Raw genomic sequence first — 115,343 nt, forward strand, 5'->3', positions numbered from 1 at the left:
GGGAATGAACATTGAATTACTTAATAAGCAAATATCACGAATAGTAGGAGAAGAACAATGGGGAACTTTCTCTTCATCAACCGTGTCGCAATAAATCCGCCCAGAGGAAAAACAGATGTCACATTCAGAGCGGGATTAAATGTAATTCGTGCAACTTTAATGGAAGAAACCTCTAGAGAAGGACAAGATAGCCAACCGGGAATACGAAATAGTGTTGGAAAAACGACTTTTTGTCATTTGCTAAATTATGGATTGGGGAAAAGCAGCTTTTTAAATCGAGATAAAGCGTTTGGAAAAAAACACTCGAATCACATGATTTATTGATGGAATTTAGGATTAAAGATGAAAAATATACCGTTCAACGAAATCTTGTTAAAGGTGATATTTGTATTTTGTATAAAGATTGGCGCATAAGTGATTTACTAAATGGAATACAGCTCACAGGCGAAAGATATCCAATTGAAAATTATAGAAATTTTTTGGAGGAAACAATTTTTTCTAAAGCAAACATTTTTGAAGGGGAAAGATTTATAACGTTTCGTGACATTATGCAGATTTTATTCAGGGATCAAGTTGGTGGTTTTGAAACTATAGATAAAGCGGGAAATTATTATACTAAAGCTGATGAAAAACGTAAACTGCAACAATTTCTTTCTGGATTAACTACCTCTGAAACCTTAGATGCAAACAAACAAGTAAGTGATGCTGAGGCAGCAGAAAGAGAAGCTAAGAAGGCTTTTGATATCATAAAAAAGTATGTACATCATAAGGTTAATCAAGCTGAAGAATTGATTAGATCGGAAGCAGCAACAATATTAGAGCAAATCAAAGAAAAAAATGATGAAATAGCTGGCCTCAAACAACAATTAGTCCTACTTCAACAAAGAGATGATGAACGAATCACGCAAAAGCAAGAGTTTCTTCAGCAGAAATTAAATCTTTCTAAAGAAGAAAACATAATAAAAATGAGAATTAACAGTTTTCAGGCTACGCTTAATGAAGTTCAAACGGAAAAAGAAAATTTAGAAACGGCTCATCATGCACACCAACTATTAGATCCTTATGAGTATGAGAAATGCCCTGTTTGTTTGGTAACTATTACAAATGACTCGTCCTTTAAATGTCCTCGAAGCGCAGAGGATCAAGAGGGTTCTAATAAGGCTTTGGAGACTATGCAAATTATTTTGTCGAACGAAAGACAAGATTTGGTTCAATCTATTAATGAGTTAAATCATACATTAGAAGAGCTTCAACTTAGAATGTCTGAAATTGACAGCAAAATAGATGAATTGAATTTGGAAATTTCAGAAGATGCAAGTGAAATACTTTCGAAAATCGACCTAATTGAAAAGGAACAAAAAGAACTTAATGAGAAACTAACTGGATTAAGACAAGACTTAGAGTATTTTCGAGATCATGAAGAATACCAAAGGAAACATGGTTTAGCAAAGGATCAACTTACGATTGCAAAATCAAACAGAAACCGAGTTCAACAACAAATGGAAGATAATATTGATAATTTGAAGAAGTACTTTCATGAAGTTGTTTCCTATTTGAGTGTTTTGCATAATTCCGTTTCAGAGAAGAAGCGATAGCATATTCACTGTCGTTAAGGGGTAATTTTCGAAAATGGTATTATATGGATGAAGAAAAGGGCAGACTTGCAGAATTTTAGAACAGCTCGTTTTTTAAGCGGCAGCCCGTTTTGAATGATGAGAAACGGCGAGCGCAGATGCAAGCAGAACAATGGCATTCAAATACTGGTGAGTTGTGACTTTCTGAATGCCCCGGACATGTGCGGCGTCTGCCGTCAAATAGGTTTTCAATCGGGAGTTGCAGCGTTCTACGCTGGTTCGTTCATTGTAAAGTTCCTTCCAACGCTTTGTATCCCGATGAGGGATGCTGTATCGCCGGAGATCATCCTTCGCATTTACTTTGACGACCATTCCATAGTTTGAAGACGAGCAGGCAGCCATGCCAAGCGGACAGTCGACTTTACCCGTGGCATGCGGGCAGCGAAATTTATGCATATCGCCGTCAACTCCCCAGTATGTCATCGCATAACCCATGGAACAGCACGGTGTTCCGTTCGAGGTCATGCCAGCAGGCGGTTCCTTCTCCCCCCGAAGATTAAGGGGAATGATGGCTTGTGCCTTGACGTTGCGGGCGGCCTCATAAACTTTCATTTGGTCGTAGCCCGCATCGAGTATGAAAAATCGTGTGCTCGTCCTGGACGCTGTTTTCTCGATCAGGTCCGGCGCCATTTCTCCATCATTGACATGCGCCGGCGTTACTTCCAAGGCGATCGGCAATTCACTTTTCGTATCGACCGCCAGATGAATTTTGTAACCAAACCATGTGATTTTATTGCCGAAGGAATCAATTTTTGCGCCCCAGTTCGCATTACCCGTTTGCTCGCTTTTGCGTTTGGGCTGCTTTTTCTCGTAAGCGCGGAGAGCGGCGCTGTCTATGGCGACGTTACTGCCTTCTATGATACCTTCCTGCTGACAGCGTGTGACCAAATCCTCAAAAAGCCGTTTTGCCAAGTCCTTTCTCGTCAGTTCTGAGAAAACTCGGCTTAATGTGGATATGGAAGGAGCTTCTCGATCCAGCGGAAGACCACACTGATAACGAAACCGGAGATCCGTATCCAAACGCTTATGCAACCCTGAAAAGGTACTTATTCCTTCAAGCGGCGCAGCCAAGAGTGCTCGTAGAATACCTTGTCTGCAGTATCCCTCAGCGCCTCGGGGTGAACGGCTTCTCAGTTCCTTGGCATACGGTCTCAGATCGAGAGAACTGAAGAAGATCGGCAATCTCTCCTTGGGTTGAATTTTTAAAAGTTCTTCGAAGGAAAACAGACATTCTTGGAGAATATACAAAGTGACTTCCTCCATCCTTGAGGTTTTTGGGTTTAGTCACTTGAAAACTTCTCCAAGTTGGGGTGAAGTCCCTTTTTTATGTCCGAAAATCCTTACGGCTCAAGGCCTCAGATTACTGCAAAACGCTCATTTATATTTTGAGAACCGAATTGGTTCATTTCAACTAAGTGAGAGGGCGAAAAATTTCGAAGTTGAAATTAGATATCTTAATTTGGGTGAGGGCAAAGATACAGGCGCGGCAGCAATTACTTTGGCAGTGATTGCTTATGACCTGGCATTATTAAAATTGGCACTAAAGGTTGATACACCCCATCCCAGATTACTTGTTCATGACTCTCCTAACATAAATGACATTGATCCAGCTGTTTATAACAGGATTTTTACTTATGTGAAAGATACCTTAGAAAAATCATTCACTGATGAAGGTTTGGAACCTGAATTCCAATATATCATTACAACTATCTTGATGCCAGAAGAACTAGCAACCGATCCTTACATTAGATTGGAGCTCAATAATAATGGAGACGAGGGAAAACTCTTTGAATTCACATTTTGAAAACAATCTGGTGAATCAACAACGCTTAATAGATTTCTTGAAACGATCATTCTCTGAAGAAGAAATTTATGCATTGGGGCGCTTGTTAAATTTAGAAAAAGAAGATTATGTTGGTAGGGGGATGACCAAGCAACAGTTATGTAGTGCTTTTGTTGAAATGCTCACTCAACGATCGTTATTCAATAGATTATTTGTATATCTTGAGTCACCTTCATATATTCGCCCAAGGATGTATCAAGAATTTGGTGACTTAGGAATAAAAGAACCTTTGTCTGATCATGGTTTAGAGCAGGCATTACAGGAATTTTATGAAAAAGTTGAAGAAGCCAAACAAAATAAATCTTTTTCGGATTGGCTTGATAATTGGAAGAAATCAATGGTCCTAGTTTTGGGGAAAGACAATACACCAGAAGCATGGGCAAAATTGGTCGCAATTTGTAATGAACTAAAACAACTAGGATATTCACCTTATTTAATTAGTTTCCCCTGAAAAAGTCAGGGTGTTTTGAGCATAATTAAAAGGAATTCAGCACCTCAAAATGGAAATTGTTATTGACGAGATAACAAAGTTCCACACCCCGAGGGAAGAATTCCTTTGCTATAGGAGTTCAACAGAAGCCCTCGGGAATCCTTCCAAGAGGTGAAGAAAATGTTGAAACTTCGAGACGAGCAATTGACCATCTGGGATGCCATTCTCCCGGAATCTGTTAGAAAGTTGCCGGTCGAGCTTGCAATCATAGATCAATTACTGGACGACGACCGTTTTCTTCAACCGTTTACTGAGTTGCACCCGAAAGGCAAGAAAAGCGGCCGTCCTACGCTTGCAATTGAAAAGTACATCCGTCTTATGGTCCTGAAGCATAAATACAATTTGGGCTACGAGTCACTCGTGAAGGAAGTCGGTGACAGCATCACATGGCGAATGTTCTGCCGGTTTGCCATCGACGAACCGATGCCCGACCCGTCTACGCTCATCTATGCCCGCAAACGCTACGGCGACAAGATCGTCGAAGACATCAATGCCGCACTCGTAAAGCAGTGTGAGGAAAAAGCCGTTCTGAAAACCCGCAAATTGCGCACGGATACGACGGTTGTGGAATCCGACATCCATCACCCGACAGACGCTACGCTGTTGCAAGATGGCGTAAAAGTCATCACTCGAACGATTCAGAAAATCCGGAAAGTCGCCTCCCACACTGTTCAAGGCTTTGAAGATCGTACGGCAGAAATCAAGGAAAAGATTCTGTCCATCGCGAAAGTTCTACGTCGCCGCACCCGTGAATCTTGGGAAGAAGTTGACCGGATCACTGGGAGCGTAATCGAAGTAGCCGAGAACGTTGTGAACAAGGCGCAAGCCGTTATCGAGAAACTGCAAGACAAGGGCAAAGCTGCTCTTCGACAAAGTAAAACCAAACTGACCGAGGCGGTCACGCTAACCGGCAAGTTGTTGGAACAAGCCAAACAGGTCGTTTCCGGCAATCGAATCATCGCAGATCGGATCGTCAGTTTCTTTGACCCGGAAGCAAGACCGATTAAGAAAGGTAAGCTGGCCAAAGGAACTGAGTTCGGCTACAAGGTGCGAATCGACGAGACGGAAAGCGGCTTTGTGACCGGCTACGCTGTCTACGAGGGGAACCCCTCGGATGATGAACTGCTCGTTCCCGCTGTACAGGCGCATATCAAGCAATTCGGCAAAGCGCCGCAAGCTGTAGCGACCGACCGCGGTTTCTCAAGCAAGAAGAACGAAACGGCCATTACCGAACTTGGTGTGAAGCGAGCTAGCTTGCCGCGAAAGGGCAAAAAAGGCATTGCCCGATCCGAGTACGAAAACGAATTATGGTTCAAAGACTTGCAGCGTTACCGTGCAGCTGGAGAAGCGAAGATTAGTCTTCTCAAGCGGAAGTACGGTTTGAACCGCAGCAGGTATCGGGGCTTTGTCGGCTCAAAATGCTGGGTCGGCTTCGGGATTCTGACCCACAACCTGCAAAGAGCGGCAAAAATGCTCCAAAACTAACATGGAAACCGATCATTAGGGAAAGTTCCCCCTCACAACCCAGCCAGCAACCCGAAACTATTTTTGAAAATCGACTTTTTCAGGAGCAACTAATTAAAGATCAGCCCGACATCGGTCATCTTACAAATGAGGAAAAAATGTTAGCGTATGCTGCCGCATCAAGATTTATTGTTATTGAAAAATCAGAGCCATCTGGACATATTGATGAAGCCCATATTTGTGCTATAAATCGCTTTGTTGGGATTTGGATTAGAGAAGAGGGAAAGGGAGACACCTGGATGCAAGGCGATTACGAGGTAAGCTTCCTTAATATCAAGAGTTTTACATATGCTACAGGAAATATAAAAAAGGCAATCAGCGATGGTGTTGATTGGGCAGAACAATACTTAGAAGAGAAAGAAAAACAATTAAATGGGTTGTATCCTTTTAGAAGGTAGGACTTCGACTCTGGTTTACATTGAGATGAAATAATAAGTAGTTACAGTATTTTCAAAAGAACAATTTTGGGTATTCCTCAAAATTGTCTTGAAAAGTAGCAAGGGCCGCCTAATGCAGCCCTTTGTTTATTTTCTTATTGTATATTCGGGACTGTAAAATATTTTGTGTAAACTCTCAAACCTAAATCTATTACAATCGAGAGAGAACGAAAGGTTGAGGGAGAACACATCATGAAACTACTACCAAAAGATCAACTTCGTCAGTTCATCAAAGAGAACAACTTGAAGACCGTCGAAGATGTTCAGAAAACGCTAAAAGAACTGTTTGCTGAGACTCTTCAAGAAATGCTGGAAGCCGAACTGGAAACGGAACTCGGCTACGCCAAGCATGATGTAAAGAATAAGAAGACGAGTAACAGCCGTAACGGGCATAGTTCTAAAACCGTAACATCGGAATACGGCGAAATCGAAATCGAGGTCCCGCGGGATCGGCTTGGCGAGTTTGAACCGATGATCGTCAAGAAGCACCAGACGCAGGTCACCGGCATCGAGGATCAGATCATATCGATGTATGCCAAAGGCATGAGCACGCGAGACATTCAGGATCATTTGAATCAGTTGTACGGCATTGACGTATCGCCGACCCTCATTTCGAACGTAACGGCGAAAATCATGCCACTGATCAAGGAATGGCAGCATCGCCCTCTGCAGCCGGTCTACTCTGTCATTTTCATGGACGCGATTCATTTCAAAGTCAAGCAGGACGGGCAAATTATCAATAAAGCCGCTTACATGGTCATCGGGATTGACCTGGAAGGCTATAAAGATGTACTCGGCATTTGGATTGGCGAGAATGAATCTGCAAAGTTCTGGTTGGGTGTTTTGACCGATTTGAGAAACCGCGGCGTCCAGGATATTCTGATCATCTGCGTGGATAATCTGAAAGGATTTAGCGATGCCATTGCGGCATGCTACCCGAAGACGGAGATTCAAAAGTGCATTATTCATCAAATACGCAATTCGATCAAATACGTATCCTACAAGGACCTAAAGAAGGTTACCGCCGCATTACGCCCGATTTACACCGCTCCAACGGAGGAAGCCGCTCTGCAGGAGCTGGATCAATTCGAGGCCGTATGGGGCAAGCAGTATCCGCTGATCGTACGTTCATGGCGGAACAATTGGGAAGAGCTCGCCACGTTTTTCAAATACTCGCCAGAACTACGCAAACTGATTTACACGACGAATATGATTGAAAGCTACCATCGCCAGCTCCGCAAAGTCACGAAGGGAAAAAGCATCTTCCCGAATGACGAAGCGTTGCTCAAAATGCTGTATCTTGCGACAATGGATGTGCTTCGAAAGTGGACAGGACGCGTTCAAAACTGGGGACAAATCCTGCTGCAACTCACGGTGCACTTCCCAGATCGTATACAAGTTCTCTAAAGGACTTGACATGGAGGGGGCGGGCATGATAGGCTGGCTAGCCTCGCGATGCCTTCTTTCCAGCATCGCCCAATCGCGAGAAGTCATGCCCGCCAGAGGCTCCATGTCAAGTCCAGCACCAAACTTTGTATAACCGAGTTTACACAAAATTCTTGACAGACTCGTATATTCTCCACCGATCCGGAGTCGACTCATATTCTCCACCGGACTATATTTCTGATGCTGTTCCCGAATATCCTTGCTAAAAAGCTCTACATAATAGCGGACCATGTCCAGTGTGCTGTGGCCGAGAATCTGTTGTAGGGTAAAAACGTCGCCGCCGTTCAGGATGTAAAACTTCGCCATTGTATGTCTGAATGTATGAGGCGATACCCGAACGCCCGATATGCCGGCTAACTTCCCATACTCCTGAATGTTTTCCTGTATGGTTCGTGTACGAAGGGCTGTGCCCTCTACATTCACGAAGAGCCAGTCCGTCTCTACATCACCGCGTTCGGCCAAGTATTGTTTCAACACTTTAATGCACGTTTTTTGAATGGGGACGCGCCGCGCTTTCCCGCCTTTGCCCCGAACAATCCGGATCTCCATTTCTTTTAAGAAAAGATCGCCGACCTTCAAGTTCAGCAATTCTCCGATCCGCATCCCCGTTTCCAGCATAACCATCATGATCGTATAATCCCGAAATCCCGTAAAGGTTTGGCGATTGGGTTGGTTGAGCAAGGCAAGCAATTGCTCTTTGGTAAAGGTTTGGATCATTTTCTTTTCCGCTTTGATTAGCCTTAGTTCATCAGCCAGTTTGTGCTTGATATAGCCTTCCTCATATAAAAACTTGAAAAACGCTTTGCAGGTTTTGATGCGCCCGTTTACCGTATTGCTGGCCAGTCCTTTGCCAAGCATATATCCGATATAATGATGCTTGATGTCCCGGTTGGTCATGGCGAGGACGTCAAAGTCCTGGTTTTGTTCTTCGAAAGTCTTCTGCATCATGATCATATTTTCTTCATAAAACTCGATAGTTCGATCGGATAAATTTTTGGCCCGGCATTCAAACACAAATGATTGCAGCAGTTTGGGAAAACCGATTTGCGGTTTGCTCGGTGTAGCTGCCGATGTTGGGGCAACTACTTGAGTAGCAGTGGAGGTAAGTGTATTTTTACGACGTTTTACTGGCATCTCCATGTTTACTGCACCTCGCTTTCATTGAAGTTGCCTTCGTCCGCGAGGTTCTCAATCGGGCTGTACTTTTCGTGCTGTTTATGAATATCGGTGCTGAACAACTCGACGTAGTATCGAGTCATTTCGAGGTTGGCGTGGCCGAGGAGGTATTGCAAAGTAAAAATGTCCCCGCCATTCATCAAAAACAATTTCGCCATCGTGTGTCTAAACACATGGCAGGCTCCTTCCACGCCAGTAATGCCGGCTCGATGAAAATACGCCTTCACCATTTTAATGAAGGAATTTCTCGCCATGGGCATATTGAATACTGTAATCCAGATGTCGTCGAAGGGCTGATCTCCCCGTTCCACAATATATCGTTTGAGGATCTCCGCACATGTGGCCTGAAATGGCACCAATCGGAATTTACGGCCTTTCCCCATTTGAATGTGCACCGTATTTTCCTCAAAATTCACATCTGAGATTTTCAACCGGCTCATTTCGATGACGCGTATGCCGGTTTCAAGGAAAAGAAGCATAATGGCATAGTCCCGTAATCCGGTAAATGTAGTTTGATCGGGGGAGGCTAGGATTCGTTTGACTTGCTCTTCGGAAAAAGTATGAACGACTTGCCGTTTGTTCTTGAGGGGCTTTAACCCTTCGGCAATGTTAGTCGTCAGTAATCCATCCTCGAATAAAAATTTGAAAAACTGCTGAAGCGTGCGAATCTTTCCGTTGATCGTATTGGGCTTATATTGCTGTTCGAGCATTTTGTTAATCATGCGGACGGAGAGGTCTTTAGGGGTCAGAGTATCCAGGGAAAGGCACCAATCTTCAAGATCGCGTTGCAACGATTTGAGATAGACGTGGTAACCGTCTATGGTAAACTTGGAGAGATTGCGAAACTGGCAGTCCATCAAGAACAGCCGGACGGCTTCGGCGTATTGTTTTTTTGCCGAAACAGCATCGTATGCTACAGTGGATTCAGAGTTAATTTGCATGTGAAACCTCCCGAAATTTGGATCGGGAGTTTGGTGCGGTGAAAAGATTGGCGCGCCTGACGGCCTGTAGCCGCGTCAATCTGTGGGTTTAGCGAGCGCACACAACCCTGTCGGAAAACAAGGGACGTATTGGGTCAGTGAGAAAGTAATCCATGTCCGACTTCCCTTGTCCCATACGGAATCTCGATGATTGGCGAACGAGCGTTTCCCTCCTTCCATAGCGCCAATCTCAAAATCGTGAGGGAAACCGTGGGGGTTCGAGTCCCTTCACCGGCATCAAACAAGCAGATTTATTAAATCACGAATCGTGATTTAATAAATCTGCTTTTTTTGTTACAACGTGAGATGATCTTAAGTTTAATAATTACAATACCAAATGGCATCGAAGAGCTCAGGAGGAAACGATACAAAAGTCACCCAGTGAAAATTGATATAGCTGGCACAATAACTTACTTGAGTTAATGTTCGGCAGTAGCGCTGAAGCGTACGAGAAATTGTGCATTGACGGTTACTTGGTTAAGCCGTCTACTTTTGAATATACAAATGAAAAGAAATTTGGTTTCTTCAGTAATTGGCGGAGATAGCCAGGAACCAGAAATTGTAGCAGAAATTATAAATGGGTAGTATGAATTTCATAAGCAATTATTATTGCGATTTATTTGATTTAAATGGATATATTTTCTATTGATGTAATAATGTTTGACAAAAAATATTGAAATCAAATCGAATACACTATATAATATGTATGAAATTACAATATATACCTTAAGGTTAGCGGTAATCCCTCCATCATGAGTACCACATTTACTTCTTTTACAATAGTACAGCCAACCCAGTTACCCCCTCTCTTCTTCGACATTTAATTTGCAGTTTCTGTCTTGCGTCGATGTTGTAAGATGTTAGCTTTAATGTGCCGGCCGGATCAATAATCGGGTTGTTTATTGGTGATAACGGGGCAGGCAAATCAACGACATTCAAAGTAATCCTGGGAGTAGTATCCAAAAGATAGCGGTATAGTAAAAATATTCGGTGAAGATAATTTAGAAAAGCACGTCAAAGTCAAGGAAAGGATTGGAGTCGTTTTTGATCCAATGAATCTGCCAGCTCACCTTACAATAAGGCAGATAAATAACGTTTTTAATTAACTATGAGGAGGATCGCTTGCTCCCCGTAAGCAACGTCATACAGGTGTACGCATTTACAGGCGGACAACGCAGAGTTTCCGCTTCAAACAAGCAATGTTTAGAAGGAGCGTAAGAAAGGTATAAGTCGAAGTGTTTATATATTGAATGGTTTGATTAAATGAAGCAGCTATTGATGTTCAATAATGACTGATTGTATCAAGAATATCAGAAGGGTATCTGATATCTGGTATCTTGCTGCAATAAATAAGAGTCGATTTCCATATTGCTTTTGGAGGCGCGATGGAAATCAACTCTGCACGCTCTTTGCTATGTTCAAAGCAAACAGCCTAGTTACTATTATAAGATAAAAAAATGTTTTGTACATAGTTGATAGAGTAGGCTTTTAGAGAAGAGGGACTTAGTCTAAAAAGATAGATTTAGATTTTCTTGTAGGGTTAGATGTGTTGTTTTTTAGTTGGAATGAAAACTTTTAAAGAGGTGAAAAACAGTGATCTCAAAAAAGATGAAAGCATTAACTGTATTTAGTCTTTTGGCATCTTTATTATTTCTTAGTCTTAATTCAGGTGTTTATGCATCGGAAACGAATCTTTCAAAAAGTACATTAGATGAAATTTCTGCTGTTTATGACTCCCTACCAAAGAATTTGAAACAAAATAAGGCCAATCTTATTAATGAGAACATTATGATTTATGATGAAAGCGGCCGAATTAAAAATGAAATCCATTCTGACGGACGAATTTACGATATTCAATGGGACAATGATAGAATTATTCAAGTTACTGACACAGCAGGGTATAAAACAGTATACGACTATTCTAAGAATGGACGTTGTTGAGAATATTTTTTATAACAATCAACTGCAGACATCTTACTTTCGGGAGAAAGAGCTGTATCAAATAAATCTTGGAAAATTCAGCAATGCAGAAACAACTTTGAAAGATGAAATAGCTAAACAATATTCCCAAGGGCTAGTTGACAGTTCCACTGTTAATAGTCTCGAGAATAGTTCTGTTACTCCTTTTGCAGTTGTTGATTATTATGTTGCCGGCAAAAGGATGAATTCACTATTATCCTCAAGTGATTTTCTTTACAACAATGACGACGCAATGACTGAAAGTGAAATTCAGAGTTTCCTTACAAGTAAAAATTCTGTTTTAAGGAATAACATTAAGATTTACGCTATCAATTCTAGTGGTAATGCTTATGATACTGGTAGAACAGTAAAACCTTCAAAGGTTATTAGTGATGCAGCAAAGAATGCGGGTATTAATCCTCGAGTGATACTGGTTACCCTACAGAAAGAAAGCAGTCTAGTTACCAGTACAGATACTAACGTTAACAGAAGAGCATTTCATTACGCTATGGGCTATGGAGCGACGGATAGTGGGGATATTACCACGTACACCGGTTTTGATAAGCAGGTCGAACTTGCCAGTGCGTGGATGTATGATAAGTGGCTGCATGATTCCAAGCTAGATGTGTTTTTGACTGTTAATGGCGGTGTATCAAAAACATCTGGTGGTGTGACTTATGCTGGGAAAATACAGGTGGACACTTTTCCAGCATGGGTATTGTATACGTATACTCCACATGTAATTGACTATTCTTTATTACCGACAATAGGTGGCGGAAACTATTTATTCCTGAAAGTCTTTGAAGGCTGGTGGAGTAGCTGGTATGATTGAATATGAATAAAGAATAATTATAAGTTTCCCAGTGACGCTCTACCGATATCTAATTAGGATATCGGTAGCAGCGTTTTGTTTACAAAAAATACATGCGAGAGGATTTTTTATAATAAATGAAAAAAATTTTAATTGCTATTGTAAGTTGTCTGATTTTAATAGGCGTACTTTATTATATCAACTCTGATCCAAAGCGAGGACAAGAAGATCTTCAAGCATTATTCAACAGGTGGGATAGAGGAGAAGTAGAGGATTCAGAGAAAACAAAGATCATGAACACACTAGCCGATAGATTAAGGGAAAATCCACAGTTTTCTATTAAAGAGATAGAAGAAATATCAAATTTCTTTTCATTTTTTGAAGCTGATTCCTTAAAAGTAATTCAGTACATTGAAAATCCGGAGTTTTACGGCTCCAGTGGTAGGGAGAGTTTTCACATTGTGGTCTATAACGATCTGGTCGAGATCATCGACAGTCGAGGGAGTATGCGGATTGAAGATATAAAAAGGCGGGACGAACACCTTTATTATGTTTATGCCACTGATTATAAAATAACGAATATAACAGGTATCCACATATTTAAGATTGAGATCGAGGATGGACAAACCCTAGACTGGAGTTCTTTGATTAATAAAGAAAGGTTGACTGACAATTTTCAATATGATGAAGCAAGTGAAGTATTATATTATCACGATGGACACATCTATTATAAAGAAATAAGGGACAATGGGAATGAAGTTTTGATTACAGCAGCTGATACCGACTACTTATTACAATTGGGTGATGATGGTCTTTATTATATAGCACCTGAATAACGCTTATAAGGTATCGACTCGCAAGAAGTGACGGTACGTCTGAATGCGGCGCTGGTTAAAGAGTAATCCAGTTTATTCCAAAGAACGTTGCCATCATGAGTCACGATAATATCACCATACTCAAATGCTGCAAAGCTGATATCATTTGTACCTTCAGGGGAATAGATAATAACGAATAAAATCGAATATTAATGCTTGACTTCTATGTCGAAGTCGATATAATAGAAAAAGTGGCCCGATTTTTTAGAATCGGTAAAACACTTGATTACGGGACGTAGCTCAGCTTGGTAGAGCACCTGGTTTGGGACCAGGGGGTCGCATGTTCGAATCGTGTCGTCCCGATCCATGGAAGCAGTCATCTTAACGGATGGCTGCTTTTTTAATGTTTAAGAATGGGATGCCGCCGTTTTCGAGAATTGAATAAAGGCTCCCACTATCGGTCAAAATAGAGACAAAAGTCCGATAGAAGGGGATAACCGTGAATATCTTCCAAATCAAAAAACATCTGAAAAAACGATGGAGAAGATGGAGACGCGCCATATGGACCGCCAGCGCCTTGGCACTGATTGCGGTTATGGCCTGGATGGGGCTTCGATTATCCGATCAAATGGAGAAGTTGATGGCTCGTGAACCGATGGCGATCGAAACCCTGGGAATGTGGCAAGAAGCTGCTCCGGATGCCGATAACGAATGGTTATCGGATCTGGAAGAGGGGAAATCGAGAATCGTCCATCTGACGAAAATATACACCTGTGGTGAAGAAAGCAGTGTTCTCGGCATTATGACCCCCAATGAAATCGCTGAGTTGATGAAGGATCACCCTACATGGAAAGGCAGACTTGGCGCAGGGGGCGACGTTTGGATCGAAGAGAAAATCGATGGTCTTTCCGAAGACTGCAAAACGCAAGGATACATCGGCTTGGACAAGGATGGCAACTTAACGTTATTTGACGGTCCGCCGAAGAAGGAAAAGGCAGTTCGTACTTTTTTTCAGATCGACGTGGAAATGATGGAGAGCGCTTTGCCGGCAGAAGTAATCCAGCAGTTGCGGCAAGGGATTCGTATTCAGGATGTTGAGGAATACAATAGTGTACTGTCCACCTTCAGCGATTTCGCGATTGAACCGTCGGAGAGAGTCATGCAGCAGGAGGAACAGCCTTAAAACGCTGCTCGCTTATTTTCGCTGAATGAATAATAGAACAACCAGAAGAGGGTGTCTCATGAAGTTATCGTAGATAACGGAGGGACGTCCCTCTTTTTATTTTGCCAGCGTTAATTACACTTTTTTCACCTGCAAATAAGTTTTTCCTCAATCTTGACCGATCTTTTGCTATAATAAAGTGAATACATATGTTCGCTTTATGTAGGACAGGGCTCCATCCGAGGATCAAGGGGGAGTTATAGCAACGATAGGGGGAGATGAGCCTTGCGGATACTTGGAATTGACCCTGGCATTGCGATTGTCGGGTTCGGATTTATCGATAAACAAGGCAATAGGGTCACGCCGGTGCAGTACGGCTGCATCCAAACCGAGGCCCATACGCCCGAGGAAGAACGGCTTATGCATGTCTATGAGGCGATGGTTCAGTTGATTGACAAATATAAGCCGGATGCGGTGGCGTTCGAGAAGCTGTTTTTTAATCGGAACGTTACGACGGCGATGTCGGTCAGTCAAGCGAGGGGCGTGTTGGTGCTCGCTGCGGCACAGAAGGGGCTTCCGATTGCGGAATACACCCCGATGCAGGTGAAGCAGGCGATCGTAGGTTACGGGAAGGCGGAGAAGCGCCAGGTGCAGGAGATGACGCGCATGTTCCTGAAGCTCCAAGCGATTCCGAAGCCCGACGACGTGGCGGATGCGTTATCCGTGGCGATCTGCCATGCGCATTCGTATACTTTAAACTCTAAAATAAACGAGGTATTGCGTTCATGATCGATTTTTTGCGGGGCCAGATTGCCCATTTGGAAACAGAGTACGTCGTCTTGGATGTACAGGGGGTAGGGTATCGGGTGTTTTGTCCGAATCCGTACGCTTTTGCAGCCAAAGGACAGGAAACGGTGACGATCTACACCCATCACCATGTTCGTGAAGATGCGATTCTGCTGTTTGGATTCCCAACCCGCGAGGAGCAGAAGCTGTTCCGCAAGCTGATTGAGGTATCCGGGATCGGCCCGCGTGTGGCGCTGGGGATCTTGAGCGGCGGGAGCCCGGACCATGTTGTGGCGGCGATTCATCAGGAGAATGTCTCCTTTTTGACCAAGCTGCCCGGGATTGGGAAGAAGACGGCGCAGCGGATGATTTTGGACCTGAAGGACAAGCTGGAGGGCGTCGGAGGTACGTTGTTTGATCCGGTGCCTGCGGATGTTGGCGAGACCTTGGGGGATGACGGTAATCCGGGATGGCCGGAGGCGCGCGAAGGCCTGAAAGCACTGGGTTATACCGAAGCAGAGCTGGACAAGGTATGGCATCGCCTGAAGGACGATGTCGGGCCGGACGAGGCGGTAGATTCCGTCATGAAGAAGGCGCTCAAGCTGCTGTACGCCGGCTGAGGATGAGGACAGGAAGGGGAGCGTAGCGCATGATGGAGGACCGGATTATTTCCGCGAATTTAATGCTGGAGGACCAGGCGGTGGAGTTAAGCCTGCGGCCGCGTTATTTGGCGGAGTATATCGGACAGAACCAGATCAAGGAAAATTTAAAAATATATATCGAAGCGGCAAAAATGCGCAAAGAAGCGCTGGATCACGTGCTGCTCTATGGACCGCCAGGACTCGGCAAGACGACGCTGGCTAACATTATCGCCAACGAGCTGGGCGTGAATTTGCGCACGACCTCGGGACCGGCCATTGAGCGGCCGGGGGATTTGGCTGCGCTGCTGACCAATCTGCAGGAAGGCGACGTCCTGTTTATCGACGAGATTCACCGGCTGCATCGGACGGTGGAGGAAGTGCTATATCCGGCGATGGAGGATTTTGCGCTGGATATTATGATCGGCAAGGGGCCAAGTGCGCGGTCGGTTCGGCTGGACTTGCCGCCTTTTACGCTCGTTGGCGCTACGACGCGGGCAGGGCTCCTGTCGGCGCCGCTACGAGACCGTTTTGGGGTCGTCAGCCGCCTCGAGTTCTATAACATCGACGAACTTAGCTATATCGTGTCGCGAGGCGCGGATATTTTTGGCATCGAAATGATTGGGGATGCGGCGACGGAAATCGCGCTTCGTTCGCGGGGGACGCCGCGGATTGCAAACCGCTTGCTGAAGCGCGTACGCGACTATGCGCAGGTGCGGGGCGACGGTATGATTACCACGGAGATCGCCAAAGAAGCGCTGCAGATGCTGCAGGTTGACCCGATGGGGCTGGATTTGATCGACCACAAAATGCTGCGGGCGATGATTACGAGCTTTCGCGGCGGCCCCGTCGGGCTGGATACCATCGCCGCAACCATCGGTGAAGAGAGTCAGACGATCGAGGACGTGTATGAACCTTACCTGCTGCAGATCGGATTTCTGCAGAGGACGCCGCGAGGACGGGTGGTCACGCCGGCAGCCTATCAGCATTTAGGTCTGCCGATGCCCGAGACACCTTAGCATTTGTGAACTTGGCTCGAAGGCATCATAAAGGGGGAGAAGCAGGTTTGAAACGTACAACACGAACGAGACGAGCATTTTCGTTAGCCCGATGGGGAAAAGGAATTGTTGCGGGTTTGCTGTTAGCTGGGGCTTTTCAGCTGCCGGCAGCGGCTGACGATTCGGATACATCTCGCGTCCGCGTAGCGATGTACCTGGACTTGGGCAGCACCTATAAATCGACAACTCCAGCTGTTACTTTAAAAACGGCGGCAGCGGCAGAGGTAATCTTGGCGGGCAGTTCGGCGCCGGAGACTTGGCTGCAGCTGGGAGCGGGGGCTACGACGAGATTTAGCGTCAATGGATATAAGGTTAAAGCATTGGAATCTGCGGATTGGGCAACGGTCGCTGCTGCGGTCAAGAAGCTGCAAGCCACGTCAGACCGTCCGGTGGCTTATGCCGTAAATCAAGCGGGAAGCACAATCTACCGCGTTTATACAGGCCCTTACGCCAGTGCAGCGGAAGCGCAAAAAGCAGCGGATCGGGTCAGCCAAACGCTGTCTGCATCCTTAAAAGGCGCTAAAGCCGAAGCACGCGGCCCTCTGTACGTGTCCGCCGGTTCGTTTGCAAGTCAGGCGGAAGCCGAGAATCTTCGCCAAACGCTGTCCGCCCAGCATGCGGAGGCGGTAGTGGCGATGACCGGCCCCGGGCAATATGCGGTATGGATCGGCGGCGCGTTAAGTGCCTCCGAGCAGTCCGCGCTCCAAGCCGAGCTGGCCGGACTCCATCCGAATCTTTCCTTAGCGCCAGTTAATGAAAATGTCCCTGCATTACTCCTGCACCGGGACGTGACGCTAAATTTGGAGGCTCCGGCAGGCGTTGACCATTATGAGTTAAGCGGAGAAGGCACCAAATTGACGCTTCGGGATAACGGCAATTCGCCGATCCAGGTGGTGGAGCGTTCGGGGCGCAGCTACCGCGGAGATTTTGAGATCAGTAAAGTGAACGGCCAACTGGCGCTCGTCAACGAGCTGCCGTTAGAGCAATACCTGTATTCTGTTGTCGCCGGTGAAGTTCCATCGTCTTGGCCGCAGGAGGCGTTGAAGGCCCAGGCGGTTGCGGCACGCAGCTATGCGCTGTATAATGCAGGGCTCAATAAGTTTAAGGTAGCCGGCCTGGTGGATACGACTTTAAGCCAAGTCTACAATGGGACGGAAAAAGAGGTCGCCAGCATCGTTCAAGCGGTGGATGCTACGGCAGGAGAAGTGCTGGTATCGTCAAACGGACAAATTGTAGAAGGCATCTTTGCGTCGAACAGCGGCGGGGTGACGGCGGATTCGGTTGAGGTTTGGGGGAATGTGAATCCGATCTATTCCAGCGTTCCCAGCGACGGGGACGAATCTGCGCAAGCCTCATTAAAATCGTGGTATTATGTGCTGTTGTCGAGCGGGATCACGGGATACGTCCGTGAAGATAATACGGTGGTCAATGGGACGAATCCGGCAGGGTTGCAGAAGCTGACGGTGACGACCAGTAACGTCTTGGTCCGGAAGCTGCCGCTCATTCAATCGGATGTGGATCCCCTGGCGAAGCTGAATCCGGGCGACCAGGCCATCGTGTTGGTCAAGGTGCCTGAATCCAGCTCCTATGCGTGGATTCGCGGACCTTATACCTCGGACGAACTGGTGAAGTCCCTGAAGGGAAAAACGACATCCGACATCCCATCTTCGATATGGAATCTGGAGGTCAGCCAGCGGGGCCCATCCGGACGCGTGACGCAGGTCAAAGCCAATGGACAGCCGCTGAACGTCAAATATCCGGATACGTATCGCTCTGCTCTGAATGGCTTGCCCAGTACTTTGTTTGATATCGTGCAAACGGGACGTTATACTGTACAAGGTGCAGGAGGAACGACTGGTACCGGTACAGCTATGTCCGCAACGACGATTCAGTCGGCATCAGGCAAGACGACAGCCAGCGGCAAGCTGGTTGTGATGAGCGGCGATCGAACAGCCCGCGTGGTGGATACGTCGAACCAATTCGTCTTCGTGGGACGCGGAAACGGTCATGGTCTGGGACTTTCCCAATGGGGGGCCAAAGGATTGGCCGACGCCGGGTATGATTACCGGCAAATCTTGCAACACTACTATCAAAATGTGTCTATCGTTAAGGAATGAGAATATACCGATGAATGTAGATCTATACGACTTCGAGCTTCCGGAGGAGCTCATCGCCCAGACACCGCTAGCCGAACGCACCGCTTCGCGCTTGCTGACGCTAAATAAACAGACCGGGGAAATCCGGCATCACAAGTTTTCCGATATATTGGATTACTTACAGCCAGGCGATACGCTGGTGCTGAATGATACGCGGGTCATTCCCGCCCGATTGTTTGGGATAAAGGAAGGGACCGGTGCCAAAGCCGAAGTGCTGTTGCTCAAAAACTTGGGCGAGGACCGCTGGGAAGCCTTGGTCAAACCCGGTAAGAAATTAAAAACCGGATCGGTGATCGTGTTTGGGGACGAGCTGCGAGCCACCGTCGAGTCCGAAGGGGATATGGGCGAACGCGTACTTCGGTTCGCTTATGAAGGGATTTTTAACGAAATCCTAGATCGCTTGGGCCAAATGCCGTTGCCTCCTTATATTAAGGAGAAGCTGGATGACCGCGAACGTTATCAGACTGTGTATTCCAAGCATGAGGGTTCAGCCGCCGCACCAACGGCAGGCTTGCATTTCACCGAAGAGTTGCTGGAGCAAGTGCGGGCGAAAGGAGTGACGATCGCTTTCGTCACGCTGCACGTCGGGTTGGGCACGTTCCGGCCGATGTCGGTGGACCGGGTTGAGGATCACGTCATGCACGAAGAATATTATGTGCTGCCGCAGGAAACAGCTGACGTCTTAAATGAAACGAAAGCGAGAGGCGGCAGGGTCATTGCCGTCGGGACGACCTCGGCACGAACGTTGGAGACGGTGGCTAAGCAATGTGAGGGCGGCCCCATCGTCAAGAGCAGCGGCTGGACAGGGATCTTTATTTATCCCGGCTACCAGTTTGGACTGGTCGATGCGCTGCTTACGAACTTCCATCTCCCGAAATCAACGCTGGTGATGCTGGTCAGCGCGCTGGCGGGACGCGAGCGGATCCTCCAGGCTTACCAGGAAGCGATCAACTTGAAGTACCGGTTCTTCAGCTTCGGTGACGCCATGTTTATTTACTAAACGCATTTTTATTTGAGTAGAGGATGGTTGATCAGATTGGCAGCAGCAATTACGTATGAACATATCAAAACCTGCAAGCAGTCCGGAGCCCGGTTAGGGCGCGTGCATACGCCGCACGGCTCGTTCGAAACACCGATCTTTATGCCGGTGGGTACGCAGGCAACAGTAAAAACGATGAGTCCGGAAGAGCTGAAGGAGATGGATGCGCGAATCATCTTAAGCAATACGTACCATCTCTTCCTGCGTCCGGGACATGAAATTATTCGTGAGGCCGGCGGACTGCACAAATTTATGAATTGGGACCGCGCGATTTTGACGGACAGCGGCGGGTTTCAAGTGTTCTCGCTGAGTGAAATGCGCAAAATCACGGAGGAAGGCGTACATTTCCGCTCCCACTTGAACGGCGATAAACTATTCCTGTCTCCGGAAGTGGCAATGGAAATCCAAAATGCGCTCGGCTCGGACATCATGATGGCGTTTGACGAATGCCCGCCGTATCCGGCGGATTATGAATACGTGAAAAATTCCCTGGAGCGTACGACCCGCTGGGCGGAACGCTGCTTGCAGAGCCATGCCCGTCCGCACGATCAAGGACTGTTTGCCATCGTTCAAGGCGGCATGTACGAGGATCTGCGCAAGCAAAGCGCCCGCGATTTGACTTCCCTAGATTTTCCGGGGTATGCTATTGGTGGACTGAGTGTAGGCGAGCCTAAGCCGCTCATGTACGAGGTGCTGGAATATACCGTTCCGCTGCTGCCGGCAGACAAGCCCCGTTATTTGATGGGAGTCGGATCTCCGGATGCCTTAATTGAAGGAGCGATTCGCGGCATCGACATGTTCGATTGCGTGTTGCCGACTCGGATCGCGCGCAACGGTACGACGATGACCAGCCAAGGCCGTTTAGTCGTACGCAACGCTCAGTATGCCAACGATTTCGGACCGCTGGATCCCGAGTGCGACTGCTATACCTGCCGAAATTACTCCAGGGCGTATCTCCGCCACTTGATCAAAGCCGACGAGACGTTTGGGCTGCGATTAACTACATACCATAATTTGCATTTCCTCATCAATCTGATGGGTAAAGTTCGTCAGGCGATTATGGAAGATCGGTTGTTGAGTTTCCGGGATGAATTTTTTGAGCAGTACGGTCTGTTTGGCAATGACAAAGGATTTTAAGAAAAAGCGTTAGTTCGATTTTGGAAAGGGGGAAATGACATGTTCTTTCAGTATGCCGCGCAACAAACAACTGGCGCCAACTCGCTTATCTCCATGATCATTCCATTTGTTATCATGATCGCCGTTTTCTACTTTTTATTGATTCGTCCGCAGAAGAAGAAGCAGCAGCAACGTAATTCGATGCTGAGCGCTTTGAAGAAAGGCGATAAGATCGTGACGATTGGCGGATTGCATGGAACGATTATGGAGCTGACCGACGATACGGTAGTGCTTCGCGTGAATGACGTGACAAAGCTGACGTTTGACCGCAGCGCGATCAGTCACACCATTAAAGAGTCGGAAGGTTAATCGCGTTACAGACAAACACAAATAGGAAGAGCCTGTATGCTACAGGCTCTTTTTTAAGATATCAGAAAGTATAAACTTCGGGGCATTGGCATCCTGATATCGCAAGAAAAACTTCCGCTAAACGCGGTCTGTCTACTTTGAATGTACGTCGATAGACGTTTTTCTTATGGTCTGATGCGGCTTAAGGTTTCCGGATCGCGCGGAGTTCGCCAAGCGGTTGCCCCAGGCAAGGCCGATGGTGGAGGCCAAAGCAGCCAGTACCAGCCCTCCAAGCATGTCCGTCAACCAGTGAATCCCCATATAAAAGATTGAAAACACTATAATCAATGAACAAGCTGAAGCAAACCAACCCCAGCGCCGGTTCCCTGAACGGATCGCCAAAATAGCCATCGATACGGAGACCGAAGTGTGGAGGCTAGGAAAGCAGTTATTCAGACCGGACAAGGGGCGGTAAACCTGTTCGAAATTTGGAAAAACCTCTAGCATATAAAAGATAGCCCCTGACGGCGGATACGACCATACCTCGTTCACCGGGAACAGCAAATAAAAGGGGACCGCTGCCAGATAATTGAGGATCACAGTGCAACAGGTCGCATAAAGAAACGGCAGACGATCATCGGACGCATAGATTCCCAGCGATGCAAGAATTAACGCCTGCAAGATGACTAGATAGAAGAAAGCTGTTATTACCGTTACAGTCGTTGAGTGAAACAAGCTTTGAAACGTTGAAACGAAATGTCCCTCAATTCCAAATACCCACGGTGTGAAATCGGTATGAAAAGGAAGATGATCTTCTAGGATCAGTTCAAACTTATTTATCAGCAACACGCCAACCATCAGAAGTAAAAGCCAAAGCAAATGTTTTGATTTGATCAGTTGCTGCAATAGGGAAGTAACGGCATGCCATGGCGAGCGGAGCGTGTTCACCCAGACCATGATGATGACGGAAATCCCGGTCAGCCACGAGATGCCGGACATGGAATGATCCATCGTGCGAGAACGACCTCCTCATGATGATGTCGATTGGACTAAGTCTAACTTACCATGAATGGAGGCCGCCGTAAAACCTTAAGTTATTTGCGTCAGTGTCAAGCTAGCGTGGGCAGTCATTTAAGATAGCCTGGAACGCGAACCCCGAAGGAACCTCTTCCTTGTAAGCGCTTTGCTTCGTTCTTTCATCAAACACAAGTGATTTGTCAGAATTTTTTGCCGTTATCCGCGAAGTGCTTTGAGTGCCATACCCGTTGTGCTGCTTTGCTTCGGTCCTTGCAGCATGCGAATCATTCCAGCGATACAACCCTTGACCGGTTGCGTCACGTTCTTGAGCAATTGCCGCATGTTTATCGACTGCTGCGGCGTTGCCTGCTTACTCGCTTGTCCTTCAACCGTTCTTACCACCGTGCCCGCTTCTTGAATCCTCATCATCGTCCTCAGCATCGCCCTGACGCCTCGCTCACTCCAACTGTACCCGCCACGCTTCGTCCGCTTGGCGAATATACGCATCTGCGATTCCGCGCTTCCCATCGGGCGCATACCGCTTGTGTCGATCCCCTTCGCCTGGAGTGTTTTTCGGTAGTCGTCCAAATGCTTCTCATGCCGCTTTAGAAATCTTTTATACGGCTTCCAATCCTTCCGGTTCTCTTCCGCTATCTCTTGCTCCGACACGCCTTCCAGGACCGCCATAAGCGCGGCTGCATCCTGTTTGGCCAAAGACCGTCTCACGGTCTCCCACACCTGCGGCAAATGACCAACAAAGCGTTTCAAATCACGCGCCACATGAAAGCGGTCCAGCATGTACAGACATTGGTGAAAGTAGGATGTACATTCCCCGATCCACGCCGCGCCGTCTCCGTTCACCACAAGCCACGTGTTCTCGTCGATTTCGTAACGCTCCACCAGAAAGTCCCCGAACCCTTCCCAGAAGTCGCCGCCGCTCGTATGCAGGTAATGCTGTTTGTTCTTCAGCTGTACCCGCTTGCCGTTCTTCTCCCAGCCTTCGTGTACGACTGCAATTGCGTTCTCCATCCCGCGCTTTTTGCTCCGCTGCAGCTTCGTGTACAGCCCATCCACTTCCACGAACAGCACGCGGGCAGCGCGCCGTTTCACCGCTGGCATCGGCTGTTGCGCACGCTCCATCAGTTTTTCCCTGATCGCTTGGTGGCTCAGCACATTGTAGCCCAAAAGCTGCTCCAGCCTCTTTGCGCTGTCCCGGTACGACGGTCCTTGGCTTGCGAATGCGATTGCTGTCTCTTCCAAATGCGGACTGACTTTCCCGCGCCCTTCGAATTGCAACAGCTGATCCAGCAGATACACGTGTTTGCCGCTTCTACGGTCACAGTACAATCTCCGCTTAAAGCGCACATTCCCGAACACTGTGTTGACGCTTGTTTCACGCTCGTCCTTTACTCGATAACGCTCTCGGTCCCGTTGCTCCAGGATCTGCTGATCCAGCGCCTCCAGTACCTGCTTCATCGCACGAGCGAATTCCTCCTGCATTTTCCGGAAAATCCATTGCTCAATCTCTTTCATCGTCGGCATTGTTGTGGTAAAGTGGCTCACAGGAGCTTCCTCCTTCTTGGTGTGTTGTGCGCAAACATCACTTTACCAAGGGAGAAGCTCTTTTTCTATATCCGCTTTTTCCAATTCCTACACCCACAGAGATTTTACACTATCGTTATTTGCGGCCAAGATTTACGCCAATCATGCCGCCGATCGCACCGATGACAAACCCCGGCAGGATATATCCCCATTCCCGGAGCCCCAATGACGTATCTAGAGCCAAGAAGCTGATCAGCAGCAAGATGAGCACGTACAGTGCACCGGTCAGAGCGCCTTGATACCATCCCTTCTGTTTGGCACGTTTGCCGGAGACGATCCCCCCGAACAAGACGGCAACAGCATGCACCAGATACGTGTACATCGACAGTTCAAACTCTTCAACCATTTCGCCTTGCAACAATAAAGATAGAATCAATGCGCCGATCATCATCCATAAAAATCCATACCACAACCCTGCAACGGTGGGCTGGGACATACGCATCCCGAAAATTCGGCGGATCAAATGCATCGTGGTCAGCCTCCTGTTTTTCCATGTCTTCGACAGACGTTTTACCACATTTTATGGTCAAGCTAACTCGGATAGACCTACTTGGCCCAATTGAGTTAGGAAGATTCATGTAAGCCTCCCGGATTTTAACCTGTGATCTTTCGCATGGAACGGGAAGGCGGCGGTCAGAATACCAATACCATGTTTTGTGCGAACTTGTAACCAGAGGAGGGATTGGCGTGGTCGAGCATGTGGCAAACCATGTTTTCCGAACCGTCCTGATGTATTTCTTGGTATTCGGAGTCATGCGGATTATGGGAAAAAGAGAAATCGGCGAGCTGTCGATCTTCGACCTGGTCATCTCGATCATGATCGCAGAGATCGCCGTTTTTGCCCTGGAAGATATCAATCGGCCGATTTATGACGGAGTCATACCGATGTTGACCCTGCTGCTGATTCAAATCGCCATCGCCATGCTGTCGCTTCGCTTCCGTAAAATAAGGCTGTGGTTTGATGGCGAGCCCAGCGTCATTATCCGAAACGGGAAAATTAACCGGGAAGAAATGAAACGCCAGCGATACAACTTAGATGATTTAATGATGCAGCTGCGCTCGCAGCAGATCGACAGCGTTGCCGACGTCGAGTTTGCCGTGTTGGAAACGAGCGGGCAGCTTAGTGTGATTCCCAAAGATAAATCCGAAGGGGGAGAGCAGCCTTCCAAAAAGAAGGATGCCAACCTCTCGGCAAAAATCAAATATGAAGCACTCCCGCTGCCGCTCATTATGGATGGCAAGGTAAACGACGAGAACTTGCGCAAAATCGGAAAAACCCGCTTTTGGCTGAAAAATCAGATTCAAATGAAAGGCTTAACGGATTTCAAGCAGGTGTTCTTTTGCAGTATCGATCATAATGGAAAGCTGTATATCAATGAGATGGACGCAAAACAATAACCTTCGTTATTTCCGAAACCATTTGCCTAGGACAGGCAGCCGCTTAAGGTCATGGAGATCAAACAATCCCATGATTCCGGCTAGAGCTAAATACAGCAATCCGGACAGGGAGGCCGCCATCAAGAACTGCCAGCCCATTTGAGAGCTCAGGACGAGGTTCTTATATAAATAGTCCGCGGCGGCGGCCATGATGATCATCGCCGCTCCAACCTTGAGGATATCCAGGTAAGGCATACGATAACGCAGTGATTTGGACACACCGACAGCATGCATGACGGTCACGATGATAAAGTTGATAATAATCGCGATAATTGCCCCGTAGATGCCTAGTGCCGGGTTCGAGGCCAGATAGAAGATTAAGGTGATTTTGATGATGGCCCCAACCAGTGTGTTAATGAGTGCGCGGCCCGGCTTATCCAACGCTTGCAGCGTGGCCTGCAGCGGCGTTTGGATATACAGCAGAAGGGCGAAGGGGGCCATGATTTTGAGCATGCCTCCGATCGTGCCATCGTTGTACACAAGCCGGCAGATCGGGTCAGCCAACACGAACATGATCGCGGCGAACGGAGCGCCGGTGACCAGCGCAAGCCGCAAGGATTGATGGAGACGCAGGTGGATCGTTCTGGTGTCGCCGCGTGCCTGCGCTTCAGCCAGCGAAGGGACAAGCGAGACGGCGAGCGACGAAGTTAACGCTCCCGGCAGCAGCAACAGCGGGATGATCATCCCTTGCAGCGCCCCGTATTGGGAGGTCGCAACGCCAACTCCTACGCCGGCGATCGCCAAGCTCCGCGCGGTTGTAATCGACTCCAGCAGGTAGGAGAGCGAGCCGACCAGACGGCTGCCGGTAACCGGAATGGCGATGCGCAGAATTCGGCGCAGGTTGGCGTGGAACGGATAGGCGGAGGAGGCGGATGTTTCCTCATTCGGGTTCACAGCATTGGCAGGGCTCACTGCTAGATTGCCGGGTGTAGAGCCTCCCAGCCGCTCCCTCCGCTTCAGGCGGTGATACTGCCAGAGCAGGACCCCCATGCCTACGATCTCGCCGGCAACAACACCAAGCATGGCTCCTGCAGCCGCATAGGCGATGCCCATCGGGAGCATGAGATACGAGAACCAGAGGACGCCGATAATTCGGGCCACCGTTTCCATGATGGACGACACCGCCGAGGGAATCATATCCTGCTTCCCTTGGAAATATCCGCGGAAGACCGAAGAGACTGAGACGATGATGATCATCGGGCTCATTGCGATAAAAGTGTGATAAACCCGGGCATCGGTCAGAATGTAACGGGTCACCCATGGCGCGCCAAACAAGCAGAGAAACGTAAACAGAAAGCCGGCTGCCGTCGTAAATACTAAGCTTGTCCGTAAAATCGACACCGAGCTCCCGGGCTGACCCGAGGATTCTGCTTCGGCCACCAGCTTGGCTACAGCGAGCGGAATGCCGCCGGTAATAATCGTTACGAGCACGAGAAAAAAGGGATAACCGAGCTGATACAGCCCTACGCCTTCGGCCCCGATCACGCGGGGCAGCATGATGCGCGGAATGAAGCCCAGGAGGCGGTTTACGATCCCAGCCACAAGCAGGATCATCGTACCTTGGATAAAGGTTTGCTTATTCAATCGAAACTCCACTCCCCCGGCAGCACTTTGGTAACTTCCTACATACGCGATGCTTATAGAAATCAGCTGCCTTATAAACTCGTAAGCGAGGCGTACAACCTCTCACTTCATGGATATGACAGACCTGTCCCGGTTCATGACTTGTCTTTTTCACAAGATTCGAAAACCAAACAACTCTTGTAAGCAGGATTCGGAGATTTAGGGTAGAATGTAATAAGACGGGTTTTCGAAGGAGGCTTGAAGTATGGCTGAAGAACAAATGACGGACCAACAACTAAATGAGGCAATCGAAAGCTTGTGTCGCAGCAAGGCCGAGGAGTTCCGGCTGATCGGGTACGAGCATGTGACCGGACCTGACATTTGGGAATGTATCAGCCATAAATACGAGAAGGGGGGAATCCCTCCCTTGTACCAATTGGTGAATGACATTCTTTCTTTGAAAGTCACCCAGTTTATGAACTATATGACGATGTCCGCCTTTCGGGGATCCCGTTTGGATTAAATGGGATCTTTTTTTGTGCCGGTCGTTAATCGAATTGACAATTTTAGATAAATTGACTGGTTTTTCGGCCATCGCTATAATAGGAATATTGAGAATTTGAAAGGGGAAAGAAGTACGGGATGAAAAGAATTATCACATTCATAACCGTCGTGGTTGTCTCGTTTGGCATCATGGCTTGGACAACCCCCGACCTATTAAAGAACGTACGTCTCGGCCTTGATCTGAAAGGCGGCTTTGAGATTCTATATGAAGCCAGTCCGTTGGAAGGCGGAGGTCAGGTCACGAAGGAATCCTTAATCCAAACGGCCAAGAGCCTGGAGGACCGGGCGAACAAGCTGGGAACCAGCGAGCCGGAAGTCACGACGGAAGGCACGAACCGGATCCGCTTGAAGGTGGCCGGCGTTACCGATGAAGAAACAGTGCGCAAGACGATGAAGGAGCCGGCTTCGCTGACGTTCCGCAGTAAGGACGGCACGGAGAAGAACGCGGACGAATACAACAAGATCGAAATGATCGGAACCGATTTCGCGGAAAATGGTGCCAAACTGGAATTCACACAGATGAATGAACCGGTTGTCAGCATTAAAGTGAAAAACAAAGAAAAGTTCGCTGAAGTCACCAAACGTTTGCTGGGACAACCCCTGGCGATTTATATGAACGATGAGCTGGTCTCCGCTCCGATCGTTCAAGCCGTTTTGACCGACGGGTCCGCACAAATCAGTGTGGGCGGCGACTTGGAGAAGGCGAAAGAGCTGCGCGACAAGATCAATCTTGGTGCCCTCCCGTTGAAGCTGACGGAGAAATATTCTCAAAGCGTCGGCGCGACGCTCGGTAAGCAGTCACTGGATCAGACGATTGAAGCCGGCCTGATTGGCTCTCTTTTCATTCTGCTGTTCATGGTCGGGATGTACCGGGTGCCTGGGCTAATTGCCTCGTTTACCCTGATTGTGCATACCTGGCTGCTCATTCTCGTGTTCGTCTGGGCAGACTTTACGTTAACTCTTCCAGGGATTGCGGCTATCATTCTCGGGATTGGGATGGCGGTGGACGCCAACATTATTACCAATGAACGGATTCATGAGGAAATACGGGCCGGCAAGAGTATCATGTCTGCGGTCAAAGCAGGGGACAAGCATTCTCTCCGTACAGTGCTTGATTCGCAGATCACGACGATTATCGTTGCGGCCGTGATGTATGCGTATGGTACGGGGGCCGTTAAAGGCTTTGCCTTGGTGCTCATCGTGGAAATCGTACTTAGTATCGCCACGAATATCTATCTCGCCCGTTTCCTGCTGAACCTGCTGCTCAAAGCCGGCAAGCTGTTGAAACCGAAGTATTTCGGTGTGAAGGAGCGTGACATTCGTGAGCTTTAAGAAGAACCTGGATTATATACATCTGAGTAAATACTTCTACACCCTTTCAATCGTCTTGACGATTGCCGGCATCATTTGCTTGGCGTTCTTCGGTTTGAACTATAGCGTAGATTTCAAAGCAGGGTCTAATGTGGATATTTCCCTGTCCAAGCCGCTGACGGCCGATCAAGTCCGCCCGATCTTGAAAAATATGGGGATCGAGGAGAATGAAGCGAGCATCAGTCCTGGACAAGACCGGATGAATATCCGATTTACGCAAGTATTAAGTGAAGAGAATGACGCGAAGCTGAAAGCGGAAATTGCCAAATTAGACGATAAAGCTTCGTTTGAAGTGAATACGGTTGACCCGGAAATGGCGAAAGAACTGGCGCGCAATGCAATTTATGCCGTGTTGATCTCCTGTATCGGGATTATTATTTACGTTGGCATCCGGTTTGAATGGCGGTTTGCTGTGGCTGCGATCATCGCGCTGCTGCATGACGCTTTTATGGTCATTTCCGTCTTCTCGATCTTCCGGCTCGAGGTTGACTTGACCTTTATCGTCGCTGTACTTACGATTATCGGCTATTCGATTAACGATACGATCGTTATCTTTGACCGGATTCGCGAAAATCTGCGATTTGCCAAAACGAAAACTCGTCAGGACCTGATCAATCTGGTGAACGTGAGCGTATCGCAAACGATTATGCGTTCCTTGTATACCGCGTTGACGGTGTTCGTGGCGGCCTTCTTCCTCCTCATTCTAGGCGGAGAGTCGATCCGGATGTTCTCGCTTGCGATGGTAATCGGCCTGTTGTTTGGGGCGTATTCGTCTATCTTTATCGCAAGCCCGCTCTGGTTCCTGCTCAAGAGTAAGCAAAAGCATAAACCGGCTAAAGCTTCCTGAACGGCCGAAATGTCTGATTGAAGCACCCATTCATTCGCTGAATTAAAGCTAGAGCCGCGTCTTCTGACGCGGCTTTCGTAACTTGTCCGCTTTTACGTGCATCAGGAGGGGGATTATGACACGAGAACAAGCTGTTATTCCGGCACCGACAGCATGGCCCGGGATCGTTGGGGATCTTGTCCTGGCCGTGTTTTTGGGGACGGTTGGTCTGCTGTACGACAGTCTGACATTGCTGGCCGGGGCATTATATTCTGCGTACGATGTTGCGGTTGGCGTCGCCGCGAGACTGTCTGTACCGGGAAAAAGGCGTTTGCGGCTGGCTGGTTCGTCCGCAAGCAAAGCGACGCCTGAGCCGCTGCCGGCGATTTTCTTCTCCGTTTTTTTGTTGATGGGCACCGTTCAACTGTGGATTGCGTCCATCACTGACATGGTTGAGGGCGACACCACTCCACCGGAGACTTTCGTTTTGGCAGCCGTGCTCCTATCGATGGCTTTGCGGGAAACGTTGTTTCAAATCAAGTTGCGTATTTCCCGCAGGAAGTCGGATCAGGAGTTGCAGCTGATCGTCGAGAAGCATCGTCATTCGTTGTTCTCATCTGTAGTTGTTCTCGCGGGTGTGTTTGGGGCGATGGGAGGGCAAGCCTGGGATGTGCCCGTCCTGGCGTATCTTGATCCGGTTGCCGCGATCCTTGTCGCCTTACATGTGATGATCCAAGTCTATCGGCTGGTGAGACGCTCCATCTACGGACCGGTTCGGACGGAGGTACGCGAAGAGGATGCTGCTACCTTCATCGAGACGGTACAGCGGGTGCATGGCGTGATTACAGTAGATGATTTGAAAGCGCAGGAGAACGGACATTATGTGACCGTGACCGCCAAGATTAGCGTAAATCCTAAGCTTACCGTTATGGAAGCCAACGATATCGCCAATCGGGCCAAAATGCTGCTGCTCAACCGCTTTTCCCATGTCACTGACGTTCGGATTCAAGTCGGGCCTTACGAGGCGGGGTATCCTTATAAGAGCAATACCGATGCTGATAGTGATTTGCCGAACTTGCTGCAGTAAGCTGGCCCCGGGATAGAACCGACAGGAAGAAAGAAGGTGACGTTTTTTGCTTCATGCCAAATATCGCTGGACACAGCTTCCCTATGACGAAGAGGCTGCCAGACGGCTGGCCGGCCAGCTGAATATTTCCCCTTTGCTGGCGTCTTTGCTGGTGACGCGGGAGATGGAAAGCCCTGAGAAGGCGGAGCTCTTCTTAAGAGGAAGCCTTGCCGATCAACACGATCCCATGCTGCTCAGCGGCATGAAAGAAGCCGTACCGCGCATCCGCCGTGCGGTGGAAAATGGGGAGCGGATTTTGATATACGGGGATTATGACGCCGATGGGGTGTCATCGACGACTTTAATGATCTACCTGATGAGGCATCTCGGTGCTACATATGACTACTACATCCCGCATCGAACGAAAGAGGGATATGGGCTACATATTCCGGTGCTGGAGCATTATCACAAGAAAGGCTTTACGCTGATCGTGACGGTAGATACGGGGATCAGCGCCGTTGAGCAGGTGACCTACGCCAATGCGGTGGGCATGGACGTGATCGTCACTGACCACCACGAACCGCCGGCGGTTTTACCGGAAGCGTACGCTTTGATTAACCCCAAGCTGCCATACTGCACGTATCCGTTTAAAGGACTGGCCGGGGTGGGGGTGGCGTACAAGCTGGCCCAAGCGCTCCTGGGGGAGGACACCCCCATTGCTTGGACCGAGCTGGCCGCGCTGGGGACGATTGCCGACCTGATGCCACTGACCGGAGAGAACCGGATGATCGTCAAGTCCGGTCTGGCATCGATGGAGCGCTCGGCATTCCCGGGCATGACGGCATTGCTCGGAACCTCCGGCTGGTCCAGCGGGGAAGTTACTTCGACAGCCGTCGCCTTCGGGTTGGCACCGCGGATTAATGCCAGCGGCCGCATGAGCCACGCCAACCGCGCCGTCGCCTTATTGACGGCGGAGAACATGGAAGAAGCCGAGGCGATCGCCGAGGAGCTGGATGTGCTGAACAAGGAGCGCCAAATAATTGTCGAGGATATGGTGCAAGAAGCGCTCCAGCAGCTGGAAAGCCAGGAGCAGTCGGAAGGGCTGCCCGACGTGATTGTGGTGGCCGGCGAAGGCTGGAATGCCGGCGTTGTCGGGATCGTCGCCTCCAAGTTGCTGGAACGGTATTATCGCCCGACTATCGTGTTGGGAATCCATCCCGAGACCGGGGAATGCAAAGGCTCCGCCCGCTCGATTCCCGGCTTTGACATCTATGAAGCCTTAACCGATTGCGCCGACCTGCTGGACCACTTTGGCGGACATCCATCCGCTGCAGGGATGTCCCTAAGCCGGGAGCGATTGGAGGAATTTGGCCGAAGGCTGAATGCTTTTGCCGCCGGGCGGCTCACGCCGGAGCATTTCGTGCCGGTCCTGGAGACCGATTTGACTTGCTCTTTAAAAGACATTACGCTGCAAGCAATCGAACAACTCCAGCAACTGGCTCCATTTGGCATGGCAAACACCTGTCCCAGGCTGCTTCTTCGTGGCCTAAAGCTGCTGGAATGCCGCCAGATGGGCAAAGACGGCAAGCACTTGAAGCTGATTCTTGGCCAAAACGGTAAAACCGTAGAAGCCGTCGCGTTTGGCAAAGGTGAATTGGCCCCGTTGCTGTCGGAAGAAGCTCGGATCGATATCGTTGCGGAAGCCAGTGTCAACGAGTGGAACGGCTCGCGCAAGCCGCAGCTCATGATCCAGGATTTAGCGGTGTCTCATCTGCAGGTGTTTGATTACCGCGGCTCCCGGAATCCATCGCAGCTGCTCGAAGAGCTTCGAGGGAAGCTGGATAAGCTGCCCGCCTGCGGTTCGGGAGCGTCGGCTGTCGTCGTAAATGAAGGTTCCGCATTTTTCCATACCCTTGATTTGAAGGAGACCCCGATTTGGGTATATGATAAGAACGTTGGCGTGCGTCCTGGGAACGAGCTCGCGCAAACCGCTGGGATTCACGCAGCGTCGACATTGTTCGTCCTGGAGCTTCCGGATGCACCGGAGAGCTGGACTGGGATGGTATCCGCTTTTACCGGTCTGGAGCGCATCTATATGCTGCATTCGCTGCGTGCGCCCCAAGAGCGTATCGAGCCGCCTTCTCGCGATCATTTCAAGCTCGTGTACAGCTTGATCTATCGGGGAGCCGGCCAAGGGCTTCCTGAGGAAGAGATGTTGGCGGCGCTTGTGAAGCGTACCGGTTGGTCAAAGCGGATGGTTGAGATGGCGCTTGGGGTATTCGAGGAGCTGGGATTTATTATTCGGGCATCCGGGATGATTCGGATCCATCCGTCTCCTTCCAAGCAGGCCTTGGAAACGTCAAGCCGTTACCGGGAGCTGGGACTGCTGGCTGAAATCGAACAGATGCTGCAGTACGGCCGGGTGCCGGAAATTACGGAATGGATGCTAACCCATATTCAGGGAGCCTCATAAATGTTTTGTTCTGAAACTTAGAAATGATTTGCACGCATTTGAACTAGGAGGAGATTGGTTTGGATTTTAAAGAGTACATCCGGGTGATTCCTGATTTCCCTCAACCGGGCATTAGCTTCAAGGATATTACGACGTTGCTCAATGACGGTAACATGTACCGCAAGGCGATCGACGAACTGAAGCAGCGGGTATCTCATTTGAAGATCGATTTGATTGCCGGCCCTGAAGCCCGCGGTTTCGTTGTGGGTGCGCCGCTGGCTTACGCGCTTGGCGTCGGGTTCGTACCGATCCGCAAGAGTGGGAAGCTGCCTTACAAAACGATTGAGGTGGAATACGACCTGGAATACGGCAAAGACCGGTTAGCGATGCACAGCGATGCGGTAAAGCCGGGGCAAAACGTGCTGATTGCGGATGACTTGCTAGCGACTGGGGGAACGATCTCAACCTCTGTGGATCTGGTTCGTCAACTAGGAGGGAACGTCGTTGGTACTGCCTTCCTGATTGAGTTAAGTGAGCTGGAAGGCCGCAAGAAGCTGCCGGGAATTGAAGTCTTTTCACTCGTGCAATACGAATAAAAATAGATCCCATACAAAAGGGGCTGCTGCCACGTATCACATGGCAACAGCCCCTAATTTGTATAGAAGAGTGAGCTTAATGGGCCGCTTCTTCGTTATCGTTGCTTAACTTCAGCACTTGAATGAGCTTGAAGAACAGGCTAAGCACAATGCCAACGATCGTTGCCAAGGCCATACCCTTCAGCACGACGTTACCCATGGTCAGTTGGGTGCCGCTCAGGCCGATGACCAGCACAACGGTGGTCAGCAGCATGTTGGTAGGCTTGGAGAAATCCACCTTCTGCTCCACGAAGATCCGCAAGCCCGAGGCGGCGATAACGCCAAACAGCAGCAAGGATACGCCGCCCATAACCGGATCCGGAATATTAGCGATGATTGCCGAGAACTTCCCGGAGAAGGAGAGCAGGATGGCAAAGATCGCCGCACCCCCGATCACGTACACAGAAAACACGCGGGTTAATGCCATGACACCAATGTTCTCCCCATAGGTCGTGTTCGGCGTGGAGCCTACAAAACCGGAAAGAATCGTGGAGATCCCGTTCCCCATCAGCGACCGGTGCAAGCCCGGGTCCTTGGACAAGTCCTTGCCCACAATGTTGCTCGTCACCAGCAGGTGGCCGATATGCTCCACGATGACGACCAGCGCGACCGGCACGATCGAGATGATGACGGAGGTATCCCATTGCGGGGTTGTGACCGTCGGCAGGGTGATCCACTTCGCTTGTTCGATCGCTGAGGTGTCGACCACACCCATGAATAAAGCTAGAACATAACCAACGACGATCCCGATCAAGATGTGAATAATCTTCGGAAAGCCGCGAAACAAGACAGCGCCAAGTACCGTAACGACTAACGTCACGAGCGACAGCGTGATGGACGTTCCATCTGGCGTCCAGCCCTCCGAGCCATCGGTGATCCATCCGGCCATGCCGGCTGCGACGGGAATCAGCTCCAGGCCGATCAGGGCAACGATAGCCCCCATAGCGGCTGGTGGGAATACGACGTCGATCCACTTCGTGCCGGCATATTTAATCAGCAGCGCAATCAGAACGAAGATCGCGCCGGTGACGATAAACGCGCCGAGAGCCAAAGCGTAGCCGTTCCCCGGATGAGTCTGGAGAACCGCCTGAACCGGTGCGATGAAGGCAAAGCTGGAACCCAGATAAGCAGGGATTTTCCCTTTGCAGATGAGGATGTACAACAGGGTACCGATGCCGTTCATCAGCAGGATCATGCCGGGGTCGACGCCAAACAGGTTAGGCACCAGCACCGTGCTTCCGAACATGGCAAATAAGTGCTGCAGGCTTAACAGCACGCCCGGTCCGAACGGGACTTTCTCATTCACTTGAATTTCACGTTGCAACGAGTTCACTCCTCTATAGATACGTTCATAAGATAACTATCCTTAATAGGATAATGACATTGGCGACAATTTTCAACATAAAAATACTTGACTTTTGTTTTTCTTTCCCAGGTAATCCCTTCATCGGCTGGTCGGTCTACCCTCCCGAAGGCAGGCAGATCTTGCCGGGATGCTGTCCGTGCAGCGAAGACAATACCTGGAGTTGACGTGAGGGAACGCAAGAGGCATAATTATAGGAAATCAAAATGAGGCGAATTATGCTCTTGTATGCGTTTTTTCAGTATATTTTCATATAGAAAGGAATCAACAGGATCTCAATGGGCATAGAGCAATTACTCGAAAAGGCGTCTGCCTATATAAAGGAACCGGATCTGAGGCGGATTCGGGAAGCGTACGAGTTTGCGGATCAAGCCCATCACGGACAGGTTCGCAAATCCGGAGAACCTTATATCCTACATCCTTTGGCCGTAGCGGATATTGTAGTGAACATGCAAATGGATGCGCTGTCGGTCATTGCGGCCTTGCTTCATGATGTGGTGGAAGACACGACAGTGTCCTTAAAGGAGATACAGGAGCATTTCGGCAGTGATTGTGCATTGCTCGTTGACGGCTTAACCAAGCTGGAGCGGATCAAATTCCAATCCAAAGAAGAGCAGCAGAACGAGAACTACCGTAAAATGTTCATTGCGATGGCACAAGACATCCGCGTCATCGTCATCAAATTGGCGGACCGGCTGCATAACATGCGGACATTGAAATACCAGTCCGAGGAGAGTCAGCGCCGGATTGCATATGAAACGCTGGAAATCTTCTGCCCTATCGCGAACCGGCTCGGGATCTCCGCCATCAAATGGGAAATGGAGGATATTGCCCTGCGGTACTTGAACCCGCAGCAATATTACCGGATCGCCAACTTGATGCGCAAGAAACGGGCGGAGCGCGAGGAATACATCAAGAACGTGATCGCCCGTATCGCCGAGAAGCTGGACGAAATGGGCATCCAAGCGGATTTGTCTGGGCGACCCAAGCATATTTACAGCGTGTATAAGAAAATGACGATGAAAAACAAGCAGTTCAACGAAATTTACGATCTGCTGGCCATCCGTATCATCGTGGACAATATCAAGGACTGTTACGCGACCCTGGGGATCATCCATACGTTATGGAAGCCGATGCCGGGGCGGTTTAAAGACTATATCGCCATGCCGAAGGCGAACATGTACCAGTCGTTGCATACGACGGTCGTTGGGCCTAACGGGGAACCTACAGAGGTTCAAATCCGCACATGGGAAATGCACCGGACGGCAGAATACGGGATTGCCGCGCACTGGGCCTACAAGGAAGGCGCAGGGACGAGCGGTCTCGAGAACAAAATTACGTTCTTTAACGAAATCCTGGAGCTTCAACATGAAGCCAAGGATGCTTCCGAATTCGTGGAATCGCTCAAAATGGACTTCTTCTCGGACCTGGTGTTTGTGTTTACGCCGTCCGGGGAAGTCATTGAGCTTCCGGCAGGCTCCGTGCCGCTGGACTTCGCGTACCGTATCCATACGGAAGTTGGCAATCGTACGATTGGGGCCAAGGTGAACGGACGGATCGTCCCGCTGGATCATCGGCTGAAAACCGGGGACATCGTGGAGATCTTGACCTCCAAGCACTCGTACGGACCTAGTCAGGACTGGCTCAAAATTGCGCAATCCTCCCATGCTCGCAGCAAGATCAAGCAATGGTTCAAGAAGGAAAAGCGCGAAGAAAACGTGGAAAAAGGACGCGAAGCGATCGAACGCGAGCTGAAGCGGGCGGGGCTCGAGCCTTCCTTGTGGATGAGCGACGACAAGCTGTTGGAAGCGGCGAAGAAGTATGCCTTCAACGACATCGACGATATGCTGTCGGCGATTGGGTTCGGCGGGATCACGGCCTCCCAAGTCGTGACGAAGCTGACCGAGAAGCTGCGCAAGGAGCAGGAGGAAGCGGCTGGACACATCGAGTTGACCACCGAGGTCAAAGAAGTGAAAGCGCCGGAAGAACGCCGGCATCGCCCAACGAACGGCGTCGTCGTGAAGGGGATCGACAATTTGCTGGTGCGGTTTGCTAGATGCTGCAATCCGGTACCTGGCGACGAGATCGTTGGTTACATCACCCGCGGCCGCGGCGTATCCGTGCATCGCAGCGACTGTCCGAACATCCCGAGCGGAGGAGAAGGCGAAGAGGCGGCGCGTGTGATCGACGTGGAATGGGAAGATTCGATCGAAGCGAATTACAGTGTCGATATCGAAATTACCGGGCACGACCGTCGTAACTTCTTAAACGAAGTGCTGCAGGCTGTGTCGGAAAGCAAAACGAATATTTCGGCCGTCTCGGGGCGGTCGGATAAGAACAAAATGGCTTTGGTGCATATGACGATTCTGATTCGGAATACCGATCATCTGCAATCCGTTGTGGAGAAGATCAAACGGGTGAAGGATGTGTACACGGTTCACCGGATTATGCAGTAGCAGATAGGAAAGGATTCAAACCAAGATGAGAGTGGTTGTGCAGCGTTGCCGTGAGGCGCGCGTGGTCGTAGCGGGAGAGACGGTAGGGGCGATCGGACCGGGGCTCTTGCTGTTGGTTGGCGTGACGCATGAGGATACCGAGCAGGATGCCGCCTATTTGGCGGAGAAGATCTCCGGCTTACGCATATTTGAAGACGAAGCAGGCAAGATGAACCTGGCGGTTACGGAGATCGGCGGGGCGATTTTGTCGGTCTCCCAGTTTACCTTGTACGGTGATTGCCGCAAGGGCAAACGGCCCAACTTCATGGCGGCGGCCCGGCCGGAAACGGCGGAGCCGCTGTACGAGCGGTTTAACGAGCTGCTTCGGGCGAAAGGGTTGACGGTCGAAACCGGTATGTTTGGCGCCGATATGGACGTTCAGCTGACGAATTGGGGTCCGGTGACCCTGATCGTGGACAGCCCTGGCAGCGAGGGATAACTGCGAGGATACGGAAGTGGGGCAAGACGCGGAAATTCTGCGTCTTGCCCCGCTTTTATGTTAGGAGGAAGGTATCGGACAGATTTTCTTGCTGTGCAACGGAACGGGGCAATATGGACAAATTCCCTTCATTTTCATGCAGGATTTCGGGTTCTGTAGGATAAGCGGACCGATTTTGGTACAACCTTGTGATAAAGAGCTTGACGACCAAAGGAGGTGCTCACATGCACCAATCCGTGAAATCGAGAGACTGGCAATCCTCTCCGCTCATGACAGCGGGACACCGCAGCGAAGCCCGGATGACGGCCCGTCTGGCCGAACCGGAGCGCTTTGAACCGATGATGCAGGAGACCCGGCCCTCTGCCGAATGGCTCCCTCGACCCGGAAGCTGATGCTGAATGAATAAGGAGGAATCGGTCATGGCCAGACATATTCAGGCCTATTTTAATACAGAAGATCAAGTGGAAGGTGCGCGTATCGCCCTGCTGGCCTACAACACGAATGAGGTTGAAGCAGGGAATGTATCGAACGAATGGGGCGAGGACGATGAGTTTCAAGTTACGTTATTGCCTCTAAATAACGGGGTGATCAGCGCATCAGGTGCAAACAACCCGGGAGTTGTCCCTGTACCCGGTATGGTACGCGGCGTGCAGAGCGTGCTGCCCGTGGTAGCTTTGGGAGAAGACGGTACCGGCGATACGTTAGATGGTGAACGCAGCCAAGCGATGGGAGACGGAGAGCAACTGATCACATCGAAACCTCCCATCACAACGGGTGACGAGCCGCAGGGTTGGAAATATGTTCTTAGTGCAAAGGTGAAGGACAGCGATTATGAGATGGTCGTGCGAAAATTACGCGAGCATGGGGGCTATGTTGTAACGGAATAGCCGGGGATAAGGGTTCTTGTAATATAACTGTAATATTAGATACATGTTCCCTTAACATTGCTTGTTTATAATAACGGCATGACCCCCTTTTTAATATAATACCTTTTGGACCTGCACCCCGTTGGTGACAGGTTTTTTTCTTTGTGTAGACATTTTTCGCGTCTCGGGCTTGACTTTAGCGCGGTGGTTTCATACAATCTAAAAATAACAGTTGACGTCACGTCTATGGCGTGAATGAAAATGAATAGGTATTCGATGACGGGACAAAGTAGTTTAACCCCACACCCACAGAGAGGAATCCCCGACTTCGTTGCAGCAGACGGATCAATCGTGTTCGTTATGCGTGCGGTGAAGCAGGCTGGAAGGATTCTGATGATGATTAGACGAAAGACTTCCCCGAGAACCGGCGGCGAAATCTAAGGCGGCTTATGGCTTGGACTTCGAGAGTAGACGTGCGGCGTAGGCGGGCGATAACCGTTTGAAGCGAATTTGATGCTTGGAAGCTGATGCGCATGTGCGAAGCGGAGCAGCTTTTGAGAGTCGACATTCGGAATGTGGGTGGCACCACGGGTGATTGCGTAACGATCTCTCGTCCCTGTTTGAATCAAACAGGAACGGGAGATTTTTTATATTGGCTTACGAGTCTGAGATGGAGGATGAACAATATGGCTTTTCAGAAACCGACGGGCACGCAGGATATCTTGCCAGGAACCGTCGAGAAATGGCAGTTTATTGAGGAGAAGGCCAGGGACTTGTGCCGGCGTTTTAATTACCGGGAAATTCGGACCCCGATCTTTGAACAGACCTCGCTGTTTGAACGCGGCGTAGGGGAGACGACGGATATCGTCGAGAAGGAAATGTACACGTTTCTGGATAAAGGGGATCGCAGCATGACGCTGCGTCCAGAAGGGACGGCCGGCGTTGTCCGCTCCTATGTGGAGAACAAGCTGTACGGCGAACCGGACGTCAGCAAGCTGTATTATATCGGGCCGATGTTCCGTTACGAGCGCCCGCAGGCAGGGCGTCAACGCCAATTCCACCAGTTTGGAGTGGAGGCGTTTGGTGCGACGGATCCGGCGATCGACGCCGAGGTTGTGGCGCTGGGTTATCAGTTTTGCCGTGAGCTGGGTCTTCAAGGGGTGAAGGTGGAGATCAACTCCGTTGGCAATCCATCCAGTCGGGCGGCTTACCGCGAGAAGCTGCTGGAGTTCCTGCTGCCGATGAAGGACAGCTTGTGCAAAGACTGCCAAGCTCGGATTGAACGCAATCCGCTGCGTGTGCTGGACTGTAAGACGGACCAGGATAAATTCGACGGGGCGCCGTCGATTCTGGATAGTTTGGATGAGGAGTGCACCACGCATTTTGCGAAGGTTCAGGAGCTGCTGAGCGCGATGGAGATCGACTATGAAATCAATCCACGCCTTGTTCGCGGGTTGGACTACTACACGCACACCGCTTTTGAATACAAAGCCCAAGGGATCGGCGCCATCGATACGATTGGCGGCGGCGGCCGTTATAACGGGCTGGTGGCGGAAGTGGGCGGTCCCGATCAACCGGGCATCGGGTTCGGGATGGGACTCGAACGGATCGCGCTGATTTTGGAAAAGCAAGAGATCGAGCTCGGCGCCGTCAAGCCGCTGGATGTGTATCTGATTGCCTTAGGCGAAGCTGCGGAGAAGGAGATTACGACCCAGCTGTTTAAGCTGCGGCAAGCGGGATTCTCTGCGGAACGCGATTATCTGGGCCGGAAGATGAAGGCGCAAATGAAATCCGCTGACCGGATGCAGGCGCGCTATACCGCAATTCTCGGCGACGATGAGCTGCAGCGCGGGGAAATCGCGCTGAAGTCGATGGACAGCGGCGAGCAGCGTACCGTGAAGTTAAGCGAATTGGTGAATGAGTTGCAGTAACCTAAACAACTACAAAAACAAAACGCGAAGAAAAGGGGAGTTACGATGAAACGAACGCATCATTGCGGCGCGCTGAGCACCGCGAACATCGGGGAAACCGTTACATTAAACGGCTGGGTGCAAACCCGCCGGGACTTGGGGGGTGTCCTGTTCATCGATCTGCGCGACCGCAGCGGCATTGTGCAAATCGTCTTTAACCCGGCTTATTCCGGCGAAGCGCTGAAAATTGCCGACCGCGTGCGCAGCGAATACGTGCTGGCCGTTACCGGGAAAGTGGTAGCCCGTGATCCTGAAACGGTCAACCCGAACCTGCCAACCGGCGATATCGAAGTGCAAATTACCGAAATCGAAGTGTTGAACGCAGCTAAAACGCCGCCGTTTTTCATTGAAGACGGCATCGAAGTGGATGAATCGCTGCGTCTGAAATATCGTTACCTCGACCTGCGCCGTCCGGAAATGCAGCAAACGTTGTGGCTGCGCTCCAAGGCGGCGAAGGTATTCCGCGATTTCCTTGACGGAGAAGGCTTCATTGAGGTGGAAACTCCGATCTTGACCAAGAGCTCGCCGGAAGGGGCACGCGATTACCTTGTGCCAAGCCGCGTGCATCCGGGAGAATTTTTTGCCCTGCCGCAATCGCCTCAGCTGTACAAGCAGTTGCTGATGGTCAGCGGCATCGAGCGTTACTACCAAATCGCCCGCTGCTTCCGCGATGAGGACCTGCGTGCCGATCGTCAGCCGGAGTTTACCCAGGTCGACATCGAGACTTCGTTCCTATCGCGCGACGAGCTGCTCGAGATGATGGAGAAGTTGATCGTACGCCTGTTTAAAGAAACGAAAGGCATTGATATTCCTACGCCATTCCAACGCATTAGCTATGCTGACGCGATGGATAAGTACGGGTCGGACAAACCGGACCTCCGTTTCGGTTTAGAGCTGGTGAACGTCAGCGATCTTGTGGCGAATAGCGGCGTTAAAGTATTTTCTTCGGTCATCGAAAAGGGCGGGGAAGTCAAAGTGCTGAACGCTAAAGGATGCGGGACTTGGAGCCGTAAGGAGATCGACGATCTTGGACCGTATGCAGCCCGTTATGGCGCGAAAGGTCTGGCCTGGATTCAAGTGAAGGAAGGCGAGTTCCGCGGTCCAATCGTGAAGTTCTTTACGGAGCAGGAGATCGAAGCGATTAAGGAACGCACCGGCGCCGAAGAAGGTGACCTGCTGCTGTTCTCCGCCGATAACAAGAAGGTTGTTGCTGACGTCCTCGGCGCATTGCGTCTGAAAATCGGCCGCGATCTTGGTCTGATCGACGACAGTGTGTATAAATTTGCTTGGGTCGTGGACTTCCCGCTGCTTGGCTGGGATGAAGAGCAAAAACGCTACGTCGCCGAGCACCATCCGTTCACCCGTCCGCGCGACGAGGATCTGCCGCTGTTCGACACCGATCCGGGGAAAATCCTCGCGCAAGCCTACGATCTTGTGCTGAACGGCTATGAAGTTGGCGGCGGTTCGATGCGGATTTACAAACGCGACGTGCAAGAGAAGATGTTCAAAGCGATCGGCTTGTCGCCGGAAGAGGCTCAAGATAAATTCGGCTACCTGATGGATGCTTTCGAATACGGTACGCCGCCGCACGGCGGGATCGCCTTCGGTTTCGACCGTCTGGTGATGCTGCTGGCCGGCCGTTCCAACTTGCGTGAGACGATTGCCTTCCCGAAAACGGCGAGCGCAACCGATTTGCTGATGAACTCGCCTTCCGAAGTCGACGGATCGCAGCTGGATCAGCTGCACATCAAGCTGGCTCCCAAGCTGGCGGAAGTAAAGAAATAATCGGTTAAGATGTCAACCTAACGGAGGTACACTGACCATGCTTCATCAATTTTCGCGGACAGAACTCGCCATCGGGGCAGAGGGTCTGGATATTCTCAAGAAAAGCACGGTTGCCGTGCTTGGCGTCGGCGGCGTAGGAGCGATGGCCGTCGAAGGGCTGGCCAGAACCGGAATCGGCCGGATTATCATGATCGACAAGGATGTTGTCGATATCACCAACATTAACCGGCAAATTCATGCGCTGACGACGACGATCGGACAGAAGAAAGCCGATCTGATGCGCGAACGGATCAAGCTCATTAACCCGGAGTGCGAAGCGATTGCGCTGAATATGTTCTACACGGAAGAAACTTACGAAGAGCTGTTTAAGTACGATATCGATTATGTACTGGACGCTTCGGATACGATTACGTACAAAATTCACCTGATCAAGCAATGCTTGCAGCGGGGCATCCCGATCTTGTCGAGCATGGGGGCTGCCAACAAAATGGACCCGACGAAATTCCAGGTTGCGGATATTTCGAAAACCCATATGGACCCCATGGCTCGTGTGATTCGCACGAAGCTGCGAGAGGACGGGATCAAGAAGGGCGTTAAGGTCGTTTTCTCGACTGAACCGCCGGTACGACCGCGCAAGGACGTCACGGAGAAAATCGCGCCAGCCGGCGCAAAAATCCGCAAGGCGAAGCAGCCGCCGGCCAGCAACTCGTTTGTGCCGCCGGTGGTCGGCTTGATCATGGTCAGCGTAGCGGTGCGTGAGCTGCTGGAGCGCGGAGGCGTAAGCGTAAGCGTATGAATCCGGAGCTCGTCAAGAAGCTGCGGTTACCTGCGGACAGCGACCGCGTGCTCGTGCTGGATGCGCCGGCCGGGTAGGTGGAGCAGCTGGGCTTAAGCTCGGAACAAACGCGAAGCGGCAGCCCTCACCGCCGCCGGAAACGCCGAAGATCTAGCGGCAGCGCTGAGCGGGTTAGCCCCTTCGCATAAGAAGGCGTATATCGAGTGGATCTTGGATGCCAAACGGGCAGAAACATGAGCGAGCCGGATTGCTCAAACCGTGGAGAAGTTTAAGGCAGGCTTAAAGCGCCCGTCGGATAAAGCATAGAAAAAATAAGACGCTGGGATTAGGCTTGTTAGACAAGTCTACCAGCGTCTTATTTTTTTGAGAAAATTCGCCTTTTGACCTGAGGTAGTGGTATAATGGAACTCCTTTTGAGTCTGGAGTACACAAAAACCTTAGGAGGTAACTGAAATGAATGATTTTCAAAGTGCCTATCAAGAAGAGAAGGCGCGGCTGGACCGCACCTTGGAAGAGATCGATCGGCAGCTGCAACGGCTGCGTTCGATTCCGGTGTACACCGGACATGACTTTACCGAGCAGCTCCTCGAGGAGAATCGGGAAACCCAGCGGAAGCAGCTGGAGCAGTCGATTCAAGAGCCGTATTTTGGCCGGCTGGATTTTGAGGAGCGCAGGGGAAGAAGAAAGCCGCTTTATATTGGCAAGGTCGGGGTGGGCGATCCGGATGGCAAAGACCCCATTGTCATCGATTGGCGCGCGCCTGTGGCTAGTTTGTTCTACTCGTTTACCGGCGGGGACGATGCTTCGTATGAAGCGCCTGAAGGCTTGATCGAAGGCTTGGTTTACTTGAAGCGCAACATCGTGATCCGCAAAGGCATCCTGGACCGGGTCGTGGATACGTATAACCGCGACAGCGACGGTCCGGCCGTATCAGATGAGTTCCTCGTGTACCGGCTTGGTGAGAACAAGGACAACCGCCTGCGTGACATCGTCTCGACCATTCAGGCCGAGCAGGACCGAATTATCCGGGCGGCGAAAAATACGGCGCTGATTATCCAAGGCGTAGCCGGCAGCGGGAAAACGACCGTGGCGCTGCATCGGCTGGCTTTTTTGCTGTATCAATATAAGGAACAGATTAAGGCGGAACGTTTAGTTATTTTTGCACCCAACCATATGTTTATCGACTATATATCCGAAGTGCTGCCCGAGCTTGGGGTCGGGGATATCCAGCAAAGCACGTTCAGTGATTGGGCGGCTAAGGTGCTGGGACTGGACGAGGTCCCAAGCGATGGATCGGAGGCGTTGTCCCGCTGGTTTGACGGCGGAGCGACAGGGGCGGAAACGTGGCAGGATACAGAGCTGCCGGGACGCTTCAAGGGCTCGATGGCGTTTAAGGAGATCATCGATGCGTCGGTAAGTTCGCTTGAGTCGGCCTGTGTTCCTGAGGGCGATTTCGAGCCTTGGGAAGGCGCTCGGCTGCCGCGTAAGGAGATCTTGGCCTGGTTCGAAGGCGAATACCGCCATTTTCCAGTGGCCCGGCGCAAGGAACGGGTGCTGGCGCGGATCCATCGCTGGATCGAGATGGAACTGAAGAAGGCGCCGTCGGCGGCGGCCCTGAAGGACCTAAAGAAAAAAGCCCAGCAACGGGAAAAAAGCTATGCGAAAAAATGGCCGGAGCTGACGCCGCTCAGCCTCTACAGGGAGCTGTTTGGCATCCGGAGAAGCGGCGGCACGGAAGGAATGGCCGATGTCTCCGACCGGATACCGCCGGGCATCTGGAAGGAGACGCAGGCGCGCTTAAAGAAAAACGTAGTCAAGGAAGAGGATTTGGCCGCCCTTTTGTATTTATATACTTTGATCCACGAAATCGACGGCAATCTGACCTTCGACCACGTCGTGATCGACGAGGCTCAGGACTTTACGCCGTTTCAGGTATATGTGTTGGACCGTTTTGTCAAAGGGCACTCCTTTACGATTCTCGGAGATTTGTCCCAAGGGATCCATTACTACAAAGGGGTACGTAGTTGGGAAGAAATGCAAGTTTTGTTCCGGCCGGAGGAGACCGCTTATTTCGCATTAACGCGCAGCTACCGGTCAACGATGGAGATCATCCAATTCGCCAACGATATCCTGGAACGGGGTGTAGGTACGGAATTGCTGGCGGTCCCGGTATTCCGCAGCGGGGAGCCAGTGCGACTGTTAGAAGCGGATAGTGAGCAATGGCTGCCGTTAATTCGGAAGGCGTTGGACAAGGTGCTGGGCAGCTCGTTCCGTACGGTAGCCGTATTAACCCGAACGATGCGGGAGGCAGAGGAGCTGCATGCCGCGTTAATCCAAGGTGGGCTGGAAGTCAACCTGATTACCGGGGAGCTGACGCAATACGCCGGTGGGATCTCGGTGCTGCCGGTGTACCTGTCAAAGGGCCTGGAGTTTGATGCGGTGATCGTGACTGACGTTGACCGGGAGCATTACGGCCCCAAGGACGCCAAGCTCCTGTACGTTGGCTGCACCCGCGCCCTGCACGAGCTATGGCTGCTGCACGGCAAGGAGCTGCCGGATTACGTCCCGGGCGAGGGTTCGACGGACAATGCCGTTAGGACGAGCTTAGAGGCGTAAGGGTACGGGGCGTGAGTTGGCGGCTGATTATAGGGGAAGGTCCTGTCCCCTTTGCCCCTTTTGCGGTATTATCCCTTTTGTTCAGGTGAAGGCGGACGAGAAAGTGCATGCGGATTGGATGTGGAGATGTGGGATTAGCAGCTCTTTGGTGGTCTTTTGCAGCATTATCCCTTTTGTTCAGGTGAAGGGCGCAACATGCACACCAGGCAGGCTTTACTCGGAAACCTTCCTGGGCGGCGAAGCGCAAAAGTCACGCGTCCGGAAATGTGTTCGATTTTTCATATATAATTTAGCGGAAAAAGCGAAAAAACCGAATTGTATTCGGTTTTTCGCATAGATTCTGGGCAAACACCTTCAGTAGGCGCGAATGTATATGAAATTTCATATACATTTAGCCAAAATCGCTCAAAGCCGCCCAAATGTATTCGGTTTTTCATATAGAATCACATAACGTGGTCTCTTCAATGTACGGATTGCGGATACATGTGGTGGTTTATAAGCTTATCGCTTCTTCCCTATGGAACATAAAACGTGTACTTTGATCATACGTCGTCCTGCATGAACTCGTCCAGCCACCGATCGGCTTTGCTCTGGTTGCAGAGATTGCAGGCGCAGACGCAGTTTACCGGGGTCGTGTGACCGCCCTTGGCTCTTGGCAGCAGGTGGTCGATCGTATCGCCGTACTCCCCGCAGAAGAAGCAGGTGTAATCATCCCGCGTCAAAATATAATGGCGGAACGCTTTGTTCGTGTACAAACGCCGGATGGTGAAGGGGTTCACGACGACGGCCATATGCTCGCGCACGAGTGTGACCGCCAGATCATAGTCGATCTCCTGTTGCCAGCGCCGACCTTTGTCGGTACGCCCGCGCAGGCGGATCATGCCGTTGCGGTTCGGTCGCAGGGTCCGGACGTCGGGACCCTCGACCTTCGGCGGCGGGGCGGGCAGCGCCCGCTTGATCCGCCGCTTGGGCGGCGCGGCTTCACCGCCGTGCCGCCCCGCGGCGGCAGCCGGCGCCGCCGCATTAACGGCGCTTGCGCCGTCCTGAACGGCCGCGATCTGTGCCGCGGCCTTTTTGCTGCGGCGCTTGCGCTTGCGTTTGCGCGCCGCCTTGGCCGTGCCTGCGGCGCCGGCCTCCGCGCCCGGCAGCTGCGGCAAGCGCCACGGCGCGAGCCTTTGCCGGAGCGCTTGCCGGTGCGGCGCAGGAATTCGCCCAGCGGTTTGGCTTCGCCGCAATAGGCGCATATTTTTATCGCTTTCGCGGAAGTGGAGACGTGCTCAGGTTGCTGCTGCTGAGTCAAGGGGGTCACCTCAGTTTGGAATAGGCTGTAAGTAGGATCTGACTCCATTATACCTGATTCGATATAAATTAAGCCAAGACCGGCCGGTCTTGGCTTATGGTTTATGATAATGGATGTGATTTTGTAATGGGATGTTCCCAGGTTGCCGTTACTCGGACACGGTTGCGGGTTGTCTTAGGCTGCGCATTTTGGTTAAGATTTTGCGGATGCTTTCATCGGAGAGGTGAAATCTTTCGGCTAAATCCCGTACCTTGCTCCCGGCGCGGTACAAGCGAAAAATCTCTTCGTTTCGCTTGGCGATGGTGAGGCGGGAACCGCTCAGTTCTCCCCATAACGCCCTTGACCGTTCCGGCTTGGGAATGTATAGCAGCTCGCCCTGAATATAAGTTTGGAGCTCCTTCAGCAGCCTAGGGGGAAGAACATCCTTTCCATTTTTGTAATTCACGATCATGTACCTCCTTATTTCGTGCTCCGTCCTTGATTGCTGTTACGATATAAGTCAACATGCTCGCTTCCCCCTTTCAATTTAGTATTGGTAGCCGCTTCATCCAACCTTCTCGGTGTAGAGCAAACGACTTTTGACTTTAAATAAAGACAAAATTTGGTTTTAACTGGATCTATCTTAACACAGGTATCGTCAAACATAAATAAGGGAGGCTGTTCCCAGCCCCCCGTTTTATTGTGGTGCCGCTTACGCGACAGCCACCTCACTCACTGAAATCACTTCGATCAGCCCCCTTTCCCGTGATTCGTCGGCCCGACATCTATATTAACTCATATTTTCTGCCGCAGGAAAAGCGAAAGAACAACTATAAGTGTTTTTTACGTAAGGTATGCTAGAATAAATTTGGTATCATTCCATGTATCCTGTTTATCATGCTAACGATCAAGGAAGTGACTTTGAAGGTGGATTTGTTTTCTTTCAATCAAGAGCAAAGCCCGGCGGGGCGGTTGCTGGCCGACCGGATGCGGCCGACCTCGCTGGATGAATATATCGGACAAGAGCATATCGTCGGCCCGGGCAAGCTGTTACGGCGGGCGATTGAAGCGGACCAGGTCTCCTCGATTTTACTGTACGGCCCTCCCGGCTGCGGCAAAACGACACTCGCCCACATTATCTCCCATCATACGAAGGCGGAGTTCGTCCGGCTAAACGCGGTGGATGCGTCGGTGAAGGATGTGCGCGAGGTAATTGAAAAAGCGCAGAACGACAAAGCTTTTTACGGCACGAAAACGATTCTGTTCCTGGACGAGGTCCATCGATTTAACAGCTCCAGACAAGATGCTTTACTGCCGGCGGTGGAAAAAGGTACGATCATCTTCATCGGTGCGACGACGGAAAATCCGTTCCACTACGTTAACGGCGCTCTTATGAGCCGTTCCACGCTGTTCCAGCTGGAGCCGCTGACGAAGGAGCACTCGCTGATCGCGATGCGGCGGGCTTTGGCCGACCAAGAGAAGGGGCTTGGCTTTATGCCGCTACAGGTTGACGAAGAGGCGCTGCTGCACATCGCTGCGATGGCGAACGGCGACATTCGGCGCGCGCTGAATGCCCTGGAGCTGGCGGCGATGACTACGCCCCCGCAACCGGACGGGACGGTGCACATCACGCTCGAAGTGGCGGAGGAATCGATCCGCCGGCCGCTCGTCAAAGCGGACGAGTCCACGCAATACGACGTGCTGTCGGCGTTTCATAAATCGATTCGCGGCTCCAGCGATGCGGCGGTGTTTTGGTTCCTGTACGCCGTAGAGAAGCTGGGGATGGATCCGATGACGTTTATCCGCCGGCTGATCGCCGCCAGCAGCGAGGATATTGGCCTGGCCAACCCGCAGGCGATGGTGCAGGCGGTCAGCGCCTTGGAGGCTTACCGTAACAATGGCTGGCCAGAAGCGCGGCTGAACATTGTCCAGGCGATCCTGTTTGCGGTCGAAAGTCCAAAATCCAACGCGGTCGTAGAAGCGATCGGGAACGCCATGGCAGCGATTGAAGAGGTCAAATCCGCCGAAGTGCCGCTTCATTTGCGCGACACTCATTACAAGGGAGCGGCAAAGCTCGGGCATGAAGGCTACAAATATCCGCATGATTATCCCGGGCATTACGTACAGCAGGAGTACCTGCCCAAGCGATTGTCCGGTCGGACGTTCTACCATGCCACGGAGCAAGGGAATGAGGCGAAGATCAAGCATAACCAGGAGCTGCGGCGCAGAAGCGGAAGGTAGAAGGGAAAGTGCGAGGCGAGGGAAGGCAAGAGGATCGCAAGCCAAGTCGCAATAGCCCGGTTATGCATAAAAAAAGGGAGCCCCACGTCATTCACCGACGCGGGGCTCCTCTTTATTGTTAGGCTTGTACAGCCGAAATCTCGGTCCGCAGCTTCACCGGGGCTTCGATCGTGCCGCCGCCGAGGCATTCTTCGCCTTGGTAGAACACGACCGCTTGGCCTGGGGTGATCGCCTTTTGCGGTTCATCAAATGCGACATGCACCGTGCCGTCTGGTTGCTTCGTCAGCGTCACACCTTGATCGGGCTGACGATACCGGAATTTCGCCGTGCACTTGTACGGCCCCTCCGGCATTTTGTCTGCGCCAGCGATCCAGTTAACGCCGGAAGCAATCAGCGACGTCGAGTACAAGCTTGGGTGCTTGTCACCTTGCACAACATACAAAATGTTGCGCTCCAGATCCTTATCAGCCACGAACCAAGGTTCGCCGGTACCGGAGCCGCCGATACCCAAGCCTTGACGTTGACCCAGCGTATAGTACATCAGGCCATCGTGACGGCCCTTAACCTCACCGGTGACGATGTCGATCATATCGCCGGATTGGGCAGGCAAGTAGTTGCTCAGAAACTCTTTGAAATTCCGTTCGCCGATAAAGCAGACGCCGGTGCTGTCCTTCTTCTTCGCGGTATAGAGGCCGGCTTCTTCGGCGATCCGCCGTACCTCCGGCTTCGGCAGGTGGCCGATCGGGAACATCGCTTTAGACAATTGGTCCTGATTCAGGGCGTTGAGGAAATACGTTTGATCCTTATTGCTGTCCACGCCGCGCAGCAGCTTGAACGTCCCGTTCTCTTCCACGACCCGGGCATAGTGCCCGGTCGCTACGTAATCTGCGCCGAGGTCCAGCGCTTTGTTCAAAAATTCGCCAAACTTGATCTCCCGGTTACACATCACATCCGGGTTAGGAGTCCGGCCCCGCTTATATTCTTCGAGGAAGTAGGCAAATACTTTATCGTAATATTGCTTCTCGAAGTTCACGGTATAGTAAGGGATATCGATCTGCTCGCAGACGCGGCGAACGTCTTCAGCATCCGCTTCCGCGGTGCAGTAACCGAACTCGTCGGTATCGTCCCAGTTCTTCATAAATATGCCGATGACGTCATAGCCCTGCTGCTTCAGCAGAAGTGCCGTCACCGAGGAATCGACGCCGCCAGACATGCCGACGACGACGCGGGTTTCGCTGTTAGGCTTAGCCATCAAGATCACTCCTTTGAGCGGCGAGTCGCTCGTCGTTTATTTTACCACAATTGTCGCTTTATTTCCCAAAACACATATGATATGTTACGATAAGCACAGGGTAAAGATAGGAATAGGGAGGAATCCCCGGATTTGGGCGCGTATGTCGCAGAAGAACGCGGCGAATGGCCTGATACTGTTCTTTTAAGGATCAAGGATCAATTATATAAAGTTTATTTGAAAATTGAAAGAGGTGCCTTCTTTGAAGATTTCGACAAAAGGACGCTACGGATTGACGATTATGATGGAGCTGGCCGCTAAATACGGCGAAGGGCCAACTTCTCTGAAAAGCATCGCCGAGAAAAACCAATTATCCGAGCATTATCTGGAGCAATTAATCGCGCCGCTGCGTAACGCAGGTCTGGTGAAGAGCGTACGCGGTGCTTACGGTGGTTATATTCTATCCAAAGAAGCTAGTGAAATTACGGCGGGAGACATCATTCGCGTATTGGAAGGGCCGATTTCTCCGGTGGATTTCACCGAGGAAGACGATCCGGCCAAACGCGATTTGTGGCTGCGTATCCGCGACAGCATCGCTGAAGTGCTGGATTCGACAACGCTGGAGAATCTGGTGAACTTCGAGGAACAAGGAACCAAAGAAAATTACATGTTCTACATTTAATTTGTAAACCGACTTGCCATCAACAATGAGATAAGATACAATCAACGAACAATTCGGTAACCGTCCCGACTCCGGGGCGGTCATTTACGTTTTATCAAAAAAGTTCTGGGACAAGGTGAGAGCCATGAAGCACATTTACATAGATCATGCCGCTTCCACGCCGATCCATCCGGAGGTTGCGGAAACGATGCTGCAGGTGATGCGAGAGCAATTTGGCAACGCCTCCAGCGTTCATTATTACGGTCGAGAGGCCAAACGCTTGGTGAACGGGGCGCGAGATACAGTTGCTAAGCACATCGGCTGCCGTCCGGATGAGCTGGTGTTTACGGGCGGCGGAACGGAGAGCGATAACTTGGCGTTGTTTGGCACGGCGTACGCCCGGAAAGCGGAAGGACGCCATATCATTACGACCTCGATCGAGCATCATGCGGTACTTCACTCCTGCGAGCGCTTGGAGAAGGACGGGTTTGAGGTGACCTATTTGCCTGTGGATCGTTATGGACAGGTGCATCCGGAGCAAGTGCGGGAGGCCATCCGGCCCGATACGATCTTGATCAGCGTGATGTATGGCAATAACGAGGTGGGAACGATTCAGCCGATTGCTGAAATCGGCGCGATCGCGAGGGAGCGGGGGATCGTTTTTCATGTGGATGCCGTGCAGGCGTTGGGCGCGTTGTCGATCTCCTGCCGGGATTTGCCGGTCGACTTGATGAGCTTCTCTTCGCATAAAATCAACGGTCCCCAAGGCGTCGGGGCTTTGTATGTACGTAAGGATCTGGTGCTGGAGCCGATTCAACACGGCGGGCTGCAGGAGCGCAAGCGCCGCGCTGGCACGGAAAATATGGCCGGCATCGCCGGCTTTGCCAAGGCCGTGGAATTGGCTGCGGCGGAGCGGGAGACGCGCGTCGCTCACGATGAGCAGCTGATCCGGGAGCTGCTGTCCGCACTGGAACAGCGGATCGCCCGGGAGGCTTTCCATGTCAACGGCCATCCGACGAATCGGCTGCCGCATATCATCAACATCAGCTTCCCAGAGGTGGATTCGGAGACGATGCTGATGAATTTGGATATGGAGGGCATCGCTGCCTCCAGCGGCTCCGCATGCACCTCGGGGTCTCTGGAGCCGTCCCATGTGCTGGAAGCGATGCATCTTCCGGAAAGTTTTTTGCGTTCTGCGATTCGATTTAGCGTCGGAATGGGTAATACTAGGGAAGAAATTTACGAAATCACCGAAAAAATTGGAACCATCCTGGAACGTCTCCGTAGAAAAAAATAATGGGCATATTTTTGGGCTCAAATCGGCTTTTGCGGAGGGGAGGTTAGTTTTTTCGGTATTAGTATGAGATGCCCAAACAGGGAGTGTCCATTTCAACATGAGAATGCAAGAAATGATCGGTCTGACCGTCTATGATGTGGAGCGTGGCAAGAAGGTCGGGAAAGTCGTTGACCTCCTCCTGGACCACAATTGGTCGATCGTCGGCATCCAACTGGAGAATCGATTGTTTTGGAATTCCAGCGTCAAGGCCGTGCGATGGGAGGATATCGTGGCTTACGGTGAAGATGCCGTGATGATCTGCAATCAACAGGCTGTCCGCAAGTGGGAAGCCGAGAATATACAGAATACCTTCTTAACGGGAAATGGAAAATTAAAAGAACTGCCTGTCCTGACTGAAGACGGAATACGTCTAGGCCATGTAACGGATGTTTATTTTGAACACGAATTGGGAAATACAATTACTGGAATTGAAATTAGCGACGGGTTTTTCACCGATCTGATGGAAGGGCGCAAGCTGCTGCCATTTATGCCGGAAATGACCCGAGGGGAAAACGCGATCATGGTGCCCCTGGGCAGCGAACAGCTGCTTGAAAAGCCGTGAATTTTTTGTGGATGGATAGGTGATGGTTCTATGATAAAATGTCCAAATTGCAATTCCAAGGATATTGGGAAGATCGGCTCCCACCAGTTCTACTGCTGGGGTTGCTTTATCGAATTGACGGTAAACGGCGATAAAATGTCCGTATATCAAGTAGAAGAAGATGGAACGCTCAGCTCTCTGGATGATCTGTTCTTCGGCGAGGAAATGGTGCAGGACTTCCCGCAAATGTACGCTTCCTCGTAACAATATATTGCTGCTATGCTGTGAAGATGCACAAGCTGTCCCCTTTTTTATATCGAAGGGGGCGGCTTTTTTTTGTTTAGGCAGGAATCACTCTTCAAATGTTGACAACAATAATCATGACGAAACCGTGTTTTGATTTGATTGAGTTAGAAAGCGCTTTGAATTAGGATGAGGGTAGAAACACGGTAAGCTAACAAGCAAGACTGTTGATGATCCGTGCATCTTTATAAGGGGGTTACTCTTTATGGCTATAGCACAAACCAAACAGCCGTCTGCAGGAACCGGCGGAGCCCGGGTAAAGGTTCAGCAGTTCGGTCGTGCGCTCAGCGGTATGGTGATGCCGAATATCGGCGCGTTTATCGCATGGGGGCTCATTACCGCATTATTCATCCCGACCGGATGGATTCCGAACGAGTATCTCGGCAAACTGGTCGATCCAATGATCAAATATTTGCTGCCGCTCCTCATCGGCTACACCGGTGGGCAAATGGTTCACGGGAAACGGGGTGCGGTAACGGCAGCCATTGTGACGATGGGGGTTATCATCGGCAGCGACATCCCGATGTTTCTCGGCGCGATGATCGTTGGTCCATTGTCCGCTTGGGTCATTAAGCAGTTCGACAAATTGGTCGAGGGAAAAATTAAATCCGGCTTTGAAATGCTGGTGAACAACTTCTCGATCGGGATTCTGGGCGGTCTCATGGCATTGGGATCATACTCCGGCATTGGACCGGTTGTAACCGCGATCAGCAAAGCGTTGTCTTCGGGCGTTGACTTCCTGGTGGACGCGAAATTGCTGCCTCTGGTCAACCTTATTATTGAACCGGGGAAAGTATTGTTCCTGAACAATGCAATCAACCACGGCGTAATTACGCCAATCGCTGCGGAAGAAGCACTTCGGGTTGGCAAATCGATGCTGTTTATGCTCGAATCGAACCCAGGCCCAGGTCTGGGGATCCTGCTGGCTTACTGGATCTTCGGTCGCGGCATGGCGAAACAATCGGCTCCAGGCGCGGTTGTGATTCACTTCCTGGGCGGGATTCACGAGATTTACTTCCCGTACATTTTGATGAAACCGATTCTGGTGCTGGCTGCAATGGCTGGCGGCGTTGCCGGTACGTTTACGTTCCAATTGACCGGTGCAGGTCTTGTAGGTTCTCCTTCTCCGGGTAGTATTTTTGCTTACTTCCTGATGACGCCAAAAGGCGGATACGTCCCAATGTTAAGCGGGGTCATTGTTGCGGCAGTCGTTTCGTTCCTTGTTGCGTCGCTGCTGCTCAAAACGGGTAAACAAACGGATGAAGAAATGGACTTGGAAGAAGCTTCGGCGAAAGTGAAAGAAATGAAAGCTGCAGGTACGAAGAACACGGCGGCAGCCCCTGCTGCTGCAGGCGGCGTGAAGAAACAAACGGTGAACAAAATCGTGTTCGCTTGCGACGCTGGTATGGGTTCCAGTGCGATGGGTGCATCCGTTCTGAGGAAGAAAATGCAGGACGCCGGCGTGAAGGTGACGGTCGTGAACTCGGCAGTCAGCGAAATTCCAAGCGACGCCGACATCGTCATTACGCAAAAAACGCTGACGGATCGCGCGATCGCCAACAAACCGGACGCCGAGCATATCTCCATTGATAATTTCCTGAAGAGTCCCAAATACGATGAACTGGTTGAGCGTTTGAAAGGCTAAGCAACGCCAGTTACGATGCGGGGGCAGAACACTGGCGATTTTCGCCGGTGTTTTGCGTCTATATTAGGAGAGACTTGATATGCGGAAAATGACCGCACGACAAAAGCAAATCCTCGTTCTCCTCCTCGGACGCAAGCACGGGATGACCGCTGCGGAAATCGCAGCGGAGATCAACGTCAGCGTCAGAACGGTTCACCGGGAACTGGACGAGATTGAAAAAATATTAGCCTATTTCGGCTTAGTCCTGCACCGTAAATCCGGTACCGGAATCTCTGTCTGGAGCAATGCCGAAGGCAGCGAGGAGGGCGAGAAGCTGCAAGAGGCCAAACGATTGCTGCTGGTCGATAAGCCCAGCGACTATTCCGTCGAGGAGCGGCATCTCTTACTGATCTGCCGTTTGCTTGAGGAGCAGGAGCCGTGTAAGCTATTTACGCTGGCCCATGGCCTAAAGGTGACGGTAGCGACCATCAGCAGCGATTTGGACGAGGTGGAGCCCTGGTTCAGCCGCTTTGGGCTGGAACTGGTTCGCCGCCGCGGCTACGGCGTCGAGTTGCTTGGCGAGGAACAGCAGAAACGCGCGGCGTTATGCCAACTGGCGGCTGAGCATTTGGATTACTCCGACTTGATTGGAGGCTCGCCGGAAAACCAAGTCTCCTCCGCCACGGCCAGACTGCTCGAGGTCGTTGGGACGGATAACCTGATGACGGTAGAAAACACGCTATGGGCGATGAATTGGAGCTGGACGGAGCATTTGTCCGAAAATGCCTACACGCAGCTGCTCATTCGTCTCTCCGTTTCAGTGAATCGGATCAAGGCAGGAAGGCTGGTTAGTTGCGCAGGCAAGAACCGCAAGCTACCTCCCGTCGGGGGCGGAGAGCAGGATGAGGCAGAAACGGCCCGATTCGCTTCTCGTTTGGCTGAGAAGCTCGAGCTGACATTCCCGCCGGAGGAAATCGCTTATATGAACGGCTTGTTCAGCCGGGCCAAAGAAGCTTCACCCGAGCTCGTCCAAGCGGATATGGAGCTGGTCGATACGGTGTATCGGCTGACCGAGAACGTCGTTAAGCGTACCGGAATTCCTTTCCAGGAGGATCGACTGCTCCGAAGCGGTCTGCTAGAGCATATGGGCCCGGCTTTCAAACGCATCCGCGAAGGCTCCCGCATCCGCAACCCGTTGTTGGGCGCCATTCGTAAAGACTACGATGAATTGTTTGGCATCGTACGTGAGGCGATGAACGAAAGTGTGGCCGGCTTAGAAATCCCGGACGAAGAGATCGGCTTCCTGGTGATGCATTTCGGAGCCTCCATGGAGCGTCTGAACCAGCTTGGCCTCAGCGTACGGGCGATTCTGGTCTGCTCGAGCGGGCTAAGCTCCTCCAAGCTGCTGGCCACGCGGCTTGCCAAAGAAATGCCGCAAATCGAAGTGCTGGGCAATGTCTCGTGGTACGAGGCGAAGCGGCTTCCCGAATCCGATTACGACTTAATCATCTCGACGATTGATTTGCCTCTTCCAGAGGATCGTTACGTGAAGCTAAGTCCGTTGTTAACGGACGAGGACACCGAGCGGCTGCTCGAGTACGTCCAGCGTACGGTATTAAAATCGCGGAAGATGACACCTGAGCCGGAATCCACAAAAACAAGGGCTTTTGACAAGGTACGGTCGCTGTCGGTGTCTCTGAACGAGGTTGTCAGCCTGCTGGAGCAATTCGACGTGCGTGTGCTAAATAACAGGGGATTTTCACTGCGGGAGACAGTTACGGTGGCGCTGGAGGAAATGAACCGGTTATTCGTCCCGCCGTCCGGTTCCGCAAGCTTTGGGCCGGAGGAGTGGCAGACGAAGCACACTGTATCCGATGTGCAGGCTGTAACCGACCGTTTGCTGGAACGGGAGAAAATGGCCAGTCAGGTGATTCCGGGGACTTCGCTGGCGCTGTTCCATACACGAACCCGGTTCGTGAATTACCGTTCGCTGGCGTTGTTCCGGCTGGAAGAACCCGTGGTGTTGGACGGGGGAACAGAAGTTAGTGCGCTGCTATTTATGCTCGCGCCGCGGGAGCTGTCGCGCGAGAGCTTGGAAGTGCTGAGCGAAATCAGCGCCTTGCTGCTGAAGCCGGAGCTGGTGGAGCTGCTGGAAACCGGAGAACGTCAGGAGATCCGAAATTTTTTGGCGACCGAGCTGTTGGTTTATTTTGAGAATTTGTAAACAAAAGAGAAGATAGGATAACGTGGAAAGGGAGAGAACAATCATGAAATTATTGTCTAAAGAGAAAATTATATTAAATGGAAAAGCGAGCGATAAATATGAAGCGATCCGCCTCGCCGGAAAGCTGCTGGTTGACGCGGGTCATGTGACGGAAGAATACGTGGACAAAATGATCGAGCGTGAAGAGATCGTCTCCACCTATATGGGCGGAGGTTTGGCGATCCCGCACGGGACGAAAGAAGCCAAAGGCATGATTTTCTCGACCGGACTGTCAGTTGTCCGCTTCCCTGAAGGCGTTGATTTCGGCGGGGATGAGCCGGCCTTTATCGTGATTGGCATCGCCGCGGCCGGCGGGGATCACATGGAAGTACTGACCAATGTCGCTATGGTGTTCACGGACGAATCCAATTTGGAACGAATTATGAATGCCACAACGGAAGAAGAAATTGCGGAGATCCTTGAAGGGGGCATGGAAGGATGAAGGCGGTCCATTTTGGTGCAGGCAATATCGGCAGAGGATTTATCGGTTTGCTGTTGTCCCGTTCCGGTTACGAAGTATGCTTTGTCGATGTGAACGAGAAGCTCGTTTCGGAGTTGGCACGGCGTAAGGAATACCCTGTTACCCTGGCGAGCGATCAGCAGGAGACGGTCATCGTAAAAGGCGTGACGGCGATTAACAGTATGAGTGATCCCGCTGCTGCTGCCCAGGCGATTGCTGAGGCCGATTTGGTCACGACGGCGGTTGGTGTGACCATCCTGAAGCATATCGCCGGTACGATCGCCCAAGGGCTGGTGTTGCGGAAAAACGAAGCTGCGGCTTCCCCGCTGCATATCATTGCCTGCGAGAACGCGATCGGCGGCAGCTCCCAGCTCAAGGAGCATGTCTATGCCCAGTTGGATGAAGCCACACGGCAGTGGGCGGACCGTCATGTAGCGTTTCCCGATGCGGCGGTCGACCGGATCGTTCCGTTGCAACAGCATGAGGACCCGCTGCAGGTTGTGGTGGAACCTTTTTATGAATGGGCGGTTGACCAATCGCAAATGTTTGACGGCTTCCATCGGGTCGAAGGCGTTCACTATGTTGACCGGTTGGAGCCTTATATCGAACGCAAGCTGTTTACCGTAAATACCGGCCATTGCTCGGCCGCTTATATGGGATATCTGCAGGGCCATGCCACGATTCAGGAAGCGATGAATGATCAAAAAGTCGCCCAGCATGTGCGCGCCGTCCTCTCGGAGACCGGGGCGGTGCTTGTGGCGAAACATGGATTTTCGCCAGCCGAGCATCAGGCGTATATCGATACGATTCTGGAGCGCTTCGCCAATCCGGCGCTGACGGACGAGGTTTCGCGGGTCGGCCGTTCACCGATCCGCAAGCTGTCCGCCGGCGATCGGCTGGTCTCCCCGGCAACGCAGGCGTATGAACGGGAGTTTGGATACGGCTACCTGGCGCTGACGATGGCGATGGCGCTCTGTTTCGATGTTCCGGACGACCCGGAAGCCGCGGAGCTGCAGGCGTCGCTGCGAGAAGTTGGCGCTTCGCAGACCTTGGCCAAATACACCGGCCTCGACGCCGAGCACCCGATCCATCAAGCGGTGCTGGCGCATTATGAGGAGTTGAAGAGCCGCTAAGCGGTGGCAAGCAGGGGAAGAGCTTATTCAGGGCATGTGAATAACGACCTCGGGCCGCTCTTGTCCGCCGTTTGTCACGGATGAGATGAGAGGCTTGAAGCTCTTCTCCGGCTCGCTTCAGCAGCCCGGATGCATCGGTAACACCAGATGTATCCGGGCTTTTTGGTTGTGGATGTCCGTGGGGGGTCTAACGGACCCAGGAGACCTTATTCGCTTCTGGATCCGGTAGTCGGGAATCTAACGGACTGAGAAGACCTTATTCAACTGGAGTTGCCCCTGTTAGCTGCATTTCGAGCTGATTAAGGGCCACTGGGTCCGTTACATCGGGAAATGGACGGGAAATGACCTAATAGCGTCTCTCAGGTCCGTTACGAGCAAGCGGCTCCACGCAATCCTTACTTACATGCCCGGACAATCATGCCTTGCAGATTGCCGGGCCACAGCTACACCCCCCGGCGGCGAAGAACCGGGGATTGGTGGGAGCGATGAAGAAGAGCACCAAAGGCCAGAGGGGGAAATGATTCTGGAGAAACTAAACTTCAACTCTTTTCAAGCTCTCGTACCCCACATCCCCGCCTCTTCGCCGCCCCCTCTCATAAATTTACCTTCCCAGACAAATACTGATCTATACGAGTAATTCGCTGTGAAGTAGGGAGGGGCGTAGCATCGATGGGACCCAATGAACAGAAGGAGCAAGCGCACAAGCAGCAGAAGGAGCAAGCGCACAAGCAGCAGAAGGAGCAAGCGCAAAAGGAACCGAAAAAGCAAGAAGAGCGGGAAGAGCAGAAGCAACCGCTGGTACCGATCACCCAAAGCAAGCTGTTCCAATATGGCGTTTGGCTGTTGTTGGGGCTGGTGATCCTGTTTTTTGTGTGGCAGCTGCGGCCGATGTTTGCGCTCGTCTACCGATTTTTGAAGGCCGTTTTCGCTCCGTTTGTCATCGCCATCATTATTTCTTATGTCTTAAATCCGATCGTTCGGATGCTTGGCGGGCGGAGGGTGCCGCGGACGATGGCCGTGCTGCTGATCTATGCGGTGTTTCTGACCGGCTTGTGCGTGGTGCTCATGAACGTGATTCCGATGTTCGTCGAACAGCTGGAGGAGCTGGGCGAGCATTTGCCGGAGCTTACCCTTCACACCCAGCAAATGATGAATCGTTGGGACAACGGTATTTTGCCGGGGAGCATCCGCATGGGGATGAACAACTGGTTTTATCAATTTGAAAACCGCTTGGCAAGCGCTATCTCCGGCTTCCTGGACAATATCGGAACAACGATCGGCGTCGTGTTTAATGCGTTTATTATCCCGTTCCTGATCTTCTACATGCTGAAGGACATCGAGCTGATCGAGCGGCTGATCCTGCAGTACTTGCCGCGCTCGCGGCGCAAGTCGATCATCACGCTGCTGAAGGAAATCGATATGGCTCTGGGTAACTATGTCCGGGGGCAACTGCTGGTGTGCGTCATTATCGGTGTGCTCGCCTATATCGGCTATATGTTAATCGGTATGCCGTTTGCGCTGCTGCTGGCGGGAGTGGTTGCTCTGTGCAACATCATCCCTTACCTGGGCCCATTTCTCGGGGCTGCCCCGGCCTTGGTTATGGCGACAACGATTTCTTGGAAAATGGTGCTGCTGGTCCTGCTCGTCAACATGCTGTGCCAAACGATCGAAAGTAACGTCATTTCCCCGCAGGTGGTTGGACGTAGCTTACATATGCACCCGATGCTGATCATTTTGGCGCTTCTCATTGGCGGGGAGTTGGCGGGGGTGCCCGGGTTGATTTTGGCGGTGCCGTTTTTTGCCGTGGTGAAGGTAGTTATTCAGCATTTCTATGCCTACTACGTTCGCCGCAAAGCGATGTAACGCAAGGTGGACAAGCTGCATTGACACGGCGTTCCTCGCCTTATATACTTAAAATGTTATGTGAAAATTTTCAAAGCGTTGATGAAATCAAGTACGTTCGGCAAGCGGATTTGCCAGAGAAGGGTTCCGCTGCAGGCGGCGTCCCGCAAGGGGGGCCGAGGCGGTGGCTGAGAGAACCTGAAATCTCGCGCGGACGGAAAGCTAATTTCGGAGTGTGGGCTACAAATTCACCGGCAGGTCCCCGTTATCGGACCGACGAGGCGATCGCTTTAGAACGCCGGCGGACAACCCGTCCAGCCGCATCGGAAGCGATAACCAGGGTGGTACCGCGATGCAATCGTCCCTGATTTTCAGGGGCGTTTTTATTTTTAGAGGAACATTTAGGAGGTCAAGACGATGAAAGCAAGTGAAATCCGTTCCAAATGGCTGGAGTTCTTTGCCAGCAAAGGCCATAAAATCGAACCCAGCGCTTCACTCGTCCCGCATAACGATCCTTCGCTCTTGTGGATTAATGCAGGGATGGCGCCGCTGAAGCCTTATTTCGACGGGCGGATAAAGCCGGAAAATCCGCGCCTCGCCAACTCGCAAAAATGTATTCGCACGAATGATATCGAAAACGTCGGGAAGACGCGCCGGCACCATACGTTTTTTGAGATGCTGGGCAATTTCTCGATCGGGGACTATTTTAAAGAAGAAGCGATTACTTGGGCTTGGGAATTCCTGACGGACAAGAAATGGATCGGTTTTGATCCGGATCGCCTGTCGGTCACCGTATATCCTGAGGATGAAGAAGCGTTTAAGCTGTGGAATGAAAAAATCGGGATCCCTGCAGATCGCATCATTAAGCTGGAGGATAACTTCTGGGATATCGGTGAAGGGCCTTGCGGACCTTGTACGGAAATTTTCTACGACCGCGGCGAAGCTTACGGCGATCTATCTGATCCGGAATGTTACCCGGGCGGGGAAAATGAACGGTTCCTTGAAGTGTGGAATCTGGTGTTCTCGCAATTCAACCACAACAAGGATGGCAGCTATACGCCGCTTCCGAATAAAAACATCGATACCGGGGCCGGCCTCGAGCGGTTTGCGTCGATTTTGCAGGACGTGAACTCCAACTTCGACACCGACCTGTTCCAACCGATTATCCAAAAAACGGCAAGCCTGGCTGGGGTAACTTACGGCGCTGCTGAGGACAGTGACGTCGCACTTAAGGTTATCGCCGACCATATCCGTACGGTGACCTTTGCGGTAGCTGACGGCGTCCTGCCGTCGAACGAAGGCCGCGGCTATGTCATTCGCCGCCTGCTGCGCCGTGCGGTACGTTATGGCAAGCTGATCGGATTGGACAAACCGTTTATGTTCAGCTTGGTAGAGACGGTTGGCGACATTATGGGCACCTATTATCCGGATGTTGTTATTAAACGCGAGTTTATTGAGAAAGTCATCCGCACCGAAGAGGAACGCTTCCATGAAACGTTGAGCGACGGCTTGGCTATTCTGGCCGATATCAGTGCTGAAGCGAAAGCGCAAGGCCGCACGCAGATCAGCGGGGACGATGCGTTTAAGCTGTACGACACCTACGGCTTCCCGCTGGATTTGACTGAGGATTTCGCAGCGGAGCATGGTCTTAGCGTCGATCGCGAAGGCTTTGAAGCAGCGATGGAAGAACAACGTGAACGCGCCCGGGCAGCCCGTCACGAAAGCGGCAGCATGAAGGTGCAGGGCGGCGTTTTGGCGGATTTTACGACTAAAACCGAATTCGTTGGATATAATGAGCTTGAAGTTACCACCAGCATTGTAGCTATTGTGGTCGACGACGCTTTCGTGGATACGCTTGGTGAGGGCCAATCGGGTCAAGTGATTCTGGCTTCCACGCCGTTCTATGCGGAAAGCGGCGGTCAGGTCAGCGACCAGGGGACGATTCACAGCGACTCCGCTAGCGCAACCGTGGAAGGCTTGTTTAAAGCCCCTCATGGGCAGCATGTCCATCAAGTCACGGTGAAGACCGGCGAACTGCGGGTTGGTGCCGAAGTTACCGCTTCCGTGGATCGGGAACAACGCAGCCATACGGTGAAGAACCATACGGCAACCCATCTGCTGCATAAAGCGTTGAAGGAGACGCTTGGCGAACACGTGAACCAGGCCGGCTCCCTCGTTGAACCGCAGCGCTTGCGCTTCGACTTCTCCCACCTCGGCAGCATCTCGCCGGAGGAACTGGCGGAAATCGAACGCCGCGTCAACGAACAGATTTGGAATGCCTTGCCTGTAACGACCTCGCTGAAGCCAATTGATGAAGCGAAAGCGATGGGGGCAATGGCGCTGTTCGGTGAGAAGTACGGGGACATCGTCCGCGTCGTCAAGGTTGGCGACTACAGCTTGGAGCTTTGCGGCGGCTGCCACGTGAACAACTCGGCTGAGATCGGCCTGTTCAAAATCGTCAGCGAAAGCGGCATCGGTTCCGGGGTACGCCGGATCGAAGCGGTGACTGGACGCGGCGCATATCTGTTTATGGATGGACAGCTGGACCTGCTGAAGCAAGCGGCTGGCCTGTTGAAAGCCAACGTAAACGATGTGCCGAAGCGGGTTGAGGGATTGTTCCAGCAGCTTAAGGAATTGAGCCGTGAGAACGAATCGCTGCAAAGCAAGCTGAGCGTCATCGAAGCCGGCGAATTGACGAGCCAAGTGGTGAGCGTTGGCCAAACCAAGCTTTTGGCTGCACGCGTGCAAGCCGGCAGTATGGATGCGCTGCGCACGCTGGCTGACGAGCTGAAGGTGAAATTGCCGGATGCCGTGCTGGTGTTGGGCGCGCCAAACGAAGACAAAGTAAATTTTGTCGTCGTTGTTCCGAAGGAAGAAGTGGCTCGCGGATTGCATGCCGGCAAGCTCGTCAAGGAAATTGCGGCGGTATGCGGCGGCGGAGGCGGCGGCCGTCCGGATATGGCTCAGGCCGGAGGCAAGGATGCCAGCAAGCTGGACGAAGCATTAAAAGTAGCAGCGGAGTGGATTGCTTCCCAAGCCTGAGAAGGTGGTGAAATTTGACGGGGCATATCACTGAAAATTTCCTTATGGAACCCATGATATGGTATAGTATGATTAGGCTAAGAGGAAAACAGCTGCGATCATAAAGGCGTATGTCGAAGAAGCGAGGTGTCATCATGGACTCCATGGATAAAACCGTCAAATTTAACGTCAAGGGCGATGAACTAGAAGCGTCGGCGCAGGAGATTCTTCTTACGGTTTACCAGGCTTTGCAGGAGAAGGAGTATAATCCGGTAAACCAGATCGTCGGATATCTGTTATCGGGGGATCCGGCCTATATACCGCGTCATAACAATGCGAGAAGTTTGGTTCGCAAGAAGGAACGCGACGAGCTGATCGAAGAGCTGGTGCGCTTTTACATGGCGAATCACCGTTGATGGCAGCGAACCTTCTCAAGAACGGATAAGCGGTGGATCCGCATTTAAAGGAGCAATACATGAAAATCATGGGCCTAGACTACGGGGACCGGCGGATCGGAGTGGCTGTGAGCGACAGCTTGGGTTGGACCGCCCAAGGGCTCGAAACCATCGAGCGCCGCAAGGAAGGCAGCGAATTTGAGCGCATCGCCGAGCTTGTGAAGCAGCACGAGGTGGAAGAGATCGTTGTGGGTTTGCCCAAGAATATGAACGGTACGATTGGTCCCCGTGGAGAAATATGCATGGCGTTTGCCGAGGATCTGCGGGCTAAGCTGAATCTGCCCGTGCATCTCTGGGATGAACGGCTGACCACCGTTTCTGCGCAGCGTACGCTGCTGGATGCGGATGTCAGCCGGAAGAAACGCAAAGGTGTCGTCGACAAGATGGCCGCCAGCTTGATTTTGCAAAATTATTTGGACTCTAAGAGTATAAAGTGAGGGTGATCGCGTATGTCTAAAGATCGTATCGGAAATGAAGAAGAACCGGAAATTATTTATATCCCCGATGAAGAGGGCAATGAAGAAGAGTTCGAAGTGATTATGAAATTCGAAGTCGACGGTTCGGACGCCAAGTATATGATGGTCGTTCCTTTGGATTCCGATGGGAATGAAGATGAAGAGAGCGAAGAGGTATACGCGTTCCGTTACGAGGAAGACGGCGATGACCTGAAGCTGTACACGATCGAAAGCGACGAAGAATGGGAAATCGTTGAGGAGACCTTTAATACGCTTATCGACGAGTTTGATGGAGAAGATGGCAATGACTGAATTTACAGCAGACCAAGCAGTAATGACGTCGCGGGTTCGCGACACATTTGGCCCAGTCGTGGAACTTGAAGACGAATCCGGCAATGTCTCCTATTATCAAGTCGTTGAGGAGTTTGACGTCGCCGGAGCGGCCTACGCGGTATTATTGCCGGAGGACGCGTCCAAGGATGAAGAGCCGGAGATTTTCAAGATCGTGACGAGCGGCGATAAGCTGGAACTGGTCACGATTGATGACGACGAGGAATGGGAGAACGTATCCGAGCTGTACGATGAATTGACCTTTCCGGAGTAACGGGAAGGCATTGCAAGAGCACGATAGATCAGTCCGGGAAGAGCGGGAGATTTCCGCTCTTTTTGGCTGTTAAGGGGGAAGGCGGTTTGAGGAAAGCGCTGAAATGGCTGGCTGTTCTGCTGCTGATCGTGATCATCGGAGCAGGGGCGGCCGGATTTTATGTGTACACAAGCATGCTCCCGGTTGAAGCGAAGGAACAGCCAGTCAAGATTACGATCGAACCGGGAACGGGAACGGCCGACATCGCAAAGTTGCTGGAAAACCAGGGACTAATTAAAAATTCCTTTTTGTTCGTTTCGTATTTAAAATGGAAGTCGGAAGGCAGCCGGTTTCAGGCCGGGGTCTATGAGATGCAGCCGGGCATGACGTATGACGAGATCATCGCCAAGCTGAACAGCGGCGACGTGGTTAAGGCCGAGATGATCCGGTTTACGATTCCCGAGGGCTTCACGGTCAAACAAATGGCTGACAAGCTGGCGGAGGAAGGCTTGGTTGATCAAGCCGCGTTCTTGCAGCTGGCGAAGGATGCAGCGGGTCTTCACGATGAGCTGTTATCGCAAATCCCGACGGACGAGCGGTTGACGTACCGGTTGGAAGGGTATTTGTTCCCGGAAACCTATGAGCTGAAAAAAGGCAGCAACGAGCAGGACATCATCGCTCGGATGCTGCAGGAAACCCGTACCCGGCTCGGTAAAATCCCCGATTTTGAACAAAAGCTGCAGGCTCGCGGCCTTACGTTAAGTGAGCTGATGACGATAGCTTCGCTGGTAGAGCGAGAAGTGGTTGTTGATGCTGAACGGCCATTGGTGGCCGGAGTCATCTATAATCGGCTAAAGGACGGCATGAAGCTGGAAATTGACGCCACGGTGCAGTATGTGCTGGATAAACCCAAGGAGCGCTTGCTCAATTCGGATTTACGAAGCGTGGACAGCCCCTACAATACCTATTTGTATGAAGGGCTGCCTCCGGGGCCGATCGCTGCGCCTAGCCTCAAATCGATCGAAGCGGCGCTTGAGCCGAAATCCTCGGACTATCTATTTTATGTGACGAAAAAAGACGGCAGCGGGGAGCACCTGTTCGCCAAGACTTACAAGGAGCACTTAAAGAACATCGAAACAAGCAAGGCGATGGCCAATCAATGAATAAGGTGGAAGTTCAAAATGTAGATAACGTTTTGAACAACCTTTTAAAGGTGGTAGTATCAACATGAGTAAAAAACCGGAATTGTTAGTTCCTGCCGGTTCGCTGGAAGAACTGAAGCGCTACTTTGCGGCAGGGGCTGACGCGGCGCTGGTTGGCGAAGCCCGCTACGGAATGCGTCTCCCTGGCGATATGACGCCCCAAGACATCGCTGAAGCGGTTCAGGTAGCGCGCCAGTACGGAGCTAAAATTTATGTTAGCCTGAACAACCTGATGACCAATGACATGCTGGAGGGTTTGCCCGAATATGTGAAGCAGTTGGCGGAGTGCGGCGTAGACGCCGTTGAATTCGGTGACCCGGCCGTGCTTCAAACGGTGCGCACGGTTGCGCCTCAGCTGAAGCTGCATTGGAACGCGGAGATGACCTCCACCAACTATGCCACGGCCAATTACTGGGGCACGAAGGGAGCTTCCCGAGTTGTGCTCGCTCGTGAGCTGAATATGGACGAGATCACTGCAATGCCTCCGAAGCTGAACATCGAAGCAGAGGTTCAGGTGCATGGAATGACCAATATTTATCACTCGAAGCGGCGCTTGGTGCACAGCTACATGGTGTCTCAAGGGCGGCCGGTTGATCCGGACAGCAACCTGGGGATGAGCCGTGGGCTGTTCCTGATCGAGGCCGAACGGCCGGACGAGAAGTTCCCGATCTTCGAGGATATCAACGGAACGCATATTATGAGTTCGGACGATATTTGTATCTTGGAGGATTTGCACCTGCTGATGGCGGCTGGCGTGGACAGCTTCAAAATCGAGACGCTGCTGAAGCCGGCATCCTATAACGAAGTGGTCATTGCTTCGTATCGCCAAGCCATCGAAGCTTATTTCCGCGATCCGGACGGCTATGAGCTCGATGAGAACTGGCTTGAGGCCATTCGCGAGATTCAAGATCCGGAGCGGGAGCTGACCTTCGGCTTCTTTTATAAGGAACAGGTCTATTAAGAGGAAGTTGGGTGCTGAAAAGCCGACTTTTTTGACCTATATTTTAAATTTAAAAACCCAAAAAATGATGAGAGGTGAACGAAGATGCAAACTGCGGAGAAGCATATCCCGAAATATACGGGAAAACGTTATCGGCTGGCGAAACCCGAGCTGCTTGCCCCGGCAGGCAATCTTGAGAAGCTGAAATTCGCTGTCCATTACGGCGCCGATGCCGTGTATATCGGGGGACAACAATACGGCCTTCGTTCCAATGCAGATAATTTCAGCTTTGAAGAAATGCGGGAAGGCGTGGAATTTGCCAAGAAGTACGGCGCCAAGGTGTTTGTCGCCACGAATATTTATGCCCATAATGAGGATCTGGAGGGCATCGAGGAGTATTTGCGTAATTTATACGAGGTAGGCATCGCTGCCATTATCGTCGCCGACCCGGTGATCATAGAGACCGCGAAGCGGGTCGTCCCCGAACTGGAGGTTCACCTGAGTACTCAGCAATCGACGGTGAACTGGCAAGCGGTACAATTCTGGAAAGACCAAGGCTTGCCGCGGGTCGTACTGGGACGGGAGACCAGCCTTGAGGAAATCGAGGAAATTAAACGTCATGTCGACATCGAGATCGAGGCGTTTATTCATGGCGCGATGTGCTCCTCGTACTCGGGACGCTGCGTGTTGTCCAACCATTTTACCGACCGTGACTCCAACCGTGGGGGTTGCTGCCAATCCTGCCGTTGGAAATACGACCTGTTCACGGACGCCCGTGCGGATGGCGAATGGATTTCTGAGGAAGAAGCCCGGGATAACCGAGTATTGGAAAAATTCCGTCTGGGCGTAACTCAGCTGCCGATGTTCGAGGAGAACGATCATGCCTTCACGATGGGATCGAAGGACTTGTGCATGATTGAGCATATTCCTGATCTCATTGACGTCGGGGTCGACAGTTTCAAAATTGAAGGACGGATGAAGTCCATCCACTATGTCGCGACCGTGGTGAATGTCTATCGCCAAGCGATTGATGCATATATGGCCGATCCGGACAATTACGTCTTGAAGCCGGAGTGGATCGAAGAAATCAACAAAGCGGCGAACCGGCCGCTGAATACCGGGTTCTTCTACGATACACCGGATCATGAGGATCATATTTATGAGCCGGAAGAGAAGGCAGCGCCTTACGATTTTGCCGGACTGGTGATGGCGTATGACGAAGCGACGGGCATGGCCACGATCCAGCAGCGGAACCATTTCAAACCGGGACAAGAAGTCGAATTCTTTGGTCCAAACGGGACGTTCTTTAAGCAGAAGGTCGGGACCATCTACGACGAAGAAGGCAATGAACTGGATGCCGCCCGCCATCCGTTGCAACGGATTAAAATGAAGGTGGACCACCCGGTATCCTACTTTGATATGATGCGTAAAAGAAAGTAATGAAAAAATCAATATGCTTTGGGGCCTGTTCGTTTCTAGGACGAAAGGCCCTTTTTTGTGACTTTTGTCAATATTATTTAAAATCCACCACATATGAAACCGATATTAAAGAGGAGAACGTCAGGAATTGTCGAATATTTTGAGTAACTGACGAGAAATGTGAGAAACCAACAGCATTATGTATGACCTCAAGCCTAAAAACTGGGGTCTGCAACTATTATGAGTGGTGGGTGATCAACATGAGTTTGGTTCCGAAGAACGAGGACCAAGAAACCAACAGCAAGAAGAAGGAAAAGAAACAAAAGGGAGAACGAAAATCCAAGGCGGTTCAGCCAGGAGGAAAAGCAGCGGCCAATACCAAAGCTGCACTGGCTAAATTGCTGGACAAGCTGCCGAAACAGTTCAACCCGGCGAAAGCAGTGGGTGTACGGCTGTTCTTGATCTTCTTTATCGCAATCATGTTCTTCGTCCTGACAATCGGGATTATGTCCTCCCAAATGGCGAAGGGAACCATTCAAGACAATGCAAAGCAAGCCAACCTGCAGACCATCGTTCAAACCTCGCAGAAGTTGGATATCGTGATGCAGAAGTATGAGGAAAATCTGCAGCAAATGTTCCTGGACGATGAGATGCAAAATGCCATTATGGATGCTTCACTCGCGAACATTTCGGATTATGACAAGTTTACGGCAACCAACAAAATGAGAACACGTCTGAATACGTTGACCTTCTCCACGAAGGGGGTTTCCGCCGTTTACATGTTGTCGGCTGACAACATTGTGGACGACGTCACTTCGGGCAGCGCCGATGTGACGTTCCTGGATACCGTACGCGAAGAAGCCTGGTTCAAAGATTTGGCCGGATCAACGAAAACGTTGTGGATGCAAGTGCCGTCGAAAGGCAAGGGGACGGAAGTCTTCCGCTTAGCTCGCTCGGTACAAAGCGTCAACAGCATGAAACGCTTTATTCTGATTGCCGATATCAACCTGGAAATCCTGGACGGCTATTTGAAAGAGGTTAAGCTGGGGAATAACTCCAAGCTGCAAATGGTAACTCAAGATAACGTCGTGGTAGGTTCATCTTTCGAAGGGGATCAAGGGAACCCAACCGAATTTGATATGACCAAAGCTACGGATGCTTCGGGTACATTCGTGACGAAGGATGCGAACGGCAACTCCGTCCTCGCTTCCTATAGCACCCAATCATCCGGTTGGAAATTAGTTGGTACCGTTGATACGGCAGAGCTGACGAAGAGTGCAAACCGTATTCTGATGTTTACGATCTTCTCCTTGATCGTAGTGGCCATCATTGCCGTTCTGATCGGGGTTTGGATGGTTCGGATGATCGCTTATCCGCTTGGCAAGCTGAGAAACCTGATGGAGGAAGGCTCCAAAGGGAATCTGAATGTGCGGATGAACATGAAATCGAAGGACGAAATTGGTCAGTTGGCGGTAAGCTTTAACGAGATGATGGAGAACATTACGGCCCTGGTGAAGCAAACGAACAACTCTGCACAGGATGTGTTGGATACCGCTGCTGAATTGACGCAAGCTTCTAACAAAACAGCGTTGTCTGCGAAAGAAATCGCCGTGGCGACAGAAGAAATTGCGAACGGCGCAACCAGCCTGGCGAACGAAGCGGAACGCGGTAACGAGCTGACCGAAAATATTTCCCGGCAAATGGAACTCGTTGTTCAATCGAACAAAGAGATGGAAATTTCGGCTCGTCAGGTGGAGAAGTCCAGTCAGCAAGGGACGCAGTACTTGAATGGATTGATGGAGAAAACCAATATGACGGTCGAAATGATCAACGCGCTGACCGCCAAGGTCGACTCGCTGAAAGCAAGTACCGGCTCCGTCATGAAAGTGCTGGATGTCATGCAGAACATTACGCAGCAAACGAACATCCTGTCGCTGAATGCAACGATCGAAGCAGCTCGCGCAGGGGCAGCCGGCCGCGGATTTATGGTCGTTGCCGACGAAATTCGCCAACTGGCCGATCAGTCGCGTCAGTCGATCACCATGGTCGGCGAAATCACAGATACGATTCAGAAAGAGATGAATGAAACGGTGAAGACCTTGTCCGAGGCGAGCCCAATCTTCCAAGAGCAAATCGCATCGGTACAGGAAACCAACCAAATTTTCGTATCGGTGCAGCAACAAATGGAAGGCTTCGTGCGTCACCTGGATTCCGTAACGGCTTCCATCGACCAGCTAAACGAATCGCAAGCGGTCTTGTCGGAAGCGATGAGCAACGTCAGTGCCGTCGCACAGCAATCGTCCGCCACGTCCGAAGAGGTTGCATCGCTCTCCAGCGAACAGCAAACGGTCGGCGATCAACTGGTACAGCTGTCAAACAAACTGGAGAATGTGTCGGCTGGCTTGAAAGAGTCGTTGTCGAAATTCACCGTATAGATAGCAGGCTTAAGCGACGGAAATCAAAGCTTGGCCCATCCCCGAGGGTTCCGGGGGCGGGGAGAAGCCCGGCTCATCTGCGATGCAGGTGCAGCCGGGCTTTTACTTTGCAGGGGATCAAGATAGCTTGGTGTTTGTTTAGCCCGACTTTTCCCAGGAAATAATGGGAACAGAATGGAGGGCGAACGATGTCGTTATTGCGCAAAAAACGGATATTTTATCTGTTACTTTCCTTTGCGGCGGTGCTGGGACTATTTGCGCTGCGGATCGCTTGGATTCAGATGGCTTCAGCGTTTAAGGCGGTGACCGTAAGCGGCAAGACAATCAATGAACTCGCCGTCCGGCAACGGGAAGAGAGTATTGAGTTGGATCCGGGGCGAGGTCAACTTGTTGATCGCAACGGAAAGGCGCTGACGGGCGAAGTCGGTTGGACACCAATTCTGTTCCCTGTCCGCAAGTTGCCCGCAGCAGATCAGCTTACCGGATTGGCGGCCGTATTGGGGACAACGATTCCCGAACTCCAAAGGAAATGGGAACAGTTGGAGCGCCCTTACGTCTGGCCCAAGCCTGGCGGGGAGCCGGGGGAACCGCTTCGGCTCAGCGAAGTGATAGCCCGTTCTTTGCCTCATTTGGAAGGGCTGGAGGTGCTGCCGTATATGACGCGTTACGGGCCGGGCGAACGGGGGAATCAATGGCTTGGCTTCGTGACGCAACGGCCGGACGTCATCCGTAAGTTGCGAGAAGATAAGCACCAACCGGACTTCGCGTTAACGCTGCAGGTTGGAGCTTCGGGGTTGGAGAAAACGCTGGATAACATGCTCCGCGGAATCGGCAGCGTCAGAGCGGCCTACACGGTTGATGGCCGCAAGGATCCGCTAGTTGGGATGGGGACGCGGGTGAATGCGGAGGCTAGCCGATACTATCCGCTGCAAATCCAAACGACAGTTGATGACACCCTCCAACAAAAAATCGAGCGGTTAGCGGATGAGATGAAAGTGACGGATGGAGCAGTGGTCGTGCTGGACGCCAAAACCGCCGATATCGTCTCGATGGTATCGCTGCCTTTCTACGATCCGCATCACGTTGATCCGGCAGCAGAGAACTGGAGTAATAAGGCGGTTAAGGCCAGTGTGCCGGGTTCGATTTTTAAGGCGGTGATTGCGGCGGCTGCGCTGGAGGAGCAGGTGACATTTCCCGGGGAGATGTTCCACTGCAGCGGGCATTACGGAAAATACGGCTTGTCATGCTGGAAGGAAGGCGGACATGGAAGCCTTACGCTGGAGGAAGGCTTTGCGAGGTCGTGTAACGTGGTATTCGCCACACTGGGAGAACGGCTGAGTGCGGAGACGATTGCCCGGACAGCCGCCAAGCTGGGGCTGGGGCGCACCGTGGGCTGGCACGATCCGTCCTTCCTTGGAGGGGATTCCTTGCGGCCGCTGGATCAAGAAGAAGCCGGGGCGGTCTTTAGCAATCTGGCGGCGGCGGACGGCGGGGTGCGGGCACAGACAGCGATTGGTCAGCGGGACGTGCTTGTCTCTCCACTGCAAGCGGCCAATCTGGTTGTTACTTTGCTCCACGGCGGACAGGTTATGGCGCCCCGCTTAGTCAGCGAGATCCGTTATAAGGAAGGTTCGCTGCTCTCCGCATTGCCGGTTCAAGCTTCGCCCTCCTCCGCTGGACAAATTACTCCGCAAACAGCACAACGGCTGTTGTCCATGATGAGGCTGGTTGTCACAGACGGCACCGGGCGAACTTTGCAGAAAGCCAAATGGCCGTTGGCTGGAAAATCGGGAACAGCTGAGGTTGTAAAGAATCATAAGCAGCTGAATCATCAATGGTTTATCGGTTACGGACCGACCCATCACCCCAAGTATGCTGTCGCCGTCCTCGTTCAAAACCAGCCGGAAGGATCCAAGCATCTGGCCGCCGAATTGTTCCGGCGAACAATGGATTTACTGGCTGCGGAAGGTTGACCGATTTCCTATGCCTTCCCCAAAAAAATGCGCCTAAACTGAAGATGTCTGTGATAAAATAGTGTAGATGCTATGCTTTTCACGGAGCATGCCAAAGTCATTGATCATAGAAAAGTGGGGAAAGCATATGGAGACTTTGCTGCTATGGTTATTTTATATCTCTACGCTGTACGCTTTTATACCCGGATTGATCACTCGGATTTTCGGTTTTCGCGTATTTAAGCGCGGGATCAGCGAGAAGGCGTTTGCGCTAACGTTCGACGATGGTCCCGATCCGAAATATACTCCACAATTGCTTGATCTGCTCAAGCGCCACGGAGCGAAAGCAACGTTTTTCCTCGTTGGTTCCAATGCGGAGAGACACCCCGAATTGATTAAACGGATTCATGAGGAAGGCCATTTGATAGGGTCGCACAACTATGTGCACAAAACCAATTGGCTCATGGGGCCGGCGGCCGTCAAGAAGCAGATTCAGAAGACGAATCAGATCATCCATGACGTGACGGGCTTCAATTCTCATTACTATCGTCCGCCGTGGGGCATTGTCAACTTGTTTGATTTTGCGAACCGCGGCAATACACAGATCGTGCTGTGGTCGGCTATGTTCGGCGATTGGCGGGTCAAGGTCGGCGCTGACCGGTTAACGGAGCGTATGCTGAAGAAGCTGCGGGGCGGTGAGGTCTTTCTCCTGCACGACTGTGGTGCCACACTAGGTGCGAATACCGGAGCGCCGGCGGAAATGCTGATCGCGCTCGAGCGCGTGCTGACGGAAGCGGATCGCCGCGGATTGCGAAGCATCCGCATTGATGAATTGATTCAGGCGACGGAAGAGGCCAAGCTTCAAGGCAAACGGGTTGAAACTGCAACGCCGAAGGGGAGAACGCCAGTGAAGATTACCTGGTTTAAGCGATGTATCGTAGCCTTATGGCTCGTTTGGGAGAAGATCTTCCACATCCTTTTTCAATTGAAAGCTCCCGAACCGGAGGATCCTTTCCTTCATTTCCGAGTCCGATCCTATCATGGAGAGCCGGTGGCGATGAACAATGGGAAGACATTGGAATCTGGAGATCAAGTGATGGAGCTTCATTTTGACAACAAAAAATTGTTTGAGTATGGGGCTCGCTCCAGAACAAGCGTGCATTTGGCGATTCAAATGATCCGCAAAATGGAGAAGACACTACCCCTTTTTGCCAAATATGTGATCGAGCATCCTGAGTTAAAAGACGTTAAGGCGCTGTATGGCGTCAGCATGATTAACCGGGGTCCGGAGCAATTTGGGTTTATAATTAAGGATTTACCGAAGGGCTGGTTTGCCAGCTCGACGAAAATCTATTTGAAATTATTAATGAGTGTTATTCACCCTGCCGGTACCTCAAGATTAAAAGAGCAACCTCAGGAGCTGGTACCGAAGATGATCGTGATGCCGATGGATGTGCTGTTGGAGCGGTTCGCCGAGAACGGCTCGCATCGCAGCAGCCATACGGTGGATGAGAAGCCGGAGGCCGTGGAAGAGGAGTCTTTGCTTAGCGTATCCTTGCCTACGCGTTAATCGCTCTTATCCATTATTTTTGTTAACTCTAAAAGAAAAGGCCGTACCCGAATCTAAAATGATCCGGGTACGGCCTTTTGAGTTAAGCTAAATTAAATTTTCATCACGCCGCCGGAGCTGGCGTTGGTGACCAGTTTGGAATAACGGGCCAGATAACCGGTTTTGACCTTCGGCTCAAAGCCTTTCCAATTGGCTTTGCGGCGCGCGAGCTCTTCATCGCTGACATGCAGCTCGATTTTGCGGTTATTCAAGTCCAGCTCGATGATGTCGCCGTCTTCAACGAAAGCGATTGGGCCGCCTTCAGCAGCCTCAGGAGAGATATGACCGATGCTGATTCCGCGGGAAGCGCCGGAGAAGCGTCCGTCGGTGATCAGACCGACCTTCGCGCCCAGACCCATGCCGACGATCTGCGACGTTGGAGCCAGCATTTCAGGCATGCCTGGACCGCCCTTTGGTCCTTCATAGCGGATGACAACAACGCAACCCTCTTTGACTTTACCGTTCGCGATCCCTTCGAGCGCTTCTTCCTGCGAGTCGAAGCAGATCGCCGGGCCTTTATGATATCCGCCAACCGAAGGGTCAACAGCTCCCACCTTGATGACTGAGCCTTCCGGCGCCAGGTTACCATACAGGATAGCAAGTCCGCCTTTCTCGGAATGCGGATTGTCGATCGGACGGATGACGTTGTGGTCGAGGATTTCGCATCCGGCGACGTTCTCGGCGAGCGTTTTGCCGGTAACGGTGATTTGATCGCCGTAGATGGCTCCCGGCTTCTTCAGCAGCTCGTTGAGCACGGCGCTGACGCCGCCAGCCCGATGCACGTCTTCGATAAAGATATCGGACGCCGGAGCCAGCTTTGCAATATGCGGCACGCGGTTGGCCACTTCATTGATCCGTTCCAGCGGGTAATCGATTCCTGCTTCTTGGGCCAAAGCCAGCGTATGCAGGACGGTGTTCGTGGAGCCGCCCATAGCCATATCCAGCGCAAAAGCGTTGTCGATCGATTCCTTCGTCACGATGTCGCGCGGTTTCAGATCAAGCTCGATCAGCTTCATCAGCTGCTGCGCAGACTTCCGGACGAATTCGCGGCGCTCTTCGGCGACAGCGAGGATGGTGCCGTTCCCCGGCAGCGCCAAGCCCAGCGCTTCAGCGAGGCAGTTCATCGAGTTGGCCGTGAACATACCGGAACACGAACCGCAGGTCGGACAGCCGTATTGTTCCAGTTCGAGCAAGTCCTTGTCGCTGATTTGTCCGGCTTGGTGGGCGCCAACGCCTTCAAAGACGGAGGTCAAGGACAATCTGCGTCCTTTGCTGTCGACGCCGGCTTTCATTGGACCGCCGCTGACAAAGACGGTTGGGATATTGACGCGCAAGGCGCCCATCATCATCCCTGGCGTGATTTTGTCGCAGTTCGGAATGCAAACCATCCCGTCGAACCAGTGCGCGGAAACTACAGTCTCGAGCGAGTCGGCGATGATTTCCCGGCTTGGCAGGGAATAACGCATCCCAATGTGTCCCATCGCGATCCCGTCGTCTACACCAATGGTATTGAATTCAAACGGAACGCCGCCCGCTTCGCGGATCGCTTCCTTAACGATTTTACCGAACTCTTGTAAGTGCACATGTCCAGGCACGATATCGATATAAGAGTTGCAGACCGCGATAAACGGTTTGCCGAAATCTTCTTCCTTCACGCCTGCAGCACGCAGCAAGCTGCGGTGCGGCGCGCGGTCGAAGCCTTTTTTGATCATATCAGAACGCATTTTCTTGGCTGGCATGATCTCCGATCCTCCCATGATTCATTATAGTTTTGGAGCTTTACACCGCTAAAGGTTTTCTCTAAAGTCTATCATAAGTGGTTATGATTTTCTACCTATCGATCACAGGAAAAAGCATGTGGAATGGTGTGGATCGGGTCTATAAAAAACAAAGAAAATCTCCGGGGGTTCCGGAGATTTCTTAAGACTTACGCTTCGATTCCGGGTTTACTGCGGGCGATCCCGCCTTTACGGCCGATTTCCCGGTAAAAGCCTTTATCATGCTTCTGGGATGTCGCCTCGCCGCCCTTCTGGCCGATTTCCTGATAAAATTCGCGGTTGTGGGTTTTCGAGGTCGCTTCGCCGCCTTTTTGCCCGATTTGCTTATAAAAGGCTTTGCCGTGGTTTTTGGCCGTGGCCAGTCCTCCCAGACGTCCTGCTTCTTCCCGGGTCATCTTGCTTTGGCTTCGTGCCATCGAATCCCTCCTTGGATTTTATTTTGGAGTACGTATGTTTTATTTACCACGGATTTCCATGTTGAAACGGATTTATCTAAAATTTTAAGGATTCGCCAAAAGATACCTATTAAATAATTAGGAAGTAATGAGATGAACTTAGGAGCCGCCGCAGCCCACACCTGTGAAAATGGTATAATAAGGACAATGTAGGGAAGGGGGAGCGAGGATGGCCACGATCGAAGTGCGCGGGCAGAAAGCAGCTTGCAAGGCCATTTTGTTTGATAAAGATGGAACGCTGTTGAATTTTATGGGGCTATGGGGCAGCTGGGCCGCGGTCTTAACCGATCTGATGGAGCGGAAGCTGGCTGAGTTGGGCTCGCCTGGCGGGTTCAACAAATCCGCGCTGCTAGGCCTTCAAACGGATGAGCGAAACCGGGTGATCGGTTACGACAAAACCGGTCCGATTGCGATGGGGACGGAAGAAGAGATCATTGCGCTACTGGCATCGACGTTATATGCCGCAGGGCTGCCTTGGAACGAAGCGACAACCGTTGTTCGCGAATTAAATGCAACGGCGATGGCGGAGCTCAAGCGGCGGCGGGAAGCGGTGCCTTTGCCCGGGCTGCGCGATTTTGTCCAGAGTTGCCATGAGGCGGGTGTGAAGCTGGCGGTCGTCACCTCCGACTCAACCTCGGAGGCGCTGGAGCATCTGGAATGGCTTGGCATCCGGGATGCGTTCGCCAGCGTGGTTGGCCGGGATCGCGTTGCCCGGGGCAAGCCGGGGCCGGACATGGCGCTGCTCGCCTGCCGTGAACTGGGGCTACCGCCAAGCGAAGCGGTGGTCATTGGCGACAGCAACGCCGATATGCAAATGGGAAAGCGTGCAGGCGTCGTGATGACCATTGGCGTGTCGGAGGAGTACGGTGAAGAGGCCCAGGAAGCAGTTTATTTGCGGGACGCGGACGTTATTATATCCAATTATCGCGAGTTGACGATACATCCATAGGAGGTTCGAGCGGATGAGCAAAGAGATCGACACGTTGGCAGCATGGATTGAGGAGAGTTCAAACATTGTATTTTTTGGAGGGGCCGGGGTATCTACCGAAAGCGGAATCCCTGACTTCCGTTCGGCGGCAGGCATCTATCAGATAGAGAACGCGTCGCCTTATGCGCCGGAGGAGATTTTGAGCCGGAGGTTCTTCGATCGGCATCCGGACGTATTTTTCGATTTCTATAAGACGAAAATGCTCCATCCGGAGGCGCAGCCCAACGCCGCGCACCGCTGCTTGGCTGAGTTGGAGCGAGCAGGGAAGCTAAGCGACGTGGTGACGCAAAATATCGACGGGCTCCATCAACAGGCGGGCAGCCGCCGCGTGCTGGAGCTGCACGGATCGGTGCACCGCAACACCTGCATGGAATGCGGCCGTACCTATACGTTAAAGGACGTCATGGACAGCGAAGACGTCGTGCCGCGCTGCAGCTGCGGCGGCATCATCAAGCCGGATGTGGTACTGTATGGGGAGAACCTGGATGAGCAGGTGATCCAGGACACGGTAACGGCGATCGCCGGCGCTGACCTGCTGGTGATCGGCGGAACCTCGCTGACGGTGCAGCCCGCAGCTCATCTGGTCACCTATTTCCGCGGCGAACGGACGGTGCTGATCAACGTCTCGTCCACCGCGTATGATAACCGGGCTGACCTCTTGATCACCGAGCCGATTGGCGAGGTGCTGGGGGCCGTTTCCCGGAAGCTGGACTTGGCGGAGTGAGACGAGGCTCGCGAATTTTGCGTAGACTCACTCCTTCGCGGGATTCCGGGTGACCGCCCGGCGATATTCGCTTGGTGATTCGTTGTGAAACCGGCGGAACTGCCGTGAGAAGTAGAGCGGATCGGTAAGGCCGACAGAAGCGGCGATTTGCTCGATCGACAGCTCGGGACGTTCGCGCAGCAGTTGGCGGGACTTATCGATTCTCAACTTCAGCAGGTAGGTGACGGGGGTGAAGCCCGTTTCTTTTTTGAAAATCCGCGAAAGATAAGCTCGATTATAGCCCAAGGATGCGCACATCTGTTCGATGGAGACCGGATGCGCGTATTGGCTGGCCATATAATGAATCATTTGCTTCACGATCCGCTGAACGCCCGATTCGCCCGACGGCAGCGCGGAGGCCATGCCAAGCGTCTCTTGAGCTTCGGCCATAATTTGATGAAGCAGCCCCAGCGACAGCAGATGGGAGCTGTTTTTTTTCGTTTGGAATGCTTGTAACACGCTGCTGAGCATGGCAGGGATCGGGCTGTTCCCGCCTTGCCGGAACACCGGCTGCTGCGGGGTGAAGCCGACTCGCTTCACGAGCTCCGCCGCCTTAACTCCGGTGAAGGCGATCCAACGATAACGCCAAGGCTCGGCCACATCGGAAGCATAACTGACGAGCTGATCGGGGAGAATCAGGAAGCCATCCCCTTCGCTCAGCTCATAGGAGGCGGATTCGGTCCGGAACGTGCCCTTGCCTTGCTCTACGAAATGCAGAAGGAAATAATCATAAATTTTCGGGCCCAGCCGGTGATCGGGAAGGGTCTGACTTTCGCCGGCGAACAGAACATGCAGCTCATCTGTCTCGATCAAATCCGGGTTGGCGGCCGCGCTATAGGTTTCTTTGAACATGGGATAGTCTCCTTTGACCAGGGGGACGGATAATGCCCCATAAGACTTCGCTCCCATTTTACTCCGAAAAGTCACATTTATCTATATTGTTCTCGCAAAGTTGCATTATCAAAGCAAAGCGATTTCATTATACTGGGTACAAGAATCAAAGATTTCATGACGATGGGGTGTACGTTGATGAAAAAGCAGGAAATGGAACAATTGTTTATATTCAAATATGGGGAAAGCGCTGAGCCGATTCGCGTATTTAACGCCCCAGGACGGGTGAACTTGATCGGTGAGCATATCGACTACAACGGGGGGTATGTGTTCCCGGCGGCGTTGGAATTTGGGACGACGCTGGCGATCCGCAAGCGCGCTGACGGCAAAGTCGCCTTTGCTTCCAGCAACCTGCCTTACACGGCAGAGCTGGCACTGGAAGAGCTCGGCACAAGCAAAACCGGTGAATGGATCGACTATCCGATCGGCGTTTACGTGGAGCTGAAGAAGCTGGGCATCTCGCTTACGAGCGGGTATGACCTGCTGTTCCATGGCGAAATTCCGAACGGTGCGGGCTTGTCCTCCTCCGCATCGATTGAAGTGGTAACGGCCTTGGCGTTCGTGAGCATGGAAGGGAAGGAGCTCGACAAGGTGGAAATCGCCCGGTTGTCTCAGCGGGCTGAGAATCAATATGTCGGCGTAAACAGCGGCATTATGGACCAGTTCGCGGTGGCGAACGGGGCCAAGGACCATGCGATCCTGCTGATGTGCGACACCTTGGAATACAAGCTGGTCCCGTTCCGGACAGGCGCGTATAAGCTGGTCATTGGCAATACGAAGAAACGCCGCGGGCTGGTCGATTCCAAATACAACGAACGGCGTTCGGAATGTGATGCTGCGCTGGAGATTTTGCAAAAACGCGAGCCGGGCTTGGAGTTCTTGGCCCACCTGAAGCCGGAGCAGTTGGAGCAGTGGCGGGGAGATTTTACGAACGAAGTGCTGTATAAACGGGCCAAACACGTGGTGGAAGAGAACGCGCGCGTGCTGAAATCGGTGGATGCGCTGAGCGCCAACGATTTGAAGGCTTTTGGCGAGCTGATGAACGCCTCCCATGATTCTTTGCGTGACTTGTACGAGGTGAGCTGCCTGGAGCTGGACGTGATGGTTGAGGAAGCACGGAAGATCGAAGGCACATTGGGCGCCCGGATGACCGGGGCCGGATTTGGCGGCTGTACAGTATCGCTGGTGCATGAGGATTCGGTAGAGCGGTTCGTGTCCGAGGTTGGTCGGTCTTATAAGGAACGGACAGGGCTGGAAGGCGAATTTTACGTGTGCGGCGTAGGCGACGGCGTACATGAGATGAAAGGGGAGTAATCATCATGGCGATACTGGTTACGGGGGGAGCCGGTTATATCGGCTCGCATACAGTAGCGGCGCTGCTGGAGCAAGGAAGAGAGGTCGTCGTGATCGACAACCTGCAGACCGGACATCGCGAGGCGTTGCTCGGCGGTAAGCTGTATGAAGGAGATCTGCGCGATAAGGCGCTGTTGGCCAAGTTGTTTGCCGAGAACGAGATCGAAGCGGTCATCCATTTTGCCGCGAACTCTCTGGTTGGGGAGAGTATGAAGGATCCGGTCAAATATTTTGACAATAACGTGTACGGGACGCTTTGCTTGTTGGATGCGATGGATCAGGCGAATGTGCGCAAGATCGTGTTCTCCTCCACGGCGGCAACCTACGGCGAACCGGAAAAAGTGCCGATTGAAGAGAGTGATCCGACCCGGCCAACGAACGTGTATGGCGAAACGAAGCTGACGATGGAACGGATGATGGCTTGGTTCGATCAGGTGTTGGGGATCAAATACGTGTCCCTGCGTTACTTCAACGCGGCTGGTGCCCATGAGAGCGGCAAAATCGGCGAGGACCATCGCCCGGAAAGCCATTTGATCCCGTTGATCATTCAAGCGGCCTTGGGACAACGTCCGTCCATCCAGGTGTTCGGCGATGACTACAACACGGCGGACGGTACCTGTGTCCGCGACTATATCCACGTGAGTGATTTGGCCGATGCCCATCTGCGCGCGGTGGATCATTTGCTGGGCGGCGGAGAGAGCGACGTATTTAACCTTGGCAACGGGCAAGGGTTCTCGGTCAAGGAAGTGATCGAAACCGTGAAGCAGGTCACCGGCCGCGACTTCCCGGTCGCGATCAGCCCGCGCCGCGCCGGCGATCCGGCGGTGCTCATCGCTTCCTCGGATAAAGCCCGCCGCGTGCTGGGCTGGAATCCGACTCGCAACAAGCTGCCCGGCATCATTGAAAGCGCATGGCAATGGCATAACAGCCATCCGAACGGTTATAACGACTAAGGGAGTGTTATGGGATGGGAGTAGAAGAGAGAAGTCGTCAAGACGCGCTTCATGCGATTGAACGGCTAGTGAATTATGCGCTCGAGCAGGGCCTGATCGATTGGTGGGACGTGGACTATTCGCGCAATCGTCTCCTGGAGCTGTTCTCCTTTGATGAGCTGTACACCGGCGAAGTGGCGAAGGAGGCGCTGACCGGACCGCAGGAGCCGCTTGAGATCTTGATCGATTACGGGCTTACGATCGGCTTGATTCCGGAAGATACCGCTACGTACCGCGATTTGCTGGATGCGAAAATCATGGGCTTGCTCATGCCGCGCCCGTCGGAAACAATCGCCGCCTTCCGCAAAACGGAAAGCGAGCAGGGAATTGCCGCCGCGACCGACGCCTTCTATAAGTTGTCGGTAGCCAGCAATTACATCCGGATGGACCGGGTGCGTCAGAACATCTATTGGGAGCAGCCGACGCCGTTTGGAGACATGGAAATCACGATTAACCTGTCCAAACCGGAGAAGAATCCGAAGGAAATCGCGATGGCGAAGCTGCTGCCGCCTCCGGTGTACCCTAAATGTCAGTTGTGCCGCGAGAACGTTGGTTATGCCGGACGACTGAATCATCCAGCCCGCCAGAATTTGCGAGTTATTCCACTGACGCTGAACGGGGAGCCGTGGTTTTTCCAATACTCGCCTTACGTCTATTACAACGAGCATTGTATCGTGTTCCACCACGATCACATTCCGATGAAGCTGACCCGCGATACGTTTAAGCGGCTGTTGGAATTCACGACGTTGTTCCCGCATTACTTCATCGGCTCCAACGCGGATCTGCCGATCGTCGGCGGGTCGATTCTGACGCACGACCATTTCCAGGGGGGACGCCACACGTTTCCATTGGAAAAAGCTCCAGTCGAAGCTGTCTACGTCCATCCGGACTTCGCCGGCGTCACCGTCGGCAGGGTGAAGTGGCCGATGTCTGTGCTGCGGGTGAACGGCCAAGAGCGGGAAGCCGTGTTGGAAGCGGTAGATCATCTGTACGAAAAATGGAAGCAATACAGCGACCCATCTGTTGGCGTCCTGGCCTTCTCCGAGCAGGAGGGGGAATCCGTGCCGCATAACACGGTAACGCCGATCGTTCGCCGCAGCGCGGACGGCGGGTATGAAGCGGACATCGTCCTGCGCAATAACCGGACGGACGAACAGCATCCCGAAGGGATTTTCCATCCGCACCGCGAGATGCATCACATCAAGAAGGAGAACATCGGCCTGATTGAAGTCATGGGCGTAGCCATCCTTCCGGGCCGGCTGAAGGAAGAACTGGCGGGGGTTGCTGACATTCTGAGCGGCGATAAGGCGCTCTATGAGCAAACTGTATCCGATCCGAATGCCCGCTTGGCCGTGCATGCGGACTGGGTGAAGGAACTGGTTGCACGCGTTGGCATGTCGTTGGGTCGTGAAGAGGCCGAAGCGCTGCTGCGTGATGAGGTTGGCCGCAAGTTCGCGGAGATCCTTGGACATGCCGGCGTATTTAAAGCGACGCCCGAAGGCTGTGAGGCTTTCGAACGCTTTGTTGAATCGATTGGTTACCGCAGACGGTAAGGCATAACCGAATTAGAAGTAAAGGGGCGTTCCAAATCGATAAAGGTTTGGGATGATCCCTTTTTCTGTTTGTTATTTTGTTACAGTTAGAAGTATAATAGTTTGGGAGTTCGAAGAGGCTAGAAATAGCACCAGCGCATTGTAGAAACGCTCCATTTACATAACCAAATTTTAGGAGGAGTTACGGCATGGACAATTTCGTATTTCATAATCCAACCAAGCTGATCTTCGGCAAAGGCCAGCTGGAGGCGCTTCGCAACGAGGTGCCGGCTTACGGCAAAAAAGTGCTGCTAGTCTACGGCGGCGGCAGCATTAAACGCAGCGGGCTGTACGATCAAGTGACGGCCATTCTGCGGGAAATCGGCGCCGAAGTGACGGAGCTTGCGGGCGTTGAGCCGAACCCGCGTCTTTCGACGGTGCACCGCGGGGTCGAGCTGTGCAAATCCAACGGCATCGAGCTGGTTCTTGCCGTCGGCGGCGGCAGCGTGCTGGACTGCTCGAAGGCGATTGCCGTCGGGGCTAAATACGACGGGGATATGTGGGATTTCGCAGAGCGCAAAGCCGTACCGAAAGCCGCCCTGCCGCTCGGAACGGTACTTACGATGGCCGCAACTGGCTCCGAAATGAACGGAAACTCCGTCATTTCCAACGAAGAAACTAAGGAGAAGCTGGGTTGGAGCAGCAAGCTGGCTTATCCTGCATTCTCCATCCTTGATCCGCAGTTCACGGTTTCCTTGCCGAAAGACCAAACGGTGTACGGCATGGTGGATATCATGTCTCATGTATTCGAGCATTATTTCCATCCAACGCCAAACACTCCGCTGCAGGATGAGTTCTGCGAAGGGCTGCTGCGGACGGTGATCGAAACGGCACCGAAGCTGGTACAGGATTTGGAAAACTACGACCTCCGGGAAACGATTCTGCTGTGCGGCACATTGGCGCTGAACGGCGTGCTGAACATGGGCTTGTCCGGGGACTGGGCTACTCACAACATCGAACATGCTGTGTCGGCGGTTTACGATATTCCGCATGGCGGCGGCCTGGCCATCCTGTTCCCGAACTGGATGAAATATAACCTGAAGCAGGATGTCGCCCGCTTTAAGCGTCTGGCGATCAACGTCTTCCATGTCGATCCTGCCGGCAAGAGCGATGAGGCAGTGGCGCTTGAGGGCATCGAAGCGTTGCGGTCATTCTGGAACTCGATTGGCGCACCAAGCCGCTTGGCGGATTACGGCATTGACGACAGTCAACTGGAAGTTATGGCCGATAAAGCGGTCCGCTTTGGTTCGTTTGGCAATTTTGCCGTGTTGGATAAACAGGACGTGCTCGAAATTTATCGCATGTCGCTGTAAATCCCCGCTTCATAGATCCCTACTTAAAATAACCGGTCTCACGACTTGGCGTCGTAGGCCGGTTTTTTTTTTTTTTTGAAACATATTTCACCAATTTACGTATTTAATTGTAGAGTCCAACAATATTTTGGGTAGAGGGAGGAACGGGATGGAAGCGCTGTTTTGGGGTTGTTTCGTCGGCGGTGCTTTGTTTGCCGTCATCAGCGCCGTGCTTGGTGACTTGATCGGAAGCTGGCTGGATGGCGTGTTTGATTTCCTGTCCGCGGATTTTCTCAAGCCGATCATCACGGCATCGGCGATCACGTCCTTTGGCGGAGCCGGTATTTTGCTGGACCGATACACCGGGCTTGGCACGGCTGTTGTAGTGGTTTTAGCGATAGTTGCAGCCGTCCTGCTGTCTGCTACCGTGTATTTCGCCTATGTGAAACCGATGGAGAACAGTGAAAATTCCACGGGATTCTCTGAATCGGAGCTGCCCGGTAAAATCGGCGAAGTCACCGTGCCCATTCCGGCGCAAGGGTATGGCGAAGTGATGGTGAGCAGGTAGGCGGCAATTCGCTGCATATCGCCTCCAGCTGGGATCGGAAGGAGATTCCCGCCGGAACAGCCGTCGTTGTGATCGGGACGGCGAAGGACGGGACCGTCCAGGTTTCCGAGCTTTACCCCCACCCGATGTAATGCCAATTAAAGAAGAGGGAGCTGATGTCATTGTTCGAAAGTTTTCCGGATTTCCTACTGATCCCCGTGATCGTGATTGCAGTCATTGTCGTGCTTGGGCTGGCGTTTTGGGCAAGATACAAAACGGTGGGCCCCGATGAGGCGATGATTGTGACGGGGTCTTTTCTAGGCAGCAAAAACATTTCCGACGACCAATCCGGCCGCAAAATCAAAATCGTGCGCGGCGGCGGGGCATTTATCTGGCCGATCTTTCAGAAAGCCGAGTTTATGTCGCTGCTATCCCATAAGCTTGACGTGATGACGCCCGAGGTCTACACCGAGCAAGGGGTGCCGGTATCTGCAGACGGCGTGGCCATCATTAAAGTGGGCAGCTCGATCGAAGACGTCGCAACAGCCGCCGAACAATTTATGGGCAAACCCATCGAATCGCTGAAGGGCGAGGCACAGGAAGTGCTGGAAGGCCATCTGCGTTCCATCCTGGGCTCGATGACCGTTGAGGAAGTCTATCGCAACCGCGACAAGTTTGCTCAGGAAGTGCAAAGCGTCGCAGCCCGGGATCTGAAGAAAATGGGACTGCAGATCGTTTCGTTCACGATCAAGGACGTTCGGGATAAGCACGGTTATTTGGAGGCGCTTGGGAAGCCGCGGATCGCTGCGGTTAAGCGGGACGCCGACATCGCTGAGGCCGAAGCCCAGCGGGATGCACGGATCCAGAAAGCGCTGGCCGAGGAAGCTGGGCAGAAGGCCGAGCTGGTGCGCGATACGAACATCGCCGAGGCTGAGAAAGAGAAGGAACTGAAGGTAGCGTCCTTCAAGAAGGAGCAGGACACTGCCAGAGCCGAAGCCGACCAAGCTTATCACATTCAGGAAGCTCGGGCTAAGCAAGTGATGGTCGAAGAGCAGATGAAGGTCGAGCTGGTGCGGAAGGAACGGGAAATCGATCTGCAGGACAAAGAAATTATCGTCCGTCAGAAGCAATATGATGCTGAAGTGAAGAAAAAGGCCGATGCGGACCGTTATGCCGTCGAGCAGGCCGCCGAAGCGGAAAAAGCCCGGAAGATGCGGGAAGCCGATGCGCTGCAATACTCGATCGAAACGCAGGCCAAAGCTTCCGCTGAACAGAAGCGGCTAGAAGGCCTGGCGATTGCGGAGGCCGAACGGGCCAAAGGGACGGCGGATGCTGAAATCATCCGTCTGCGCGGCTTGGCCGAGGCCGAAGCGAAGGAGAAGCTGGCCGAAGCGTTCCAGAAATTCGGCGAGGCGGCGATCCTCGATATCGTAATGAAGATGCTGCCGGAGCTGGCAAGCAAGATCGCTGCACCGCTGTCCTCCATCGACAAGCTGACCGTCGTCGATACCGGCAAAGGCGAGGGAGCCGCTCGCGTCAGCAACTACGTGACCGAGCTGATGGCCACAGCGCCTGACATGCTCAAGAGCGTCTCCGGGATCGAACTCGATCGGTTGATCCAAAGCCTGACCAAAGGCAAAGTTGTCGCCGCAACACCGGAGCTTGAGACGGCTTCCGTCAAGTCTGCAGCAGGCGGAAAGGTGCCAGATCCGGTTGTGCTGGAAACCGCGGCTTCGAAGGCAGCCGACCCAGACCAAAAGTAGGGCCTAAGGTGGCTTGACAACCGCCCTCCATCCGTGTATCTTGTCCTAGGATAAAAAGAAACCGGCGTCCCGCTCATCATCAGAGTGAGGACGCCTTTGAAATGCCTGGGAATCGGCTGACGGCGCCCAAAAAATCCATTATAATGGGCTTAACCGTTTTCGGAATATAGGAAAAGAGGTGCTACTGTGTTGTGAACAGCCTGCGCGTGGCCAAAGTGTTGAATAACAATGTCATCATCGCGAATCATCCGGAGCATGGCGAGGTCGTTGTCATCGGCAAAGGCATCGGATTTAACCGAAAAACGGGAGATTCCATTTCGCTGGAAGCCGTCGAGAAGATGTTTATCCTTACGAACCAGCAGGAGCAGGAGCAATACAAGCAACTCGTGCACCAGGTGGATGAACAGCTGATCGAGATCATCGGCGAAATTATTATGTATATTTCCGGGAAAACTCAAACCGAGCTTAATGAGCATATTCACATCGCGTTAACTGATCACTTGGCGTTTGCGATAAAACGGGCGGAGCAGGACATCGCGTTTCATAATCCATTTTTGTTCGAGACGAAGGAAATTTATCCGCTGGAATATGAATTGGCGGAATATGCCATTCGTTTGATCAAGGAGAGGCTGGGTATTGATCTTGGTGAAGACGAAATTGGCTTCGTTGCGCTTCACATCAACAGCGCCATCACCAACCGTCACATCAGCGAGGTCCGCGGACATGCCCAGTTGATCGCCGATTTGGTAGGCATCATCGAGAAGGAGCTTCGCTTCTCGATCCTCCGCAATTCGCTGGACTATTCGCGTCTGCTCACCCATTTGCGGTTCGCGATCGAGCGGATTCGGCGGGGAGAGCAAGTCGGCGAAGTCGACAAGCTGGAATTGCTGCTCAAGCAGGAGTATCCTGTGTTGTATTCGCTTGCCTATAAATTGACAAAAGTTATGGAGCAACGGCTCAAGCTGCCGGTTTATAAGGCAGAGGTTAGTTATTTAACCATGCATTTACACCGTGTGGCTCCGGCAAATCTTCAATGATAGTGTAAAATCTCTGTGGGTGTAGGAATTGGAAAAAGCGGATATAGAAAAAGAGCTTCTCCCTTGGTAAAGTGATGTTTGCGCACAACACACCAAGAAGGAGGAAGCTCCTGTGAGCCACTTTACCACAACAATGCCGACGATGAAAGAGATTGAGCAATGGATTTTCCGGAAAATGCAGGAGGAATTCGCTCGTGCGATGAAGCAGGTACTGGAGGCGCTGGATCAGCAGATCCTGGAGCAACGGGACCGAGAGCGTTATCGAGTAAAGGACGAGCGTGAAACAAGCGTCAACACAGTGTTCGGGAATGTGCGCTTTAAGCGGAGATTGTACTGTGACCGTAGAAGCGGCAAACACGTGTATCTGCTGGATCAGCTGTTGCAATTCGAAGGGCGCGGGAAAGTCAGTCCGCATTTGGAAGAGACAGCAATCGCATTCGCAAGCCAAGGACCGTCGTACCGGGACAGCGCAAAGCGGCTGGAGCAGCTTTTGGGCTACAATGTGCTGAGCCACCAAGCGATCAGGGAAAAACTGATGGAGCGTGCGCAACAGCCGATGCCAGCGGTGAAACGGCGCGCTGCCCGCGTGCTGTTCGTGGAAGTGGATGGGCTGTACACGAAGCTGCAGCGGAGCAAAAAGCGCGGGATGGAGAACGCAATTGCAGTCGTACACGAAGGCTGGGAGAAGAACGGCAAGCGGGTACAGCTGAAGAACAAACAGCATTACCTGCATACGAGCGGCGGCGACTTCTGGGAAGGGTTCGGGGACTTTCTGGTGGAGCGTTACGAAATCGACGAGAACACGTGGCTTGTGGTGAACGGAGACGGCGCGGCGTGGATCGGGGAATGTACATCCTACTTTCACCAATGTCTGTACATGCTGGACCGCTTTCATGTGGCGCGTGATTTGAAACGCTTTGTCGGTCATTTGCCGCAGGTGTGGGAGAGAGTGAGACGGTCTTTGGCCAAACAGGATGCAGCCGCGCTTATGGCGGTCCTGGAAGGCGTGTCGGAGCAAGAGATAGCGGAAGAGAACCGGAAGGATTGGAAGCCGTATAAAAGATTTCTAAAGCGGCATGAGAAGCATTTGGACGACTACCGAAAAACACTCCAGGCGAAGGGGATCGACACAAGCGGCATGCGCCCGATGGGAAGCGCGGAATCGCAGATGCGTATATTCGCCAAGCGGACGAAGCGTGGCGGGTACAGTTGGAGTGAGCGAGGCGTCAGGGCGATGCTGAGGACGATGATGAGGATTCAAGAAGCGGGCACGGTGGTAAGAACGGTTGAAGGACAAGCGAGTAAGCAGGCAACGCCGCAGCAGTCGATAAACATGCGGCAATTGCTCAAGAACGTGACGCAACCGGTCAAGGGTTGTATCGCTGGAATGATTCGCATGCTGCAAGGACCGAAGCAAAGCAGCACAACGGGTATGGCACTCAAAGCACTTCGCGGATAACGGCAAAAAATTCTGACAAATCACTTGTGTTTGATGAAAGAACGAAGCAAAGCGCTTACAAGGAAGAGGTTCCTTCGGGGTTCGCGTTCCAGGCATCTTAAATGACTGCCCACGCTAGCTTGACACTGACATCTTCAATAGCTTGCTTGCGCGAAAAAAGAAGGTCTGCTATAATTCCTAATGCATTAACAACAACTTCATAATCACAATGTGTGACTGATTCGATCAGGCATGAGTTGATAAAGGTTTTTTTGGATTGTATTGGACGGTTACGGGGTATTATATCCGTAAGCGATCACGGTACAGCACAAATGACCTATATTGGCTCATGCCTGTTTTTGTTAGTCCACTATGTAATTACAGGAGGGTATTTATGTTTAAGCGTTTGTTTGGGGTTTTACAGCGGGTAGGTAAAGCGCTGATGCTTCCGGTAGCTCTTCTTCCGGCGGCAGGCCTGCTGCTCGGGATCGGTAATATGCTGGTCAGCCCTGAGTTCCTAAATTTGGTTCCCGCATTGGATAACCACGCTGTTCATGCTGTAGCTACAGTCATGATGAACGCCGGCCAAATCGTCTTTACGAACCTGGCCTTGCTGTTTGCAGTTGGCGTCGCCGTTGGTTTGGCAGGCGGTGAAGGGGTTGCCGGTCTGGCTGCCATTATCGGGTACCTCGTCATGAACGTGACGATGGGGACGGTCATTGGCGTGGTGCCGTCGATGATCGGAACCGATCCGGCCTATGCCAATGTACTTGGTATTCCAACGCTGGCAACGGGGGTATTCGGCGGTATTATCGTGGGTATCCTGGCTGCCGCAATGTATAACCGGTTCTTCCGGATTGAGCTTCCGTCTTACCTCGGCTTCTTCGCCGGGAAACGGTTCGTGCCGATTATGACGGCCGCTACTTCAGTTCTGCTCGGTTTGATGATGGTTGTCGTATGGCCACCGATCCAAACCGGATTAAACTTGGCTTCCCACTTTATGTTGGAGCAAAATCGGACGTTGTCTGCGTTTATTTTCGGGGTGGTCGAACGGGCGTTAATTCCGTTTGGTCTGCACCATATCTTCTACTCGCCGTTCTGGTTCGAGTTCGGCGAATACATCAATAGCGCAGGTCAGCTTGTGCGCGGGGACCAATCAATCTTCATGGCACAGTTGCGTGACGGCGTGCCGTTTACAGCCGGTACATTTATGACCGGTAAATTCCCGTTCATGATGTTTGGTTTGCCTGCCGCTGCGCTGGCGATTTACCACGAAGCTCGTCCAGAGCATAAGAAATATGTGGCCGGGATTATGGGCTCGGCAGCATTGACTTCCTTCTTGACAGGGATTACGGAACCGCTGGAGTTCTCGTTCCTGTTCGTTGCACCGGCGTTGTTTGCCGTTCATACGATTTTCGCAGGTTTGTCCTTCATGACCATGCATCTCCTGGGAACGAAGATCGGGATGACCTTCTCCGGCGGTTTGATCGACTTCCTGATTTTCGGGGTGATTCCAAACCGGACACCTTGGTGGAACGTCATCATCGTTGGTCTGATCCTGGCGGTCATCTACTATTTCGGTTTCCGTTACGTGATTCGCAAGTTTAACCTGAAAACGCCGGGCCGCGAAGATCAAGTTGCCGATGAGGAAGGTGCAGCTGGAGGAGCAACTTCTCAGGACGATTTGCCGCATAATATCTTATCCGCGCTGGGCGGTCAAGAGAATATCGTTCACCTGGATGCCTGCATCACCCGGCTGCGTGTTGAAGTTAAGGATAAATCGAACGTCAACAAGGATCAGCTCAAGAAGCTGGGCGCTTCCGGTGTGCTTGAAGTAGGCAACAACATCCAAGCGATCTTCGGAACGCGTTCCGACACGATCAAATCGCAAATTGCCGATATTATGAGCGGCAAGACACCGCGGCCTGCGGAAAACTCCGAAGCAGCTGTGAAGACCGAAGAAGTTAAACCTGCTGAAGTGGAACAACAAGCGGCCCAAGACGGCGACGCGATCATCAAGGAAGATATCGTGATGCCGGTGAACGGTGAGCTGATGGACATTTCCAATGTACCTGATCCGGTGTTCTCGGAACGAATGACCGGCGACGGATTTGCAGTGCTTCCGCACGACGGCGTGATTGGTTCCCCGGTTTACGGGAAAGTATTTAACGTCTTCCCAAGCAAGCATGCCATCGGCATCATGTCGGACGGCGGGAAAGAAGTGCTGGTGCACATCGGCGTAAATACCGTCAAGCTGAAAGGCCAAGGCTTTAATGTACTGGTGAAGGAAGGGGATCTGGTCGCTGCTGGACAACCGATCCTGGAAGTGGACCTGGATTATGTGAAAGAGCATGCACCATCCATCATTTCGCCAATCGTCTTCTCGAACCTGCCAGAGGGCGCGTCCGTGAAGCTGAACAAAACCGGCAAGCTGTCCAAAGGCGAAGCCGACATCGTCACCATCAAGTAAAGCTCCAATGCGCCGTCGTTCTATCACGGCGGTGCATTTGGCATTGGTTCCCACGTTCCCTTACAATAGGGTGAGGAGCGTATCATATATCATTTTCCAAAAATTATAATTCAGAAAGCGAGAGGATCACTCATGGAAAGAATGTTCAAAATTACGGATGAAGACGGAATTCATGCACGCCCGGCAACGGCTCTGGTGAACACTGCTAACAAATTCAAGGGGGCCGAATCCTTCGCTGAAGCCGGCGGCAAGAAAGTGACCCTGAAATCGATTCTCGGCGTACTGTCCTTGGGTCTGGAACAAGGCGATTCGCTGAAGCTGATCGTTGAAGGCGAAGAGGCCGAGGCAGCACTTCAAGCGCTCACCGAAGTGATGGTTAACGAAGGGCTTGGAGAAGTGAATGCTTAAGATCGAAGGTATTGCCGCTTCGGCTGGCGTGGCCATCGCCAAAGCTTTCAAGCTGGAGCATCCCGACTATACGATTCATCGTCGGGATGCTTCCGATTCCGCTGCGGAACTGGCACGTTTGGACGAAGCTTTGGCCAAATCTCAACAAGAGCTTGAAGCGATCAAAGAGCGCACGCTTCAAGAGCTTGGTGAGAAGAAAGCGGAGATTTTTGAATCTCATTTGTTGATCTTGAACGACCCTGAGCTGTTGACGCCGGTTCGCGATAAAATTACCGCTGAGAGCGTTAGTGCGGAATACGCTTTGAATGAAACCGCAAATGAATTCATCACGATGTTTGAAAATATGAAAAGCGCCTACCTCAAGGAACGCGCAGCAGATATGCGGGACGTCACCAAGCGTGTGCTTACGCATTTGCTCGGACTGAATTACGTCAATCCGGCTGACATCAATGAGGAAGTCATCGTGATTGCGGAAGACTTGACGCCGTCGGATACGGCACAGTTGAATCGCAATTACGTCAAGGGCTTTACAACGAATATTGGCGGCCGCACGTCGCACTCGGCGATTATGGCCCGCTCGCTGGAAATCCCGGCGGTTGTCGGCACCAAAGAGGTGCTGGACAAGGTAAACAGCGGCGATCTTGTGATCGTGGATGGATTGGACGGCAGCGTCATCATCAATCCGACCGAGGATGTCCTGAGCGAATACAAAGCGAAACGTGATAAGTACCTGGTGCAGATCGAAGAATGGAAGAAGCTGCGCGAGGTGCAGACGATGTCCAAAGACGGCGTTCACGTGGAATTGGCCGCGAACATCGGCACGCCAAACGACGTGGCTGGCGTACTGGAGAACGGCGGTGAAGGGGTAGGCCTGTACCGGACGGAATTCCTGTACATGGGCCGCACAGAGCTGCCTTCAGAGGATGTTCAATTTAATGCGTACAAGACCGTGCTGGAAAAAATGGAAGGCAAGCCGGTTGTTGTCCGCACGTTGGATATCGGCGGCGACAAAGAGCTGCCGTATTTGAATCTGCCGAAGGAACTGAACCCGTTCCTGGGCTTCCGAGCGATTCGCCTGTGCCTGGAGCAAAAGGACTTGTTCCGCACGCAGCTGCGCGCCTTGCTTCGCGCCAGCGTATACGGCACATTGCGTATCATGTTCCCAATGATCGCAACATTGGATGAATTCCGTGCGGCGAAGGCGCTGCTCCTGGAAGAGAAGGAGAAGCTGCAAGCCGAAGGCGTTCAAGTCTCCGACGAGATCCAACTCGGCATTATGGTGGAGATTCCTTCGACTGCGGTCCTGGCCGATCAGTTCGCCAAAGAAGTGGACTTCTTCAGTATTGGTACCAACGACCTTATTCAATATACAATGGCAGCCGATCGCATGAACGAACGCGTATCTTATTTGTACCAGCCATATAACCCATCGATTTTACGCTTGGTGAAAATGGTCATCGATGCAGCGCACAAAGAAGGCAAGTGGGCCGGCATGTGCGGCGAAATGGCTGGCGATGCAACGGCGATTCCGTTGCTGCTCGGACTTGGGCTGGACGAATTCAGCATGAGCGCGACTTCGATCCTGCCGGCTCGTTCGCAAATCTCCAAGCTGTCCAAAGCGGAAATGGAGCAGCTGGCGGCGAAGGCGCTGCAAATGCAGACGGCTGAACAAGTCGTCGAGCTGGTTCGCTCTATCGAAGCATAAGAATTGTTAGATTCGTAAGAATTTAAGATCTTTTCCAACTGGAAATACGGGTTTCCTCTTGAACCGGTGCCGTTAGGGCGCCGGTTTTTTTCTTGGTTGCGGCTTTATAGAGGTGTCTGGCTCTCTTTTTAACGATTATCCCGTTGCATCAGGGGGTGGGGAACACAGAATGGCTTGGATAAATAGGATCTATCTTGATCCCCTATTTCTGAAGGAAAGGGATAATGGTGTAAAAGAGGCCTGAAGAGGCATAAATCTTTGATGAGTACGAACCATCACACTTTTTCGTTGGGAAGGTCCTGCGAGGTTCTGGGTTCAACTTGACGAATCTTGCTTTTGTAACTAGAATGGTTGCAGGATAAAACGTATTTTGAAATTGAACTATTAAATAGAAAGAAGGGATCGCATGCCGCCGAAAACAACAAAGAACGCTTTGGCCAAGCGCAAAGCCGAACAACAAAAGCTGCAGCAGCAATTAAAGAGGAGACGACTGATCTGGTTTTCGACCGTGGGGTTGCTTCTGATTCTGATCATCGTCGTGTTGACGATTCAGCCGAAACCGAAGCCTGTCGAATTTGATTATGCTGCGCTGCCTGTGTTAGGACAAGCTGATGCCCCGGTAAAGATTGTAGAGTTCGGGGATTATCAATGTCCGTCGTGTAAACATGTAAATGAACTGATTAAGCCGGAATTGGTGAAGGATTATATAGATCAAGGTAAAGTCGCTTTTTATTTCATGAATCTGCCGTTTATCGGCTCCGATTCCTTTACGGCCGCGCTGGCCGCTCAATCGGTGTATCATCAAAGCAATGATGCGTTCTGGAAGTATTTCGATGCGATTTTTGAACGCCAGGGGGAGGAGAACAACGGTTGGGCTTCGCCTGAATTTTTGGTCAATCTGGCCAAAGAACTGGAGCTGCCCATCGATTACGACCTGCTGCAGAAAGATATCGCCGAAGCAACGTACCAGGACGAGGTGCAAGCGCAGTTGGCTCGAGGAGACAAGCTGGGCGTAGACAGCACGCCGACGTTCTTCATCAACGGTATTGAATATGCCGGCAACCTAGGCGATTATGAGACGCTGAAGAAGACCATCGATAACGAATTGGCCGGAGAATAAGAATATGAGGGAGGAATGGGGATGATGCGGGGGTTTTTGAAGGACTATGGCATCTACCTCGCCTGGCTGGTTGCGATGGTCGCGACGGCGGGCAGCTTGTATCTAAGCGAAGTGCTGCATTATGAGCCGTGCCGGCTGTGCTGGTTCCAGCGGATCTTCATGTACCCGCAGGTCATCTTGCTGGGGATCGCCGCGTATAAGAACGACCGTCAGATCATTCCATACGTGCTTCCGCTCAGCATCATCGGCGGCATGATCTCCATCTATCATTACAGCGAGCAAAAAATCCCGGCGTTAGCCAAGCTGCTTCCCTGCAAAATTGGCGTACCTTGCAACGTCGATTACTTAGGCCAAGGCTGGCTCGGATTTATTACGATTCCGTTTATGGCGCTGGTCGCTTTCGTGCTGATCATCCTGTTCTTGTTGGCCGCTCGCGAGGGCAAAGAAGCTGCTGAGGAACAATAATACCTGCAATATTTCCCTCCCTCGTGATGGCAACTTTTTTGAGGTTCGGCCCGTCTGTATATGCGGGGGTGTTCGAAGTGAACAACAAGAATGTACTAAAAACGAAATGGAAGAAGACCACCGGCTGGCTGGGGATGATCCTGCTGGTGCTCTCGCTGACCGCGTGCTTCGGGAACAGTTCCGAGCCTGGGATGAATGCAAGCGGTGAAACGAACGGGAACCAGACGGATACAGACAACAACGCGCCGGATGACACCGCAGCCGAAACGAAGCAGGGGACGGCTCCTGCCACAGAGTCGACGGACTCCGGTGCAACATCGGAGCTGCCGGCTGAGAAATCGATCGAGGTTGAGCTGGAAGGCATGAAAGAGACGCGAACCACCACTTTGCAGAGGGGCGAGGGCTACGCTTTTTATATGTTCGACATCTTCTCCTTTGATGCCAAAACCAACAAGTTAATGATGAATTACGACTCAGACTATCATGTGGTCATTACCAAGCTGCCTGCCGATTACAACATCGAGGAGCTGGCGAAGTCGGCCAAAAGCGAGATGTCTAAAATCGGTAAAGTCGAGCAGCGTACCGGCGACCAGCTCTACGAAACGATGCGAGATGCCGAGCTGTTCTTGATCGCCCAAGGCAAGGGGCTGACCCAGCAGTATATCGTCAAGAACATAGGCGGGCAAGGATTTGCCTTTCTGCTGAATTCGCCGCATGGCGAAGCATCGGAAGGCTTTGGCCCGCTGGCGTTCGCGTCCATCAACACCGTTGTGGCAACGAATTAACACGAACTAAAGCTAAACCGTCCGCGCAGGGCTTCTGCAGCGGGCGTTTTTTTTACCTCCTCATGACATATATCGCTTGCGGAACTCGCGGGGAGAGCAGCCATTTTTGAAGGCAAACCGGTTCGAGAAATAGGGAGTGCTGTTGAAGCCAACGTAAGAAGCAATATCCGCAATCGGCCACTCCGTGGTGAGCAGCAGCAGCTTGGCTTGCTCTAACCGGTAATGCAGCAAGTAATCGTTGGGCGTCATGCCATACACCTGCTTCATGCAGCGCGTGATGTAGTTATAGTGGTAATGCAGCGCATCGGCCATCTGCCCGCTGTTGAGCTCCGAACGGAAATTGCTTTTGATGTAGGCTTCAGCCTTTTCCGCAACGGTCACTACCGGGGAGGCATGTGATTCTAACTGCCGGAGATCCATCGCACGAAGCAGCTCCTCGAACCGCTGCTGCCGGTTCCAAAACGCCCGGGATTGACGTTCCCCTAGGCTCTCCAGCAGCTGCCGGAACAAGCGGAACGTCTGGTCGGGAGAGGGGAGGTCCCACGCTTTCGGCAGATGCAGGGAATATGGCGAAGCCAGGAAACGGCTGTAATGCTCGTCCGCGTCCGGATAGAGGTGATCGGCTTCCTCTGCCGGAAGCTGCTGCCAGGCACAGACCGTATGAAAATGCAGCCAGTAAAACGACGTAGGCTCTTCGCACGGCTTCACCGCGTAATGGTGCCGATCGGGCAACAGCAGCAGCGATTGGCCGGCCTCCAGACTCCAGGATTGCCCCGCCTCCCCGAGGTATAACGTGCCAGATTCCACGACGATCCAATCAAAAATACCGATATTCCGCCGGTTGGGATGTTCGTCTCCGGGCTGATATACGGTATGTCCGCATTCCAAAAAATAGGGCAAGGGCGGCGCCGTCAGCTGCACCAGGTCGGTTGGTTTCGGCAAGGCACTCTCCTCCGTTTCGAATGTGAAATATTATAACTTTGAGGTTGATAGAATTCGTATTTCGTTCTAAATATATGAGATAAAATGAGATTTGTCAGTATGATTTTTTGAAAAAAGGAGGAGGCTTTGCGATGAAGCTAGCCGGGCAAATGCCGCGTTCCGAGCGGGTTGCGCTGAATCGAGTGAACATCCGCGACGAATTTTGGAGTTACTATATCCGTTTAGTGAAGGATGTGGTTGTCCCTTATCAATGGGAGGCATTAAACGATCGGGTGGAAGGAGCCGAACCTAGCGGCGCTGTACGCAATTTTCAAATTGCCGCAGGGCAAGTTCAGGGTGAATATTACGGGCTGGTGTTCCAGGACAGCGATTTGGCGAAATGGCTGGAAGCGGCAGCTTATATTTTGGAAGCGGATCCAAATCCGGAGCTGGCGGCGATCGCCGACGGGTTAATTGACACAATGGCCTTGGCGCAGCGGGAAGACGGGTATTTGAACACGTATTATATCCTGAAGGAGCCGGGCAAGCGCTGGACGAATTTGACGGAATGCCATGAGCTGTATTGCGCGGGACATTTAATCGAAGCGGGAGTCGCCTATTATCGGGCCACAGGCAAAAGAAAGCTGCTCGACGTGGTCATCAAGTTCGCGGATTACATCGACAGCGTGTTTGGCACGGAGCCCGGCAAGTTGCCGGGGTACGACGGCCATCAGGAAATCGAGCTGGCGCTCGTCAAGCTGTACGAGGTGACCGGACAGGAGCGATATTTGCGTCTAAGCCAATATTTCCTTGAGCAACGGGGGCAGAAGCCTTCCTTCTTCGAGGAAGAACTCAAGCGGCGGGGCGGTCAAACGCACTGGGCGGGGCATGCAGATCACGTTGACCTCACTTACCATCAGGCGCATCTGCCGGTACGGGAGCAGGAGACAGCGGTGGGCCATGCTGTGCGGCTGCTGTATATGTTGACCGGGATGGCCGATGTTGCGGCGTTAACCGGTGACGAGTCGATGCTGGCCGCCTGCCGCAAGCTATGGGACAACATTGTCGGCAAGCAGATGTATATTACCGGCGGGGTGGGCTCCATGCCGCAGGGCGAGGCGTTTTCGTTTGATTACGACCTGCCAAATGACACGGTGTATTCGGAGACTTGCGCTTCCATCGGGTTGATCTTCTTCGCCCAGCGGATGCTGCGGATTTCGCCGGACTCGAGATACGCCAATGTGATGGAGCGGGCTTTATACAACACGGTTGTCGGTGGAATGGCCCGGGACGGCAAGCATTTCTTCTATGTGAATCCGCTGGAAGTCGACCCGAAGGCTTGCGGGGGCGCCAATCATAAGTTTGACCATATAAAAACGGTTCGTCAGGAATGGTTCGGCTGCGCCTGCTGTCCGCCGAACATCGCCCGGCTGCTGGCATCGCTTGGCGAATACATCTATACAGTGCAAGGCGATACGGTATATGCTCATCTCTATATCGGCGGGGAAGCCGAATTGCAAACGAGCGGCGGCAAGGTGAAGCTGACGCAAACGACCAATTACCCTTGGGGTGGAAACGTGCGGTTTGAGGTGCAGCCGGAGGGAGAAGGTCGCTTTACACTGGCGTTGCGGCTGCCGGATTGGTGCCCGGAAGCGAGTCTCCAGGTGAACGGAGAAGTGGTGGAACTGGAGGGAGCTTTGCTTCAGGACGGCTACATCCGGCTGGCGCGGCAATGGTGTGCAGGGGATGTTGTGGAGCTGAAGCTGGCGATGCCGGTGACACGTATGTACAGCCATCCTCTCGTACGTGGAAACGCCGGCAAGGTGGCGCTGCAGCGCGGCCCGCTCGTCTATTGCCTGGAGCAGGCCGACAACGGCGCGAACCTGCATGAGCTGGTGTTGCCGCGGGAGGCCGAGCTTCACGCGGAATACGAAGCCGAACTTCTTGGCGGCATCGTTACCGTGCGGACCGAGGCGGTCCGCATCACCGGGCCGGACTGGGACGGCGGGTTGTACAGCGCGTCCCCGCGTCTGACGGAGCAACCAGCAGCGCTTAAGTTCATCCCGTATTACGCCTGGGCCAATCGCGGCGAAGGGGAAATGATGGTTTGGGTGCGCGAGCGCTAAATGTTTGCTTGCGATGGACCGGCATGGGTTGTAGAAGGGTATCAGCTCACTGAACGTTCCACAGCCGGGTTCGCACGTAAACGGCCAGGACGATCAGATTCCATATCGCGCAGGTGATAAAGATCACGCTTGTGCCCCACCAGGCGATGACCCAACCGGAAGCGTAGACGGCGATAGGCATGCCGATCCGGAAGCAGGTCCCGGTAATTCCGGCGATTCGTCCCATCAGCGGCGCCGGCGTCTGCTCTTGGCGGAAGGCGTACACCGACACGCTGTACAAGGTCGCGGCAAATCCGGATAGGAAAAGGGCGACTGCAAACATCACGAGGCCATCGATAAGAAACAGAAGGAGATAAGCGATGACGTTCAGCAAGATGGATGCGCCAAACACCTTGCCCAGGCCCCAGGATTGTCTTAACCGACTGAGCAGCAAGCTTCCGGCAAGACCTCCGGCACCTGAAGCCGAGAGTACAACGGCTAGCAGGGAGGAGGACAATCCCAGATCGTCCTTGGCGTAGTAGATCGATGTCGTACTGATCACCGTGTACGTACAGTTTAGAAACACGACGAACACGGTCATCAACACGAGCGGCTTGTTCACGCAAAAGGCGCGCCAGCCCTCCAGAAACTCCGCGGCGAATCGGGATTGCCGCGGGGTTTCTTTTTTCTCCGCCAATTTTAGTCTAGTAAATAACCCCATGCATATCAGGTAACAGAACGACGTGATGAGCAATCCATCGGAGATGTCGGATAACATCAGGATCAGACCGGACAACGCTGGCCCCATAATGCCAACAAACGTTTCGGCAAAGCTCAGCTTGGCATTGGCGCTTGTCAGTTCCCGGACCGGGACACTCAGCTTGATAAGACTGACTTCGGCATTAAAATATCCATAATTCAGCGTCATCAGCAGGAAGCCGATGGCGTAATAGACCGGCAGCAGATGAATCCCGCTTCGGAACAAGACGGCAAAGGCAAGGAGCAGCATCGCCTGCAGCCCGATCATCCAGAGGATCCAGCGTTTTTTGTTGACGCGGTCAACTAAGACGCCGATGAAGATGGCGAAGAAGAAGTTGGGCAGCAGCTCCGCGGTTTTCATACTGCTCATGGCCACAGAGGAATGGGTAATGTCGTACATCATCAGCGGAAGGATGATTTCATAGAGCTTCCCCCCGAAGCTTAACAGCACGACGCTTGTCAAAATGATCGCAAACGAGCGGCGATAGCCGAGGTTTGGTGCAGTAGTGGGGCTTTTTTCAGCAGATAGGAGTATGGCCGTGTTAGGTTCCTCTGACGCCTCTGGGACGGCCGGGCTAACGTTAACGGATGCTTTCTGAGCGGTGTTTATGGCGAGATCGGTTTTCATGTCTAGTTGCCTCCAAGACTTGAGCTTAAGGGATGTTCCGCGAACTTCGGTGAACTTTGGCGTGCTTCGACGTACCTTCCGAATTCTTACGCGTAAGGTTATTGTAACGTGCGGCCGTTCTGCTAAAAACGGTAGAAATCGGGGAAACCATTTCATCTTTTTTCAGGAGGCAGCGTGCTGCGGCAATCAGGCCCAAAAGCTGTGACAAGAGCCTAACCCCCCGCATATGATACCAAAGATTATTATATTGGCAAAGGAGAGGGCGGCTCTTGAAGAGACATAAATCAACAAAATCAAGTAGACCAAAGAAATCGCTCTATTACGTAGATAACCCGAATATCAACGAGCTTAAGCTGCTTGAGGAACGAAAGGCATCGTTGCGATCCCGAGACAAGAAGGTTGAGCTTCATGAAAGCCCAGCTCCCGTACTGCCCGCGCTGCCGGAACAAGAGAAAGAGGCCGCGACGGCATCACCCGGAGCAGATCCGGAGCATGGAAACGTTGACGGAAACCAGGCGCTGCAGGAACTGCTGAGTGAAAAAACCGCGCCGCACCAAGAACGGGGCATTATTTATACCGACGATCTCATCGATGAGGCCGTCACCGGGGAGAAAATTGCGCCGTATACGATCGATGCTTCGCGGATCATGCGGGGGACGATCGACACCGCTTGGATCGCCGATTACGCCGTGGAGAACATCAAGCTGGCCGATCGGGCGGTGACCTCCTCCAAAATCGCTCCTTCCTCCGTGAACGGCAGCCACTTGGTTGACGGTTCGATCGAAGGCTGGGCGATCCGGGATCATTCCATCGGCGGAGAGAAGCTGGTTGACGGCAGCATCACCCCGGAGAAGCTGGCGGATCGGGTGATCACCGGGGAGAAGCTGGCAGAAGGGGCGGTGGAGAGCCGGCATCTGTCGGAATGGATCGTAACGTCCGAGCTCTTGCAGGACCAAGCTGTAACGGGGGATAAAATCCGCAGCGGTGCCGTAAATGCGCAGCATTTGGCCAACGGAGCGGTCGACACCTCTAAGCTGGGAGAGGCCTCTGTGACAACATCGAAGCTGCGCGATCACTCCGTAACGGGAGAGAAGCTGGCGGAAGGGGCGGTGGAAAGCCGCCATCTGGCGGATCACAGCATTACTTCGCGGCATTTGGCACCCGGTATGATCGACCGGGAACTGCTGGCTTGGTCCAGTGTCGGCGCGGAGCAGCTGCAGGAAGGGAGCGTTACTTCCGCTCATTTAGGTGAAATGGTGATTGAATCCCACCATCTTGCGTCAGGAGCCGTGGGCAGCGAACATGTTCAGCCTGGCAGTATTGGTCAGGAGCATATCGCTGACAAGGTCATCCAGGCGCGGCATCTTGCCGATAAATCGATCCCTTCCACGAAGCTGGCCGACCAGTCTGTGGGCACCTCGCATATCATCGAGCAGGCGGTAACCTCGTCCAAGATCGCCGATCAAAGCGTGCTGCCGGGGAAAATCGCGGACGAAGCCGTATTGACACGGCACTTGGCCAAAGGGGCCGTGCAATCGCCGCAGCTTGCGCGGGGAGCGGTTACCGGCAAGCACCTGTCCGAAGGAGCGGTGCAAAGCAGTCACCTTGCTTCGGAAGCGGTGCAGGAATGGCATCTGGCCGATGCGGCGGTCACCCGGCAGAAGCTGGCGTCCGCCGAGGTGACCGCGGAGCACCTGGCGGATGGAGCGGTTGCGACGAATCATCTGCAGCCAGGCAGCGTCACGGCCGACAAACTGGCTAAAGACAGTGTGACGAGCCGCGCGATCGCTCCGGCCGCGGTGACGGAGTCCGCCATCGGTGCACAGCAAATCACGGCCGACCATTTGGGATCGGGTATCGTGCAGACCCGGCATTTGGCGACGGGCTCCGTCACCCGCGGCCAGATCGCACCCGGTGCGATTCGGGAGGAGTACCTGGGGGTTGGCGTCATCTTCTCGCCGCATCTCCAGGATCATGCGGTCACCAGCTTGAAGCTGTCGCCGGAAAGCGTGACAACGGATAAGCTGGGGGATCTGGCGGTCACGGTTGCGAAGCTGGCGAACAGCAGCGTGACCGGTCCGAAACTGGCGGCGCAAGCCGTGGACGCCGGGCATTTGGCCCCCGGTGCCGTCGGGTCGGAAGCTCTGTCCGCTGGCGCGGTTGGAGCCGATCATCTGGCCGCTGGGGCTGTACAGAGCAAGCATTTGGCCGAAGGCAGTGTAACGGGACGCCACCTGGGCGACGCAGCCGTGGGCTCCCGCCATATTGCCGCCGAAGCCATCGAAGCCGGACATCTGTCTGCCGAGTTGCGGCAGAGCGGGTTACTTCCCGAGGCGGGGATCCGCGGTAAGGACCTGCAGGCGGGCGCCATCACCAGCCTGCACCTGCAAGCCGGTGCGGTTGATACGGACGCGTTAGGTGAGCAGGCGGTTGGCAGCTCCCATCTTCAGGAGGGGGCGGTGCAAAGCGGTCACCTGGCGGAGGCGTCTGTCCAAAGCCGGCATTTGGCTGAAGGGGCGGTACAAAGCGAGCATTTGGCCAAAGGCAGCGTGACTGACCGCCACCTCGGAGTCTCGGTGATCGGATCTTACCACATCGCTCCGGAATCGATCAGCGCTGCCCACATGATCCCTGCCTTGCGCCAAAGCGGGCTGCTGCCTGTCGCCGGGATCGACGGGGAGGCTCTGCAGCCGGGAGCTATCGCCAGCCAGCACCTGCAGGCAGGCGCAGTTGGCTCCAAAGCGCTGGGTGAGCAGGCGGTTGGCAGCTCCCATCTTCAGGCAGGTGCGGTGCAAAGCGGCCATCTGGCGAAGGCGTCCGTCCAAAGCCAGCACCTGGCCGAAGGCGCGGTGCAAAGCGAGCATTTAGCCGAGGGGAGCGTGGAGTCACGGCACCTTGGAAAGGCGGTGGTGGAAGGCACCTATATCGCTCCCGAAGCCGTAAATTACGAGCACTTGTCCGCAGAGCTCCAGCAGCAGGGTCTGTTGCCGGCCGAAGGGATCAGTGGGGATGACTTGCAGGCCGGGTCGATTACCAGCCGGCATCTGCAAGCTGGTGCGGTGAACGCTACAGCGCTGGGTGAGCAGGCGGTTGGCAGCGGCCACTTACAGAGCGGTTCCGTGTTGAATCGCCATCTGGCAGATGGGTCCATTCAAAGCCGGAACTTGATCGCAGGCGCGGTGCAAAGCGAGCATTTAGCCGAGGGGAGCGTGGAGTCCCGGCACCTTGGGGAGGCCGTGGTGGAAGGCACCCATATCGCTCCCGAAGCCGTGAATCACGGACACTTGTCTGCCGAACTGCAGCAACAGGGTCTGTTGCCGGCCGATGGGATCAGCGGGGATGATTTGCAGGCCGGGTCGATTACCAGCCGGCATTTGCAAGCCGGTGCGGTAAATGCCATAGCTCTAGGCGAGCAGGCGGTGGGCAGCGGTCACCTGAAGGCGGGTTCCGTGTTAAACCGCCATCTGGCAGATGGGTCCGTCCAAAGCCGGAATCTTGCTGAAGGCGCTGTGCAAGGCGGGCATTTGGCTGAAGGCAGCATCACCTCCCAGCATCTTGGGGAGGCCGTGGTCGACAGCTCGCATCTTGCCCCTGAAGCCGTAAATGTCTCGCATCTATCGGCTGAGCTGCAGCAACACGGTCTCTTGCCTGCGGAAGGCATCAGCGGGGAGGATCTGAAGCCGTCGTCCATCACCAGCTGGCATCTGCAATCCGGCGCAGTTGGCTCCGAAGCCCTGGGTGAGCAAGCGGTGGGTAGTGGTCATCTGCAAGCCGGTTCCGTGCAAGGCGTGCACTTGGCAGAGGGGACGGTCCAAGGCTTCCACTTGGATCATGGAGCAGTCCAAGGTGAGCATTTGGCGGAAGGCGTTGTGTCGGAACGCCATCTGGGCGAAGCGGTTGTAGGCACTCGCCATCTGCAGGAAGGCGTGGTGCACAGCGAGCAATTGGCAAATGCCGCCGTTCAAAGCCATCACCTGGCCGAGGACGCCGTGCAAAGTGCGAACTTGGCAGCAGAAAGCGTGGAGTCCCGGCATTTAAGCGATGCAGCGGTGAATGCCCACCATATCGCTCTCGAAGCCGTCAATATTTGGCATCTGTCCACCGAGATTCAGCAACACGGTTTGCTGCCTGAGGAAGGGATCGGCGGCGAAGACATCCAGCCTTCTTCCATCGGCCGGGGGCATCTGCAACCCGGTGCAGTGGATGCAGGGGCTTTGGCTGTAGGCGCGGTTGGGGCGGAACATTTGCAGCCAGCGTCGGTAGAGAACGCCCATTTGGCGCCAAATGCGGTCGACAGCGCTATACTAGCGGATGAGGCCGTTGGGACTCGCCACTTGCAGCCGGGCTCCGTTGGAGTGGAGCAGCTCAACTTTGCTCCGGTAACCACGCTGGCAGGCCAGCCGGCGGAGATGCAATTTGGCATGGTTCCGTTCCTGCTGAAGCCTCATGAGGAGGAGGCGACGGTTAAAATCAAATTTGAATCGCCGTTTGCTTCGTCCAACTACGTTGTCGTTGCGATGACCAATCACCCTGCGTATTATACTTCGCTGAAGGAGCAATCGCCTGGCTCGGCTGTCATCACGATATCCAAGCTGAAGGACACTAGCGTCAACTACGGAATCGTAACGTGGATGGCGATTGGCAACACGCAGTAACGTCTTCTAAAACACAATAGAGTCAGCTAGAATACTCGCTTGTATAACAGCCGTCGGGAGCCATCCCGGCGGCTGTTTTCTTCAGCTAAGCCATAACAAAGTGACATATCTTTCAGGCTATGTGATTTTGCGTACAGCGTTTTTGCGTCAAATTACCTAGTATTTAATGGGAACCGATCCAACTAATTTTTTTCACAGGTTATGTGAAATTCTTCACATTAATTCAGAGTCGGGTCGGTTCAAGGGATAGACATCGTGCAAGAGGGAGGGGCGCGATTGCTTGGAGAGCGTTATATCGGAATCGTGATCTGAGCACAGTCGAAAATTCAACAAGAACATGCCATGAACGGCGAGCAGGTGATGTAGCTTTACGTAACTCGGTGAAAATCACAAGGGAGAGGATTGCATTTGAAAAAGCTGATTAGCCTTACAGTAAGCGCGACGTTGGTGTTATCGTCCTTGTCGCTTACGGTTGGGACGTCCGGTTTCAAGCTGACCAGCATTGACGTGGTGTCTGCCGCATCGGAATCGGAAACGCCAACCAAAGAAACAACACCTAGCAAAACCACAACACCAAGTAAGACAACGACACCAAGCAAGACGACAACTCCAAGCAAGTCGACAACACCTAGCAAGACGACAACACCTAGCAAGACAACTACGCCAAGCAAGTCGACGACGAACAAAACTACTACAAAAACAACCACAAAAACTACGACCAAAACAACTACAAAAACGACAACAGCTCCTGTAAAGACAACAACGAAAACAACTCCGGCAAAAACTTCGGCGGTCAAACCTGCGGAAAGTCCGTATGTTGACGGTGTATATGTGGCCTACGGCAACGCTTATTCCAAAGGGACCGAAGGGGCCAAAGTCACGATCAAGGACGGAAAAATCGCCGCGATTGAGCTGCTCAGAACAAGCCCTAAGCTGATCGACAGAGACGTTCGCAACAACTATAGCGGCCTCTGGAACGCTTACGAAACGATGAAAGCGGACCTGCTTGGCAAAACGCAGGAGCAGGCCGCCAAAGTGGACGTTGTGTCCGGAGCGACCCGTTCCAGCGAGGGCTGGAAGCTGTCCGTTGACCGTGCCTTCCAAAGAGCTTTGAAAGAGAAGCCAAAGGGTGTCACTTATTTTGCCGGCGAGCATATGGGTGTCGATCCGGAAGGCAAATACATGGTGTTTGCGACCTTCGATGCAACGAAGCGTACAGCTGTCAAAGTATATCCGCTTGACGCCAGCGGCAATGCCATCGAAGAAGCAAATATGACCAGCGAGCAAGCGGCATTGGTGAAAGCGATCGCAGCCGAGCTGTTGGCGAAAGGTACCGGCGCCGTTGGTTCTAAAGGCCAGGAGGCTGAGTACAAAGCCGCTGTGAACGCATATTGGGACGCGGAGCAAAATGCCAAGGTAAACAACGATTCGAAATATATTGATGGATTCTACTCCGCCTACGGTTCTGCCCGCGATAAAGGGGTTGAGAGAGCCGACGTCTACATCCGCAACGGCAAGCTGGTTGATGTGAAGCTGTACAGATTGGGTTCCAACCTGATTGACCGCGGCGACACGGCCTATGCTGAAGTGGTCAAAGCAAATGCGCCGATGACGGCCAAACTGCTCGCGAACGGCTCGTACATCGAGAACTTCAAGGATGACGTTGATGCGATTGCCGGCGCCACCGAGAGCAGCCATAGCTGGAACCTCGCTGTAGAACGCGCTTTCGAGAAGGCGCTGAAGGTTCCGGGGAAAGCGAAGTATTTTGAAGGAACGTTTGCCGGTGTCGACAACCTGTCCAGATTGCTGGTTTTGGCTGACATTAAAGCAGACCACGTTTCGAACGTAAAAGTCTTCCTGTTTGATGATGCCGGTAAGCTGATCGCTTCCGACAAGCTGACGGATGAGCAACAAACCGTTGTCGCTCAGTTAACCGAAGGCTTGACTCAAAAAGGCGCGAACATGACGCCGATCGTAGGTCAAGAAAACCTGTCCCTCGCCGCCAGAGCGGCGTTCGCTGACCTGCTGAACAACGCGTCGAAAACGCAAGGCAATTATAAAGACGGCACGTACACGACCTACGGCGACGCTTACGACAAAGGGACGAACCGCGCCGATGTCACGCTGCGCAACGGCGTTATCGTTGGCCTGAAGCTGTATCGCGTCGGTGTGAATATGGTGGACCGCGGCGCTTCGGCTTACGCTGAAGTCGTTAGAGCGATCCCGATCCTGACCCGCGATCTGCTGTTTGCCGGAACGAGAGAGCAAGCGGCTCAAGTGGATGTTGTAACTGGGGCGACCAGCAGCAGTACCGCATTGAAAACGGCCGTCGAAAATGCTTATAAGAAAGCGGAAATCAGCGAGACTTACAAAACGGCTTATATCAACGGGATTTTCGCCGGTATTAACAAGGACAAATCCGTTTACGTGATGGTGACGGTGCAAAACAACATTCCGTTCAAAATGGAAGTCTTCTATTTGGATGAGAACGGCAAAATCAAGACTGAAGACCAATTAACCGCCGACGAGAAAGCCGTCAAGGCGGAAATCGAAACGCCAACTGCCGAAGGTTCCCTGCATAAATACGGGTATCGTCCGGCAGCGTTTGGCGAAACCGAAGGCGTAAAAGCGGTTTCCGCACAAGTCATTGAGGCCGTCAAGGACGCGCTTGAGAACGCCGGAAGATAAGCATTGATTTGAAATGAAAAGGACGCTGGCCCTGTGAGATTCACGGGGAGGCGTTCTTTTCTTGTTCTTAGAAGGGCGGGCAGGCGGGGATGAAAAGACGCTGAGGTTTTGGCTGTCCCATAGTATAATGGGTCTATCATGGGTTTGGAGGAATTATGGGTGACGCAAATTAATCAATTACGAAACCAGGATGAATTTATTGGCTTTTATTTGCTGAAGGAGCTGGAGATCAAGCAGACGAACGCGAATCCGCCCAAAGACTATTTAGATATCGTATTGTGCGATTCCACCGGGGAAATCCCGGCCAAATTTTGGGATGCCTCGCCAACGGACAAGGAAACGTTTTTCCCGATGAGGCTCGTGAAGGTGCGGGGAATCGTGCAAACCTACCGTGAGAAGCTGCAGGTGAAAATCTTGCAGATGCGGTTGGCCAAGCCGGAAGACGGCGTGAGGCTCACGGATTTTATCCGCTCTGCGCCCATTTCGTCGGAAGCGCTGATCCATACGATCCAGGCCGTCATCAACGATATTGCCGATCCGGATATTCAGGCGATCGTTCGCTTTTGCGTCGGTAAGGTGGAGGAGAAGCTGGCCCATTATCCCGCGGCCAAAACGCATCATCACGCTTATTTCGGCGGCTTGGCCTACCATATGGTACGGATGCTGGAAATCGGCGATTTTCTATGTGCGCAGCGCGCGTTCTTGAACCCGGACCTGCTGAAGGCGGGCATCATTTTGCACGATATTGCCAAGCCGGAAGAAATGGTGGCTGAACTCGGCATCGTGTCCGAGTATAGTACGCCCGGCAAGCTGCTTGGGCATATTTCGATGGCGTCGCAGTGGGTGACCGAAGCGGCCATTCGCCTGGGCATCGCGCTGGATTCGCCGAAGGTGCTCGCCCTGCAGCATTTGGTGTTGTCCCACCACAACTTGGGGGAATGGGGCAGCCCGGTGCAGCCGCAGACGCCGGAGGCCGTCGCCCTCCACCATATCGATGCGCTGGACGCTAAGCTGCAGATGGTAGAGGACGCGCTGGCTACGACGCCGGAATCCGAAGCGTGGACGCCGTTGATCCGGGGCTTGGAGAACAAGGGGATCTACCGGTTGAAATGGTAGAGTAGGCAGGACGCGTTGAGAGTTTATGGTTCACTGCCTTCTGCGGTCGATAGGCATCGATGATTTTCAGGCGGTAGCCTTGGCTTTCTAAGTCGTCGTTAACTTTTTCAAAGCGCGGGCTGCGCGCAGGGTTAGGATGGCAAATGGGCCGTTGTATCCGTCGATGCGCTCCCCGATGAAATTATCACCGGTATAATAGCGGAGATCGTATACGGCGTTTGGGATCACTTCGTCGAGGTAAATCCTATCATGACAAAGGAGGAGATTTGATGCGTATCGGAGCAATTGAGGCCGGCGGGACAAAGTTCGTGTGCGGCGTCGGAAATGAGCACGGAGTCATCGAGGACCAGATCAGCTTCCCCACAGAGCTGCCGGAGCCAACGTTGGAAAGGGTGATTGCTTATTTTCGCGATAAAAATGTAGAAGCGATTGGCATCGGCTCGTTTGGCCCGCTGGACTTGAATCCAAGCAGCGCCACTTACGGGCATGTCACGACAACACCGAAGCCGGGCTGGAACGGATATGATGTGCTTGGCAAATTGAAATCGGCTTTTGATGTTCCCTATGGCTGGGATACAGACGTGAACGCCGCCGCCTTGGGCGAGGCAAAGTGGGGTGCCGCTCAGGGGCTGGACAGCTGCGTGTATTATACGGTGGGGACCGGGATCGGTGTCGGGGTCTTGGCCGAAGGTAAGCTTGTCCATGGATTGATTCATCCGGAAGGTGGACATGTTCTGCCGCGGCGGCATCCGGAGGACGACTTCCCCGGGCTATGCCCGTATCATGGGGACTGTCTAGAGGGCATGGCTGCGGGGCCAAGTCTTGAAGCGCGTTGGAAGGTAAAAGGACAAGAGCTGGCACCGGACCATCCTGCCTGGGCCATCGAAGCCTACTATTTAGCGCAGGCGGTGACCGGGTCCATCCTCATGCTCTCACCACAAAAAGTGATCATGGGCGGCGGCGTGATGCAGCAACCGCAGCTGTTCCTGTTGATTCGCAAGGAAGTTCAGCGGAACCTGGCCGGATATGTGAACGCGCCAGCCATTTTGAGCGGGATTGATGAATATATTGTCCCGCCGGGATTAGGGAATCAGGCTGGGCTTTGCGGCGCCCTCGCCCTGGGGTTGGAGGCCTTGGCTCGCTCCAACTGAAGCTTGGGGTTCTGCGAACCTTTTCAAGCATGGTTCGACATTAGCGATATATCATGATATATTATAATACATATCATGTCCTTGTGTGAGGGAACGTGGGAGGAACGTCATGAGTGAAACCACCTCGTCTAAACCGATGTACGAGAAGATTTTCGATGATGTAAAGCAGAAAATCCTAGATCATAGTTATAAACCGGGAGACCGGATTCCATCGGAGAAGGAGCTGGCCGAGGAATATCAGGTTAGCCGGATTACGAGCAAGCGAGCTTTAGAAATGCTGGCTGCCGAAGGGATTATCGTTCGGAAGCCGGGACGCGGCTCGTTTGTGACGGACCCCGAAGCCGAGGGCACAGGCGCGGAGGAACAGGCGAATGGCCGATGGGACGGAATCTATAGTGGGAACAGAACGGACAAGGAGGCTGCCGGAAAGCTGATCGGCGTTGTGCTGACGGATTTTGCCGGCAGCTACGGAACGCGGCTGATCTACGGGATGGAGGATGCTGCGCGGGAGCAGGATTGTTTTCTTGTCCTGAAGCGGACGTTTGGGGTTCAGGAGAACGAGGAAGCGACGATTCGCAAGCTGCTGCAGCTTGGCGTCGACGGATTGATCGTATTTCCGGCACAGGGGGAGTATTTCAACGCGGAAATCCTTAAGCTGGTGATCGAACGCTTCCCGCTGGTGCTGATCGACCGGGAGCTGAAGGGCGTGGCGGCGGCATCCATCATTACCGACAATGTGAAGGCGGCGCAGGAGGCGACGGAGCATTTGTTTGACCTCGGACACGCCCGCATTTCGCTGTTATCTCCGCCGCCCATCGATACGTCGGCCGTCGAGGAACGGATCGAAGGGTTTGTGCAGGCGCATGCCGGCCGCGGTATCGCTGTAGAGCGGGAGCTGTGGATCAGCGATTTGACGTCGACGCTGCCGAACTCTTTTTACGATGACAATATTGAACGGGACATTCAAAAAATCATGCGCCATCTCGAGGCCCATCCTACGATTTCGGCCTTCTTCGCCATCGAGTACAACATCGCGCTGCTGGCTAAAGCGGCGGTGACCCGGCTTGGCCTGCGCATTCCTGAGGACGTGTCGATCATCTGCTTCGACAGCCCGCAGTTCCGCATCGGCGAGGGCTACGCCTTCACCCATATGCGTCAAAGTGAAGAAGATATGGGCAAGCTGGCCGTGGAAAACGTGCTGGCCCTGATGGAGAACCGGCTGGTAGCGAACAAAATCAAGCTGCCCGCGGTGCTCGTCCCCGGGGAGTCCACCGGACCCGCAAGGGAGGAGCGGGAGCGTAAGTAGCGCAGGGCTTGCTCCCTGGGTGAGTAGCGTAAGGCTTACCTCCTAGGGGGGGCCTAGTAGCTTAAGGCGCACTTCCAAGGTGGAGCGCGAGTAGTGTTAGGCTCACCCTCTGGGTGGGGACGCAAGCAGTAGTGTTAGTGTCACCCCCTCTGGGGGAACTACAGTAGCATAAGGACACCCCCCTAGGCGAAGTGCTAGAAGGCTTACCCGCTGGGTGGATCGCAAATACCCTACGGTGGATTCAAGTTGCCCCGCCTCAACTCATACATGCCGAAGCTCAACTGCAAAAGTGCAGTTCAACTTCGGCATTTTTTCGTTTTTACCGGCCTTGGAATATAAAAGTGCAGTTAGTTTAAGGTGATTTAGTGGAAAAGGGAGAATTAGGCGGATTTTAACTGTACTTTTACAGTTGAAGGGTCCCAAAGCGACGCTTTCTCTAAAATCAACTGTACTTTTACATTTAGGCGCCACTTTTGGTGGTGCGGTCATTTACGGCAGGATGTTGTCTTCCGTTTACGGACCTTTCTAATTACGGACTTTCTCGATCAAGGCCCTTCCCCATTAATGACATTTCTACAGGAAAGCCATTTTTGTACTCTCCAAATGTTGAAGGGGGTCATTTGGCATACCTTTATATACCAACCAACATCGATATTTTTGCTTATTGACATAATGATATGATACCAATATACTATCCTTATTGAAAACGCTTTAATTACTATGTTATTCGAAATGAAAAGGGGAGGTTTACAAATGAAAAAGTGGATGTTCGTGATGCTGGTGACCGTCCTGTTTGGTGCGATGCTGGCTGCTTGTGGAGGGGGCGGTAACGGCGGCAGTGCTGGAAACGGCGGCGGCAGCGGGGGTAGTGGTGACACCGGAGGTGGCGGCAATACCGAGAAAGTGAAGCTGACGTTCTGGGGCGACTGGGGCGGCGAAGGGCAGAAGCAGTTTGAGACGATGGTTGACGCCTTCAACAAGTCGCAGGACAAGATCGAAGTCAAATACGTGCTTCAGCAGGATATGGTCACGAAATTCCTGACGGCTGCGACGAGCGGCGGTGCGCCGGATATTTTGTTCTGGGACCGCTGGAGAACCTCGCTGTACGCTCCGAAAAACGTGCTTCGCCCCATTGACGACTATATGGAGCGCGACGGGGTGAATAAAGAAGATTTTTACGAGGAGTCCTTAAAGGAACTGACCAACAACGATAAATTGTACGGTCTGCCGTTAACAGTGGATGCCCGCGCGTTGTTCTACAACAAGAAGATGTTTGCCGATGCAGGGCTGGAGGCGCCAACGACGTGGGACGAATTGGAGCAGGCGGCCAAGACGCTGACGAAATGGAACGGCAGCAAGCTTGAAACCGCAGGCTTCTCCATGGCCGATCCGGGGCTGTTTAACATGTATCTGCAGCAAGCCGGCGGGCAAATGCTCAGCGAGGATGGCAAGACCAACTTCAACAATGAAAAAGGCAAACAGGTTCTGGAGTTTTGGCAGCGCTTGCTGAACGAGGACAAAGTTTATAAGGTCGGCTTCGAACAAGGGCTTGGCGAAGGTACCGACGCGTTTGTTACAGGGAAAGTGGCTATGCTGTACACCGGACCTTGGATGATGAGCACCTACAACAAATATGGCAAGGATCTGGAATACGGCATCGTACCGCCGCCGGCAGGTCCGAATGGCGATAAAGGCAGTGTGATGGGCGGCTTCGGGCTTGTCATCCCGCAAGGCTCCAAGCACCCGGATGAGGCGTGGGAGTTCATCAAATGGTGGACGGCGAACAAGGACAACGCTTTGCTGTGGGCAAAAACGAGCTTGAACCTGCCAGGCTTTAAACCGGCGCTTGAGGATCCGTTCTTTAGTGAAGATCCATTGTGGAAGCCGTTTACGGAAACGTTGGAATTTGCAAAGACGCGTCCGACACATCCGGGATACTCCGTCATGGAGGAGAACGCGCTGATTCCGAATCTGCAACTGCTGCTTCAGAACAAGCAATCGATCGACGAGACGCTGAAAAAAGCCCAAGAGCAAGGCGACAAACTGCTTGCGGAAAATGCGGTCGTGAAGTAAAAACCGGCCTCTGAAAGGGGAACAAAGAATGGCATCCGTCAATAAGCTCGAACGGCATCAGGCCCGAATGGCCTATCTGTTCATTACACCAACTATGTTGCTATTTGCCGTATTCATGGTCATCCCCGTCGTGATGGCCCTGTACCTCAGCTTCACCAACTATGACGTGCTGAGCAGCAACGATTGGGTTGGGCTGGACAATTACCGCCGCCTGATCGACGATGCGCTGCTTTGGCAGACCTTTTTAAACGTGTTCTATTACGCGATCGTTTTTGTACCGCTGAATTTGTTGATCTCCTTGCTGTTTGCGATGCTGCTTAACAAAAAGATACGCGGGGTCAAGCTGTTCCGCACGTTTTATTACCTGCCGACCTTGACCTCGGCCGTCGCGGCGGCCACCGTATGGATCTGGATGCTGCATCCCGAATACGGGATGATTAACGGACTGCTCGCATACCTTGGCATCACCGGCCCGGCTTGGGTGTCGCAAACGGAGACGGCCATGCTGTCGATCATCGTCATGACGCTTTGGCAGTCGGTTGGCTCCAACATGATCATCTATTTGGCCGGCCTTCAAGGCGTGCCGGACTATCTGTACGAATCGGCCCGGCTGGACGGGGCGTCGCGGTTTGCCTGCTTCCGCTACATCACTTGGCCGCAGCTTCGCCCAACGACGTTCCTGGTCAGTGTCATGTCCATCATCGGCGCCTTGCAGCTGTTTGACCAGGCGTTTGTCTTAACGCAGGGCGGACCGGCGAACGTCACCAAAACTCCGGTCTACCTGATCTATCAGCAGGGCTTTAACCAATTGCAGATGGGGTATGCCTCGGCGC

Annotated in this window: 91 protein-coding genes, 1 tRNA gene and 5 pseudogenes (2 of these 97 running past the window's edge); 81 read left to right on the top strand and 16 right to left on the bottom strand. The window is 52.5% G+C overall.

Annotation, left to right across the window (positions count from 1 at the left end; genetic code table 11):
- Both ACL02P_RS00560 and ACL02P_RS00565 read left to right on the top strand, forming a co-directional pair.
- Nucleotides 1–94 carry the 3' end of a hypothetical protein gene (locus tag ACL02P_RS00560; protein ID WP_412836611.1) on the top strand. Its footprint begins 320 nt before the window's first position, so 94 of the gene's 414 nt are visible here — the last part of the coding sequence; its start codon lies beyond the left edge, outside the window; its stop codon occupies nucleotides 92–94.
- 229 nt (nucleotides 95–323) lie between these two features.
- Nucleotides 324–1,595: a hypothetical protein gene (locus ACL02P_RS00565; protein ID WP_412836612.1), complete on the top strand. Its 1,272-nt coding sequence runs from the start codon at nucleotides 324–326 to the stop codon at nucleotides 1,593–1,595.
- A gap of 93 nt (nucleotides 1,596–1,688) precedes the next feature.
- On the opposite strand, the gene ACL02P_RS00570 is transcribed toward ACL02P_RS00565, so the two are convergent.
- Nucleotides 1,689–2,882 (bottom strand): transposase, encoded by a 1,194-nt coding sequence (locus ACL02P_RS00570; RefSeq protein WP_412836570.1) that lies wholly within the window; start codon nucleotides 2,880–2,882, stop codon nucleotides 1,689–1,691.
- 1 nt (nucleotide 2,883) lies between these two features.
- Here ACL02P_RS00570 and ACL02P_RS00575 point away from each other — a divergent pair, with 1 nt between their 5' ends.
- The 5 genes from ACL02P_RS00575 (at nucleotide 2,884) to ACL02P_RS00595 (ending at nucleotide 7,335) form a co-directional block, all read left to right on the top strand.
- On the top strand, nucleotides 2,884–3,438 hold the full coding sequence (locus ACL02P_RS00575) for a DUF2326 domain-containing protein (protein WP_412836613.1): 555 nt from the start codon (nucleotides 2,884–2,886) through the stop codon (nucleotides 3,436–3,438).
- Nucleotides 3,422–3,928, top strand: a complete 507-nt coding sequence (locus ACL02P_RS00580; RefSeq protein WP_412836614.1) for a hypothetical protein — start codon at nucleotides 3,422–3,424, stop codon at nucleotides 3,926–3,928. The genes ACL02P_RS00575 and ACL02P_RS00580 overlap by 17 nt, the downstream gene beginning before the upstream one ends.
- A gap of 159 nt (nucleotides 3,929–4,087) precedes the next feature.
- On the top strand, nucleotides 4,088–5,452 hold the full coding sequence (locus ACL02P_RS00585) for an ISNCY family transposase (RefSeq protein ID WP_019007868.1): 1,365 nt from the start codon (nucleotides 4,088–4,090) through the stop codon (nucleotides 5,450–5,452).
- A 137-nt stretch (nucleotides 5,453–5,589) separates the two neighbouring features.
- Nucleotides 5,590–5,889 carry a hypothetical protein gene (locus ACL02P_RS00590; protein ID WP_412836615.1) on the top strand — a complete coding sequence of 100 codons (300 nt, stop codon included), beginning with the start codon at nucleotides 5,590–5,592 and terminating at the stop codon, nucleotides 5,887–5,889.
- A 231-nt stretch (nucleotides 5,890–6,120) separates the two neighbouring features.
- Nucleotides 6,121–7,335: an IS256 family transposase gene (locus tag ACL02P_RS00595; RefSeq protein WP_174351738.1), complete on the top strand. Its 1,215-nt coding sequence runs from the start codon at nucleotides 6,121–6,123 to the stop codon at nucleotides 7,333–7,335.
- 258 nt (nucleotides 7,336–7,593) lie between these two features.
- Here the strand turns inward: ACL02P_RS00595 and ACL02P_RS00600 are convergent.
- Together ACL02P_RS00600 and ACL02P_RS00605 are read right to left on the bottom strand one after the other, a co-directional pair.
- A pseudogene (locus ACL02P_RS00600) lies at nucleotides 7,594–8,514 on the bottom strand (tyrosine-type recombinase/integrase); the annotation flags it as partial.
- 2 nt (nucleotides 8,515–8,516) lie between these two features.
- Entirely contained in the window at nucleotides 8,517–9,491 is a 975-nt protein-coding gene (locus ACL02P_RS00605) for a tyrosine-type recombinase/integrase (protein WP_412836616.1), read from the bottom strand.
- An 895-nt stretch (nucleotides 9,492–10,386) separates the two neighbouring features.
- On the opposite strand from ACL02P_RS00605, the pseudogene ACL02P_RS00610 reads away from it, so the two are divergent.
- The 13 genes and pseudogenes from ACL02P_RS00610 to yajC all read left to right on the top strand — a co-directional run.
- A pseudogene (locus tag ACL02P_RS00610) lies at nucleotides 10,387–10,630 on the top strand (ATP-binding cassette domain-containing protein); the annotation flags it as partial.
- 493 nt (nucleotides 10,631–11,123) lie between these two features.
- On the top strand, nucleotides 11,124–11,471 hold the full coding sequence (locus ACL02P_RS00615) for a hypothetical protein (RefSeq protein ID WP_157273363.1): 348 nt from the start codon (nucleotides 11,124–11,126) through the stop codon (nucleotides 11,469–11,471).
- Nucleotides 11,458–12,321, top strand: coding sequence for a hypothetical protein (locus ACL02P_RS00620; protein WP_157273362.1), 864 nt, complete (start codon nucleotides 11,458–11,460; stop codon nucleotides 12,319–12,321). Before ACL02P_RS00615 ends, ACL02P_RS00620 begins: the two co-directional genes overlap by 14 nt.
- A gap of 116 nt (nucleotides 12,322–12,437) precedes the next feature.
- Nucleotides 12,438–13,136, top strand: coding sequence for a hypothetical protein (locus ACL02P_RS00625; protein WP_260070207.1), 699 nt, complete (start codon nucleotides 12,438–12,440; stop codon nucleotides 13,134–13,136).
- Between the two features lie 268 nt (nucleotides 13,137–13,404).
- Nucleotides 13,405–13,478: transfer RNA gene (locus ACL02P_RS00630), tRNA-Pro, on the top strand.
- 136 nt (nucleotides 13,479–13,614) lie between these two features.
- Nucleotides 13,615–14,298, top strand: coding sequence for a BofC C-terminal domain-containing protein (locus ACL02P_RS00635; RefSeq protein ID WP_009224424.1), 684 nt, complete (start codon nucleotides 13,615–13,617; stop codon nucleotides 14,296–14,298).
- A gap of 264 nt (nucleotides 14,299–14,562) precedes the next feature.
- Nucleotides 14,563–15,066 carry a crossover junction endodeoxyribonuclease RuvC gene (gene ruvC, locus ACL02P_RS00640; RefSeq protein WP_009224423.1) on the top strand — a complete coding sequence of 168 codons (504 nt, stop codon included), beginning with the start codon at nucleotides 14,563–14,565 and terminating at the stop codon, nucleotides 15,064–15,066.
- Nucleotides 15,063–15,683, top strand: a complete 621-nt coding sequence (gene ruvA, locus ACL02P_RS00645; RefSeq protein ID WP_009224422.1) for a Holliday junction branch migration protein RuvA — start codon at nucleotides 15,063–15,065, stop codon at nucleotides 15,681–15,683. Before ruvC ends, ruvA begins: the two co-directional genes overlap by 4 nt.
- A 32-nt stretch (nucleotides 15,684–15,715) precedes the next feature.
- Nucleotides 15,716–16,720 (top strand): Holliday junction branch migration DNA helicase RuvB, encoded by a 1,005-nt coding sequence (gene ruvB, locus ACL02P_RS00650; RefSeq protein WP_036644827.1) that lies wholly within the window; start codon nucleotides 15,716–15,718, stop codon nucleotides 16,718–16,720.
- 116 nt (nucleotides 16,721–16,836) lie between these two features.
- Nucleotides 16,837–18,876, top strand: coding sequence for a SpoIID/LytB domain-containing protein (locus ACL02P_RS00655; RefSeq protein ID WP_009224420.1), 2,040 nt, complete (start codon nucleotides 16,837–16,839; stop codon nucleotides 18,874–18,876).
- Between the two features lie 10 nt (nucleotides 18,877–18,886).
- Nucleotides 18,887–19,915 carry a tRNA preQ1(34) S-adenosylmethionine ribosyltransferase-isomerase QueA gene (gene queA, locus ACL02P_RS00660; protein WP_036644734.1) on the top strand — a complete coding sequence of 343 codons (1,029 nt, stop codon included), beginning with the start codon at nucleotides 18,887–18,889 and terminating at the stop codon, nucleotides 19,913–19,915.
- Nucleotides 19,916–19,951: 36 nt separating this feature from the next.
- Nucleotides 19,952–21,091 carry a tRNA guanosine(34) transglycosylase Tgt gene (tgt, locus tag ACL02P_RS00665; RefSeq protein WP_009224418.1) on the top strand — a complete coding sequence of 380 codons (1,140 nt, stop codon included), beginning with the start codon at nucleotides 19,952–19,954 and terminating at the stop codon, nucleotides 21,089–21,091.
- A gap of 39 nt (nucleotides 21,092–21,130) precedes the next feature.
- Complete coding sequence (yajC, locus tag ACL02P_RS00670; RefSeq protein ID WP_009224417.1) at nucleotides 21,131–21,439, top strand: preprotein translocase subunit YajC; 309 nt, start codon at nucleotides 21,131–21,133, stop codon at nucleotides 21,437–21,439.
- A 132-nt stretch (nucleotides 21,440–21,571) separates the two neighbouring features.
- On the opposite strand, the gene ACL02P_RS00675 is transcribed toward yajC, so the two are convergent.
- From ACL02P_RS00675 to ACL02P_RS00685, 3 genes are all read right to left on the bottom strand, one after another.
- Entirely contained in the window at nucleotides 21,572–22,429 is an 858-nt protein-coding gene (locus ACL02P_RS00675) for a phosphatase PAP2 family protein (RefSeq protein ID WP_260070209.1), read from the bottom strand.
- 222 nt (nucleotides 22,430–22,651) lie between these two features.
- A complete protein-coding gene (locus ACL02P_RS00680) occupies nucleotides 22,652–23,998 on the bottom strand; it encodes an ISLre2-like element ISTco1 family transposase (protein WP_080836672.1) in 1,347 nt (448 codons plus the stop codon).
- A gap of 115 nt (nucleotides 23,999–24,113) precedes the next feature.
- Complete coding sequence (locus tag ACL02P_RS00685) at nucleotides 24,114–24,506, bottom strand: TIGR04086 family membrane protein (RefSeq protein WP_009224415.1); 393 nt, start codon at nucleotides 24,504–24,506, stop codon at nucleotides 24,114–24,116.
- A gap of 260 nt (nucleotides 24,507–24,766) precedes the next feature.
- Between ACL02P_RS00685 and ACL02P_RS00690 the strand changes: the two genes are divergently transcribed.
- Nucleotides 24,767–25,435, top strand: coding sequence for a DUF421 domain-containing protein (locus ACL02P_RS00690; protein WP_412837295.1), 669 nt, complete (start codon nucleotides 24,767–24,769; stop codon nucleotides 25,433–25,435).
- A 6-nt stretch (nucleotides 25,436–25,441) separates the two neighbouring features.
- On the opposite strand, the gene spoVB is transcribed toward ACL02P_RS00690, so the two are convergent.
- Nucleotides 25,442–27,058: a stage V sporulation protein B gene (gene spoVB / locus ACL02P_RS00695; protein ID WP_412836617.1), complete on the bottom strand. Its 1,617-nt coding sequence runs from the start codon at nucleotides 27,056–27,058 to the stop codon at nucleotides 25,442–25,444.
- Nucleotides 27,059–27,302: 244 nt separating this feature from the next.
- Between spoVB and ACL02P_RS00700 the strand changes: the two genes are divergently transcribed.
- From ACL02P_RS00700 to ACL02P_RS00725, 6 genes are all read left to right on the top strand, one after another.
- Nucleotides 27,303–27,560, top strand: coding sequence for a post-transcriptional regulator (locus ACL02P_RS00700; protein WP_009224412.1), 258 nt, complete (start codon nucleotides 27,303–27,305; stop codon nucleotides 27,558–27,560).
- Nucleotides 27,561–27,679: 119 nt separating this feature from the next.
- A complete protein-coding gene (gene secD / locus ACL02P_RS00705) occupies nucleotides 27,680–28,933 on the top strand; it encodes a protein translocase subunit SecD (protein WP_009224411.1) in 1,254 nt (417 codons plus the stop codon).
- Nucleotides 28,923–29,819 carry a protein translocase subunit SecF gene (gene secF / locus ACL02P_RS00710; protein WP_050769721.1) on the top strand — a complete coding sequence of 299 codons (897 nt, stop codon included), beginning with the start codon at nucleotides 28,923–28,925 and terminating at the stop codon, nucleotides 29,817–29,819. Before secD ends, secF begins: the two co-directional genes overlap by 11 nt.
- 115 nt (nucleotides 29,820–29,934) lie before the next feature.
- The gene (locus ACL02P_RS00715; RefSeq protein ID WP_260070211.1) at nucleotides 29,935–30,885 is read left to right on the top strand and encodes a cation diffusion facilitator family transporter; all 951 of its coding nucleotides are present in this window, start codon (nucleotides 29,935–29,937) and stop codon (nucleotides 30,883–30,885) included.
- A gap of 46 nt (nucleotides 30,886–30,931) precedes the next feature.
- Entirely contained in the window at nucleotides 30,932–33,337 is a 2,406-nt protein-coding gene (gene recJ, locus ACL02P_RS00720; RefSeq protein ID WP_412836618.1) for a single-stranded-DNA-specific exonuclease RecJ, read from the top strand.
- Nucleotides 33,338–33,396: 59 nt separating this feature from the next.
- On the top strand, nucleotides 33,397–33,912 hold the full coding sequence (locus tag ACL02P_RS00725) for an adenine phosphoribosyltransferase (protein ID WP_009224407.1): 516 nt from the start codon (nucleotides 33,397–33,399) through the stop codon (nucleotides 33,910–33,912).
- A 76-nt stretch (nucleotides 33,913–33,988) separates the two neighbouring features.
- Here the strand turns inward: ACL02P_RS00725 and uraA are convergent, their stop codons facing one another.
- Nucleotides 33,989–35,275: a uracil permease gene (gene uraA, locus ACL02P_RS00730; protein WP_036644729.1), complete on the bottom strand. Its 1,287-nt coding sequence runs from the start codon at nucleotides 35,273–35,275 to the stop codon at nucleotides 33,989–33,991.
- 317 nt (nucleotides 35,276–35,592) lie between these two features.
- Here uraA and ACL02P_RS00735 point away from each other — a divergent pair, with 317 nt between their 5' ends.
- The 9 genes and pseudogenes from ACL02P_RS00735 to ACL02P_RS00775 all read left to right on the top strand — a co-directional run bounded on the left by ACL02P_RS00735 (nucleotide 35,593) and on the right by ACL02P_RS00775 (nucleotide 46,281).
- Nucleotides 35,593–37,770 (top strand): RelA/SpoT family protein, encoded by a 2,178-nt coding sequence (locus ACL02P_RS00735; protein WP_009224405.1) that lies wholly within the window; start codon nucleotides 35,593–35,595, stop codon nucleotides 37,768–37,770.
- Between the two features lie 25 nt (nucleotides 37,771–37,795).
- Entirely contained in the window at nucleotides 37,796–38,248 is a 453-nt protein-coding gene (gene dtd, locus ACL02P_RS00740; protein ID WP_412836619.1) for a D-aminoacyl-tRNA deacylase, read from the top strand.
- 224 nt (nucleotides 38,249–38,472) lie between these two features.
- Complete coding sequence (locus ACL02P_RS00745) at nucleotides 38,473–38,640, top strand: hypothetical protein (RefSeq protein ID WP_260070214.1); 168 nt, start codon at nucleotides 38,473–38,475, stop codon at nucleotides 38,638–38,640.
- A gap of 27 nt (nucleotides 38,641–38,667) precedes the next feature.
- On the top strand, nucleotides 38,668–39,135 hold the full coding sequence (locus ACL02P_RS00750; protein ID WP_412836620.1) for a hypothetical protein: 468 nt from the start codon (nucleotides 38,668–38,670) through the stop codon (nucleotides 39,133–39,135).
- 665 nt (nucleotides 39,136–39,800) lie between these two features.
- The gene (gene hisS, locus ACL02P_RS00755; RefSeq protein ID WP_412836621.1) at nucleotides 39,801–41,045 is read left to right on the top strand and encodes a histidine--tRNA ligase; all 1,245 of its coding nucleotides are present in this window, start codon (nucleotides 39,801–39,803) and stop codon (nucleotides 41,043–41,045) included.
- Between the two features lie 45 nt (nucleotides 41,046–41,090).
- The gene (gene aspS, locus ACL02P_RS00760) at nucleotides 41,091–42,869 is read left to right on the top strand and encodes an aspartate--tRNA ligase (RefSeq protein WP_260070217.1); all 1,779 of its coding nucleotides are present in this window, start codon (nucleotides 41,091–41,093) and stop codon (nucleotides 42,867–42,869) included.
- A 37-nt stretch (nucleotides 42,870–42,906) separates the two neighbouring features.
- Entirely contained in the window at nucleotides 42,907–43,665 is a 759-nt protein-coding gene (locus ACL02P_RS00765) for a tRNA threonylcarbamoyladenosine dehydratase (RefSeq protein WP_260070218.1), read from the top strand.
- 153 nt (nucleotides 43,666–43,818) lie between these two features.
- Nucleotides 43,819–43,902 (top strand): annotated as a pseudogene (locus tag ACL02P_RS00770) (YdeI/OmpD-associated family protein); the annotation flags it as partial.
- A gap of 216 nt (nucleotides 43,903–44,118) precedes the next feature.
- A complete protein-coding gene (locus tag ACL02P_RS00775) occupies nucleotides 44,119–46,281 on the top strand; it encodes a HelD family protein (protein ID WP_412836622.1) in 2,163 nt (720 codons plus the stop codon).
- A gap of 542 nt (nucleotides 46,282–46,823) precedes the next feature.
- Here ACL02P_RS00775 and ACL02P_RS00780 read toward each other — a convergent pair.
- Both ACL02P_RS00780 and ACL02P_RS00785 read right to left on the bottom strand, forming a co-directional pair.
- Nucleotides 46,824–47,195, bottom strand: a pseudogene (locus ACL02P_RS00780) (HNH endonuclease); the annotation flags it as partial.
- 534 nt (nucleotides 47,196–47,729) lie between these two features.
- A complete protein-coding gene (locus tag ACL02P_RS00785) occupies nucleotides 47,730–48,032 on the bottom strand; it encodes a CD3324 family protein (protein WP_009224396.1) in 303 nt (100 codons plus the stop codon).
- Nucleotides 48,033–48,487: 455 nt separating this feature from the next.
- Here ACL02P_RS00785 and ACL02P_RS00790 point away from each other — a divergent pair, with 455 nt between their 5' ends.
- Nucleotides 48,488–49,801, top strand: a complete 1,314-nt coding sequence (locus tag ACL02P_RS00790; protein ID WP_036644720.1) for a replication-associated recombination protein A — start codon at nucleotides 48,488–48,490, stop codon at nucleotides 49,799–49,801.
- Nucleotides 49,802–49,919: 118 nt separating this feature from the next.
- On the opposite strand, the gene mnmA is transcribed toward ACL02P_RS00790, so the two are convergent.
- Nucleotides 49,920–51,053, bottom strand: a complete 1,134-nt coding sequence (gene mnmA, locus ACL02P_RS00795) for a tRNA 2-thiouridine(34) synthase MnmA (RefSeq protein WP_036624271.1) — start codon at nucleotides 51,051–51,053, stop codon at nucleotides 49,920–49,922.
- Nucleotides 51,054–51,294: 241 nt separating this feature from the next.
- On the opposite strand from mnmA, the gene cymR reads away from it, so the two are divergent.
- The 20 genes from cymR (at nucleotide 51,295) to ACL02P_RS00895 (ending at nucleotide 75,227) form a co-directional block, all read left to right on the top strand.
- A complete protein-coding gene (cymR, locus tag ACL02P_RS00800; protein WP_016311180.1) occupies nucleotides 51,295–51,714 on the top strand; it encodes a cysteine metabolism transcriptional regulator CymR in 420 nt (139 codons plus the stop codon).
- A gap of 124 nt (nucleotides 51,715–51,838) precedes the next feature.
- Complete coding sequence (locus ACL02P_RS00805) at nucleotides 51,839–52,990, top strand: cysteine desulfurase family protein (protein ID WP_412836623.1); 1,152 nt, start codon at nucleotides 51,839–51,841, stop codon at nucleotides 52,988–52,990.
- A gap of 97 nt (nucleotides 52,991–53,087) precedes the next feature.
- Nucleotides 53,088–53,591, top strand: a complete 504-nt coding sequence (locus ACL02P_RS00810; RefSeq protein ID WP_009224391.1) for a PRC-barrel domain-containing protein — start codon at nucleotides 53,088–53,090, stop codon at nucleotides 53,589–53,591.
- Nucleotides 53,592–53,624: 33 nt separating this feature from the next.
- Entirely contained in the window at nucleotides 53,625–53,834 is a 210-nt protein-coding gene (locus tag ACL02P_RS00815; protein WP_412837296.1) for a hypothetical protein, read from the top strand.
- 244 nt (nucleotides 53,835–54,078) lie between these two features.
- Entirely contained in the window at nucleotides 54,079–55,518 is a 1,440-nt protein-coding gene (locus tag ACL02P_RS00820) for a PTS mannitol transporter subunit IICB (RefSeq protein ID WP_009224389.1), read from the top strand.
- Nucleotides 55,519–55,597: 79 nt separating this feature from the next.
- Nucleotides 55,598–57,721 carry a BglG family transcription antiterminator gene (locus ACL02P_RS00825; protein WP_009224388.1) on the top strand — a complete coding sequence of 708 codons (2,124 nt, stop codon included), beginning with the start codon at nucleotides 55,598–55,600 and terminating at the stop codon, nucleotides 57,719–57,721.
- Nucleotides 57,722–57,764: 43 nt separating this feature from the next.
- The gene (locus ACL02P_RS00830; protein WP_009224387.1) at nucleotides 57,765–58,202 is read left to right on the top strand and encodes a PTS sugar transporter subunit IIA; all 438 of its coding nucleotides are present in this window, start codon (nucleotides 57,765–57,767) and stop codon (nucleotides 58,200–58,202) included.
- Nucleotides 58,199–59,353, top strand: a complete 1,155-nt coding sequence (locus ACL02P_RS00835; protein ID WP_260070224.1) for a mannitol-1-phosphate 5-dehydrogenase — start codon at nucleotides 58,199–58,201, stop codon at nucleotides 59,351–59,353. The genes ACL02P_RS00830 and ACL02P_RS00835 overlap by 4 nt, the downstream gene beginning before the upstream one ends.
- Nucleotides 59,354–60,022: 669 nt before the next feature.
- Entirely contained in the window at nucleotides 60,023–61,216 is a 1,194-nt protein-coding gene (locus ACL02P_RS00840; protein ID WP_412836624.1) for an AI-2E family transporter, read from the top strand.
- Nucleotides 61,217–61,612: 396 nt separating this feature from the next.
- Entirely contained in the window at nucleotides 61,613–64,237 is a 2,625-nt protein-coding gene (gene alaS, locus ACL02P_RS00845) for an alanine--tRNA ligase (RefSeq protein ID WP_412836625.1), read from the top strand.
- A 134-nt stretch (nucleotides 64,238–64,371) separates the two neighbouring features.
- Complete coding sequence (locus tag ACL02P_RS00850; protein WP_016311191.1) at nucleotides 64,372–64,632, top strand: IreB family regulatory phosphoprotein; 261 nt, start codon at nucleotides 64,372–64,374, stop codon at nucleotides 64,630–64,632.
- A 59-nt stretch (nucleotides 64,633–64,691) separates the two neighbouring features.
- Nucleotides 64,692–65,108, top strand: a complete 417-nt coding sequence (ruvX, locus tag ACL02P_RS00855) for a Holliday junction resolvase RuvX (RefSeq protein WP_009224381.1) — start codon at nucleotides 64,692–64,694, stop codon at nucleotides 65,106–65,108.
- A 12-nt stretch (nucleotides 65,109–65,120) separates the two neighbouring features.
- Complete coding sequence (locus ACL02P_RS00860) at nucleotides 65,121–65,438, top strand: DUF1292 domain-containing protein (RefSeq protein ID WP_009224380.1); 318 nt, start codon at nucleotides 65,121–65,123, stop codon at nucleotides 65,436–65,438.
- Nucleotides 65,431–65,730: a DUF1292 domain-containing protein gene (locus ACL02P_RS00865; RefSeq protein WP_036644712.1), complete on the top strand. Its 300-nt coding sequence runs from the start codon at nucleotides 65,431–65,433 to the stop codon at nucleotides 65,728–65,730. Before ACL02P_RS00860 ends, ACL02P_RS00865 begins: the two co-directional genes overlap by 8 nt.
- Before the next feature lie 86 nt (nucleotides 65,731–65,816).
- Nucleotides 65,817–66,872 (top strand): endolytic transglycosylase MltG, encoded by a 1,056-nt coding sequence (gene mltG, locus ACL02P_RS00870; protein ID WP_036644815.1) that lies wholly within the window; start codon nucleotides 65,817–65,819, stop codon nucleotides 66,870–66,872.
- A gap of 64 nt (nucleotides 66,873–66,936) precedes the next feature.
- Nucleotides 66,937–67,872, top strand: a complete 936-nt coding sequence (locus ACL02P_RS00875) for a peptidase U32 family protein (protein ID WP_412836626.1) — start codon at nucleotides 66,937–66,939, stop codon at nucleotides 67,870–67,872.
- Nucleotides 67,873–67,956: 84 nt separating this feature from the next.
- Nucleotides 67,957–69,291, top strand: coding sequence for a peptidase U32 family protein (locus tag ACL02P_RS00880; protein ID WP_412836627.1), 1,335 nt, complete (start codon nucleotides 67,957–67,959; stop codon nucleotides 69,289–69,291).
- A gap of 239 nt (nucleotides 69,292–69,530) precedes the next feature.
- Nucleotides 69,531–71,705 (top strand): methyl-accepting chemotaxis protein, encoded by a 2,175-nt coding sequence (locus ACL02P_RS00885; protein ID WP_412836628.1) that lies wholly within the window; start codon nucleotides 69,531–69,533, stop codon nucleotides 71,703–71,705.
- A gap of 188 nt (nucleotides 71,706–71,893) precedes the next feature.
- Nucleotides 71,894–73,678 (top strand): peptidoglycan D,D-transpeptidase FtsI family protein, encoded by a 1,785-nt coding sequence (locus ACL02P_RS00890; RefSeq protein WP_412836629.1) that lies wholly within the window; start codon nucleotides 71,894–71,896, stop codon nucleotides 73,676–73,678.
- Between the two features lie 127 nt (nucleotides 73,679–73,805).
- A complete protein-coding gene (locus ACL02P_RS00895; protein ID WP_036644708.1) occupies nucleotides 73,806–75,227 on the top strand; it encodes a polysaccharide deacetylase family protein in 1,422 nt (473 codons plus the stop codon).
- A 92-nt stretch (nucleotides 75,228–75,319) separates the two neighbouring features.
- Here the strand turns inward: ACL02P_RS00895 and ilvD are convergent, their stop codons facing one another.
- Nucleotides 75,320–77,005: a dihydroxy-acid dehydratase gene (gene ilvD, locus ACL02P_RS00900; protein WP_009224372.1), complete on the bottom strand. Its 1,686-nt coding sequence runs from the start codon at nucleotides 77,003–77,005 to the stop codon at nucleotides 75,320–75,322.
- A gap of 188 nt (nucleotides 77,006–77,193) precedes the next feature.
- Nucleotides 77,194–77,460: a KGG domain-containing protein gene (locus ACL02P_RS00905; protein WP_009224371.1), complete on the bottom strand. Its 267-nt coding sequence runs from the start codon at nucleotides 77,458–77,460 to the stop codon at nucleotides 77,194–77,196.
- Nucleotides 77,461–77,668: 208 nt separating this feature from the next.
- On the opposite strand from ACL02P_RS00905, the gene ACL02P_RS00910 reads away from it, so the two are divergent.
- On the top strand, nucleotides 77,669–78,448 hold the full coding sequence (locus ACL02P_RS00910) for an HAD family hydrolase (RefSeq protein WP_339299827.1): 780 nt from the start codon (nucleotides 77,669–77,671) through the stop codon (nucleotides 78,446–78,448).
- Nucleotides 78,449–78,461: 13 nt separating this feature from the next.
- The gene (locus ACL02P_RS00915) at nucleotides 78,462–79,211 is read left to right on the top strand and encodes an NAD-dependent protein deacylase (protein WP_339299825.1); all 750 of its coding nucleotides are present in this window, start codon (nucleotides 78,462–78,464) and stop codon (nucleotides 79,209–79,211) included.
- A gap of 27 nt (nucleotides 79,212–79,238) precedes the next feature.
- Here ACL02P_RS00915 and ACL02P_RS00920 read toward each other — a convergent pair whose 3' ends face one another.
- Nucleotides 79,239–80,102, bottom strand: a complete 864-nt coding sequence (locus ACL02P_RS00920; RefSeq protein ID WP_009224368.1) for an AraC family transcriptional regulator — start codon at nucleotides 80,100–80,102, stop codon at nucleotides 79,239–79,241.
- A gap of 177 nt (nucleotides 80,103–80,279) precedes the next feature.
- Here ACL02P_RS00920 and ACL02P_RS00925 point away from each other — a divergent pair, with 177 nt between their 5' ends.
- From ACL02P_RS00925 to ACL02P_RS00990, 14 genes and pseudogenes are all read left to right on the top strand, one after another.
- The gene (locus ACL02P_RS00925) at nucleotides 80,280–81,455 is read left to right on the top strand and encodes a galactokinase (protein ID WP_036644705.1); all 1,176 of its coding nucleotides are present in this window, start codon (nucleotides 80,280–80,282) and stop codon (nucleotides 81,453–81,455) included.
- 5 nt (nucleotides 81,456–81,460) lie between these two features.
- On the top strand, nucleotides 81,461–82,447 hold the full coding sequence (galE, locus tag ACL02P_RS00930; protein ID WP_009224366.1) for a UDP-glucose 4-epimerase GalE: 987 nt from the start codon (nucleotides 81,461–81,463) through the stop codon (nucleotides 82,445–82,447).
- Between the two features lie 14 nt (nucleotides 82,448–82,461).
- Entirely contained in the window at nucleotides 82,462–84,039 is a 1,578-nt protein-coding gene (locus ACL02P_RS00935; RefSeq protein ID WP_412836630.1) for a UDP-glucose--hexose-1-phosphate uridylyltransferase, read from the top strand.
- Nucleotides 84,040–84,227: 188 nt separating this feature from the next.
- Nucleotides 84,228–85,391 carry an iron-containing alcohol dehydrogenase gene (locus ACL02P_RS00940; RefSeq protein ID WP_009224364.1) on the top strand — a complete coding sequence of 388 codons (1,164 nt, stop codon included), beginning with the start codon at nucleotides 84,228–84,230 and terminating at the stop codon, nucleotides 85,389–85,391.
- 148 nt (nucleotides 85,392–85,539) lie between these two features.
- Nucleotides 85,540–86,069 (top strand): annotated as a pseudogene (locus ACL02P_RS00945) (protease).
- Between the two features lie 24 nt (nucleotides 86,070–86,093).
- Entirely contained in the window at nucleotides 86,094–87,680 is a 1,587-nt protein-coding gene (locus ACL02P_RS00950; RefSeq protein ID WP_412836631.1) for an SPFH domain-containing protein, read from the top strand.
- Between the two features lie 191 nt (nucleotides 87,681–87,871).
- On the top strand, nucleotides 87,872–88,717 hold the full coding sequence (gene glcT / locus ACL02P_RS00955) for a glucose PTS transporter transcription antiterminator GlcT (protein WP_412836632.1): 846 nt from the start codon (nucleotides 87,872–87,874) through the stop codon (nucleotides 88,715–88,717).
- Between the two features lie 112 nt (nucleotides 88,718–88,829).
- Entirely contained in the window at nucleotides 88,830–90,176 is a 1,347-nt protein-coding gene (locus tag ACL02P_RS00960) for an ISLre2-like element ISTco1 family transposase (RefSeq protein ID WP_260072014.1), read from the top strand.
- Between the two features lie 373 nt (nucleotides 90,177–90,549).
- A complete protein-coding gene (gene ptsG / locus ACL02P_RS00965) occupies nucleotides 90,550–92,625 on the top strand; it encodes a glucose-specific PTS transporter subunit IIBC (protein WP_412836633.1) in 2,076 nt (691 codons plus the stop codon).
- Nucleotides 92,626–92,757: 132 nt separating this feature from the next.
- On the top strand, nucleotides 92,758–93,033 hold the full coding sequence (locus tag ACL02P_RS00970) for an HPr family phosphocarrier protein (RefSeq protein WP_009224359.1): 276 nt from the start codon (nucleotides 92,758–92,760) through the stop codon (nucleotides 93,031–93,033).
- Complete coding sequence (ptsP, locus tag ACL02P_RS00975; protein WP_009224358.1) at nucleotides 93,026–94,738, top strand: phosphoenolpyruvate--protein phosphotransferase; 1,713 nt, start codon at nucleotides 93,026–93,028, stop codon at nucleotides 94,736–94,738. Before ACL02P_RS00970 ends, ptsP begins: the two co-directional genes overlap by 8 nt.
- A 406-nt stretch (nucleotides 94,739–95,144) precedes the next feature.
- Nucleotides 95,145–95,858: a DsbA family protein gene (locus ACL02P_RS00980; protein WP_009224357.1), complete on the top strand. Its 714-nt coding sequence runs from the start codon at nucleotides 95,145–95,147 to the stop codon at nucleotides 95,856–95,858.
- A 15-nt stretch (nucleotides 95,859–95,873) separates the two neighbouring features.
- Nucleotides 95,874–96,323: a disulfide oxidoreductase gene (locus ACL02P_RS00985; protein ID WP_412836634.1), complete on the top strand. Its 450-nt coding sequence runs from the start codon at nucleotides 95,874–95,876 to the stop codon at nucleotides 96,321–96,323.
- Between the two features lie 77 nt (nucleotides 96,324–96,400).
- Nucleotides 96,401–97,108 carry a hypothetical protein gene (locus ACL02P_RS00990; protein WP_412836635.1) on the top strand — a complete coding sequence of 236 codons (708 nt, stop codon included), beginning with the start codon at nucleotides 96,401–96,403 and terminating at the stop codon, nucleotides 97,106–97,108.
- A gap of 60 nt (nucleotides 97,109–97,168) precedes the next feature.
- Here the strand turns inward: ACL02P_RS00990 and ACL02P_RS00995 are convergent, their stop codons facing one another.
- On the bottom strand, nucleotides 97,169–98,050 hold the full coding sequence (locus ACL02P_RS00995; protein WP_412836636.1) for an AraC family transcriptional regulator: 882 nt from the start codon (nucleotides 98,048–98,050) through the stop codon (nucleotides 97,169–97,171).
- Between the two features lie 131 nt (nucleotides 98,051–98,181).
- On the opposite strand from ACL02P_RS00995, the gene ACL02P_RS01000 reads away from it, so the two are divergent.
- Nucleotides 98,182–100,155, top strand: a complete 1,974-nt coding sequence (locus ACL02P_RS01000) for a glycoside hydrolase family 127 protein (RefSeq protein WP_412836637.1) — start codon at nucleotides 98,182–98,184, stop codon at nucleotides 100,153–100,155.
- Between the two features lie 46 nt (nucleotides 100,156–100,201).
- Here the strand turns inward: ACL02P_RS01000 and ACL02P_RS01005 are convergent, their stop codons facing one another.
- On the bottom strand, nucleotides 100,202–101,521 hold the full coding sequence (locus ACL02P_RS01005) for an MFS transporter (protein ID WP_323077315.1): 1,320 nt from the start codon (nucleotides 101,519–101,521) through the stop codon (nucleotides 100,202–100,204).
- A gap of 269 nt (nucleotides 101,522–101,790) precedes the next feature.
- Here ACL02P_RS01005 and ACL02P_RS01010 point away from each other — a divergent pair, with 269 nt between their 5' ends.
- The 7 genes from ACL02P_RS01010 to ACL02P_RS01040 all read left to right on the top strand — a co-directional run.
- A complete protein-coding gene (locus ACL02P_RS01010; RefSeq protein ID WP_412836638.1) occupies nucleotides 101,791–106,176 on the top strand; it encodes a WIAG-tail domain in 4,386 nt (1,461 codons plus the stop codon).
- A 408-nt stretch (nucleotides 106,177–106,584) separates the two neighbouring features.
- Nucleotides 106,585–108,864: an FMN-binding protein gene (locus tag ACL02P_RS01015; RefSeq protein ID WP_412836639.1), complete on the top strand. Its 2,280-nt coding sequence runs from the start codon at nucleotides 106,585–106,587 to the stop codon at nucleotides 108,862–108,864.
- A 159-nt stretch (nucleotides 108,865–109,023) separates the two neighbouring features.
- Nucleotides 109,024–109,980 carry a 3'-5' exoribonuclease YhaM family protein gene (locus ACL02P_RS01020; protein WP_009224349.1) on the top strand — a complete coding sequence of 319 codons (957 nt, stop codon included), beginning with the start codon at nucleotides 109,024–109,026 and terminating at the stop codon, nucleotides 109,978–109,980.
- A 269-nt stretch (nucleotides 109,981–110,249) separates the two neighbouring features.
- The gene (locus ACL02P_RS01025; RefSeq protein WP_412836640.1) at nucleotides 110,250–111,131 is read left to right on the top strand and encodes an ROK family protein; all 882 of its coding nucleotides are present in this window, start codon (nucleotides 110,250–110,252) and stop codon (nucleotides 111,129–111,131) included.
- A gap of 109 nt (nucleotides 111,132–111,240) precedes the next feature.
- Nucleotides 111,241–112,437: a GntR family transcriptional regulator gene (locus ACL02P_RS01030; protein ID WP_412836641.1), complete on the top strand. Its 1,197-nt coding sequence runs from the start codon at nucleotides 111,241–111,243 to the stop codon at nucleotides 112,435–112,437.
- A gap of 753 nt (nucleotides 112,438–113,190) precedes the next feature.
- On the top strand, nucleotides 113,191–114,510 hold the full coding sequence (locus ACL02P_RS01035) for an ABC transporter substrate-binding protein (protein ID WP_323077308.1): 1,320 nt from the start codon (nucleotides 113,191–113,193) through the stop codon (nucleotides 114,508–114,510).
- A gap of 28 nt (nucleotides 114,511–114,538) precedes the next feature.
- Nucleotides 114,539–115,343, top strand: partial view of a carbohydrate ABC transporter permease gene (locus ACL02P_RS01040; protein WP_036644696.1) — the 5' portion only. The gene runs 83 nt beyond the window's last position; only the first 805 of its 888 coding nucleotides appear in the window; its start codon is at nucleotides 114,539–114,541; its stop codon lies beyond the right edge, outside the window.

The organism is Paenibacillus sp. MB22_1 (assembly GCF_047200555.1).
In the GTDB taxonomy this organism is placed as follows: Bacteria; Bacillota; Bacilli; order Paenibacillales; family Paenibacillaceae; genus Fontibacillus; species Fontibacillus phoenicis.

Bases quoted from the DNA above. Each gene is read 5' to 3' on its own strand.
- ACL02P_RS00910 (WP_339299827.1), top strand. From the start codon at position 77,669: ATGGCCACGATCGAAGTGCGCGGGCAGAAAGCAGCTTGCAAGGCCATT.
- ACL02P_RS00715 (WP_260070211.1), top strand. From the start codon at position 29,935: ATGACACGAGAACAAGCTGTTATTCCGGCACCGACAGCATGGCCCGGG.
- ACL02P_RS00675 (WP_260070209.1), bottom strand. From the start codon at position 22,429: ATGGATCATTCCATGTCCGGCATCTCGTGGCTGACCGGGATTTCCGTC.
- ACL02P_RS00590 (WP_412836615.1), top strand. From the start codon at position 5,590: ATGTTAGCGTATGCTGCCGCATCAAGATTTATTGTTATTGAAAAATCA.
- ACL02P_RS00880 (WP_412836627.1), top strand. From the start codon at position 67,957: ATGCAAACTGCGGAGAAGCATATCCCGAAATATACGGGAAAACGTTAT.
- ACL02P_RS00875 (WP_412836626.1), top strand. From the start codon at position 66,937: ATGAGTAAAAAACCGGAATTGTTAGTTCCTGCCGGTTCGCTGGAAGAA.
- ptsP (WP_009224358.1), top strand. From the start codon at position 93,026: ATGCTTAAGATCGAAGGTATTGCCGCTTCGGCTGGCGTGGCCATCGCC.
- ruvB (WP_036644827.1), top strand. From the start codon at position 15,716: ATGGAGGACCGGATTATTTCCGCGAATTTAATGCTGGAGGACCAGGCG.
- ACL02P_RS00850 (WP_016311191.1), top strand. From the start codon at position 64,372: ATGGACTCCATGGATAAAACCGTCAAATTTAACGTCAAGGGCGATGAA.
- ACL02P_RS01000 (WP_412836637.1), top strand. From the start codon at position 98,182: ATGAAGCTAGCCGGGCAAATGCCGCGTTCCGAGCGGGTTGCGCTGAAT.
- ACL02P_RS00925 (WP_036644705.1), top strand. From the start codon at position 80,280: ATGAAAAAGCAGGAAATGGAACAATTGTTTATATTCAAATATGGGGAA.
- ruvA (WP_009224422.1), top strand. From the start codon at position 15,063: ATGATCGATTTTTTGCGGGGCCAGATTGCCCATTTGGAAACAGAGTAC.
- aspS (WP_260070217.1), top strand. From the start codon at position 41,091: ATGAAACGAACGCATCATTGCGGCGCGCTGAGCACCGCGAACATCGGG.
- ACL02P_RS00905 (WP_009224371.1), bottom strand. From the start codon at position 77,460: ATGGCACGAAGCCAAAGCAAGATGACCCGGGAAGAAGCAGGACGTCTG.
- ACL02P_RS00810 (WP_009224391.1), top strand. From the start codon at position 53,088: ATGAGAATGCAAGAAATGATCGGTCTGACCGTCTATGATGTGGAGCGT.
- queA (WP_036644734.1), top strand. From the start codon at position 18,887: ATGAATGTAGATCTATACGACTTCGAGCTTCCGGAGGAGCTCATCGCC.
- ACL02P_RS00700 (WP_009224412.1), top strand. From the start codon at position 27,303: ATGGCTGAAGAACAAATGACGGACCAACAACTAAATGAGGCAATCGAA.
- ACL02P_RS00895 (WP_036644708.1), top strand. From the start codon at position 73,806: ATGGAGACTTTGCTGCTATGGTTATTTTATATCTCTACGCTGTACGCT.
- hisS (WP_412836621.1), top strand. From the start codon at position 39,801: ATGGCTTTTCAGAAACCGACGGGCACGCAGGATATCTTGCCAGGAACC.
- ACL02P_RS00605 (WP_412836616.1), bottom strand. From the start codon at position 9,491: ATGCAAATTAACTCTGAATCCACTGTAGCATACGATGCTGTTTCGGCA.
- ACL02P_RS00825 (WP_009224388.1), top strand. From the start codon at position 55,598: ATGCGGAAAATGACCGCACGACAAAAGCAAATCCTCGTTCTCCTCCTC.
- ACL02P_RS00920 (WP_009224368.1), bottom strand. From the start codon at position 80,102: ATGTTCAAAGAAACCTATAGCGCGGCCGCCAACCCGGATTTGATCGAG.
- ACL02P_RS00765 (WP_260070218.1), top strand. From the start codon at position 42,907: ATGCTTCATCAATTTTCGCGGACAGAACTCGCCATCGGGGCAGAGGGT.
- ACL02P_RS01025 (WP_412836640.1), top strand. From the start codon at position 110,250: ATGCGTATCGGAGCAATTGAGGCCGGCGGGACAAAGTTCGTGTGCGGC.
- ACL02P_RS00935 (WP_412836630.1), top strand. From the start codon at position 82,462: ATGGGAGTAGAAGAGAGAAGTCGTCAAGACGCGCTTCATGCGATTGAA.
- ACL02P_RS00940 (WP_009224364.1), top strand. From the start codon at position 84,228: ATGGACAATTTCGTATTTCATAATCCAACCAAGCTGATCTTCGGCAAA.
- ACL02P_RS01035 (WP_323077308.1), top strand. From the start codon at position 113,191: ATGAAAAAGTGGATGTTCGTGATGCTGGTGACCGTCCTGTTTGGTGCG.
- ACL02P_RS00805 (WP_412836623.1), top strand. From the start codon at position 51,839: ATGAAGCACATTTACATAGATCATGCCGCTTCCACGCCGATCCATCCG.
- ACL02P_RS00885 (WP_412836628.1), top strand. From the start codon at position 69,531: ATGAGTTTGGTTCCGAAGAACGAGGACCAAGAAACCAACAGCAAGAAG.
- ACL02P_RS00785 (WP_009224396.1), bottom strand. From the start codon at position 48,032: ATGATCGTGAATTACAAAAATGGAAAGGATGTTCTTCCCCCTAGGCTG.
- ACL02P_RS00585 (WP_019007868.1), top strand. From the start codon at position 4,088: ATGTTGAAACTTCGAGACGAGCAATTGACCATCTGGGATGCCATTCTC.
- ACL02P_RS01005 (WP_323077315.1), bottom strand. From the start codon at position 101,521: ATGAAAACCGATCTCGCCATAAACACCGCTCAGAAAGCATCCGTTAAC.
- ACL02P_RS00915 (WP_339299825.1), top strand. From the start codon at position 78,462: ATGAGCAAAGAGATCGACACGTTGGCAGCATGGATTGAGGAGAGTTCA.
- ACL02P_RS00685 (WP_009224415.1), bottom strand. From the start codon at position 24,506: ATGCATTTGATCCGCCGAATTTTCGGGATGCGTATGTCCCAGCCCACC.
- ACL02P_RS00830 (WP_009224387.1), top strand. From the start codon at position 57,765: ATGAAATTATTGTCTAAAGAGAAAATTATATTAAATGGAAAAGCGAGC.
- galE (WP_009224366.1), top strand. From the start codon at position 81,461: ATGGCGATACTGGTTACGGGGGGAGCCGGTTATATCGGCTCGCATACA.
- alaS (WP_412836625.1), top strand. From the start codon at position 61,613: ATGAAAGCAAGTGAAATCCGTTCCAAATGGCTGGAGTTCTTTGCCAGC.
- ACL02P_RS00625 (WP_260070207.1), top strand. From the start codon at position 12,438: ATGAAAAAAATTTTAATTGCTATTGTAAGTTGTCTGATTTTAATAGGC.
- ACL02P_RS00750 (WP_412836620.1), top strand. From the start codon at position 38,668: ATGGCCAGACATATTCAGGCCTATTTTAATACAGAAGATCAAGTGGAA.
- ACL02P_RS00820 (WP_009224389.1), top strand. From the start codon at position 54,079: ATGGCTATAGCACAAACCAAACAGCCGTCTGCAGGAACCGGCGGAGCC.
- ACL02P_RS00970 (WP_009224359.1), top strand. From the start codon at position 92,758: ATGGAAAGAATGTTCAAAATTACGGATGAAGACGGAATTCATGCACGC.
- ACL02P_RS00860 (WP_009224380.1), top strand. From the start codon at position 65,121: ATGTCTAAAGATCGTATCGGAAATGAAGAAGAACCGGAAATTATTTAT.
- ACL02P_RS00840 (WP_412836624.1), top strand. From the start codon at position 60,023: ATGGGACCCAATGAACAGAAGGAGCAAGCGCACAAGCAGCAGAAGGAG.
- ACL02P_RS01030 (WP_412836641.1), top strand. From the start codon at position 111,241: ATGAGTGAAACCACCTCGTCTAAACCGATGTACGAGAAGATTTTCGAT.
- dtd (WP_412836619.1), top strand. From the start codon at position 37,796: ATGAGAGTGGTTGTGCAGCGTTGCCGTGAGGCGCGCGTGGTCGTAGCG.
- ACL02P_RS00735 (WP_009224405.1), top strand. From the start codon at position 35,593: ATGGGCATAGAGCAATTACTCGAAAAGGCGTCTGCCTATATAAAGGAA.
- ACL02P_RS00835 (WP_260070224.1), top strand. From the start codon at position 58,199: ATGAAGGCGGTCCATTTTGGTGCAGGCAATATCGGCAGAGGATTTATC.
- secD (WP_009224411.1), top strand. From the start codon at position 27,680: ATGAAAAGAATTATCACATTCATAACCGTCGTGGTTGTCTCGTTTGGC.
- ACL02P_RS00985 (WP_412836634.1), top strand. From the start codon at position 95,874: ATGGGGATGATGCGGGGGTTTTTGAAGGACTATGGCATCTACCTCGCC.
- ACL02P_RS00565 (WP_412836612.1), top strand. From the start codon at position 324: ATGGAATTTAGGATTAAAGATGAAAAATATACCGTTCAACGAAATCTT.
- ACL02P_RS00865 (WP_036644712.1), top strand. From the start codon at position 65,431: ATGACTGAATTTACAGCAGACCAAGCAGTAATGACGTCGCGGGTTCGC.
- ilvD (WP_009224372.1), bottom strand. From the start codon at position 77,005: ATGCCAGCCAAGAAAATGCGTTCTGATATGATCAAAAAAGGCTTCGAC.
- ACL02P_RS00595 (WP_174351738.1), top strand. From the start codon at position 6,121: ATGAAACTACTACCAAAAGATCAACTTCGTCAGTTCATCAAAGAGAAC.
- ACL02P_RS00775 (WP_412836622.1), top strand. From the start codon at position 44,119: ATGAATGATTTTCAAAGTGCCTATCAAGAAGAGAAGGCGCGGCTGGAC.
- yajC (WP_009224417.1), top strand. From the start codon at position 21,131: ATGTTCTTTCAGTATGCCGCGCAACAAACAACTGGCGCCAACTCGCTT.
- ptsG (WP_412836633.1), top strand. From the start codon at position 90,550: ATGTTTAAGCGTTTGTTTGGGGTTTTACAGCGGGTAGGTAAAGCGCTG.
- ACL02P_RS00980 (WP_009224357.1), top strand. From the start codon at position 95,145: ATGCCGCCGAAAACAACAAAGAACGCTTTGGCCAAGCGCAAAGCCGAA.
- ACL02P_RS00745 (WP_260070214.1), top strand. From the start codon at position 38,473: ATGCACCAATCCGTGAAATCGAGAGACTGGCAATCCTCTCCGCTCATG.
- ACL02P_RS00690 (WP_412837295.1), top strand. From the start codon at position 24,767: ATGTATTTCTTGGTATTCGGAGTCATGCGGATTATGGGAAAAAGAGAA.
- ACL02P_RS00890 (WP_412836629.1), top strand. From the start codon at position 71,894: ATGTCGTTATTGCGCAAAAAACGGATATTTTATCTGTTACTTTCCTTT.
- ACL02P_RS00950 (WP_412836631.1), top strand. From the start codon at position 86,094: ATGTCATTGTTCGAAAGTTTTCCGGATTTCCTACTGATCCCCGTGATC.
- ACL02P_RS00620 (WP_157273362.1), top strand. From the start codon at position 11,458: ATGGACGTTGTTGAGAATATTTTTTATAACAATCAACTGCAGACATCT.
- ruvX (WP_009224381.1), top strand. From the start codon at position 64,692: ATGAAAATCATGGGCCTAGACTACGGGGACCGGCGGATCGGAGTGGCT.
- mnmA (WP_036624271.1), bottom strand. From the start codon at position 51,053: ATGGCTAAGCCTAACAGCGAAACCCGCGTCGTCGTCGGCATGTCTGGC.